The 114,066-nt window shown below is 59.4% G+C and carries 106 protein-coding genes and 17 pseudogenes; 58 read left to right on the plus strand and 65 right to left on the minus strand.

The features are described 5' to 3' along the window. Window positions 1–297: 297 nt before the first annotated feature. Window positions 298–672 carry a hypothetical protein gene (locus tag NL528_RS46075; RefSeq protein ID WP_309185452.1) on the plus strand — a complete coding sequence of 125 codons (375 nt, stop codon included), beginning with the start codon at window positions 298–300 and terminating at the stop codon, window positions 670–672. A 1,104-nt stretch (window positions 673–1,776) separates the two neighbouring features. On the opposite strand, the gene NL528_RS46080 is transcribed toward NL528_RS46075, so the two are convergent. Continuing rightward, the gene (locus tag NL528_RS46080) at window positions 1,777–3,639 is read right to left on the minus strand and encodes a caspase family protein (RefSeq protein ID WP_309185870.1); all 1,863 of its coding nucleotides are present in this window, start codon (window positions 3,637–3,639) and stop codon (window positions 1,777–1,779) included. 147 nt (window positions 3,640–3,786) lie between these two features. Here NL528_RS46080 and NL528_RS46085 point away from each other — a divergent pair, with 147 nt between their 5' ends. From NL528_RS46085 to NL528_RS46100, 4 genes are all read left to right on the plus strand, one after another. Further along, complete coding sequence (locus NL528_RS46085) at window positions 3,787–3,930, plus strand: hypothetical protein (protein ID WP_309185454.1); 144 nt, start codon at window positions 3,787–3,789, stop codon at window positions 3,928–3,930. 466 nt (window positions 3,931–4,396) lie between these two features. Then, window positions 4,397–5,392, plus strand: a complete 996-nt coding sequence (locus tag NL528_RS46090) for a hypothetical protein (RefSeq protein ID WP_309185457.1) — start codon at window positions 4,397–4,399, stop codon at window positions 5,390–5,392. Next, complete coding sequence (locus NL528_RS46095; RefSeq protein ID WP_309176722.1) at window positions 5,371–6,654, plus strand: IS256 family transposase; 1,284 nt, start codon at window positions 5,371–5,373, stop codon at window positions 6,652–6,654. The genes NL528_RS46090 and NL528_RS46095 overlap by 22 nt, the downstream gene beginning before the upstream one ends. Before the next feature lie 298 nt (window positions 6,655–6,952). Continuing rightward, window positions 6,953–7,927, plus strand: a complete 975-nt coding sequence (locus tag NL528_RS46100; RefSeq protein ID WP_309185459.1) for a hypothetical protein — start codon at window positions 6,953–6,955, stop codon at window positions 7,925–7,927. 120 nt (window positions 7,928–8,047) lie between these two features. Here NL528_RS46100 and NL528_RS46105 read toward each other — a convergent pair. From NL528_RS46105 to NL528_RS46125, 5 genes and pseudogenes are all read right to left on the minus strand, one after another. Continuing rightward, window positions 8,048–9,485, minus strand: a pseudogene (locus tag NL528_RS46105) (IS1182 family transposase). A gap of 302 nt (window positions 9,486–9,787) precedes the next feature. Then, window positions 9,788–10,039: a hypothetical protein gene (locus tag NL528_RS46110; RefSeq protein WP_309185462.1), complete on the minus strand. Its 252-nt coding sequence runs from the start codon at window positions 10,037–10,039 to the stop codon at window positions 9,788–9,790. Window positions 10,040–10,305: 266 nt separating this feature from the next. After that, window positions 10,306–10,627 (minus strand): annotated as a pseudogene (locus NL528_RS46115) (thiaminase II); the annotation flags it as partial. 90 nt (window positions 10,628–10,717) lie between these two features. Continuing rightward, window positions 10,718–11,053 (minus strand): ferredoxin FdxA, encoded by a 336-nt coding sequence (fdxA, locus tag NL528_RS46120; protein WP_074281579.1) that lies wholly within the window; start codon window positions 11,051–11,053, stop codon window positions 10,718–10,720. 38 nt (window positions 11,054–11,091) lie between these two features. Next, window positions 11,092–11,694, minus strand: coding sequence for a MarR family transcriptional regulator (locus NL528_RS46125; protein WP_309185463.1), 603 nt, complete (start codon window positions 11,692–11,694; stop codon window positions 11,092–11,094). A gap of 97 nt (window positions 11,695–11,791) precedes the next feature. Between NL528_RS46125 and rpoH (NL528_RS46130) the strand changes: the two genes are divergently transcribed. Together rpoH (NL528_RS46130) and NL528_RS46135 are read left to right on the plus strand one after the other, a co-directional pair. Next, on the plus strand, window positions 11,792–12,691 hold the full coding sequence (gene rpoH / locus NL528_RS46130; protein ID WP_309185465.1) for an RNA polymerase sigma factor RpoH: 900 nt from the start codon (window positions 11,792–11,794) through the stop codon (window positions 12,689–12,691). A gap of 179 nt (window positions 12,692–12,870) precedes the next feature. Next, a pseudogene (locus NL528_RS46135) lies at window positions 12,871–13,093 on the plus strand (zinc-finger domain-containing protein); the annotation flags it as partial. Window positions 13,094–13,194: 101 nt separating this feature from the next. Here NL528_RS46135 and NL528_RS46140 read toward each other — a convergent pair. Then, window positions 13,195–13,638, minus strand: a complete 444-nt coding sequence (locus tag NL528_RS46140; RefSeq protein WP_309185466.1) for a DCC1-like thiol-disulfide oxidoreductase family protein — start codon at window positions 13,636–13,638, stop codon at window positions 13,195–13,197. A gap of 563 nt (window positions 13,639–14,201) precedes the next feature. Here NL528_RS46140 and NL528_RS46145 point away from each other — a divergent pair. Next, a complete protein-coding gene (locus NL528_RS46145; RefSeq protein ID WP_309185468.1) occupies window positions 14,202–14,453 on the plus strand; it encodes a DUF1488 family protein in 252 nt (83 codons plus the stop codon). A 323-nt stretch (window positions 14,454–14,776) separates the two neighbouring features. On the opposite strand, the gene NL528_RS46150 is transcribed toward NL528_RS46145, so the two are convergent. Continuing rightward, a complete protein-coding gene (locus NL528_RS46150) occupies window positions 14,777–14,941 on the minus strand; it encodes a hypothetical protein (protein ID WP_309185469.1) in 165 nt (54 codons plus the stop codon). Between the two features lie 153 nt (window positions 14,942–15,094). Between NL528_RS46150 and NL528_RS46155 the strand changes: the two genes are divergently transcribed. Beyond that, complete coding sequence (locus NL528_RS46155) at window positions 15,095–15,250, plus strand: hypothetical protein (RefSeq protein WP_309185470.1); 156 nt, start codon at window positions 15,095–15,097, stop codon at window positions 15,248–15,250. Between the two features lie 233 nt (window positions 15,251–15,483). On the opposite strand, the gene NL528_RS46160 is transcribed toward NL528_RS46155, so the two are convergent. The 3 genes from NL528_RS46160 to NL528_RS46170 form a co-directional block, all read right to left on the minus strand. Continuing rightward, on the minus strand, window positions 15,484–15,708 hold the full coding sequence (locus NL528_RS46160) for a DUF4167 domain-containing protein (protein ID WP_309185872.1): 225 nt from the start codon (window positions 15,706–15,708) through the stop codon (window positions 15,484–15,486). A 433-nt stretch (window positions 15,709–16,141) separates the two neighbouring features. Further along, window positions 16,142–16,327, minus strand: coding sequence for a hypothetical protein (locus NL528_RS46165; protein WP_309185471.1), 186 nt, complete (start codon window positions 16,325–16,327; stop codon window positions 16,142–16,144). 1,287 nt (window positions 16,328–17,614) lie between these two features. Further along, complete coding sequence (locus tag NL528_RS46170) at window positions 17,615–17,818, minus strand: cold-shock protein (RefSeq protein ID WP_074278830.1); 204 nt, start codon at window positions 17,816–17,818, stop codon at window positions 17,615–17,617. Window positions 17,819–18,066: 248 nt separating this feature from the next. On the opposite strand from NL528_RS46170, the gene NL528_RS46175 reads away from it, so the two are divergent. The 6 genes from NL528_RS46175 (at window position 18,067) to NL528_RS46200 (ending at window position 22,822) form a co-directional block, all read left to right on the plus strand. Then, window positions 18,067–18,315, plus strand: coding sequence for a hypothetical protein (locus NL528_RS46175; RefSeq protein ID WP_309185473.1), 249 nt, complete (start codon window positions 18,067–18,069; stop codon window positions 18,313–18,315). Window positions 18,316–18,870: 555 nt separating this feature from the next. Next, complete coding sequence (locus NL528_RS46180) at window positions 18,871–19,080, plus strand: hypothetical protein (protein ID WP_309185474.1); 210 nt, start codon at window positions 18,871–18,873, stop codon at window positions 19,078–19,080. A 243-nt stretch (window positions 19,081–19,323) separates the two neighbouring features. After that, the gene (locus NL528_RS46185) at window positions 19,324–20,607 is read left to right on the plus strand and encodes an IS256 family transposase (protein ID WP_309176837.1); all 1,284 of its coding nucleotides are present in this window, start codon (window positions 19,324–19,326) and stop codon (window positions 20,605–20,607) included. A gap of 198 nt (window positions 20,608–20,805) precedes the next feature. Continuing rightward, window positions 20,806–20,928, plus strand: a complete 123-nt coding sequence (locus tag NL528_RS46190) for a hypothetical protein (protein WP_309185475.1) — start codon at window positions 20,806–20,808, stop codon at window positions 20,926–20,928. Window positions 20,929–21,223: 295 nt separating this feature from the next. Beyond that, entirely contained in the window at window positions 21,224–21,643 is a 420-nt protein-coding gene (locus NL528_RS46195; RefSeq protein ID WP_309185477.1) for a hypothetical protein, read from the plus strand. A gap of 885 nt (window positions 21,644–22,528) precedes the next feature. Beyond that, on the plus strand, window positions 22,529–22,822 hold the full coding sequence (locus NL528_RS46200; RefSeq protein WP_309185478.1) for a PilZ domain-containing protein: 294 nt from the start codon (window positions 22,529–22,531) through the stop codon (window positions 22,820–22,822). 702 nt (window positions 22,823–23,524) lie between these two features. Here NL528_RS46200 and NL528_RS46205 read toward each other — a convergent pair. After that, window positions 23,525–23,790 (minus strand): annotated as a pseudogene (locus tag NL528_RS46205) (Crp/Fnr family transcriptional regulator); the annotation flags it as partial. A 403-nt stretch (window positions 23,791–24,193) separates the two neighbouring features. Here NL528_RS46205 and NL528_RS46210 point away from each other — a divergent pair. Then, window positions 24,194–25,519: an MFS transporter gene (locus tag NL528_RS46210; protein WP_309185480.1), complete on the plus strand. Its 1,326-nt coding sequence runs from the start codon at window positions 24,194–24,196 to the stop codon at window positions 25,517–25,519. A 744-nt stretch (window positions 25,520–26,263) separates the two neighbouring features. Here the strand turns inward: NL528_RS46210 and NL528_RS46215 are convergent. Both NL528_RS46215 and NL528_RS46220 read right to left on the minus strand, forming a co-directional pair. Next, window positions 26,264–27,364, minus strand: a complete 1,101-nt coding sequence (locus NL528_RS46215; RefSeq protein WP_309185481.1) for a hypothetical protein — start codon at window positions 27,362–27,364, stop codon at window positions 26,264–26,266. A gap of 78 nt (window positions 27,365–27,442) precedes the next feature. Continuing rightward, window positions 27,443–28,726, minus strand: a complete 1,284-nt coding sequence (locus NL528_RS46220) for an IS256 family transposase (protein ID WP_309176722.1) — start codon at window positions 28,724–28,726, stop codon at window positions 27,443–27,445. A 263-nt stretch (window positions 28,727–28,989) separates the two neighbouring features. Here NL528_RS46220 and NL528_RS46225 point away from each other — a divergent pair, with 263 nt between their 5' ends. The 7 genes from NL528_RS46225 (at window position 28,990) to NL528_RS46255 (ending at window position 35,412) form a co-directional block, all read left to right on the plus strand. Beyond that, window positions 28,990–29,832: a hypothetical protein gene (locus tag NL528_RS46225; RefSeq protein ID WP_309185483.1), complete on the plus strand. Its 843-nt coding sequence runs from the start codon at window positions 28,990–28,992 to the stop codon at window positions 29,830–29,832. Further along, window positions 29,825–30,613, plus strand: coding sequence for a hypothetical protein (locus NL528_RS46230; protein WP_309185485.1), 789 nt, complete (start codon window positions 29,825–29,827; stop codon window positions 30,611–30,613). Before NL528_RS46225 ends, NL528_RS46230 begins: the two co-directional genes overlap by 8 nt. 45 nt (window positions 30,614–30,658) lie before the next feature. Then, window positions 30,659–31,360, plus strand: coding sequence for a toll/interleukin-1 receptor domain-containing protein (locus tag NL528_RS46235; protein ID WP_309185486.1), 702 nt, complete (start codon window positions 30,659–30,661; stop codon window positions 31,358–31,360). Window positions 31,361–32,269: 909 nt separating this feature from the next. Continuing rightward, window positions 32,270–32,971 (plus strand): DUF1223 domain-containing protein, encoded by a 702-nt coding sequence (locus tag NL528_RS46240; protein ID WP_309185487.1) that lies wholly within the window; start codon window positions 32,270–32,272, stop codon window positions 32,969–32,971. Window positions 32,972–33,094: 123 nt separating this feature from the next. Next, entirely contained in the window at window positions 33,095–33,361 is a 267-nt protein-coding gene (locus tag NL528_RS46245; RefSeq protein WP_309185488.1) for a pentapeptide MXKDX repeat protein, read from the plus strand. A gap of 248 nt (window positions 33,362–33,609) precedes the next feature. After that, window positions 33,610–34,647, plus strand: a complete 1,038-nt coding sequence (locus tag NL528_RS46250; RefSeq protein ID WP_309185489.1) for an enolase C-terminal domain-like protein — start codon at window positions 33,610–33,612, stop codon at window positions 34,645–34,647. 3 nt (window positions 34,648–34,650) lie between these two features. Continuing rightward, window positions 34,651–35,412: a fumarylacetoacetate hydrolase family protein gene (locus tag NL528_RS46255; protein ID WP_309185490.1), complete on the plus strand. Its 762-nt coding sequence runs from the start codon at window positions 34,651–34,653 to the stop codon at window positions 35,410–35,412. Between the two features lie 15 nt (window positions 35,413–35,427). Here NL528_RS46255 and NL528_RS46260 read toward each other — a convergent pair whose 3' ends face one another. The 4 genes from NL528_RS46260 to NL528_RS46275 are packed head-to-tail and all read right to left on the minus strand — an operon-like array spanning window position 35,428 to window position 38,028. After that, window positions 35,428–36,048, minus strand: coding sequence for a glutathione S-transferase N-terminal domain-containing protein (locus NL528_RS46260; protein WP_309185491.1), 621 nt, complete (start codon window positions 36,046–36,048; stop codon window positions 35,428–35,430). A 49-nt stretch (window positions 36,049–36,097) separates the two neighbouring features. Further along, the gene (locus tag NL528_RS46265) at window positions 36,098–36,412 is read right to left on the minus strand and encodes an antibiotic biosynthesis monooxygenase (RefSeq protein WP_309185493.1); all 315 of its coding nucleotides are present in this window, start codon (window positions 36,410–36,412) and stop codon (window positions 36,098–36,100) included. A 60-nt stretch (window positions 36,413–36,472) separates the two neighbouring features. After that, entirely contained in the window at window positions 36,473–37,276 is an 804-nt protein-coding gene (locus NL528_RS46270) for an SDR family NAD(P)-dependent oxidoreductase (RefSeq protein WP_309185494.1), read from the minus strand. A gap of 44 nt (window positions 37,277–37,320) precedes the next feature. Continuing rightward, a complete protein-coding gene (locus NL528_RS46275; RefSeq protein ID WP_309185495.1) occupies window positions 37,321–38,028 on the minus strand; it encodes a glutathione S-transferase C-terminal domain-containing protein in 708 nt (235 codons plus the stop codon). Window positions 38,029–38,420: 392 nt separating this feature from the next. Here NL528_RS46275 and NL528_RS46280 point away from each other — a divergent pair, with 392 nt between their 5' ends. Together NL528_RS46280 and NL528_RS46285 are read left to right on the plus strand one after the other, a co-directional pair. After that, window positions 38,421–39,122: a haloacid dehalogenase type II gene (locus NL528_RS46280; protein ID WP_309185497.1), complete on the plus strand. Its 702-nt coding sequence runs from the start codon at window positions 38,421–38,423 to the stop codon at window positions 39,120–39,122. A gap of 368 nt (window positions 39,123–39,490) precedes the next feature. Next, window positions 39,491–40,165, plus strand: coding sequence for a TetR/AcrR family transcriptional regulator (locus tag NL528_RS46285; RefSeq protein ID WP_309185499.1), 675 nt, complete (start codon window positions 39,491–39,493; stop codon window positions 40,163–40,165). Between the two features lie 187 nt (window positions 40,166–40,352). Here NL528_RS46285 and NL528_RS46290 read toward each other — a convergent pair whose 3' ends face one another. From NL528_RS46290 to NL528_RS46300, 3 genes and pseudogenes are all read right to left on the minus strand, one after another. Next, a complete protein-coding gene (locus tag NL528_RS46290; protein WP_309185500.1) occupies window positions 40,353–41,021 on the minus strand; it encodes a peroxiredoxin-like family protein in 669 nt (222 codons plus the stop codon). A 454-nt stretch (window positions 41,022–41,475) separates the two neighbouring features. Next, window positions 41,476–42,551: pseudogene (locus NL528_RS46295) on the minus strand (IS5 family transposase). Between the two features lie 207 nt (window positions 42,552–42,758). Beyond that, window positions 42,759–44,471, minus strand: a complete 1,713-nt coding sequence (locus tag NL528_RS46300; protein WP_309185501.1) for a Na/Pi cotransporter family protein — start codon at window positions 44,469–44,471, stop codon at window positions 42,759–42,761. A 210-nt stretch (window positions 44,472–44,681) separates the two neighbouring features. Between NL528_RS46300 and NL528_RS46305 the strand changes: the two genes are divergently transcribed. From NL528_RS46305 to NL528_RS46320, 4 genes and pseudogenes are all read left to right on the plus strand, one after another. Further along, window positions 44,682–45,062, plus strand: coding sequence for an NUDIX hydrolase (locus NL528_RS46305; protein ID WP_309185503.1), 381 nt, complete (start codon window positions 44,682–44,684; stop codon window positions 45,060–45,062). 708 nt (window positions 45,063–45,770) lie between these two features. Beyond that, window positions 45,771–46,127: a DUF3489 domain-containing protein gene (locus NL528_RS46310; protein ID WP_309185504.1), complete on the plus strand. Its 357-nt coding sequence runs from the start codon at window positions 45,771–45,773 to the stop codon at window positions 46,125–46,127. A gap of 4 nt (window positions 46,128–46,131) precedes the next feature. Then, window positions 46,132–46,641, plus strand: a complete 510-nt coding sequence (locus tag NL528_RS46315) for a DUF2924 domain-containing protein (RefSeq protein ID WP_309185505.1) — start codon at window positions 46,132–46,134, stop codon at window positions 46,639–46,641. Further along, a pseudogene (locus NL528_RS46320) lies at window positions 46,638–47,267 on the plus strand (recombinase family protein); the annotation flags it as partial. The gene NL528_RS46315 and the pseudogene NL528_RS46320, both read left to right, overlap by 4 nt. 143 nt (window positions 47,268–47,410) lie before the next feature. On the opposite strand, the gene NL528_RS46325 reads toward NL528_RS46320, so the two are convergent. Continuing rightward, complete coding sequence (locus NL528_RS46325; protein ID WP_309176838.1) at window positions 47,411–48,643, minus strand: IS701 family transposase; 1,233 nt, start codon at window positions 48,641–48,643, stop codon at window positions 47,411–47,413. A gap of 42 nt (window positions 48,644–48,685) precedes the next feature. Here NL528_RS46325 and NL528_RS47465 point away from each other — a divergent pair, with 42 nt between their 5' ends. The 3 genes from NL528_RS47465 to NL528_RS46335 all read left to right on the plus strand — a co-directional run bounded on the left by NL528_RS47465 (window position 48,686) and on the right by NL528_RS46335 (window position 50,459). Then, entirely contained in the window at window positions 48,686–49,168 is a 483-nt protein-coding gene (locus NL528_RS47465) for a recombinase family protein (protein ID WP_375144126.1), read from the plus strand. 96 nt (window positions 49,169–49,264) lie between these two features. After that, on the plus strand, window positions 49,265–49,777 hold the full coding sequence (locus tag NL528_RS46330; protein WP_309185507.1) for a helix-turn-helix transcriptional regulator: 513 nt from the start codon (window positions 49,265–49,267) through the stop codon (window positions 49,775–49,777). A 169-nt stretch (window positions 49,778–49,946) separates the two neighbouring features. After that, window positions 49,947–50,459, plus strand: a complete 513-nt coding sequence (locus NL528_RS46335) for a hypothetical protein (RefSeq protein WP_309185510.1) — start codon at window positions 49,947–49,949, stop codon at window positions 50,457–50,459. Between the two features lie 227 nt (window positions 50,460–50,686). On the opposite strand, the gene NL528_RS46340 is transcribed toward NL528_RS46335, so the two are convergent. Continuing rightward, on the minus strand, window positions 50,687–50,911 hold the full coding sequence (locus tag NL528_RS46340) for a hypothetical protein (RefSeq protein ID WP_309185511.1): 225 nt from the start codon (window positions 50,909–50,911) through the stop codon (window positions 50,687–50,689). Beyond that, window positions 50,905–51,138, minus strand: a complete 234-nt coding sequence (locus NL528_RS46345; protein ID WP_309185513.1) for a hypothetical protein — start codon at window positions 51,136–51,138, stop codon at window positions 50,905–50,907. The genes NL528_RS46340 and NL528_RS46345 overlap by 7 nt, the downstream gene beginning before the upstream one ends. Window positions 51,139–51,446: 308 nt before the next feature. On the opposite strand from NL528_RS46345, the gene NL528_RS46350 reads away from it, so the two are divergent. From NL528_RS46350 to NL528_RS46360, 3 genes are all read left to right on the plus strand, one after another. Beyond that, entirely contained in the window at window positions 51,447–51,698 is a 252-nt protein-coding gene (locus NL528_RS46350; protein WP_309185873.1) for a DUF3551 domain-containing protein, read from the plus strand. Window positions 51,699–52,226: 528 nt separating this feature from the next. Next, on the plus strand, window positions 52,227–52,451 hold the full coding sequence (locus NL528_RS46355) for a hypothetical protein (protein WP_309185515.1): 225 nt from the start codon (window positions 52,227–52,229) through the stop codon (window positions 52,449–52,451). Between the two features lie 47 nt (window positions 52,452–52,498). After that, window positions 52,499–52,834, plus strand: a complete 336-nt coding sequence (locus NL528_RS46360) for a hypothetical protein (RefSeq protein WP_309185518.1) — start codon at window positions 52,499–52,501, stop codon at window positions 52,832–52,834. Window positions 52,835–52,852: 18 nt separating this feature from the next. Here the strand turns inward: NL528_RS46360 and NL528_RS46365 are convergent, their stop codons facing one another. Both NL528_RS46365 and NL528_RS46370 read right to left on the minus strand, forming a co-directional pair. Continuing rightward, window positions 52,853–53,008 (minus strand): hypothetical protein, encoded by a 156-nt coding sequence (locus NL528_RS46365; protein ID WP_309185521.1) that lies wholly within the window; start codon window positions 53,006–53,008, stop codon window positions 52,853–52,855. Between the two features lie 125 nt (window positions 53,009–53,133). Next, the gene (locus tag NL528_RS46370; protein WP_309185522.1) at window positions 53,134–53,295 is read right to left on the minus strand and encodes a hypothetical protein; all 162 of its coding nucleotides are present in this window, start codon (window positions 53,293–53,295) and stop codon (window positions 53,134–53,136) included. A gap of 708 nt (window positions 53,296–54,003) precedes the next feature. On the opposite strand from NL528_RS46370, the gene NL528_RS46375 reads away from it, so the two are divergent. Both NL528_RS46375 and NL528_RS46380 read left to right on the plus strand, forming a co-directional pair. Beyond that, window positions 54,004–54,150, plus strand: a complete 147-nt coding sequence (locus NL528_RS46375) for a hypothetical protein (RefSeq protein WP_309185523.1) — start codon at window positions 54,004–54,006, stop codon at window positions 54,148–54,150. Window positions 54,151–54,970: 820 nt separating this feature from the next. Beyond that, window positions 54,971–55,384, plus strand: a complete 414-nt coding sequence (locus NL528_RS46380) for a hypothetical protein (protein WP_309185525.1) — start codon at window positions 54,971–54,973, stop codon at window positions 55,382–55,384. 66 nt (window positions 55,385–55,450) lie between these two features. Here the strand turns inward: NL528_RS46380 and NL528_RS46385 are convergent, their stop codons facing one another. The 3 genes from NL528_RS46385 to ltrA all read right to left on the minus strand — a co-directional run bounded on the left by NL528_RS46385 (window position 55,451) and on the right by ltrA (window position 59,017). Further along, on the minus strand, window positions 55,451–55,717 hold the full coding sequence (locus NL528_RS46385) for a GlsB/YeaQ/YmgE family stress response membrane protein (protein ID WP_309185526.1): 267 nt from the start codon (window positions 55,715–55,717) through the stop codon (window positions 55,451–55,453). A 306-nt stretch (window positions 55,718–56,023) separates the two neighbouring features. Then, window positions 56,024–57,322 carry an adenylate/guanylate cyclase domain-containing protein gene (locus NL528_RS46390; protein WP_309185528.1) on the minus strand — a complete coding sequence of 433 codons (1,299 nt, stop codon included), beginning with the start codon at window positions 57,320–57,322 and terminating at the stop codon, window positions 56,024–56,026. 306 nt (window positions 57,323–57,628) lie between these two features. Continuing rightward, window positions 57,629–59,017, minus strand: coding sequence for a group II intron reverse transcriptase/maturase (gene ltrA / locus NL528_RS46395; RefSeq protein WP_309185529.1), 1,389 nt, complete (start codon window positions 59,015–59,017; stop codon window positions 57,629–57,631). 887 nt (window positions 59,018–59,904) lie between these two features. On the opposite strand from ltrA, the gene NL528_RS46400 reads away from it, so the two are divergent. Together NL528_RS46400 and NL528_RS46405 are read left to right on the plus strand one after the other, a co-directional pair. Beyond that, window positions 59,905–60,743, plus strand: a protein-coding gene (locus NL528_RS46400; protein ID WP_309176895.1) for an IS5 family transposase whose coding sequence is annotated in 2 segments (ribosomal slippage) — window positions 59,905–60,289 and window positions 60,289–60,743 — 840 coding nt in all. Because the reading frame shifts where the segments join, the coding sequence is not laid out codon by codon here. A 65-nt stretch (window positions 60,744–60,808) separates the two neighbouring features. Then, window positions 60,809–62,005, plus strand: a pseudogene (locus NL528_RS46405) (IS701 family transposase); the annotation flags it as partial. Between the two features lie 239 nt (window positions 62,006–62,244). On the opposite strand, the pseudogene NL528_RS46410 reads toward NL528_RS46405, so the two are convergent. From NL528_RS46410 to NL528_RS46425, 4 genes and pseudogenes are all read right to left on the minus strand, one after another. Then, window positions 62,245–62,811, minus strand: a pseudogene (locus NL528_RS46410) (transposase); the annotation flags it as partial. A 215-nt stretch (window positions 62,812–63,026) separates the two neighbouring features. Further along, entirely contained in the window at window positions 63,027–63,476 is a 450-nt protein-coding gene (locus NL528_RS46415; RefSeq protein ID WP_309185530.1) for a hypothetical protein, read from the minus strand. Between the two features lie 268 nt (window positions 63,477–63,744). After that, window positions 63,745–64,904 (minus strand): annotated as a pseudogene (locus NL528_RS46420) (IS30 family transposase). Window positions 64,905–65,191: 287 nt separating this feature from the next. Then, a complete protein-coding gene (locus NL528_RS46425) occupies window positions 65,192–66,649 on the minus strand; it encodes an IS1182 family transposase (protein WP_309185532.1) in 1,458 nt (485 codons plus the stop codon). A gap of 412 nt (window positions 66,650–67,061) precedes the next feature. Here NL528_RS46425 and NL528_RS46430 point away from each other — a divergent pair, with 412 nt between their 5' ends. After that, complete coding sequence (locus NL528_RS46430; RefSeq protein ID WP_309185533.1) at window positions 67,062–67,442, plus strand: hypothetical protein; 381 nt, start codon at window positions 67,062–67,064, stop codon at window positions 67,440–67,442. Window positions 67,443–67,715: 273 nt separating this feature from the next. On the opposite strand, the gene NL528_RS46435 is transcribed toward NL528_RS46430, so the two are convergent. Both NL528_RS46435 and NL528_RS46440 read right to left on the minus strand, forming a co-directional pair. Further along, the gene (locus NL528_RS46435) at window positions 67,716–69,119 is read right to left on the minus strand and encodes an invasion associated locus B family protein (protein ID WP_309185534.1); all 1,404 of its coding nucleotides are present in this window, start codon (window positions 69,117–69,119) and stop codon (window positions 67,716–67,718) included. Window positions 69,120–69,329: 210 nt separating this feature from the next. Next, window positions 69,330–69,761 (minus strand): annotated as a pseudogene (locus NL528_RS46440) (recombinase family protein); the annotation flags it as partial. Window positions 69,762–70,506: 745 nt separating this feature from the next. Here NL528_RS46440 and NL528_RS46445 point away from each other — a divergent pair. After that, window positions 70,507–72,576 (plus strand): recombinase family protein, encoded by a 2,070-nt coding sequence (locus tag NL528_RS46445; protein WP_309185536.1) that lies wholly within the window; start codon window positions 70,507–70,509, stop codon window positions 72,574–72,576. Here the strand turns inward: NL528_RS46445 and NL528_RS46450 are convergent. Further along, window positions 72,546–73,493: an integrase core domain-containing protein gene (locus NL528_RS46450; RefSeq protein ID WP_309185537.1), complete on the minus strand. Its 948-nt coding sequence runs from the start codon at window positions 73,491–73,493 to the stop codon at window positions 72,546–72,548. The two genes, NL528_RS46445 and NL528_RS46450, sit on opposite strands and share 31 nt — an antisense overlap. An 88-nt stretch (window positions 73,494–73,581) precedes the next feature. Here NL528_RS46450 and NL528_RS46455 point away from each other — a divergent pair, with 88 nt between their 5' ends. After that, a complete protein-coding gene (locus NL528_RS46455) occupies window positions 73,582–74,217 on the plus strand; it encodes a group II intron maturase-specific domain-containing protein (RefSeq protein ID WP_309185538.1) in 636 nt (211 codons plus the stop codon). Window positions 74,218–74,717: 500 nt separating this feature from the next. Here NL528_RS46455 and NL528_RS46460 read toward each other — a convergent pair whose 3' ends face one another. From NL528_RS46460 to NL528_RS46500, 9 genes and pseudogenes are all read right to left on the minus strand, one after another. Next, complete coding sequence (locus NL528_RS46460; protein WP_309185539.1) at window positions 74,718–75,089, minus strand: rhodanese-like domain-containing protein; 372 nt, start codon at window positions 75,087–75,089, stop codon at window positions 74,718–74,720. Window positions 75,090–75,472: 383 nt separating this feature from the next. Further along, complete coding sequence (locus NL528_RS46465; RefSeq protein ID WP_309185540.1) at window positions 75,473–75,715, minus strand: hypothetical protein; 243 nt, start codon at window positions 75,713–75,715, stop codon at window positions 75,473–75,475. Window positions 75,716–75,809: 94 nt separating this feature from the next. Beyond that, complete coding sequence (locus tag NL528_RS46470) at window positions 75,810–76,358, minus strand: hypothetical protein (protein ID WP_309185541.1); 549 nt, start codon at window positions 76,356–76,358, stop codon at window positions 75,810–75,812. An 85-nt stretch (window positions 76,359–76,443) separates the two neighbouring features. Then, window positions 76,444–76,752: pseudogene (locus NL528_RS46475) on the minus strand (SOS response-associated peptidase family protein); the annotation flags it as partial. Between the two features lie 201 nt (window positions 76,753–76,953). Further along, the gene (locus NL528_RS46480; RefSeq protein ID WP_309176837.1) at window positions 76,954–78,237 is read right to left on the minus strand and encodes an IS256 family transposase; all 1,284 of its coding nucleotides are present in this window, start codon (window positions 78,235–78,237) and stop codon (window positions 76,954–76,956) included. 347 nt (window positions 78,238–78,584) lie between these two features. Continuing rightward, the gene (locus tag NL528_RS46485; protein ID WP_309185542.1) at window positions 78,585–78,770 is read right to left on the minus strand and encodes a hypothetical protein; all 186 of its coding nucleotides are present in this window, start codon (window positions 78,768–78,770) and stop codon (window positions 78,585–78,587) included. A gap of 486 nt (window positions 78,771–79,256) precedes the next feature. Further along, the gene (locus NL528_RS46490) at window positions 79,257–79,397 is read right to left on the minus strand and encodes a hypothetical protein (protein ID WP_309185545.1); all 141 of its coding nucleotides are present in this window, start codon (window positions 79,395–79,397) and stop codon (window positions 79,257–79,259) included. Window positions 79,398–79,554: 157 nt separating this feature from the next. Further along, a complete protein-coding gene (locus NL528_RS46495; protein WP_309185546.1) occupies window positions 79,555–79,737 on the minus strand; it encodes a hypothetical protein in 183 nt (60 codons plus the stop codon). Window positions 79,738–79,760: 23 nt separating this feature from the next. After that, window positions 79,761–79,940: pseudogene (locus NL528_RS46500) on the minus strand (hypothetical protein); the annotation flags it as partial. Between the two features lie 122 nt (window positions 79,941–80,062). Here NL528_RS46500 and NL528_RS46505 point away from each other — a divergent pair. Continuing rightward, window positions 80,063–80,314: a hypothetical protein gene (locus NL528_RS46505; protein ID WP_309185547.1), complete on the plus strand. Its 252-nt coding sequence runs from the start codon at window positions 80,063–80,065 to the stop codon at window positions 80,312–80,314. A 38-nt stretch (window positions 80,315–80,352) separates the two neighbouring features. Here NL528_RS46505 and NL528_RS46510 read toward each other — a convergent pair. After that, a pseudogene (locus NL528_RS46510) lies at window positions 80,353–80,445 on the minus strand (SOS response-associated peptidase); the annotation flags it as partial. Between the two features lie 632 nt (window positions 80,446–81,077). Between NL528_RS46510 and NL528_RS46515 the strand changes: the two are divergent. Beyond that, window positions 81,078–81,919, plus strand: a pseudogene (locus NL528_RS46515) (IS5 family transposase). A gap of 348 nt (window positions 81,920–82,267) precedes the next feature. After that, a pseudogene (locus NL528_RS46520) lies at window positions 82,268–82,402 on the plus strand (DUF2285 domain-containing protein); the annotation flags it as partial. Between the two features lie 58 nt (window positions 82,403–82,460). Here NL528_RS46520 and NL528_RS46525 read toward each other — a convergent pair. From NL528_RS46525 to NL528_RS46545, 5 genes and pseudogenes are all read right to left on the minus strand, one after another. Continuing rightward, a pseudogene (locus NL528_RS46525) lies at window positions 82,461–82,760 on the minus strand (hypothetical protein); the annotation flags it as partial. Between the two features lie 448 nt (window positions 82,761–83,208). After that, window positions 83,209–83,667 (minus strand): hypothetical protein, encoded by a 459-nt coding sequence (locus NL528_RS46530; RefSeq protein ID WP_309185548.1) that lies wholly within the window; start codon window positions 83,665–83,667, stop codon window positions 83,209–83,211. Between the two features lie 1,299 nt (window positions 83,668–84,966). After that, a complete protein-coding gene (locus NL528_RS46535) occupies window positions 84,967–85,980 on the minus strand; it encodes an SIS domain-containing protein (RefSeq protein ID WP_309185549.1) in 1,014 nt (337 codons plus the stop codon). Then, window positions 85,977–86,921: an N-acetylmuramic acid 6-phosphate etherase gene (locus NL528_RS46540; RefSeq protein ID WP_309185550.1), complete on the minus strand. Its 945-nt coding sequence runs from the start codon at window positions 86,919–86,921 to the stop codon at window positions 85,977–85,979. Before NL528_RS46540 ends, NL528_RS46535 begins: the two co-directional genes overlap by 4 nt. Window positions 86,922–86,948: 27 nt before the next feature. Continuing rightward, window positions 86,949–87,872 carry a BadF/BadG/BcrA/BcrD ATPase family protein gene (locus NL528_RS46545; RefSeq protein WP_309185551.1) on the minus strand — a complete coding sequence of 308 codons (924 nt, stop codon included), beginning with the start codon at window positions 87,870–87,872 and terminating at the stop codon, window positions 86,949–86,951. A gap of 120 nt (window positions 87,873–87,992) precedes the next feature. Here NL528_RS46545 and nagA point away from each other — a divergent pair, with 120 nt between their 5' ends. The 4 genes from nagA (at window position 87,993) to NL528_RS46565 (ending at window position 93,233) form a co-directional block, all read left to right on the plus strand. Next, window positions 87,993–89,180, plus strand: a complete 1,188-nt coding sequence (gene nagA / locus NL528_RS46550) for an N-acetylglucosamine-6-phosphate deacetylase (protein WP_309185552.1) — start codon at window positions 87,993–87,995, stop codon at window positions 89,178–89,180. A 21-nt stretch (window positions 89,181–89,201) separates the two neighbouring features. Further along, window positions 89,202–90,377 carry an aspartate kinase gene (locus tag NL528_RS46555; protein ID WP_309185553.1) on the plus strand — a complete coding sequence of 392 codons (1,176 nt, stop codon included), beginning with the start codon at window positions 89,202–89,204 and terminating at the stop codon, window positions 90,375–90,377. Between the two features lie 790 nt (window positions 90,378–91,167). Continuing rightward, entirely contained in the window at window positions 91,168–92,937 is a 1,770-nt protein-coding gene (locus NL528_RS46560) for an IS1634 family transposase (protein WP_309185555.1), read from the plus strand. A 152-nt stretch (window positions 92,938–93,089) separates the two neighbouring features. Continuing rightward, a complete protein-coding gene (locus NL528_RS46565) occupies window positions 93,090–93,233 on the plus strand; it encodes a hypothetical protein (protein WP_309185557.1) in 144 nt (47 codons plus the stop codon). Between the two features lie 337 nt (window positions 93,234–93,570). Here NL528_RS46565 and NL528_RS46570 read toward each other — a convergent pair whose 3' ends face one another. From NL528_RS46570 to NL528_RS46595, 6 genes are all read right to left on the minus strand, one after another. Next, on the minus strand, window positions 93,571–93,900 hold the full coding sequence (locus tag NL528_RS46570; RefSeq protein ID WP_309185558.1) for a hypothetical protein: 330 nt from the start codon (window positions 93,898–93,900) through the stop codon (window positions 93,571–93,573). 548 nt (window positions 93,901–94,448) lie between these two features. Next, window positions 94,449–95,231, minus strand: coding sequence for a hypothetical protein (locus NL528_RS46575; RefSeq protein ID WP_309185560.1), 783 nt, complete (start codon window positions 95,229–95,231; stop codon window positions 94,449–94,451). Between the two features lie 532 nt (window positions 95,232–95,763). Further along, a complete protein-coding gene (locus NL528_RS46580; protein ID WP_309185561.1) occupies window positions 95,764–96,867 on the minus strand; it encodes a hypothetical protein in 1,104 nt (367 codons plus the stop codon). Between the two features lie 239 nt (window positions 96,868–97,106). After that, a complete protein-coding gene (locus tag NL528_RS46585) occupies window positions 97,107–98,762 on the minus strand; it encodes an OFA family MFS transporter (protein WP_309185562.1) in 1,656 nt (551 codons plus the stop codon). 598 nt (window positions 98,763–99,360) lie between these two features. Then, window positions 99,361–100,962 (minus strand): ABC transporter substrate-binding protein, encoded by a 1,602-nt coding sequence (locus NL528_RS46590; RefSeq protein ID WP_375144134.1) that lies wholly within the window; start codon window positions 100,960–100,962, stop codon window positions 99,361–99,363. Window positions 100,963–100,991: 29 nt separating this feature from the next. Next, complete coding sequence (locus tag NL528_RS46595; protein WP_309185563.1) at window positions 100,992–101,489, minus strand: hypothetical protein; 498 nt, start codon at window positions 101,487–101,489, stop codon at window positions 100,992–100,994. Window positions 101,490–102,793: 1,304 nt separating this feature from the next. On the opposite strand from NL528_RS46595, the gene NL528_RS46600 reads away from it, so the two are divergent. The 3 genes from NL528_RS46600 (at window position 102,794) to NL528_RS46610 (ending at window position 105,458) form a co-directional block, all read left to right on the plus strand. Then, window positions 102,794–103,039 carry a hypothetical protein gene (locus NL528_RS46600; protein ID WP_309185564.1) on the plus strand — a complete coding sequence of 82 codons (246 nt, stop codon included), beginning with the start codon at window positions 102,794–102,796 and terminating at the stop codon, window positions 103,037–103,039. Beyond that, window positions 103,029–105,098, plus strand: coding sequence for a recombinase family protein (locus NL528_RS46605; protein ID WP_309185566.1), 2,070 nt, complete (start codon window positions 103,029–103,031; stop codon window positions 105,096–105,098). Before NL528_RS46600 ends, NL528_RS46605 begins: the two co-directional genes overlap by 11 nt. A 156-nt stretch (window positions 105,099–105,254) precedes the next feature. After that, the gene (locus NL528_RS46610) at window positions 105,255–105,458 is read left to right on the plus strand and encodes a cold-shock protein (protein WP_309185567.1); all 204 of its coding nucleotides are present in this window, start codon (window positions 105,255–105,257) and stop codon (window positions 105,456–105,458) included. Between the two features lie 13 nt (window positions 105,459–105,471). On the opposite strand, the gene NL528_RS46615 is transcribed toward NL528_RS46610, so the two are convergent. The 5 genes from NL528_RS46615 to NL528_RS46635 form a co-directional block, all read right to left on the minus strand. Continuing rightward, a complete protein-coding gene (locus tag NL528_RS46615) occupies window positions 105,472–105,690 on the minus strand; it encodes a hypothetical protein (RefSeq protein WP_309185568.1) in 219 nt (72 codons plus the stop codon). Window positions 105,691–105,957: 267 nt separating this feature from the next. Beyond that, window positions 105,958–106,389 carry a hypothetical protein gene (locus NL528_RS46620; RefSeq protein WP_309185875.1) on the minus strand — a complete coding sequence of 144 codons (432 nt, stop codon included), beginning with the start codon at window positions 106,387–106,389 and terminating at the stop codon, window positions 105,958–105,960. 219 nt (window positions 106,390–106,608) lie between these two features. Then, window positions 106,609–106,764, minus strand: coding sequence for a hypothetical protein (locus NL528_RS46625; RefSeq protein ID WP_309185569.1), 156 nt, complete (start codon window positions 106,762–106,764; stop codon window positions 106,609–106,611). Window positions 106,765–106,836: 72 nt separating this feature from the next. Further along, complete coding sequence (locus tag NL528_RS46630) at window positions 106,837–106,989, minus strand: hypothetical protein (protein WP_309185571.1); 153 nt, start codon at window positions 106,987–106,989, stop codon at window positions 106,837–106,839. A gap of 483 nt (window positions 106,990–107,472) precedes the next feature. Beyond that, window positions 107,473–107,664 carry a hypothetical protein gene (locus NL528_RS46635; RefSeq protein ID WP_309185572.1) on the minus strand — a complete coding sequence of 64 codons (192 nt, stop codon included), beginning with the start codon at window positions 107,662–107,664 and terminating at the stop codon, window positions 107,473–107,475. 56 nt (window positions 107,665–107,720) lie between these two features. Here NL528_RS46635 and NL528_RS46640 point away from each other — a divergent pair, with 56 nt between their 5' ends. Next, window positions 107,721–108,203, plus strand: coding sequence for a hypothetical protein (locus tag NL528_RS46640; RefSeq protein WP_309185573.1), 483 nt, complete (start codon window positions 107,721–107,723; stop codon window positions 108,201–108,203). Here the strand turns inward: NL528_RS46640 and NL528_RS46645 are convergent. The 3 genes and pseudogenes from NL528_RS46645 to NL528_RS46655 all read right to left on the minus strand — a co-directional run. Continuing rightward, window positions 108,173–108,544 (minus strand): annotated as a pseudogene (locus NL528_RS46645) (thiaminase II); the annotation flags it as partial. The gene NL528_RS46640 and the pseudogene NL528_RS46645 overlap by 31 nt on opposite strands. A gap of 90 nt (window positions 108,545–108,634) precedes the next feature. Further along, window positions 108,635–108,970 carry a ferredoxin FdxA gene (gene fdxA / locus NL528_RS46650; RefSeq protein ID WP_309185574.1) on the minus strand — a complete coding sequence of 112 codons (336 nt, stop codon included), beginning with the start codon at window positions 108,968–108,970 and terminating at the stop codon, window positions 108,635–108,637. 38 nt (window positions 108,971–109,008) lie between these two features. Then, on the minus strand, window positions 109,009–109,611 hold the full coding sequence (locus NL528_RS46655) for a MarR family transcriptional regulator (RefSeq protein WP_309185577.1): 603 nt from the start codon (window positions 109,609–109,611) through the stop codon (window positions 109,009–109,011). Window positions 109,612–109,709: 98 nt separating this feature from the next. Here NL528_RS46655 and rpoH (NL528_RS46660) point away from each other — a divergent pair, with 98 nt between their 5' ends. From rpoH (NL528_RS46660) to NL528_RS46680, 5 genes are all read left to right on the plus strand, one after another. Then, window positions 109,710–110,606 carry an RNA polymerase sigma factor RpoH gene (gene rpoH / locus NL528_RS46660; protein ID WP_309185579.1) on the plus strand — a complete coding sequence of 299 codons (897 nt, stop codon included), beginning with the start codon at window positions 109,710–109,712 and terminating at the stop codon, window positions 110,604–110,606. Between the two features lie 709 nt (window positions 110,607–111,315). Next, window positions 111,316–111,891 carry an NADH-quinone oxidoreductase subunit B family protein gene (locus NL528_RS46665; RefSeq protein WP_309185580.1) on the plus strand — a complete coding sequence of 192 codons (576 nt, stop codon included), beginning with the start codon at window positions 111,316–111,318 and terminating at the stop codon, window positions 111,889–111,891. A 340-nt stretch (window positions 111,892–112,231) separates the two neighbouring features. After that, window positions 112,232–112,780 carry a sterol desaturase family protein gene (locus NL528_RS46670; protein WP_309185581.1) on the plus strand — a complete coding sequence of 183 codons (549 nt, stop codon included), beginning with the start codon at window positions 112,232–112,234 and terminating at the stop codon, window positions 112,778–112,780. 185 nt (window positions 112,781–112,965) lie between these two features. Then, window positions 112,966–113,148 (plus strand): hypothetical protein, encoded by a 183-nt coding sequence (locus NL528_RS46675; RefSeq protein WP_057855957.1) that lies wholly within the window; start codon window positions 112,966–112,968, stop codon window positions 113,146–113,148. 283 nt (window positions 113,149–113,431) lie between these two features. After that, entirely contained in the window at window positions 113,432–113,812 is a 381-nt protein-coding gene (locus NL528_RS46680) for a hypothetical protein (RefSeq protein ID WP_309185583.1), read from the plus strand. Window positions 113,813–114,066 lie beyond the last annotated feature (254 nt).

The following is a 114,066-nucleotide window of genomic DNA, read 5'->3' on the forward strand; positions in this document are numbered from 1 at the left end:
AGATATCGGCTTCGGCCGCAGGTTTGCCGGGTGCGGCTAATGTCGCTGATGGGTCAAAAACTGACTTCGGCCCGAGCATCTGGCACTTCCGCTCTACCCCGACTACGGACATTCGGGGGCGGGGTCGGCATGTCCGCTGAGTGCCAGAAGCAGTCGTCATTCGTGGCAAGGATTTATTAATAGTGCCACTCGCTCGACGTGTAGTTTGTGCCTAAAGCGACTATATCACGAGGAAGATGAGCCTCCGCCTGTTAATCTAGCAAGTGACGCCATCACTCATTTTGAACAAGGCACTTAATGGGCCCTCTCTTTGCAATTGCCGGTGTCATTGCCTTCGTCTGGTGCGCAGTGAAATGCGAGGTCACCGCGCGCGCTTTGCAGGATCGTCTTCCTCCACAATTTCAGGACCCGCTGATGTCGCGCTATGCTTTTGGCGTCTATGCGCTACACCCTTCGACGCCATTAATGCTGCAAGCAGATTACTTGAGTGCTGGCGCAGGCGCAGTTGTGGCGATACTTTGCCTTTCGCTCTCGTGTTTCTTATTCAGTCATCCCGAAGGTGGTGTTCTCGCATTGGTTGGTTTTGGTGTGGGCGCTGTCAACTTGTTCAAATCTTGGAAGACCTACAAGGAAAATTGTGGTCGTCTGCCAGGCAGCACCCAGCGAAATTGAGAAGTCGGATCTCCCCGGCCGAACTGTTCAGAATGCTGCCGGATCGACGAATGTCCGTTCTGGGTGTGCGCCGTGAAAAGGCGGCGCTTTCCAGTGGGTGCAAGCCCCACCCGGCAACCGCTCCAGCCGGAAGCAATCGGGGCAGTCATGGAGGTAACGAAGTGGCTGAAGCCTTCAATTAGCGTGTCACGAATTGGTGACAGCGCGAGTGTGCAGGCCGTAACGCGAGTGAACGCCGAGCAAGCCTCGAAAAGGACAATGCGCAGGCCGACCCGACGACCCTTTCGGGGAAGGCTGATACGACTGGGTGAAGTGAGCGAAGCAGTACGCCCAGACGCTGCGCCGGGGTAGTGGCGACAGCATGTACACAAGGAAAGCGTACGAAACACGGGAAGCCCCAAAGCGTGGTCAGCGAGGACCAACCGGAAGCCCGTGAGGGACAGGCCGGGCGCCTTGGGGTGGCGGAGAGGTTCGTAGTACCGCTAAAGCCGGGTAACTCCGGTGGAGGGAAGGGACCTCAGTTCAAGACAGACGCAATACGTGGCGAAGGACCTGGAGATTGGGCAACCTATCAACTCCGAGGAGTGTTCAGAAACTGCAGACGGCGTTGCACGCGAAAGCGAAGGCGTGAAGTCTTGTCCGAGAGCCGGATGCGGGAGATCTGCCTGTCCGGTTCGATGAGCGGGATGTGGAAACGGAGTCACGGCTGAACCACTAAGGCACCGCCAGACGAAAGAGGCGGCAACAGATATGTTCTACCTAAAGCCACCGCGCCACATCTCGACTCTACCATTCGCGTCGGTTTTGCCATGTCCGCGTCATGTCCGCTTACCCCCCGATAGCGACCGATAGCGACCGAACAGCGGACATCGCGGGAGGTCTCAAATGTGCCAAAAGGCGACCTTCTGGAATAGCTCCCATTTCCGATTCGGTGCCGAACAGACCGATTGTCACGGCGAGCCGACCTATTGCGGACAGGGCCTTATCCCAGCGCATCGCGTTCACACGCCAGCACTTTGGGACGGCGCAAAAACCGCGCCGGAGGAATCGATTGTGTGACGTGGTTTGATCACACGCATAAGCGCAGCGGACCCGCACGCCGCCTCAGTTGCAGACCATTGACCGTGCGGTGGGATTTGCATTTCCTCCCGGTCCCGGTCCATTCCCTGCGGCCAGCGAGCAACCCTTGGGCACCGGTCGGCAGCCTTGAGCATCGCATACGATCTGGCCCGATGCTTGTGGCTTAGATGGCGTTGCATCCAACTTCACGCGGTCCTTTTGGTTGCCCTTCTCCTCCCGCATCGCTGATGGCCTTTTGGCTTCAACCTTCTTGCACACTCCATCTTCACCAAATTGATAGCCCACGCGGCACTTGATGCGCACGCATTGGCCACCGTCGGCTCGGAAACCGGTTTCGCATATCAGCGGACATACACGTTCAGTCTTTCCCTTCACCGCATCGAGCGCGTCAACATTGGCCGCTTTGACATCCAGCTTCAGCCCCGCGTGCTTGTTGAACAGGTCAAGCGACCGCTGCGATGCGGCATTCCAGTCGCCATCAACGGAACCGGTGTTGCAGCCGACCCGGCGCAATTCGGATTGGAGTGAGCGAGGGAGATCGACCGCTATCGGCTGCTCGGATTTGGAATCGGTCGGTGAAAGTGCAGTAAGTTTCTCTTCCTTGGCTTTCCTGTCGGCAGCCGCTTTTTCATCTGCAGCCAGCTTTGCAGCCTCGGCGGCTTTGGCGCGTTCGGCCTCAGCTTGAGTCTTGGCGGCCTTCGCAGCTTCGGCGGTCTTGTCTTCCTCGGCGGCTTTGGTGAGGGCAGCCGCCTTGGCGCGTTCGGCCTCGGCCACCTTCGCTTCTTGGGCCTTCTTGGCGAGTTCGGCCGCGACGCGGGCCTTCTCCGTCGCTTTCGCTTCCTCGGCAGCCTTGGCCTGCGCGGCGGCTTTGGCGCCTTCAATCGCCAGCCGGGTCTGTTCTTCCTGCGCAGCCTTGGCCTTGCTGGTGGCCTCTATACGCGCCGCTTCCGCCGCCAGCTTGTCACGTTGTGCCTTGGCGAGCGCGGTAAAGAAGCCAGACGGATATTTTTCTATGAAGGCATCCCAAACGGGTTTGGTACCGACCTGCAGAGCAAATTCGTAGTTGCGTTGCATGGTTGCGTCTTGGTCGGTAGGTGCAGCCATTGTCGGCGCAGGTGCGGCAGGCACCAACGTCACATCGTTGCCGCCCAGCGATCCGTAAACGAATGGCTCCTGCGCGTTGTTGGTCGCCTTCAACACGTCGTCGCGCACAAAACCGAATGCCTTGCGCAGATCGAGGCCGGGTTTGGCCAGATGGTTCACCAGTGCGGTCGCGAACGGACTATTCTTGCTGTCGCCGTCCGACGCCGTTGAGCCTGCTTTAGCCGCGAATGCAATCATGGTGTTCGGGCTGGATGGCTCAACCTTAGCAAGCCCGCGACCGATAGCGCGCGATCCCAATGTCCGCTTCATGCTCTTGGCAAACGGATTGTCCCGGCATGCATCGAGTATGACCAGCCGAAGTTGCCTGGCGGGTTCCGCTGCCACCAAAACACGGTCGAGCGCGAACGTCTCGTCGAGCACATCGGTGTCGGTTTCAAGCGTAGCATCGACCGGAATGAGATAGTTATTGCCGTCGAGTTCGATGCCATGTCCGGCGTAGTAGATCACGGCAACATCGGCATCCCGGGTCTTGCTGCCGAAGTCACGCAAGGCGCGACGCATGTCGGCCGCTTTGAGGTCGTAACGGGTTTCCACGCTATCGAAACCGGCCCTCTTGAGCATCGCGGCGATAGCCGCAGCATCGTTCGCGGGGTTCGTAAGACGAGCTACGTTTTGATATCCGGAATTGCCAATAACGAGCGCCACTCGCTTCTCGGCAAATGCGGGCTCGCTCAAGAGCCAGATCGAGAAGATCGATAAAACAATAGCTCCAAGCGCCCGCATCGAAATCCTATCCAAGGCAATAGATACAACCCTATCACCGAGTCTCATGTTCGCAATGAGCGGCTTCCTGTCTATGACCAAGGTCACAATAACCTGTGGCGAACCGAAAAATGTCCGGGTCGGGGCCAGGAGGAGACATCCCGCATCATGTTCGGTGTGCACTTCGGCCTTAGCCAGGGTTTCGCTGCGCGCGCCAACGCTGCGAGCCCCTCGGGGATGTGGTTTCCCGAACAGAGCGAACTGCGGCGCGAGCGTTTCGTCACGATGATCGTCACTCCGCAGCCATCCTGATCATTGTTGCAGGCGCTCCAATTGCGATCAATCAGCCGCGGCGCTACTCGGTTTCGCCGGAGATTCGCAACACCGTACAATGAGCCGTCTTGATTGCCGCCAAGCGCTAAAAATGGGACAGGATGGCGGACTATCTTTGAGATCGGAGTCGAGCGAGCTTGTCAGTTGAGTGTCGCTCTCGCCGTTGATATCCTTCTTTCGCGTCCAAGTTGACACCGCCCTATCTGTCCAGAAGGGGGAATAGCATGGCGCAAAATCAAATCGGGAACAACACGACGGCGTCCAGCCCGTTGGTCACCGCGGGCGACGTGGTCTACTTTCGAGGGACGGACGACAAGCTCTGGAAAGTCAATGGCGATGGCACGGCCAGACGCAGATCGGCACCAACAAGACCAAGTCGACGCCGTTTGTCTTCGCCGACCCGGTCACCGGAGAGTGGGTCTATTTCCAGGGCACTAACGATAAATTGTGGAAGGTCAGAGGCGACAGCGCCGGCACCAGCCTGACGCAGATCGGCACCAACAAGACCAAGTCGACGCCGTTCGTTACCTTCGACAGCAGCACCGGCGACGTCTGGGTCTATTTTCAGGGTACCGATGACAAGCTGTGGAAGGTCAGAGGCGACGGCGCCGGCACCGGCCTGACGCAGATCGGCACCAACAAGACCAAATCGACCCCGTTCGTCTTCGCTGACCCGGTCACCGGAGAGTGGGTTTATTTCCAGGGCACCGACGACAAGTTGTGGAAGGTCAGAGGCGACAGCGCCGGCACCAGTCTGACGCAGATCGGCACCAACAAAACCAAATCGATGCCGTTCGTTACCTTCGACAGCAGCACCAGCGACGTCTGGGTCTACTTCCAAGGTACGGACGACAGGCTGTGGAAAGTCAAAAGCGATAGCGCCGGCACTGCCTTGTTGAACATCGGCGGCAACAAGACCAAATCGCCCCCCTTCGTGACCGTCGACGGTTGGGTGTACTTTCAGGGCACCGATGACAGGTTGTTGAAAGTTTTCAACGATGGGACCCAAGGATCTCAACTCGACGGCAACACCACCGCATCGACCCCGAAAGTGAAACGAATCGGACTCGCCGATGCCACTGTGGAAGAGTGGGTGTACTTCCAAGGCACAGACGACAAGCTGTGGCGATACTTCCAGTTATTAGGAGGAAAACAGGCGGAGTTCACAGCGAGACAGAACGGCTGGCATTTCAACAATGAGTTTGTCAACAAGCTGTTTGGTGGTCTCCTCGAAACGCAGGGACTCTGCGGCGGAATGGCCTACTCGGCCCTGGATTACTATTTCTCCGATCTGCCCATACCGACACACCGGCAGGGAGACGAGCTATGGCCCAAAGTTGGTGACGGCGTGAATCGGGAAGGCGGCATATCGTGGGGGTGTTCAACGCCTCCACTTCTCCACCAAAGGAGCGATATGCCGTGTCTAAGGATACCGTCGTAAAACTGATTCAGCCAGGAACTTTCAGCGACCAACTCACCGACATTTTGCGCGATGGGGCGCGTGCCCTTCTCGCCCAGGCGGTGGAGGCCGAGGTCGCCGGGTTTCTTTCCAAGCATGCCGATTTGAAGACCGAGGATGGCCACCAACGCGTGGTGCGCCACGGTCATCTGCCCGAGCGCGAGGTGATGACGGGCATCGGCGCGGTCCCGGTGCGCCAGCCCCGCGTGCGCGATCGCGAGGCCGCAGCCGGCGATCCCCGCCGCATCCGCTTCTCGCCATCGATCTTGCCGCCCTATATGCGCCGCTCGAAGTCGATCGAGACGCTGCTACCGATCCTCTACCTGAAGGGCATCTCGACCGGCGATTTCTCGGACGCTCTGGCGGCCTTGCTCGGCAAGGATGCGCCCGGCCTCTCGGCCAGCGCCATCGGCCGCCTGAAGGACGGCTGGCAGGATGATCATGCCCAGTGGCGCAAGCGTGATTTGTCGGGCAAGCGCTACGTGTACGTCTGGGCGGACGGCATCCACCTCGAGGCGCGGCTGGAAGATGAAAAGCAGTGCATCCTGGTGCTGATCGGCGCGACGCCCGAGGGCAAGAAAGAGCTCGTCGGGTTCACCGATGGCGCTCGGGAAAGTGCGCAGGATTGGCGCGATCTGCTGCTGGATCTGAAGCGATGCGGGCTCGATGCCCGGCCCGAGCTGATGATCGCCGACGGCGCGCTCGGCTTCTGGAAAGCGGCCGGCGAGGTCTGGCCGAAAGCACGCGAGCAGCGCTGTTGGGTGCACAAGACGGCGAACGTGCTGGGCAAATTACCCAAGAGTGTGCAACCAAAGGCCAAGCGGGCGCTGCAGGAAATCTGGATGGCCGAGACCAAGGCCAATGCCGAAGTCGCCTTCGACGCCTTCATCGAAAGCTACACGCCGAAATACCAGAAGGCCGTCGATTGTCTGACGAAGGATCGCGACCTGCTGCTCGCCTTCTACGACTTCCCGGCCGAGCATTGGAAGCACCTGCGCACCACCAACCCGATTGAAAGCACTTTCGCGACCGTCCGCCACCGCACGATCCGATCGAAAGGCTGCCTCTCAAACAAGACCGCTCTCGCCATGGTATTCAAGCTGGTCGAAGGGGCGCAACGATCCTGGCGACGGCTCGACGGACATGCACACTTGCCAAAGATCATTCTCGGTGTGAAATTCACCGACGGGATCGAGGTCACCGCCAAGCTGGCCGCCCCTCAGCCCGCAACCGCCGCCGCCTGACTGATCAGGCCGTCACCAAAAATTGGCGATAGCTCAGGGAGACTTTGGCAGTCCCGATGCGACGGTGCCACCCGATGGTCGACTCCACTCGATGATCTTTAACCGGCTGATCGATAGTTTCGCGGATAATTTTGGTAAATGGTCCTGCGTCTATCCGGCATTGGATGCCGCTGTGGGGGCTGCGCTCGGGCTCGTGGTTGGGGGAGGCTTGCTTGGCGCTGTGGTCGGCGCCGTGTGGGGAGGTATCTACGGGGAGCTCCATGAGGCGTTTGAGTGCCCAGGCGGCGGAGCAGCGGGCATGACGCGCCAAGAACTCCCGAACCTCACGCGGAACTTCCTTGATAAGGGCATTCCCGTTCCGATCGGGCTCATCTTCGATGAGGACATCTTGAATATCAGCGAGAGCCACCAAGTCGTGGCCTATGGGTACTCCATGAACGGGACGACCATGACGATCAACATCTACGACAATCGCATCCATGACACAGAGTGCGTACTTCGTATTCCTGATATCAGCAATCCAGGAGAAATCAGGGCATTCGCTGTAGATCCGTCCACTGGAGAAATGCTCCCCTTACCGAATAATAATAATGATAAGTGGGCCGGCCTTCTGGTGGAAGACGGATATCGTCCGCAGTGGCCGTCATATGGCCCGGATATTAGCATCGCTTCCCCCCAGTCTCTTCAGCTGAGCGGGCCGATAGTGACGGCGCCCGTATCGGTCAGTGCGGGACCCACCGCCGCCAAAAAGGCTTCGCGCCCCCGCCCCGGCGCACCGGGGGCTCGGGTCAATCAGATCGTCATGGTGGCCCAGCAACAACAGGCGATGGGAGACCTGCTCGTCGACACCTACTCAGTGCAGAACTACGGCGAATTTCCTGCACACTATTCGTCCTTGGGTATCGAGATCGATGCGCCGGATGGCAGCCAGTCGTTCGCACCACCACCCGCACCGCCAACAGACAATGAACTCGCGCCGGGGGACACGATCGGGGTGACGATCAATGTCGCCAGCTTCGGGTCTGCACCTGGAAACTATGCATTGATTGCCGGGTACAACAGCGTCGGAATCAACGGCTCGGGAGCATGGTTCCGAATATTGTACCCTCCGGCCAGCGTCAGCGCGTCGCCTCAAATATCATCATCCAAAGGCCAATCGCGGGGCGCGTCTAAGAACGGAGGCGAGGGCCAGGGAAGCCGCCACGGTGACGAACTGCGGCCGCCTCATAGGCATCCCCGATGCTTAGAGATCACTTCCGTACCCCGTCATTGAATCAGACGTGCATTTTTACATCACAGCAGACTACACGGCCGATGTCGCAGATGGGTCCAGGCCGTGTAAAAACGTGATGCTTTAGGCAGGTGAACTCGACATGGTGACACCGGGCCTAGCTCAGGCGCGGATCGCCTCCATCAAACCACCAACGCCCAGAATGCTGATTACCCTTTTCATGTTGTAGGCCAGGACGTGCAGCGCCATTTCGGTACCGACGTTCTTGAGCGTTTTCATCTGGAAGTGCGTGGCTCCCATCCAGGACTTTATCGTACCGAAGGGATGCTCCACAGTTTGGCGGCGCTCTCGCATCTTAGCCGGGTTCCGATCGAGCCGCGCTTGCACAGCCTCAAGGACGGCTTCGTGCTCCCAACGGGAGATCCGCCGCTCCTTGCCTGTTGTACACTTGCTCTTCAGCGCGCAGGCCTGACAGGCGGTGGTCCAATAGCGACGCAGTGTCTTACCCTCTTCCTCATTGGTGTAGTGATAGGTTAGCTGCTCACCGGCGGGACAAAGATAAACGTCGTCCGCGGCGACATAGACGAAGTCCTGCTTGCCGAAGCGGCCTTTGGCGAGAAGGCCCGAGGTCATCGGCTTCGGAAGATAAACTGTGATGCCGGCTTGCTCGCAGGCGACAATTTCCTCGCCGCTATAGTAGCCGCGATCGGCTACAGCCTCGATGGTCTCGGAACCAATCGCTGCGCGTGCCTGCTCAGACATGCGGGATAGCTGGCTCCGGTCAGAACCAACATTGGTCACCTCATGGGTAACAATGAGATGATGTTTGGTATCGACGGCGCTCTGCACATTGTAACCAACCATCCCGCTGCCTCGGCCGCTGGTCGCCATCGAGCGAGCATCGGGATCGGTCAGCGATATCTGCTTGTCCTCGGTCTGCATCATCTGAGTGTTCAGACCGTTCAGGCGCTGTATCTCCTGGCGCAGCGCTGTAATCTTCTCGTTGAGCCGGGTGATCTTGGCCTCTGGTACGGCTTCCCCCTGGCGATCGGCGCTGTCGAGCTGTGAGAGGTAGCGGGCTATGCTCTCGTCGATCTGCACCAGCCGCCGCTGCATCTTGGCCTGGGTGAAGTTCCGATCCCTCGTGTTGACGGCCTTGAACTTGCTGCCGTCGATCGCAACGCTTGCTTCGCTGAACAGCTCAAGGCGGCGGCACAGCACCCACGAACTCACGGCAGACCTTGCGGATGGCCTCGCCATTGTCTTTACGGAAGTCGGCTATCGTCTTGAAGTCCGGCGTCAGCCTGCCCGTCAGCCAAACCAACTCGATGTTGCGCTGGCACTCCCGTTCCAGCCGACGGCTCGACTGCACCCGGTTGAGGTAGCCGTAGACGTAGATCTTCAACAGCGTCGCAGGATGATAGGCCGGCCTTCCTGTCGCCTCCGGCTCAACGCCGTCAAAGCCGAGCTTGGCCAGGTCAAGCTCATCGACCAACACATCGATCGCCCGGACCGGATTGTCCTCGCCCAAATAGTCATCCAGCCGCTCGGGAAATAACGTGCTCTGACTGCGGTCATCGCCAACGACAAAGCGCGTCATCGAATCCTCCCGGCAAATCACAGGAGAAGCATATCATTTGCGAGGCGTTTTCACACAGGCTGGGTCGGTCAATCGCGTCGTTTCAGGGATAGGCATGTGAAGTCCGGTTGCCGGTTTCGTAATCGACCTGCACCACCCTTCCTCACTACGAAACATTCCAACGGGCATAAGCGTTTCTCCCTGCTTTACTCCAGGCATACTGTACTTCCGGTGCACAACCTCCTTTTTTGCGACGTACGTGTGCAGGTTTTCTTCGGCTCAGCTCAAGCGCACATGGGCGCAAAGGGGATGACAGAGGGCCGTCATTCCAGAGGCGAATTCTTGCCTTCGAGTTGAGAGGCTCGCCGCAGGGTGCGGCGGTCACCCTCCATCGAATTAGGACCCATGGTCATCGGACCGGCATGCTCCCCGTGAAAGCGGAACGCAGTTTCGCAGTCCGCAAGGTCCTTCCAACGTTCCGCTTCGCCGAGCCACTTCCAACTGTGTTGGATATTGAACGTCGCGCGATGGCGACACAATAGTTCCATATCACGACAGCCTATGGGGTCGTTCATTGGCATCTCCCTGGACTTGGTTGCCCGCACCCTACGCCTGCGCACGCAAGGGTCTTATTAAATCGGCGTGACCCTATCGAGTCGGAATTGCGTTTCCTCGAAGAAGCGACAGTGTCGTTGACGGATGATGCGCGCGGTTGCGGTTTTTTTGAAACGGCCGATCCAATCGTAGCGACTTAAAGGAAGATCCTACGCAAGCTGCGTGAGTTGAGCCGGCGGCCGCATGCGCCGGACTAGTCGGAGAAGTCATACGGGTTTCGGGCTTTATAGGCCAGCATCGCGACCGCCGGAGGGGTTTGTTCAAGATCGCTGGGCGACAGGCCCCAGCCGGCGCAGAGCTTCACGTGCAGGTTCATCTCGATGTCGAGGCCGGCCGCCGCTTCGCTCATGTCAGCGAGCTTGGGCGACTTGTAGACGGAGAGCGCGTAGGCGCGAACAAACTCGGTGAGGATCAGGTAGTCCTGAACGAGGTAGTGACGAAACGCCGCTTCGGCGAGCAAACCGTCTGCCAACCCGTTCGTGAAGGGATGCTCGGTGTAGGCCCGCCACTCGGCGGATGCCTGTCTTTAGACGCTCGAAGAAGCTCATGATCTTTCGCCGGGTTTGCTTCTCAATGAGTGGCTTTGGCTCGCTACATATAGCACGTCGCAAACCGGGTGGACGTTGACCTTGTCCGCCTCAATCACCCGCGCCGGGATTTGGTGAGAAGTATTGGAGTTTGTCCGGCTTCCCCTCCCACTCCTTAGAGTCGGGCGGGGTCGCTTTTTTTACCGTAATATTTGGCCAGATTTTCGCGTATTCCGCATTCAGCGACAGCCATTTCTCAAGCCCCGGCTCGGTGTCAGGCTTGATCGCGTCGACCGGGCATTCCGGCACGCAGACCCCGCAATCGATGCATTCGTCCGGGTGGATGACGAGCATGTTCTCGCCCTCATAGAAGCAGTCCACGGGGCACACGTCGACGCAGTCCATGATTTTGCAGCGAATACAGCTCTCGTTGACGACGAAGGTCAATTAAGCGTCCTTTCAGCAGATCGCAGTGGTGAACTCATTCACGGTGTCCGTCCGTCCTCGCGGTGCTCGTTCATTGGTTGAAAATGGACGCACAGAAGACCTACGTCCTCTGGCTGAATCGGAACACCGAGGAACAGGCATTCAGCGGCCGACGGGCCCGTGCTCGGCTGATTGCCGCACATCTCTCTGCCGAAGTGCGTGCAGTCCTGGCAAACACCGATCCGCCGATGTGCACCACTCGTAGCTAGAGTGGACAGCACTTGGTGCAGGGCGCGACGCATCGCAGTTCGCTCTGCCGCGTCGAGTGAATCCACAGCGCGCACCAGAACTTCGAACGGATCGCGTGCGAGCGCTTTTTTGCCCTTGCTCGTCAGTCGCAGACTTACGCTTCGCCCGTCCGTCTTGAATGGCTGTCGGACCAAGTACCCACCCGCTTCAAGCGCCTTAATGGCTTGTGTTGCTGTGCCGCGGGTTGTCGCTTGAAATTCTGCGAAGGCCGACGGGGTCCGTGAGAATGGGTTCGCGCGCGCGAAGAAACGGAGCGCCATCCATTGGGCCGGACTGAGTTCGCCGTCATAGCCCTCAGCCTGTACGAGCCGTCCCACCTGCAGCAGGAGCTCTGCCGTTTCGCGCGCTGACATATTTCACCTCTTCGAAAATATAATAGCGTTCGAAATTACCTTGACAATGGATCGGATGCAGATAATTTTGTTTCGAAACTAATTTGAGGGCTTGATCATGGCCCGCAACGCGGCCCCGCCGATCTTTACGGCCGAACCCGGCCTCACCCGTTATCTTGAGGAAATCCGGCGGTTCCCGATGTTGGAGCGCCAGGAAGAATACCTGCTAGCCAAGCGCTGGCGCGAGCACGGCGATCGCGACGCGGCGCACAAGCTGGTCACCAGCCATCTGCGGCTCGTGGCAAAAATCGCCAGGGACTATCGCGGCTACGGCCTGCCGATCTCCGAGGCGATCTCCGAGGGCAATGTCGGCCTGATGCAGGCGGTCGAGCGCTTCGAGCCGGAGAAGGGCTTCCGGTTCGCCACCTACGCCGTGTGGTGGATCAAGGCTGCGATCCAGCAATATATCCTGCGCTCGTGGTCGCTGGTGAAGATGGGTACCTCGGCCAACCAGAAGAAGGTGTTCTTCAACCTGCGCAAGGCCCAGAGCAAAATCTCCGTATTCAACGATGGCGATATGCGGCTGGACCAGGTGAAGATCATCGCCCGGCGGATCGGCGTCACCGAAACGGACGTGATTTACATGAACCGGCGGCTCGGCGGCGACGCCTCGCTCAACGCCGCGATCCGCGAGGACGGCGATTCCGGCGAGTGGCAAGACCGGCTGGTGGACGAATCCCCAGACCAGGAGACGACCCTCGCCGCGAGCGAGGAGTTCGATAACCGCCACAAGACGCTGTCCGATGCGCTCACCGTGCTCAACAAGCGCGAGCGGCGCATCTTCGAGACGCGCCGGCTCGCCGAGGAACAGATCACGCTCGTGGAGCTGGCCGAGGAATACGGCGTCTCGCGGGAGCGCGTGCGCCAGATCGAGGTGAGCGCCTTCGCGAAGGTGCAGAACGCAATGATTCAGAGCGTCGCGTCGATGGCGACCCCGGCGCCTCTGCAGGTGCGTTAGCTTCCAACCCTCTCCCGTGGTGGGAGAAACTGACGGTGGACGTCGCTATGGGTACGTTTTTACGGCAACCGAACGACGCGAGAGGGGCGCCGCTCACCGGGTGCTGATCGAGCCCTCGCTCGACGATCCATGCACGGCACTTTGCATCATCGATCGGGCGCCTAAGCCGCGCGCTGCAGATGGAAAGTTATCCGACGTTTCATAATGAAGTCGGGGTGCCGATCGTACGCATTGGCTGCCGCGAGTTCAAGTGCATTGGGGATAAACCGCCGCAAGATCACCCACACATCTACCTCAAGATCGGCGCTGCCCAGTGAGATCGTCTGCCCCTATTGCTCTACACTATTCCGCTTCGATCCGAGCTTGGGCGCACACGAAGCTGATCCGGCAGGTTGCGCTTACGTGGAATGGACTGAGCTTAAAAGCAGCCACGCTGCTTCCTTCGTCATGCCGGCCGCAGCCAACCAGCATAAGGCGCCATTGTCCCGCAGTCTCGGGGCGGTTCACGATGGCCACGAACGATCCGAATTCGGCAGGATGCAAGCGTCACGACGGCCGAACCAGCGATAGCGGTTGCGCGCGACCAAATCATAGATCGCGTCGCGGATCACCCGTGGGATGAATTGGAAGATCCATGTCCACTGCCAGCGCGGAAGCTCGCGCGCAATGCGCAGCACGGCTTCGGATTTTACATAGGCCTGGCCGCTCGCCAAGAAGGCAAAGGAATCCGGGTGATTAGGATCGATGCCGAGCTGCTCAGCGAGCGGACGTCCTTCGGCCAACTGGATCGGAACGAAGCGAAAATAGCCGCGGCGATCACGTTTGCTCACGAAGTGGCAGCCGCGCGAGCATAGGACGCATACGCCGTCGAACAGGATCAGGCCGTGCGGCGAGTTGATGCCGCCAGGACTTTTTGGATCAACGACGATTGACTGCTCCTTCTGCATGGAAAAAGCAAACACCCGCGGGACGGCCGGCGCAACAGGGGTGGTTGTCGCTTCAAAGCCTGTCTCGAAATGGCTGCCGATATCACTGATGACCGAGCAGTGGGCGGCAACCTCCGTCTCATTCGATCGCCTCGTTCGCGCGGGCGAGCAGCGTCGGCGAGGCGATCGAATGAGCGGGTCCCGCTTGAGCTTGTGCGGTAACAGCACCACCTCCAAGAGGTCGATATCCCGAAGCCGGAGAACCTTGATAGAGAGATGCCACGTAAATCCGCAGCCGAACTTGAGGCTGAGTGCCTTCGGCTTCTAGGGATGGATCCGCACACGCGAGGTATTAAGCGCGTCGAGATAATTCGCATGTACCCTAAAGGAACGGGGCCGAATTGGACCTACGGCGCGCTTGATCCGATGCCGACGCGCGAGCGGGCTTGGCCATTGCCCAAACGCTTATCGCGTCGGTCTATGGAAGATGGGCGCTGGCAGATTAATGCGCTCATGCCGCCCTCGCTTGTAGGGGCCGGATAAACCACCATATGTTAGGCTCCCCCCGTCTGAGGACCATTCTCATGGCTGTTGCTGGCGGTGATTACGTCCATTTCGTTGTGGAGTACGGCGGCAAAATTGAAAAGTGCCGGGTAACGGAGACTGCCCTTCTGAACAGAGAGCGTATGAGCAGAAAGGACGCAGGCTATGCACAGCTCATCGCTATCTTTGTAAGGCACCGAGCCGAGATCGAACATCTCGCTCTCGCGAAGTTGCAGCGGCAGGGGCACTCTGACCGCGGTGTTGTAGTGACCACTGAGGATCTGAACCCTTGATGCAGGCTGGCTGCTCGACGTCCTCGCTTGCGCAAGCGACGACGTGGCACCCGTATGAACAAGACGCTGATATCGACAGAAGAACTTAAGTAAACCGCCTCAGAGAAATCCACACTTACCCAGGATGCGAGGACGTATCCACCGTCGGTATTTATCCCGTCACAGATGAGGTGGCCGAAAGACAATTGGTCTGTCCAAGTCGTAAGCAGCGAAGACGTTGATCCCCAAGCCACAGGCCGCGCTGCGATTTACGCTCAGCACAAATTTCGTCACGAATACAATCTGTTGGCAGGTTAAGCCACTCAATGCCGGCATCAAGCGCCTTAGTTCTTTCTGGGCGGCGGTTCGTTCGCTACTTCCTCTGCCAGTAGTAGCTTTAAAAGCTTCTCGTGCCGCGCGTCAGCTTTCGCTGCCGCCGCTTCCGATGCAGCCACGCGACTGCGATAGAGCTTAAGGTTTTGCTGGCGAATGAAAAATTGATGTTCCATAGCTACCTCCTCTGAGGGCATGGACCGAAGGCATCGTGCGCCTAAGAATGGGAAGTGTCGAAGAAGGCGGATTGGGAGCCGGAAGAACTCTGCTAAACAAAACTGCTCGTCGAAGCGAGCAGTTCGTTCCCATTAGCGTTGCGGATCTCTTTGTTGGCCGCCGCTCTGCTGGCCGCCCTGGTTTGGATTTTGCGTCTGTTGGCCAGGCGTCTGATTCGGGTTCTGGCCGGACTTAGCGGACTAATCGCCCTGTCGATTCTGCTGACCATGCTTGTTGGGATCATTCTGTTTGTCATCACGTCTCCTTAATGGTGGGGAACATATGACAACCGAGCATACGGTGGTTCGTTCCGGAAAATCAAAAAGAAAGCCGTTCAATTCAAATGCGGCAGACTACTTGCTAATAATCGCGACCTTCGCCTTCAGTTACATCACGAGCACGAATTGCACATGCACGGATGCTCGGTGGTCCAGGTTGAAGCTTCGAACTTCGGCGCCCGGTTTGAGTCACTCGGAGGAACCGAGGGCGGATTCCCATTCGGTTACCGCGCGCTCTCGCTCATGGAGCGGAAATAATGTTCGGCGTGTTGGTAGGAATTCTCCGCCTCGACTTGATCGCCGGCTAGAGTTTGGGCACGAGCCAACGCGAGATACCGCTCATAGCTTGTCCTCACGCTTTGGCGGTTTTTGGAACGCCCCTCCGCGGGAGGTGAGCGCTCCGCCCGTCTTCGCGACAGCGCGGCGGATTTGGATTGATTCATAGTCATGGTTGTCCTCGAGCCGTCGTACACGGCTCGCTCCTTATATGGCAGTTGTAAAGGGTCACGCTGATTAACACAGCAATGCGGCAGCAAACTCGCGCAGTTATTTCAGCGTCAACCCGTAAGAGTTAGGTTTCCAATCGGGATTATCGCGGCGTTGCCTTAGTCGTACCGGCGATATGTGAGCGCGCTGTGCCTTGTGGCGGATCGCAGCTCACATCGGCGACCTTCAAGCGGCGCTTGCTTTCGAAATCGCATGCACAAGACTGAACGGTCTGCCTAGCAGCCAAACGGTCGTCCGTGGGCGACTGGGCTCGCCGCTTGATCAAGAACACTGTGAGCATGCTATCCCACATTACCTAGGGGCGCAGTGTGATGATTTCAAGTTGCGGCGTAGCGCAAAGCGGCGCCTCCAGGGGAGGGGCACTATATTTTGTGGCTATTGGTCAATTGCATCGGTAGTTCGCACAGCATTGCATGCTTCGAAGTGAGAGGCGATTTCCGCTTCGGCCTCGTGTTCCCATTTTTCAGCTTCGGCGAGCCATATGAAACGTTTAGTCGGGTCGCTCACTGCGAGCTGGCGAAACTTAGCCTCTAACTTGCGGCACTGCACAAGGTCTTTCATTGTCACCTCTTGGGAGCTGCATTTTCCGAGACATTTTAGGCCCGTCTTGACGACAAAGTCATTACGTCTCGGAGCGCATATCTTGCGTGCGTCATTGAGGCGCGGGAGTTAATGACGAAGCGTCAAGATCTCTACTTGCAGCGACGCTCGCGACCGGAACATCCGATCAGCGCCAACCAAATCACGCTGCAAACATCTCTCATCAACCAAGAGCATCGCCCGATTCGACTTCACTTGCTAGCCGGATTGAGTTTCCGACAATGACAGGTGGCTCGTTTGTTCAGCCTGCGGAGAGCAAAAGGAATAAGGCGCTATCACCCTTAATCTGGGCTGTTTCGCGCGTTGTCTCATAACCCATAACTAGGGGCGTATCGTCTTCGCAAACTTGCCACTCCCACTGATCAGGCTTTAGAGGGATTACCCTCACTTCAAGCAGGCGCGGTCGGTATCTCTGGGCCATCTTGCAAATATGCGCTGCGGACCGTCCGTTTTCCAGTGCGGAAGTCCGGTATTATGGCGCAGACGGCACTTACCGAATTTTAGCGGGGCTTTTTAGGTGGTGGCGGCGTGTTGTCCTTAGGGCGTTTGGGGTGCTTGTCAGTCATTTGCCTTCCACAATCCTCAGCCTGCCAGCATTCGTTAGTCGAAGTCCGCCCGACAATTCCTGTATGTACCCTAGTTGGATTAGTCGGTCTTTGTGTTCGGCTGGGATTGTTCGGTGCATCAACCCCTTAGCGCAGTCCCGCAACGAGACGAATTCTTCGTGGGTCAATGGCGCCGACAAATCGGGGTTCATTTTCCAGATATGCGCCTCCGGCGCTGCCGTTCAAGCCAGTCATCCTGCCACAATCAAACTGACCCACTACCGGGCTTTCCGTCGGGACGTTTGAGCAACTCGAATGTGGCAACGTGGGTGCTTTCCAACCAAGGCTCTAGCGTGGCCCCACAGACTTTACAGGATGCGTGACCGGTGTGCGGTACTAAGAACTTTGCTTTGCGTTTGTACTCAGCGCCGCAATTGCATCGGACAATTGTCGCCATTCTCGGAATATGCGCCTACGGCACTCCGAAACAAGTGGAAGCCCGCCGACACAATCAAACTGATCCACTACCGGCGTTTGGGTGCGAAGCCCCATGAATCATCCGCCAGCGGCGGATATTTCGGCACACAGTGCCTTCAAAGGTTCCAAAGCCTCGATGCGACGCGCAATTGGGACTACAGATACCCGGCGCAGCGAACCGCGCCCCCCGGCGTGAACCGGTGGGCTTCGCCATGCCCTTCCGAAGTCACCCGACCCTCAAATTCTCCGCCGAAGTCTTCCCCTTGTTGGGCACTTCCTCATAGCTCACCTTTGCGCCCTCATTGAGTGTGCTGAGCCCAGCTTTTTCGACCGCGGAGATGTGCACGAACACATCCTTGCTGCCGTTATCGGGCTGAATGAATCCATAGCCCTTTGTCGCGTTGAACCACTTCACCGTTCCAGTTGCCACCTTGATCGTCTCCCATATCGGATAGGACCTCAAGACAACCTCATGCCGATTTGGAAGGCAAGCAAAACCCGGCGGCGTGAACCGGTGGGCGCGGAGTATCGGCCGGTGCCTACTTTCCTTCCACATATCTGCGAATTAACTCGCGTTTGAGATGCCTGGAGGCGCATAATTAGACAATCACCGCTCCGCCTCCCAGGCATTACCGGTGACAGAGAGTGTTGCGCTCCCGCCTATTCGAGGGAAGCATCATGCCCCAGTCTCAACGCCTGTCGTCCGCCATTCCATTCGTTGCAATTGAGCGCCCCGCCTGTCCGAAGTGCAAGGCCCCGATGATGCTCGTCAGCATCGAGCCAGCACGCGCCCGGGGCGTCGACTTGCATACGTTTGAATGCGCTATCTGCAATCAGGTACTCAAGACCCTGGCCGCGTATGAAGACCCCATGAAGTCCAAGGGTCTTGGACGCTGGCTTCAAGGCGATTTGCACCCGCCGCAGTAAGGCGCGCCGGCGTGAACCTGCGGATTTTGTAATACTTGAATTGAGGCGGGCCGTAGAATTGCCCACAAGCTGGGTAATGCAACGACGGCGCTAGAGCTGGGGAGAAAAACGATGACTGCGTAATGCCAAGGATACGTTGGCCATTAGAAGAGGACGAGCGGCTCCTCGGTCTGATCGCCGCCGGCAAGTCGTGGACATTCATTAGCGCCGCGCTGAGGCGCGATACGAACTCGGTGAAACTGCGCGCGGGAACGCTCAGGGCCCGCCAGGAAGAGCAAACGGCAACCCGTAGAGCTGCGGCTGGCGGCGAAGGGGAAATGCGGGCGGAGAGACTGCAAGAGCTAGAAGCAATGGCAGCGAAACTGTTAGAGACCGCCCGTAAGCTCCCTCCGGGATCGGACCGCCAAAGCATCCTTAAGGAGATCGGGAAATTACGTGTGCGGATCACCGCGCCGAAGGCTAAGGGGAAATAGCCGAGCGCGCGATTTGTCTCGCTATCGCCGTCCAACAAGCGCAGCCTTTGCTGATGGGGGGAGCCTCGAGAGGATGCCGGTCATGAACGGCAATATATTCAACAGCAAAGGCGTCCGCGTCGGCGTGGTCACGGGCGACGCGGTCTTCGGCCTCAAAGGTCAAAAGCTTTACGATCTTAAAGGTGCGAGCATTTATAAGTTGAATGGCGACCTAGTTGGTCATTTGTCGGATGCGCGCAGCAAGGAGAAGCGTTTGGACAAAACGACCGACAAGCTGTTCCCGGAAGGTTAGGCGCGGTCTGCTGATTTGCTGATTTGACAATTCCCCACCGGGGAGCTTTGTGCGTTTGCGCGGGTTCCGGGCCATGGCAGTCTGGGCGGGTGCCGGGCCATGGCAGTCTGGAGAGTGCGATGACTAAGACTTCGACCTTCGAACAGAGCTATCGCTGAAAGTTGGTGACGGCGGGAATCGGAAAGGCGGCATATCGTGGGGGTGCTTGACGCCTCCACTTCTCCACCGAAGGAGCGATATGCCGTGTCCAACGATAACATCATCAAGCTGATTCAGCCAGCAAACGTCGACGATCAACTCACGGAAATCTTGCGTACTGGGGCACGTGTTCTGTTGGCCCAGGCGGTCGAGGCCGAGGTCGCGGACTTTCTCGGCAAGCATGCCGATTTGAAGACCGCAGACGGCCACCAGCGGGTCGTGCGCCACGGTCACCTGCCGGAGCGCGAGGTGATGACCGGTATCGGTCCGGTCGCCGTCCGCCAGCCGCGTGTGCGCGATCGCGAGGCGGACGCTACCGACCCCGACCGCATCCGGTTCTCGCCCTCGATCCTGCCGCCCTATATGCGCCGCTCTAAATCGATCGAGACGCTGCTGCCGATCCTTTACCTGAAGGGTATCTCGACCGGCGACTTCTCCGAGGCGCTGGCAGCACTGCTCGGCAAGGATGCTGCCGGATTGTCGGCATCCGCCATCGGCCGCCTGAAGGACGGCTGGCTTGACGAACACACCGCGTGGCAGAGGCGCGATCTGTCGGCGAAACGTTACGTCTACATCTGGGCCGATGGCATCCATCTCCAGGCACGCCTCGAAGACGAAAAGCAGTGCATCCTGGTGCTGATCGGCGCGACGCCGGAAGGCCGCAAGGAACTGGTCGGCTTCACCGATGGCGCCCGCGAGAGCGCGCAGGACTGGCGCGATCTGCTGCTCGATCTGAAGCGGCGCGGGCTCGACGTGCCGCCGCGGCTTACCATCGCCGATGGCGCGCTCGGGTTCTGGAAGGCCGCCGGTGAGGTCTGGCCGAAAACGCGCGAGCAGCGCTGCTGGGTGCACAAGACCGCGAACGTACTCGCCAAGTTGCCGAAGAGCCAGCAGCCGAAGGCCAAACGCGCGTTGCAGGAGATCTGGATGGCCGAAACCAAGGCCGCCGCCGAGCTGGCGTTCGACGCCTTCATCGCGAGCTACACGCCCAAATACGAGAAGGCGGCCGACTGCCTGGGCAAGGATCGGGACACGCTACTGGCGTTCTACGACTTCCCGGCCGAGCACTGGAAACACCTGCGAACGACCAATCCCATTGAAAGCACCTTCGCTACCGTGCGCCACCGCACGATCCGATCGAAGGGATGCCTGTCCAACAGGACGGCGCTCGCGATGGTCTTCAAGCTGCTCGAGGCCGCGCAGAAAAGCTGGCGTCGTCTCGATGGCCACAACCAGTTGCCAAAACTCGTTCTCGGTGTGACATTCAACAACGGGATCGAGGTCATCGCTAAACCCGCTGACCGTCAGCCCATAACCGCCGCCGCCTGACCGGCCCGGCCGTCACCAAAAATTGGCGATAGCTCCTTCGAACACGACGGCAAGGTCTACGAAGTTCGCGCGGTCCCGACTTTAAACGGCTGGAAGGTTCGCATTTTCGTCGAGGGCGTCCCAGCAAATGGCGTTACTTATTCGGTCGACTCCGAAGTCTATCAAGACGCTGCTCTCGACGGAGTGCCAGAAGATTTGGTGGCCGGGCTGATGGAAAAAGCGGAGCGCGATTTTCGGCGCGGGCTTGCGCAGGAACTGATCACCGCTGAAAGGGCTACCGACGACGGTACCGCAGCGGAAATCGATAAATTCAAACCATGAGACCGCCCCGGTAGGGGAGTCGTTGGCGCTGTTGTGAGATCATACAGAAGCGCAAGCTGGCGCGTTTCCCGTCTCGAAGGCTGTCCGAACCCCGGCCAGCGCGGAAAGCGAATTCAGAGGGCCGGCGGGCGGCAAGGATTGGATGCCTCCTCAAACGTATTTGTGATGAGGGCGGTCGCCCCAGGCCGTACAATCGCCCACAATGAAGCAAAAGCTCACAGCCTACTGTCCACTCTGATAGAGGCCTGCGCCTCCGAGGGGCGCGGGTTGATTATCTCGAACGAGGAGCAACCCGATGTGTGACTATAGTCTGCACGCTGTAGCAACGCGCCCCGCCCAAGTTGGAGAGACGCTGATCACCACGACATTCCGCGGCACTTCGACTCGCGGTTTCGCATCAGAAAGTGAGCCCGCCGTAGCGGTCTGCATGCTTCCGGGGACCGAACTGGCGTTCGCCGGCGATGTCAAATACGAAAACGGATGGAGGACGAGGGCAACCAATTTCCGAGTAGGGAAATTCGGCGCGATAGACCCAGATGTTCCGCATCGTTACCATGATGCGATCGAGTTTCCAGATGGAAGTAATGTGCTCGTCACGCATCTCTCTGAAGGGCAGCGAGTGACCGTGCTGCAATTGCCCGTGGTTCATCAGGTTACGGAGCACGCGCAATCCGCTGCCGATACAAACGCGGCGGAGCCGGTATCCGCTGGTTGAAAATGCCATGGGAGGCACCCCACGCTAACCGCAAGCGGGCGGAAGTGGAACGAACAACCATCCTAGCGCTTGAATCTAGGTTCCGTTGCGGTGTTGCGTCGTATCGTGGTCGGCGCGTTAGTGGCAGCGATGAACCGGGAGGCGAGAATGATGGTTATCGGGCTCGGTGCGCTGCTCGTTTTCGGCGGAGTCCTATACATGGTACGCGCGGTTATCTGGCGCGGATCGCTTAGTCGCTCGGGCTCCTCCCGCTCCGGGCCGGTTCGCAACACTCTGGAGCCGCCACGACGCGGCGTCGGATTCTTGGGGCTCGGAGCGAACTGGCCGGGCATTCTCCTTATGGCAATCGGTGCAATTCTCTTGCTGTCGGGGGCCAGTTTCTAGCCTTGGCCAACCGGGCGTATGGGCCGGTACAGTAGTGCTAAAAGAAAATCCGCCGGCGGGAACTGGCGCCCTCACCTCTCCTCGTCCGGATCGCGCCCGTCCCGACCGCTTCCTTATGCGGTCACGTTGTCCGGAAGAGAACTACCGCGCGGCGCGGCAAGGATTGCTCGCGGCGCCAGCAGGCTGCTCGAACGCTACGCATATCCGCGTCGGGTTAATCGCGCCGTTTTCACCCTCTGCCGGCCACTTCCGGTCTGCCCCAAACAACGGACATCATCAGGCCGGCCCGGTTGTTACGGTTGGTGCCATCACCAGACTCATGCGGCGCAGCAAATCGTCAAGCTCTCTCGGCGCATGATCACGAGAAGAGATATTGGATCCGTCCGACTCGCACGATTGGAAAACAATTGGCTTGAGCAGCCGCCAAACCATTAACTATGCCATGAAAACTGTAACAAAGCGGTTTAGCAAATCTTGAGGTGTTCGGCGGACGCTAGACCGATGATAGAGCGCCGAGCGACGCAGCGACACAACGTCATCAGGAACGGGACCATTCAGTTCGCCGGCGGAGCAATCAACTGTACAATCCGGAATATTTCTCCGATTGGAGCGGCGCTGGACGTACCAAGCTCCCTTGCAATTCCGCACGAAATCACCTTGCTGATGGCTAATGGTCGTATCAGCCAACATTGCTATATTGTTTGGCGTAGATCAACGCGAGTGGGCGTGACATTCGATCGTTTGAACGAGCCGACCATCGATTCTCTTCCGCATAGTGTCAAAGCGGTATCCTGATCGCCCAGAAGCGATGCATCTCCGGTCCTCGCCGTTCATGATTGACGGCGGGCCCCGTCCTGCAGGGCATCGATTCGTCTCTGACTTCGACGGCCTGCAGCCGCAAGCACAACGACGTCTTTCGAGCCTGCTCGGCTCAGGTCAGCTGCGGGTCAATCTTGTCGTTCTGACCGTGGGCCGGCCACTTCCGGTCTTCAATAAGGGGACGTTTTCGGCGTCCGTCGGGATGTCACAAAGGTGCCAAGCACAACATTGGACAGTAACGCCTCAACTGAACGAGGCCGCCAACTTAGGCGACCTCTCATTCGGTCACTTCGGCTACAAACGAAAAGACCGCCCCTCGGCGGTCTCTTCGTTTTGAGATATTGCTTTTTGAGTTGGCTCGCAGTGCGAGGAATTAATTCATGGACAGCACACAGCATTGCCAAGATCAGTCAGCGGAATGTCTTCGCTTGATGAGATTAGCGCAGAGTGAAGATGAAGCTGAGGTTTTGAAAAATCTCTCTATGAGCTGGTCGAGAATCGCCGGCCAGATCGACCGATACAATGCGCTCATTCGTAAACAAAGCCGAAGCGTCGTCCGGAAGTAGGTCCGCCTCCGCAACACCGCACTCAGTCTGGCCCTGTACAGTGGCCCGGCGCGCCGTGTGAGTTCTGGAGACACGCGTCGGGCCTTGGCCCGCTAGGCATGGCCAAAACCTACGTAACAACGATTCGTGGCGGAAACCCGCTTGCGCACCCCTCACCGAAGAACTGGCCGGTTCTAAAATTCCGACTACCGCTTCCTTTCCTTGCTCGGATAGGACAGTGAGCTTGACCTTGCCTTTTTGAATGTAAAAAACCGCATCCGCCACGCCTCCCTGCTCGAAGACGTGCTGATTCTTCTCCAATTTCAGGATCGTTTTGCCGACCCCTACCTTGGCGAGAAAGGCTTTGGGATCGAATTCGTCATTGGCGACCTTCGCCATAGGAGCCTCCCTTGCTCCGATCAGCGCGCACGCATTGTAGCGCTTCCGACGTCGAAATGAAGGAACCATGACGGGGAATTTACCGGCTGCGAGAGCCCTCAAGGAGAATGCAGAACCCCCTCGCAGGCCAGACGAGGGACTGGCGGCAATTTGGCTCGCCTGATTGGCACGTGAGATCGTCTCAGTGCCATCTCCGAAGGCGCATTCGCAGGTCCGCCTCTTCCTCGTTGCGCCTACCGACCGCCAAACCTATCTTCGGCGTCCTCGTTTTCGGGACGACTGGGCCGCCAGGAACCATTCGGGCGACTTGGATGGAGATCCCGGATAACTAGTCCCCTGTTCGGGAGATGGTCGCTAAGAACCTACTTCCAAAAGGGGCGAGGAGACGAATCGGAGGGAACAAATGGCCACGACAGCTACTTACGGGACGCTGTCCGCGTCCGAGCACAGCACGCAGTTGCGCAAGGCGGTTATCGCGTCAACTATTGGTACTGCGATCGAGTGGTACGACTTCTTCCTTTACGGCACGGCAGCCGGGCTCATTTTCGGCAAGCTGTTCTTTCCCAATTCGGATCCGCTAACGGCGACGCTCGCCGCCTTCGGAACCTATTTCATCGGTTTTGTCGGGCGTCCGATCGGCGCCGCGATCTTCGGCCACTACGGAGACCGTATCGGCCGCAAGGCGACGCTGATTGCAACGCTGTTGTGCATGGGCATCGCCACCTTCCTGATCGCATTCGTTCCGACCTACGAAACAGTCGGTATCTGGGGCGCGGTTATCCTGACGGTACTGCGGATGCTTCAGGGCATCGGCGTCGGCGGCGAATGGGGTGGGTCCGTTCTGCTGGCGATGGAATGGTCGCGTCACCACGGCCAGCGCGGCCTGGTGGCGTCCTGGCCGCAATTCGGCGTGCCGTGCGGCCTGTTCCTGGCGAATCTCGCGGTGCTCGCCTTCAGCCAGCTGTCCGGCGATCAGTTCGCCACCTGGGGCTGGCGCATTCCCTTCGCGCTGTCGATCATTCTGGTAGGCGTCGGCCTGTGGATCCGCCTCGGCATTCTCGAGACGCCGGTATTCCAGGCGCTTCTGAACGACAACAAGATCGAGAAGACGCCGATCATCGAGGTCATCAGAAAGCAGCCGAGGCAGATCATCCTGTCGGCTTTGCTGCGGTTGTCGGAGCAGGCGCCGTTCTACATCTTCACTGCGTTCATCTTCGCTTACGCGGTCGGCACGTTACATATGTCGCGCAATCTAATTCTGAGCGCGGTACTGGCAGCCTCCGTCGTCTCGTTCGTCACCATCCCGCTGTCGGGCCACATCTCCGACCGTATCGGCCGCAAGAAGATGTATCTGATCGGCGCGGCGACCACGGGCGTGTTCGGCTTCCTCTATTTTGGCATGGTAGACACCGCGGCTCCCCTGGCGGTGTTCGTTGCGATCGTGCTGTCGCTCATTCCGCATGACATGCAGTACGGGCCGCAGGCCGCGCTGATCGCCGAGGCCTTTACGCCGCGCCTGCGCTATAGCGGCGCTTCCTTGGGATATCAGCTGGCATCGGTCATCGCCGGCGGCCCGGCGCCGCTGATTGCGACCGCCTTGTTCGCGAGCTATCAATCGGGTTACGCGATCTCGATCTACATCGCGGCGTGCGCAGTGGTGAGCCTGGTGGCGACGGCGATGATGCCCGACTACACCGGCCAGGACATCTCCATGGAATATGACGACTGACACATCACTGCGATCGTCATTTTTCCGATTGAGGTGCCCCCTTTCTTTTGTGGGCCGATGTCCGCTGAGGGTGGTCAAAGGCGGAATTGGCCATCATTCGAACTACGTCCGCTTTACACCTTGCCGGACATTCCAAATCCAGCATTATGCGAATCTGGACGGGGCCTATGCGATCGAAGGCTCTGGCGTGTCAACGACGGGTTAAATTATGAGTAACGTCGGGTGGCTTAATATCGCTTCATGGATATGCTGCGCCAGATCAATTCATAGCGGATTGCACCGTGACCACCTCGCCTACTAAAGCGTCCCGAAAAATCAATGCCACTGAAGTAAAGCAATGGTTTGGGAATTCCAGCAAAGCGCAACTACGACCCGCACAATATGACGAAATTGCCACCCGCCTCACGAAGTTCAGATGGCCGTCCGACCCGCCTGCCCCTCCCGACTCTCCTTGGCTTCCAAAGATAATTGAAACTGACCCCGATCGCTATTGGGATTTTCAGGCGACGACCCAGGCGGCAAAAACGTTGCTCGATAGCGTCCCGGCTATGCTCTCGCATTGGGCAGGCTTGCGATGGGCGCCCGAGACCCGCGGCGGGTATGATGCAATCAAGGCACTGAGTGACGCACTGCTTGTCGCCCTGCCTCATATTGAGTGGCCATTTGGCGAAATCGAACGCCTAAATGGTCAGAAGCGGCTGAAAGATTGGCACACTCCAGCGATCATCATCGCAAACGTAGTCATCAAGGCGATGATCGAAGCCGGGAACAACGAACCAGGAATAACGAAGATAAAAGTAAGCCCGACACGAGATACAAAAGCGTGGCCCGCTCCCTTGGACCAGTATTCCAGTTGATATCGAGTTTGTGAGCTGCAAGAGCCAAGCAGCTGTTCATTATTGGTTCTGGCGGCACGTCGACAACTTCTTGCGCCGCGGTTGTGAGCGCAAGAAGCTTGTAGACATCAAGATCAACATCCTCGACGGAGTTCGGATACAATTCCTTCAAGGCTTGAGCCAATTGGGTAGTCAGCGCATGACGCCCTCTCGCGCTGAGCTCATGCAGAGCGTTCCGGCCTTGCAAAACTAGTCCCGGGGTGGCATCTAGTCCCGGGGCGGCATCTAACGGAGTTTCTACCGGGCCCACGGGCGTGGCCGTACCAAGCTGCTTTTCAACGCCCTGCGTAGTACAAGGCTCCTCTTTCTCGGACTTGAGCGACTGCGCCTCGGAAACTTCTTCCTCTGGAGCCTCGACCGTGACCGTGACCGTGTCCGTTTCGGTCAAGAAAGGTAAAGCCGGCTCGCCTGGGAGCGCGACGAGAGCACCGAGCTGTTCGGTGAGCGCCGCACTGCCGTTCGCAATTTCGACCAAGCGGCTTTGACCACTGCGCATCGGGCCATCTAGTTCAGCACGCCGCGTCACGGCAGCAGCCAGGTACTCGCGTACAGCTGCATCATAGACCGCCCGCTGTCGCTTCCATTCGTCCGCCAGCGCGCCGAGCTTGGCCGCGATTGAGGCGATTTCAGATGCTTGGTCGTCGGAGAACCTGCGTTCGTTCGCCAGCCCAAACCATGAGCTCAGCTGCACCTTGTCAAAGGCGCCTTCCGCAACGTCGGCGTCCGGAACTACCTCGAGAAGGGCCTTGAACGAAAGTTCAACCTTGAGCGCCGCGCTAACGTTCAGCTCGCTGTGTTGCTTCGCGCGCGCCAAGAGCGCGTTTGCCCGCTCCACAAGATCGGTCGCGAACACAAGATCAGGCCTCTCTGCGCCCGTTAAGCTTGCGAACCATGCTAGCTCTTGAAACCAAGAGAACTCGACGTCCTCGATTGTGCATATTTCCGCCATGTCAGCTTGCTGCGCCGCGTTGACACCGGTTTCAAGCGCGTCAGAGCTATCGCCAATTTTTGGTGACGGCCTGATCAGTCAGGCGGCGGCGGTTGCGGGCTGAGGGGCGGCCAGCTTGGCGGTGACCTCGATCCCGTCGGTGAATTTCACACCGAGAATGATCTTTGGCAAGTGTGCATGTCCGTCGAGCCGTCGCCAGGATCGTTGCGCCCCTTCGACCAGCTTGAATACCATGGCGAGAGCGGTCTTGTTTGAGAGGCAGCCTTTCGATCGGATCGTGCGGTGGCGGACGGTCGCGAAAGTGCTTTCAATCGGGTTGGTGGTGCGCAGGTGCTTCCAATGCTCGGCCGGGAAGTCGTAGAAGGCGAGCAGCAGGTCGCGATCCTTCGTCAGACAATCGACGGCCTTCTGGTATTTCGGCGTGTAGCTTTCGATGAAGGCGTCGAAGGCGACTTCGGCATTGGCCTTGGTCTCGGCCATCCAGATTTCCTGCAGCGCCCGCTTGGCCTTTGGTTGCACACTCTTGGGTAATTTGCCCAGCACGTTCGCCGTCTTGTGCACCCAACAGCGCTGCTCGCGTGCTTTCGGCCAGACCTCGCCGGCCGCTTTCCAGAAGCCGAGCGCGCCGTCGGCGATCATCAGCTCGGGCCGGGCATCGAGCCCGCATCGCTTCAGATCCAGCAGCAGATCGCGCCAATCCTGCGCACTTTCCCGAGCGCCATCGGTGAACCCGACGAGCTCTTTCTTGCCCTCGGGCGTCGCGCCGATCAGCACCAGGATGCACTGCTTTTCATCTTCCAGCCGCGCCTCGAGGTGGATGCCGTCCGCCCAGACGTACACGTAGCGCTTGCCCGACAAATCACGCTTGCGCCACTGGGCATGATCATCCTGCCAGCCGTCCTTCAGGCGGCCGATGGCGCTGGCCGAGAGGCCGGGCGCATCCTTGCCGAGCAAGGCCGCCAGAGCGTCCGAGAAATCGCCGGTCGAGATGCCCTTCAGGTAGAGGATCGGTAGCAGCGTCTCGATCGACTTCGAGCGGCGCATATAGGGCGGCAAGATCGATGGCGAGAAGCGGATGCGGCGGGGATCGCCGGCTGCGGCCTCGCGATCGCGCACGCGGGGCTGGCGCACCGGGACCGCGCCGATGCCCGTCATCACCTCGCGCTCGGGCAGATGACCGTGGCGCACCACGCGTTGGTGGCCATCCTCGGTCTTCAAATCGGCATGCTTGGAAAGAAACCCGGCGACCTCGGCCTCCACCGCCTGGGCGAGAAGGGCACGCGCCCCATCGCGCAAAATGTCGGTGAGTTGGTCGCTGAAAGTTCCTGGCTGAATCAGTTTTACGACGGTATCCTTAGACACGGCATATCGCTCCTTTGGTGGAGAAGTGGAGGCGTTGAACACCCCCACGATATGCCGCCTTCCCGATTCACGCCGTCACCAACTTTGGGCCATAGCTCAACGCGTCATCGCCTTCACCTGTCTCACAAACAGACTTTGCCGGCCACTTCCTTTGACAATCACGCGCGAACCTCATCAGGTCAAGCCAGACCTCCGTATCGTCGTTCCACGTAATTGCATCAGCGCTCAATCGACCACGCAGCACTGCGGCCAAGGTAAAATCCTTGAGCAGCTCCACCTGCTCCTTTGCGATTAGTATCTCAGCGATGAAGGCAGTAACTTCTTCGGCCTTGGCGGCTATTGACAGTTTCCACGGTGCCTACACGCGCGAGGGGCTGATCAAGAAGATGCGTAAGATGCATCCGTATCTCGTCGAGATGGAAAAAATCGCGGCGAAGCGCGGCATCACTATCAGGACTCCGCTGCAGGGTGCAAAGATTGGCCCGTTTACGGTGCTCGCGCCGAGCCGCGAGCGCTACATCAAGCTCATTCCCGATCTGGACAAGACCCCGCCGTCTTACGCCAGCGCGTCCAAAGGCATCTTCGGCTCTTTGGTGAAAGTGGCATCGGACATTGCTCAGAAGGTCTTGGAGCGCCTGGATTTCGAGACACTCGACGATAATCCGCCGGCAACGTCAGCCTCCAACGAGACTTCGGTGGTGCAGTGGGCCTCTTTTGGCAACAAGCGGGTGCTCTTGACCGCGGACGTCGGTCCCGGAGGCCTTGCCGAAGCGGCCGACTACGCCGAGCAAATCAGCCTAATGATCCAGCCGACGCTGGTGCAGATCCCGCACCACGGCAGCCGCCGCAACGTGACGCCGACAGTGCTCAACCGCTGGCTTGGCCCTTATCCCGCCGAAAATCAGGGACATGCCATCGCCTCGGTGGGCAAAAACGCGGACATTTACCCCCGGAAGAAGGTCGCCAACGCGTTCACGCGTCGCGGCTACAAGGTCTACGCCACTCATGGCGGCTGGATCAATTTCGTCCACGAGTACGATAGGCGCGCTGGCATGCAGGACGCCGACGTCATTCCGTTTAGCCCGGATGTCGAAGACGATGATTAAGGTCCTGCCCAAGTTCGACAAGTACACCCTTTACGCACGTCTCTTCCCGGCCGTCATCGCGGCGGCTCCGGCTATTGCACTCGCTTGGATCGTCATCGCCGGCAAGGAAGTCCGGTTGGTGCAGACCATCGCCGGCACCGCCTTGGCGGTGCTGCTGATGGTATTCGCCGATGTCGCCAGGCGCAGGGGCAAGGCGATCGAACCTCGCCTGATCGCACGGATGGGCGGTCTGCCAAGCATCACCATGCTGCGGCACCGTGACCCGACGTTTGACGCGCCGACCAAAGCCCGGATGCATGCGTTCCTGGCAGAAAAGCTGGCTGAGGTGGCCCCGTCCGCGGAACAGGAGGCGGCCGCTCCTGAAGCCGCGGACGGTTTTTACACGCGCGCCGGCAATTGGCTGCGCGAGAACACGCGCAGCAAGAAGAGGTTCGACATCCTGTTCAATGAAAACATCACTTATGGCTACCGGCGCAATCTGTTTGCGCTCAAGTGGCCGGCCTTGATCCTGAATATGCTGATCGTCGTCGGCAGTGCTGTGTCTTTATGGGTGCAACAAGGCCCGCTTGATCTGCTGCCCGTTTTTGTGATCGCCTTCCTGCACGCAGCCTATCTGGCGACCTTCTCAACCCGGTCGGCCCTCGAAGAGGCATCCCGCACCTACGCGCGCCAGCTGCTGCTAAGCACGGAATCGGCAGAACTTCGGAAGCCGCCGCCTGCGGCCGCCAAACCGCGCACCCGCAAGAATAAGGCTGAGGAGCCTGGTCCTCTCGCGACCTAGTCTAGGTCGTGAACATATCAACCGAATAATGGAGAATGGTCTAAAATGGCTGGATGCACAGCGCCAGTAGAAGGCCATCGCTCAGCGAGCGCTGCAGCGAACTGCCCTGCATGCCGTGGCCGCTCTGGTCGCTTCGGCGGCTACAGCAGCTACCGGTCGTACTCGCCCCCGTCCTACTCCTCGTCGTCGACCAGCGGGAGCAGCGGCGGCGGGTCCAGCGGCCGCGTCAGGGCCAGATGGTCGCGAGCCGGCTCGTCCGTGACGTACACGCCTATCGAGGTGCGGGCGCTCACGCCGATCCGCGAGAACGTCGAGAAGCAAGCGTCCCTGGACCTCCGGGACGTCTTTCTTTGCCATGCGTGGGACGACCGGCAGGGGGCCGCCAAGGAACTACACGACCTGCTCGAGTCACGTGGTGTCAAAGTCTGGTTCAGTGAGAAGGACGTTGGCCTCGGCGTGCCGTTGCTCCGCGCCATCGACAAGGGCTTGGCGAACTCGCGGATTGGGATCGTGCTGGTGACCCCTGCGCTGCTGCGGCGCCTCCCAACAGAAGGCATCGCCGACAAAGAACTTTCGGCACTCCTCGCTGGTGAGCGTCTCGTTCCCGTTGTGCACCAGACGACGTATGAAGCTCTCCGCGAAGTTAGCCCTCTGCTCGCCTCGCGAAGCGGCCTGAGCACCGCAGAAGAACCGATGGCAGACGTTGCAGCCAAGCTCGCTGACACGTCAGTCTATCTCCTGCGATGAAGAAAGGCACGACATATCATAGCTGACGTGGGGAGGAGTCTCCCTCACGGCGCAGTTCGTTGTGACATCCTTGCTCGTGTTTCAAGTGCGACACGCCCTAAATTTCTCAACGGTACTGGCGAGGTCGCCTGTGTGCGATGATGTCGAGTGATAATCGGACCAAAACTGGGGCAAATTCACTGTCACCCCTACCGCGCAGTGGCGATCGAACCCGTCTCCGCCAATCGTCTCCTCAAAAACGGGAATTTCTGCATTTGAGGTTGGAGACTTTCGGGAGATTCTCGCCAAAGTTGCCGATTTTTGGATTATTGGAGACGGGTGCAATATGTGAGAATCCCCGCAAATTGCAGGATTTTCGCGTATAAATTGACCACAATCTCAGGTCGAGTGAGTGTGTGGCTGACCTCGGAGGATTCGAACTCGCACATTCCCGATTAGAAAAAGCCCTTTGAAATGTCGGAGGAATTTCCGCACAGTTCCCCGAAATTCGGGGCCGGAGACTTTTGCAGCTGCAAGCTGTATATTCTGGGTACGCACCTGTCTCCGAAATTGGCTTTTTCCGCTAGTTTAGACGGAGCGGCCCGACTGCCCCCATGGGTGGCAGTCGGCCCGACTGCCCCCATGGGTGGCAGTCATATGTGGATGTCGCAGGGCGCTCGGGGCATGTCCGCTTCGCTCTCCAAAGATCCATCGCGGCGATGCCGTCAGCATGGTGCGAAGGAAGGTCTTCCACTCCTGCGACGGCGGGCCCCTCCTCCGCACCAGCAGCGTGATAGGCCAACTCCCCACGAAGCTCGCGCCTCACGTCCACTATCGCGAACACGGGTCTTCACCAATTCGTGTTTTTGTCGCCGTAACAGAACCGGCCGGCAAGCGAACAGGAAAGGCACGCAAACCTGGAGAGCCGTCATGATGTCACGCATTCCCGTCCTTGCTGGTCTTGTCCTCGGTCTCTTCCCAGCCGTCGCGTCGGCGGCCGATCGTCCCGTCGTCGTCGAACTGTTCACGTCCCAAGGATGTTCGTCCTGCCCGCCTGCGAACGCGTTCCTCAACGAGATGTCGAAGGGCCGGGCGGACGTCCTGCCGCTTGCCTTCCACGTCACCTACTGGGATCGACTGGGTTGGAAGGATCCCTTCTCCATGGAAGCCGCGACCTCGCGGCAGGATAGGTACGGGCATCGCTTCGGCGATGGATCCTATACGCCGGAAATGGTGGTCGACGGTTCGGTCGGCCTGGTCGGCTCGGACCGCGAGGCCGTGAACGCGGCGATCGCGCAAGCCAAGCGGGCTCAGGGAGCCGGCGCGGATGTAAGCTTACAGAAGGTCGGAGAAAATGTCGCGATCCGGATCGGATCGGGCGTCGGGAACGGAAAGGTTCTGCTAATCGGCTTCGACCATGAGCATGTCACGAAGATTGGTCGCGGCGAGAATGGCGGGCGCACGCTTCCCGAGTCGAACGTGGTCCGCTCCATTCGTCCGTTGGCCGATTGGGCCGGGAAGCCCCTGCAGTTCGACGAGCGCTTCCCCGACGGGCAGGACGTTGCGGTCGTGATCGAGTCGTCCGATGGACGCATTGTCGGAGCGGCGCGACTGCCCGGTGGCTCGACCTGACCGGAAAACATCCGGGCTAGTCACGAAAAAGTGCCGAACGCCGGCAGTAACCATCCTGCGGCACGCCCGTAACGAGTTCGGCGACATCGTCGCACCAACCCCGTATCACAAGGAGAAACGCTTATGACCATTCGCACCCGCTTTGCGCTCGGAATCTCGGCCGCCGTGCTCTCGTTCGGTCTCGCGCTTGCGCCCGCCGCCTTCGCTCAGGACAAGATGGGCAAGGACGACGCCATGAAGAAGGAAGATTCGATGTCGAAGGACGCCATGAAGAAGGATTCGATGGCAAAGGACACCATGTCCAAGGACACCATGTCCAAAGACAGCACGTCCAAGGATGCGATGTCGAAGGACGACGTGAAAAAGGACGACGGGATGGCGAAGCACTGATCCTCGTCATCCGGATCGACGGCCATGGTGAGGCTTGACCCGGCCCTGACCGTCGATCCATCAATCGAAAACTCGTCGCACTCCATTGACGAAAGCCGCACCGATAGGCATTCTAGAGCAAACGATCTATAACGAATACGTGAGCCGGGCTGATCAGGCTCGAAGCGATGTGTCAGCGGAGGAACCGATTGACGAGGTTGGACGCACCGGTTCTCCGTTCAATTGCAGGTACCGCCGTCAAGCTGCCGATGAAGCGGCCACTCGGCACCAGCGCCAAGAGCATCGACGACGCCTGCCTTCTCTTGGTAGATCTTTTGACCGAGGACGGCGTCGGAGGTCACGCCTACGCCTTCTGCTACCAGCCGTCGATCGCGCGCGCCCTCGTCCCGATCGTGGCGGAGCTCGGCACTCACCTGACCGGCAAGCCCCTGGTCCCGCTGAATCTTGCGCAGGAGATTTCGCGTTATTTCCGGCTTCCCGGCGCCGCCGGACCGCTTGCGATGGTGGCGTCGTCGGTCGACACGGCCGTCTGGGACGCCGTCTCCAAAACGGCGGGCTTGCCCTTGGCGACGTATCTCGGCGCCGGCCTTGGACCGGTCCCCGCCTACAACAGCAACGGGCTTGGCTTGATGTCGCCCGAAGCCGCCGCCGACGAGGCCGAAGCCCTGCTGCAGGGCGGTTTCAAAGCGGTCAAGCTTCGCCTCGGCCGCAGCCATTTCGAAGACGATCTTGCCACCGTCCGCGCGGTCCGGCGTCGCCTACCGGGTCCGGTCCGGTTGATGGTGGATTTCAACCAGGCACTGACGTTCTCGGACGCCATGCGGCATGCCCTCGCGCTCGACGACGAAGGGGTCTACTGGATCGAAGAACCGATCCGACATGACGATTATCGGCACATGGCGTTGATCGCCCAGGCGGCGCGAACGCCGATCCAAATCGGCGAGAATTTCACGGGCCTTCCACCGATGGCGGCCGCGCTGGAGGCAGGCGCCTCCGACTACGTCATGTTCGATCTCGATCGCATCGGTGGCGTGACGGGTTGGCAACGGGCGGCCGGTCTCGCCGCGGCCTACAACCGCGAGGTTTCGTCCCATCTGTTTCCGGAGGTGAGCGCCCACCTTCTGGCGGCGACGCCCGGCCGGCACTGGTTGGAATACGTCAACTGGGCGGACCCGATCCTGCAGGAGCCGCTGCGGATCGAGAACGGGATGGCCATCGTTCCGACCCGCCCTGGCAACGGGATCGCCTGGAACGACGACGTGGTCGCGAAATATCGGCTAACGTGACCAATGGCGGCGCCGGCGATACCGAGGTCTCTGCAGGCTCTGGCCCGGCAGCAATGGCGCGATTACCGGCGGATGGTGCCCGGCTGCGCGTTTGGCGATCCGGGATTCTCGCTCACGCTCGATGATGCCTATACGGTCCAAATGGAAGTCGCCCGCCTGCGTTGCGCCGCCGGCGATGCCGTCGCCGGCTACAAGATCGGTTGCATCGGGCCCGGCGTCGTCATGCAATTCGGGATGAGTGGGCCGATCCACGCACGCCTCTTCCGCAGCGAGATCTGCAGTGGCGGCGATACGCTCCGATACGACGCCTACGCCAACCTCGCGATCGAGGGCGAGATGGCGCTCCGTATCGGCGAAGGCAATCGGATCTTCGCCGCCTTCCCGGTGATCGAGTTGCACCACTTCGTCTTTCGGGCGCCGAAGAAGACGCTCGCCGAACTCGTGGCCAACAACGGCATCAACGCCGGCGCCGTGATCCCGGCGCATCTGGAAACCAAACCGCTCGACCATTGGCTGAACGCGAAGACGTTGTCGGTTTCCGTGAATGGAGTGGTCATCGACGCCGGTGCTTTGTGGGCCATGCCGGGCGGTCCCACCGAGGCTCTCGATTGGTTGCGAAACGATCTCGGTCGCTTTGGCGACGGCTTGAAGCCTGGCGACCTGGTACTTGCCGGCACACCCCTCGGGCTGCATCCCATCGAGCCTGGCGACCATGTCGTCGTTTCCGTCGACGGCAAAGAGTGTGTCGACTGCTATATCGCCTGATGCCGGTGAAGGCCCTCAGCTTAGCGGCGTCATCACCACATCCCGAAAGGGGTGCCGCTCCTTCATTAGATCGTACCACCCTCGCACGTGACGCACCTCGGGGTGAACGGTGTCCAGTTCGTACCAGCGATGGACGGCGACGCCTGCCGGAATGTCGGCCATGGAGAACGCATCGCCGGCGAGAAAACGGCGGCCGGCAAGCCACGCGTCGAGAATCCGCACGGCAGCGAGGGACAATTCCTCGCTCCGCGAGATGACCGCGGGGTCGCGTCTGCTTGGTCGCGTGCGGATCAATTGAATGAACAGCGGGCGCAATGCGGGCCAGAACACGGTGGCCTGCCAATCCATCCATCGCTCCGCGTCGAAGCGCGTCTTAGTGTCTGCCGGGAAGAGAAGCCCCTTCCCGGCCCTGTGCGCGAGATAGCGGACGATGACGTTCGATTCCCATAGCTGGTAATCGCCGTCCTCGATCGTCGGCACGAGCCCATTGGGATTGAGCGCGAGGTAGGCGGCGGTACCGGTGACTCCGAAGTCGTTGCCGGCATCGATCCGTTCGAATTCGAGGCCGAGTTCGCCGCAGCACCAGAGCACCTTCTGGACGTTTATCGAGTTCGCGCGGCCCCAGATCTTCAGCATCGTTGGTATCCTGCCAAGCCGCTCACAGCCGAAGCCGCGAGCAGCCGTCTCATCTTGAAGGTCCGGCGGGCAACTTGTCCGCCAGTACCGAAGGCTGGCGGATCTCCGGCGCTGCGGCGAGCAACTCGGCTGCGTTCGCCATCAAGGCCGCCGCGACCGCGCCGTTGAGATGCGCCGTCCGTCCGCTCTCGACGTCGAAGGCATCGAAGATCGCGAAGGTCGCCTTGTCGAAGCGGACCGCGAACCATGCGACTGTACCGGTCTCGGCCATCACGAGCTCGCGCGCGCCCGCAAGAAAGGCCGCGACATCTTCTTCACGACCGGGTTTCGCCTTCAACTCCACATAGAGTGCAAATTTGGTCATAGGTTACTCCTGCTTTTGCTGTTTCACATGTACCCCGGGCAGATAGAAATTATTCCGCCTCTACAGCGCGGAATGGTCGCGAACGGCCTCGGCGAGCGCGGGCTTGAGGTCGAGGAAGCGTTTGTCGAGCGCAGCCGGATCGTCGCGGTTGAGGGCGATCATCTTGGCCCGCGCCTCGCCGCCCCGAATGACCTCGAAGGCATTTTGCTCGATTCCCTCGATGACGGCGGCAGCGACGGCGCTCGCCGGCTCCCGCACGAAGCCGAGTTCGGGGCCCGCGCGTGACGAACGCATCATCGGCGTATCGGTAGCGCCAGGATAGACCGTCATGACGTGCACGCCCTCTCCCTTCTGTTCCCGACGGAGCGATTCACCGAACTTGGCGAGGCCGGCCTTCACGCCCGCGTAGGTGGCGTAGAAAGGCGCAGCAACAAGCGCGATGCCCGAGGTGACGTTGATGACAAGACCGTCGCCGCTCGCGCGAAGCACGGGCAACATGGCCCGCGTCAGCAGAATCGGTGCGACCAGATCTACCTCGATCATGGCGCGTATCTCGGCTTCGGATGTGTCCTCGAGCCGTCCGGCTCTCACGCCGCCGGCGTTGTTGACGAGCACGTCGAGGCCGCCCAACGCCCTGAGGGTGAATTCAAGCGTTGTCTTGCGCCCTTCCTCGGTGCTTACGTCGGCGGCGACATATTCGACACGGCCGCCCTGACGCAGCCGCTCGGCGGCCTCGCGTAGGACATCGTGCCGGCGGCCCGTAATCACTACATTTGAACCCTTCGCCAGCACCGCTTCGGCAATCGCGTATCCGATGCCGCTGGAACCGCCGGTGATGAGCACCTGCTTACCTTGAAGATTCATGACGATCTCCTGTCGGACGTTCGAGAGATTTCGCGGCGGGACATTCAGCGCGCCGCCTTCGGAAAATTGGAAGGAAACAGGGATCGGCGGGTTTCCTCGTCCACTTCCTTCTTGAAGGCGTGTCCCTTCCCGACGGCACGGGCTTTGGCGACCGCCGGGCGCGCGTCGATCTCCTTGAAGAAACGTTCGAGGTCCGGGAAGGCCGCGAGCGGCGTGGCTTCACCGGGCAGTACGCGCGGGGCCCGGTCCAGCCAGCCCCACGCCGAGATGTCGGCGATCGAGAATTCGTTTCCGACGATGAAGTCGCGCCCCTTCAGATGGCTATCCAGGACCTCGTAATGACGCTCGACCTCCCGGCGGTAGCGGTTGATGACGTAGGCGAGCTTTTCCGGAGCCGCGTGCTGGAAATGTACGGCCTGTCCCGAGAAAGGGCCGATGCCGGTCGCGATGAAGAACAGCCAGGACAGCAGTTCTCCTCTGTCTGCTGCGGCCCCGATCAGACGCCCGGTTTTCTCGCCGAGATAGAGCAGGATCGCCCCGGAATCGAAGACCCGGATTTCCTTGCCACCGGGGCCTTCTGTGTCGACGATGGCCGGTACCTTGCCGTTCGGATTGATGGCGCGGAAGTCCGCCTTGTGCTGCTCGCCCTTGCTAGTGTCGACCGGGATGACCTCATATGGAAGTCCCGCTTCCTCAAGCACCAGAGCGATCTTCGCCGGATTGGGCGTGGGGTGGAAATAGAAGCGGATCATCAGTTTTCTCCCTTTGAAGTTTTTTGAGTGCCGGTGACGGCGGCCAGCAGGACGCCGACGGCCATTCGCCGAGAACCGGGATCGCCAGGGCCGCCGCCGCGGTGACCGGCACGAGAGCGATGATGGCGGCCGCCGCACGTGCCCCGAGCAGTTGTCAATCTGAGTTGAAGTCATCGTGAAGGAACCGGAGGGGCTTGAGCTTGACTTCGCAAGGTTCGTTTTAGATCATACGCTCTAGAACGAAGCAAGCGCTCTTTTGTTCGTATGCTCGTGAGAGCCGGCGGCCGGGCCGTCGGCGGCGTGCGATCAAGCGGCTCGCGAAGATATTTCACACGTGATGTAAGAACCATCACGACGTGTGCTTACGGCGTTTTGAGGAAAGAGCGTATCCGATGACGATGGACATCCGCGCATTGACCTTCGATACGGGAGGCACGCTCCTGAACTGGCATGGCGGCCTCTTGAGCGCGTTCGAGAAGGCCGGCCGCGCCCACGGACTCGGCGACCGATCATGGGCGGAGACCGTCAACGAGTATCGGCGACGCAGCCTGAAGAGAATGGTCGGGGCCATCGATCCCCCCTTCAATATCGACGACGTACATCGAGAGGAGCTTGCCAAGCTCGTCGGCGAGATGAATTTGCCTTTCGGCGCCGAGGAGATGACGCAGATTTCGAATGCCTGGCATTCCTTGGATGCGTGGCCCGATGTCGCCGGCGGCTTGAGCCGGCTTCGCCGTCGGTATTCCGTCGTCGCGTTCACCATCCTGAGCGTGTCTCTCGTGATGGACGCATCGAGGAAAAACCGCATGGACTGGGATTGCATCCTGAGTTGCGAGCTCCTCCGCGTCTACAAGACGAACAAGGAGGCGTACGATATGGCGGCCGAGAAGCTCGCCCTTCAGCCCCGACAGATCATGATGGTGGCTTGCCACAACTTCGACCTCATGGCCGCCCGGGCCGCCGGCTACCGAAGCGCCTTCGTCCGACGACCTTCCGAATGGGGCGTGGCCGGTCCACCCGACCCCACCCCGCATCCAGAGCACGATGTCGTCGCAACCGACCTGGAGGATTTGGCGCAACAACTCGGAGCGTAGGTCGGGCGCCCTATTCTATCGAGCAATAATCGTTATTCGTCGCCTGGACTGGCGCGCTTTCCGGACCGATGCGAGGCTCCCGCGGCCGAACGCTATTTCAGGAATCCCGTGGTGGATCCGGATCCAGAGCCGATGGATGGATGGCCACGGCTTCTCCTTCGATGCGTACGGCCCAATGGTCGCCGGACGGCGCCGCATCGGGATGCCGGTCGATTATAGATCGTTCGCTCCAGAATACCAGCAACTCGAAACTTCGAACGAAGCGCCTGACTCGATCTGCGATCCGGCTTTCAAGCCGCCGCTCTGGATGCTATGCAATTAACGTCACCCGATCAGTCTGTTATCGAAACGAGAAAGGGCCGGAACGAATGGCGAGGCCGCGCGAATTCGACGAAGCGACCGTTCTCGATGCGGCGATCGAGCGGTTCTGGCTGCGCGGTTACGAAGGCACTTCCGTGCGCGACCTGGCGGACGAAATGAGCATCGCGGGCGCGAGCCTCTACAACGCCTTCGGCGACAAGCGGGGCTTGTACGAGCGCGCCCTGAACCGTTACCTCGATCAGACCTTTCGCGAACGGATCCGCCGCATCGAACCGGCCATGCCTCCGCGCGAAGCGATCGGCGCCTTCTTGGAGGAAATCATCAAGCGCTCGCTCACGGACAAGCAGCGCCGCGGCTGTATGCTGGTGAATTCCGCCATCGAGAGCGCCCCTTACGACCCCGACTTCCTGGGCGTCGTGGCGACGTTCCTCGACGAGGTGGAGGCTTTCTTCCGCCGCTGCGTGTCCAAGGGTCAGAAGGACGGCACCGTCACGCGCGACCACTCGGCCGAGGATCTTTCCAAGTCGCTGCTGGGAATTCTCCTCGGCATCCGGGTGCTTGCGCGTGTTCGGCCCGATCGGAAGTTGCTCGAAGGCCTCGTGCGGCCGATATTCGGCCTTCTCGACGATACCGGATCGACCCGGCGTGCAAAGTCTCGTTCGGCCACTGACCCGGTGACGGCGGGCCAGGTGAAGCCGCCGCAGCGCCCGCCAGGGCGATAGCGTCGACGATGCCCGAAAACGGCAAGACGCGATTTGCTGTCCGCCGATTCGTAAGATAATCGACCTTGCGACGTTTTTCGCCTGGCACGCTCGAGCGAAGCAGAACTGAATCAGCAAGTGCGCGCGACGGCCTCACAACTCGAACCAGCGGTCTGAGAGCAGAGTGATCGACGTCGGCAATCGCACGCTACGAGGCGCTTTCGCGTGCTGCTGCGATGGAACGCAGCGCCGAGACGAGATCTTCAGGCGCGAGGCGGCGCCGATAGTCTATCTCCACGAAGGAGAAAACGACACGCCTGTCCCCATCTACTACAAACGTCGCGGGCACCGGAAGTTCCCAGCTTTCGTCACCGTTGATGCCAGGCAGCTCCTTGCCATTCGAACGTAAGGCCGCGCGCAATTCCTCCGGCAAGGAGTAAACCAAACCAAACTTGCGCGCGATCGAATTCCTGACGTCGCTTAGGACAGGGAATTTCAGGGCGTTCTTTTCCGACGTCGACAGCGATTTGTCCGGAAGTTGGGGAGAAATAGCCAGCATCCTTGCCCCAAGGGCTTCGATATCCGGCAATGCCGCTTGATAGGCGCGTAACTGAAGATTGCAATAAGGACACCAGCCGCCGCGATAGAAGGTGACGACCGCCGCGCCGCCTTTCAACACGTCTTCCAGCGAAGTATACGACCCAATGGCATTCGGCAGCGAAAAATCGGGCGCCAAGTCTCCGACTTTCAAGACACCGGATAGCGGGAATTTCGCACGAAGTTCTTCGACCTTGCTGTTGTAGAGCGCCGCTCGCCCCGCAGGGGCGGTTAATTCAAACTCCGCTTTGAAATCTGCCAGATCCTGTTCCAGCCCCATAAACGTTCTCCTGGGTCGCCGGCCGCATGCCAAGCCGCGCACCAAATTATAGAGCGGTCGATCTATAACGACAATCCACTGGTCGTTTAATTCGCAGACGTCGAGCGCTCTCCAGGTGCGCGACCAATACGGCGGTTGTTAGAGCGAAGCGACCCTCCGCGCAAATCCAACACTTTCAACGCGGAGATTGTTTCCTGGAGAGAGTGGGATTCGAACCCAGGTTACAGGTCTGTCTGGACTGCCTCGGCCACCATGCAGTGCATTTATTCTAGCGTCTCCAAGGCGAGTCTCCAGAAAACGGGAGTTTTATTGAATTCGGCTGGAGACTTTCGGCAGTTTTCGTCGAAAAAGTTCGAAAATGGCGCAACTGGAGACTTTCAACAATTAGAAAAGCCCGCCATTGGCGGGCCTTTTTGCCACTAAAGAAGGAAATTCTCTAAGAGTCTGTCCGGGATCATGCTGTTTTTTGACAGAGCTTTCTGAGCATGAGGCGGATTGAGGCAAGGCGCAAGAACGCCAAGGCCTTTCGGTTGAGACACTCCCAATCCTTGGCCAAGCGGCGGCAGCGATTGAGCCAGGCGATGGTGCGCTCGACGATCCATCGCTTGGGCAAGACCGCAAAGCCCTTTGCTGTATCGGAACGCTTGACGATTTCCACGTCGATTTGCCGGAGGATTTTGCGAACGGCGGACTGAAAGATCGGCCCCTGGTAGCCGCCGTCGGCATAGAGCTTCAGCAGGAATGGATGCAGGCCAAACAGAGTGGCCATCACCAACACCCCGCCGTCTCGATCCTGGATGTCCGCCGAATGTACAAGGGCGTGGAGCAATAAGCCCTGGGTATCGACTAGGATGTGGCGCTTCTTGCCCTTGATCTTCTTTCCCGCATCGTAGCCATGCGGGTCAATCCACGCCCCCCTTTTTCCGCGCTCTTGACGCTTTGACTGTCGATGATGGCGGCGCTCGGGCTGGGTTCTCGGTTGGCCAACTCCCGACATTGTACATAGAGCGCGTGATGGATGCGATCGAGCGTGCCGTCCCAAGTCCACAAGTCAAAATAACCGTGCACCGTGCTGCGCGGCGGCAGATCCTTCGGGATCGCTCGCCATTGGCAACCGCTGCTCAGCACATACATCAGACCATTGACCACTTCACGCACATCCACCGTGCGCTTGTTGCCGCCTCGCTTGGCTGACGCAATCAGCGGCTCCACAAACGCCCATTCCTCATCGGTCAAATCGCTGGGATAGCGTAGCCGGCTGCGGTCGTAACGACCGCGGTTCTCTTTCGTCCACATCGGCGCTCCTTCAGATTCGGACCGCCTCCCTTGAATCACAAATGATTCCGATGATTCAACATGTTTTCGGACAGACACTAAAACGCGGACTGCTTGGCTGACCTGGGAGGGATCGAACTCGCACATTCCCAATCGAGAAAGGCCCTTTGAAATGTCGGAGGAATTTCCCCTCTTTTCCCGAAATTTGGGCTTGGAGACTTTTGCAGCCACGAGCTGCGAATTTTGGATACGCATCCGTCTCTAAAATCGTTGGGATTTCTCGGTCAAGCTCCAAATGCCACCGCCGCTGGCCGGAAGCCGTCACACGACCGAACGGCAAAAGCGAATGTCCGCTCACCTCCTAACTGCGGACGTCTCAAAGCGAGGACGGAAGGTCATCTGTGCCAAATTCGGAAGTATCAACGTAACCCTTGTCCAGTTTGCCTCGACGCCGTTAGCCGTCTATTCAGGAGCGTCCAACATCGGCAATGCCTGAGTGCTCGGTCGCATCGAGGGGGCGGCCGGGTTGAGTTCAGTGGACCGCCGTGCGGCAAGTTCGCCGACTGCGTCGAGTACGGGATACGCAACCGAGCAGATATGCGAATGGATGCGCCGGAGGTCGCGCAGCACATCGAGATGCAACGAGGTGGTCTCGATGGTCTCAGGCCGGCCATCGCGCAGCCGATCCAGATGCCGTTCGGTGGCGGCGATCTCGGTATCGCGCAGATGCGCCTTCTCGACCAGTAATTTGCGGGCCTCGTTGACGTCGCCCGACATGAAGATGCCGAACGCGATCCGGAGCGAATCCATCGTTCGCTTGTGGAATGCCGACAGCTCCTCGGCGCCTTCCGGCGAAAATTCGAGCCGGCGCTTGATCTTCTTGATCGCGAGTTCGCTCAAATTCTTGTCGATGATATCGCCGATGTGCTCGAGGTTGATGGTGAAGGAAATGATCTCCATCGCCCGTTGCCCCTCGCGCTCGTCAAGGCTGCCACGGGTCAGTTTGGTCACATAGAGCTTGATCGCCTCGTCGAGGCTGTCGACGCTGTTGTCCATCTTGGAGACCTGATCGACCAGGGCGCGATCGTCGGTCATCATCGCCGCCATCACCTTGCGCAGCATGATTTCGACGTGATCGCCCATATGCAGGGTTTCGCGCGCGGCGTCGGCCAAAGCCAGCGAGGGCGTTTCAAGCGCACTTTCGTCGAGATAGCGCGGCCGCGACGGGTCGGCTTCCCGGACCCGGTTCGGCAGCAGCCTTTTCAGCAGCCGGGCCATGGTGTCGAGTAGGCCAATGAAGATGATGGCCGTTGCGACGTTGAAGGCCATATGAAACTCGGCGGTCAGCTTGGCGAGATCAGGCTGCCAGGCCTGCAAGTGCTCGGTGATCGGCCGCAGGAACGGCGCAACCAGCAGCACGCCGACCAGCCGATTGACGAGATTGCCAAGGGGAAGGCGATAACTGGCAGGATTATCGCGGTGTGCGCCCTCGAACACCGGGTTGATCGCGCTGCCGATATTGGCGCCAAGCACCAGCGCCAGTGCTGCCAACGGCGAGACGAAGTGCGCGTAAGCCAGCGACATGATCAGCAGCACGCTGGCCACGCTCGAATGCACCGCCCAGGTGACGGCCGCGCCGATCACGATGCAGAGCACGGGATCGCCGGTGATGGCGTTCATGAAAACGCGAACGCCGGGCGCATTCTCTGCCGGCGCCAGCGTGTCGAGCAGGATATGCAGCGCCAGCAGCATCAGGCCGAGGCCGATCGAGACCCGGCCGATATCCTTGATGCGCGAGCGCGCGCCGCTGCGGAATGCGACGAGGCCGAGCACGAACAGCACCGGCGCCACCGCGGAGATGTTGAACGACAGAATCTGAACGATCAGCGTCGTGCCGACATTGGCCCCGAGCATGATCGCAAGCGCGGGCACCAGGCTGACCAGGCCTTCCGAGGTAAAGGAGCTCGTGATCAGGGCGGTTGCGGTGCTGCTTTGTAACAGCGCCGTCAAGGCGATACCCGCGGCGAAAGCGGCGAAGCGGTTGTTCAGCGCCTTCGCCAGCAGCAAACGGATATCGGGACCGAACGCGCGCAGAATCCCACTGTGGACCATGTGCAGGCCCCACAACAGCAATGCCACGCCGCCCATCAGGTCGGGAAGAACCATGCTTCCCATGAATGCTCGCTTCCGAATTTGAATCGAACGATCAGGCTATCGGCAACCTCCAGCGGATCAACCTTTTTATTCATAGCCCGGTCGGGGGCGGAGTCTATGTCGGGGCTCCTACCTTCACGGGGGCCAATTGCGGCCTTAATTTCATCTTTAGAATAAGCCCCTATTATAATTGAGGATTCTGGTTTTAGCTGACGGAAATTTATTGGCGAAATGGCAAAGTCCTCAAAGCTGGTAGTCGTAAAACGCGGCAAGGTCCTGTTGGTAAGGCGCAAGCGCGACCGCCTATGGATGTTCCCAGGTGGTCGGAAGCGCGCGCGCGAAAGCCAAAAGGACTGCCTGCGCAGAGAGATCAAAGAAGAGCTTCCAAAACTTCGGCTCGATCGTGTCCGGCTATGGAAAGAAGTGAAGTCCAAGAATCGCCGCTCAGGCAGAAGAATGAGCGATGCAATTTTCGTGGCCAGGAGCGCATCCGGCTCCTTGATAATTGGCGACAAGAAGGAAATCGACAAGGCTGTGTGGCGCAAGCCGCGCGGCATTCGGCTTACACCCACATCTCGCTACATCAGGGATAAGCTATTTCCGACGTCATGAACTTCTTTTAGGTCGATCAAGTGAAGCCAGAGGCTCACTTGCGGTCTGGGTAGAAGGCAGAAGCCGCCATCGCCTCGTGAGACTTCCGATTTGCCTCGGCGAGAACGGACATAGGTCGCCGTGCTCGGCATGTCCGCTTAGCCACTCCTATTGCTCCAAAAAGAACACCGCAGAAATGCTCCGGATGATGAATATGTTGGCCGATGAGTACCGGGTTCGGAGGCGGATTCGGGTCAACATCGAGGACACGGGAGACCACATACACCTGCCAGCCAATTCGTCTCCGCTCAAAGTCTCTCGAAAACGGGAATATCTGCGGCATTGGCCGGAGACTTTCCAGAAATTCTCTTTAAAGTTGCCGCTTTCTGGACCTTGGAGACTGAGGCCTCAAGCACGAATATGCCTATTTTTGCGGGGTTTTCTCTCATTGTTCAGCCACTATCTCTAGTTGAGAGACTGGTTGGCTGGGGCGGAAGGGATCGAACCATTACCTTCCCATTTGCATCGGCGTTGCCAGAAAGCGGTCGGCTCGGCCCGTGAGCAATGATGTTGCTCAGAAATGACTGGCATTCAAGCTTGATCGGAGCGTTGCTGTGGTGGCTTCAAGGGCTCCTGATGCGCGCTTTGAAGGGAGCCCTGCCCGGCTATTTGCCCCAGCAGGGCTGAGGTGGTGCGGCGGACGGCGTCGCGCTCACCTCAGAGGATCCCATGACGAAGCCCAAATCAAAGACCAAGGTTGCTACTCGGCCGGCACCGCGAATCGTCAAGAAAGTCAAATCCCGGCCGCTGGTGGCATCGGTCTATCCAAAAGCCGCAGCTCGACCCGAAACTAAGCACGCGCGCATCATTTCGATGCTCCAGTTATCTGCCGGCGCGACGATTGCATCAATGATGACCGCTACAGATTGGCAGCAGCATTCGGTGCGCGGCTTTCTCGCTGGAGTGGTTCGCAAGAAGCTCGGTCTTAATTTGATTTCCATGCACAGCGAAAAGGGCCGCGTCTATCGCATCAAGGATGGCAAGAGGTCAAGCACCACCGCGGATCGCGCAAAGCAAGTGGCTTGATACGATGCGCGAGAAAAAGCTGGCTAAACGCGTCACGGCGGAAGCGCCGGTTGCAGACGAGATCGCGCACTTGCGCGGTCTCGACGTCCAAGGGTTACGCGCTCGATGGCGGAGCGTATTTCAGCGACCGGCGCCTGTTCATTTGCGTCCGCATCTGTTGTTTTCAATCATCGCCTATCAGATCCAGACCGATCGCTTTGGCGGCCTGGATCACGAAACCAAAAAGCTGCTCGATCGGACAGAAGCGGTTGAATCCGGCTCGACGATGCCGGCTCGACTGATCGCCCTTGACCAAAAACGCAGGGCGCTCACGCCGGGTACGGTGCTGGTCCGAGAATGGAACGAGCAGTCGCAGCGAGTGATGGTTATGGAGGACGGTTTTGCCTGGAATGGTCAGACCTACGACAGTCTCTCCAAGGTGGCGTTCGCTATTACCGGCACGCGGTGGAACGGCCCGCGCTTTTTCGGTTTGAGAGGCAAGGAAGATCGATCGGCCATGGAGAACCGGCTGTGAAAGCCCCTCCTGTCAAACGGGTTCGTTGCGCCATCTACACGCGAGTATCTACTGAACATGGGCTCGACCAGGAGTTTAACTCGCTGGATGCCCAGCACGAAGCTGCCTCGGCATATATAAAAAGCCAGGCCCACGCCGGATGGACGCTGGTCCGCGCCCGTTATGACGACGGTGGCTATTCCGGCGGATCGACAGACCGCCCAGATCTGCAGAGGCTGCTGGACGACATCCGTGCCCGCAAGGTCGATGTCATCGTTGTCTATAAGGTCGATCGTCTGACACGGTCGCTCGCGGACTTCGCCAAATTGGTCGAGCTATTTGACGCGCACGGCGTATCATTCGTCTCGGTAACCCAGCAATTCAACACCACGACCTCGATGGGTCGGTTGACCCTCAACGTACTTCTGTCTGTTGCCCAGTTCGAGCGTGAGGTTACCTCCGAGCGCATCCGCGACAAGATCGCAGCATCGAAGCGAAAGGGTATCTGGGTCGGTGGCAACCTGCCCATTGGCTATGAGATGAAAGACGGCAAGATTGCTGTTGTGGAAGAAGAGGCCGAACAGGTCAGGCTGATCTATCGCCGGTACCTAGAGCTTGGCGGCGTCCGGGCCCTAGCATTACAGTTGCCGTTTTGCTTTGAAGTGGGCTCGCTGAGCGACCGCCTGATGAGCTCTACGCCAGAGTGACCATGCGATGATGTGTGCGGGTTGTATCCGCTTTCGCGCGAGCCTGACGGCAATGCGTCGGACTTCCTGGATCGACCATCGGATCAACGACGGCGTGGCTGTGGTTTGACCCTTGCCGTGGTTCGGCGTTTGGTTTTTTTTGGCGCCGGCGGATTGGCGCGATGGCGGATCACCGCCATCATGGCGAAGGCGAGCATCGCCATGGAAACGTGGCGATGCCAGCCGTGCCAGGATCTGCTCTCGTTGTGGTCGAGCCCGAACTCGTTCTTGGCGGTCTCGAAACTGTCCTCGATTGCCCACCGATGGCCTTCGACCCCCACCAGTGTTTCGATCGATGTTGCCGCTGGGCACCAGGTGGTGAAGAAGGCGAGATCGCCATCGGCGATACGACGACGGATCAGCAGACCGCGTGTCCAAAGGCCCGGATTTTCGTCGTTTGGTTCTCCGGCCAGGTCGGCCAATTCGAGATAGCACCAATCATGCAGCCGCGGTCCTTTGGTTCCGGCCCCTGCTGACAGGCGTTTCCAGTCGGACGCACGCCGCGTCAGGGCGATGTCGGCAGCCGTGCCGGCGACCGATCGACGCTTGCCCCAGGATCGAAATACATGCGCGCTGCTGACCCCCAGGACATAGCCTTTGCCTGCGCGACGCAGTTGCTGTTCAATGTCACCGACACCGTAGACCGTATCGCCTGCAACCCACTTGAACGGGACAGGCGCGGCTATGGCGCGTGCGATCATTCTCGTCGCAAGCTTTGGTTTGGTCGCAAAGCCGGTATCGGGGGGCACGTATGCGGCTTTCAGTCGATCTGGATCGTCGGTCCATTCCTTCGGAAGATACAGCGCGCGGTCGATGAAAGCATGACCGTGGCACGAAACGTAGGCCGCGAAGACGCCGATCTGGCAGTTCGTGATCTTGCCCGCCGAACCAGTGTACTGACGCGCCACGCCGCACGACGCTTTGCCCTGTTTGAGAAAGCCGGTCTCATCGATCACGAGGACCGCGTCATCGTCCGCCAAATGCTCGATGACATAATCGCGGACGATATCGCGCAAGGCATCCGCATCCCAATCCCTGCGACCCAGGATCGCCTGTTGCCGCCATGGACCAGGATCGCCTGCGGCCTCAGCGCGCATCCAACCAGTCTTGCGTTGCTCATCTCCAAGCAGACCTTCCAGAAACAAGCCAGCATTCTTCGCAACACGCTCTTGCCCGAACAATGGACGTATCCGCTTCTTGATCTCCCGAAGCGACGCCGCCCACAACGCAAGCGTCTCTTCAATCGACGCTGTCCGCGTCCACGATGTTCGAATCATGGTTGCCCATGGATTCAGAAAACCTCACAAAAGGCAACTGTATTGCTAGAGCGGGATCTCCGCGACCGGAATTTCCGAACCAAGACAAAGCTCCTCACGACAGGCGCGACCCGCGGTGGAATTCCATTTAGAAGGGGATCGCTGTTCTATTTGCTAAGCAACCACTTCTATGTGGGAGAAGTCAAATTTAAGGACGAGATCCTACCTGGACAGCAGCCCGTTATCATGGACCGAAAATTGTTCGATGCGGTCCAGCAGAAACTAAGGGATCAATGGTCTCACAGGACCGTGACACGGAATGCATCCGATCATCTTCTGACCGGTTTGCTTTATGACGATGTGGGCAATCGAATGGTCCCGACACATGCCACAAAGGCCGGAATCCGGTATCGCTACTATATCTCTTCGCCGCACTTTGACGGAAACTCCAAAACCGCGGCGGTCGGATCGACCTCACGCGTTCCTGCCGCCGACCTTGAAAACGTGATCGTCAAATCGCTGACTGAGCATCTAGGCCTAGGCTAAGTGTCCCCACAGAGATGAAACGGTGTGACGTTTTTTTTGAAGGTCAGGCGTTTAATCCTGACTGGATTCCAACAAGCATCGAAAAGAGCCTTTCAAATGCAAAAATCATCTGAGGAATCGAAAGCGCCGTTCGTTGCTATGACTGACGAGCGTAAACGAGAGGTAGTCGCGCAGCTCACAGACGATGTACTGAGCAAACTCACTGGCGCCTTCTTCGATGTTTGCAAATTCGAGCGCTGGACAAAAAGAGACCTGTCGTCAATTAGCGGTATAAATGAAACCGCCATCGGTCACATTCTGGCCGGCCGCAGGAAAAATCTCACGGTCGAAACAATCGCGCTGCTTGCGCGCGCAATGGGCGCTCGTCCTGAATTGGTCCTTCATGACACACGTCCTACAGGAAACCACGTGTCGCCAGTTCGAAAAGAGGGCGCAGCGGCGCTCTCGCTAGCAGCGAAGCCGGCGGTTCAACGCGGCGCCCGCGCCTTGTCTTCCGCATTCGGTCGGTCGCAATCTGTTTTTCGGACCTCCTCAGATGTGCAGAAGGAAGGTGCGTCAGCGGAGGGCTTCGCTTATGCCCAGCCTGATCTCGAGAAAGAAGCGCCATAATGAACTTAGTCTCCCTAGAGACCGGCAGAACAACGTGGCTTTTTCCAGTAGAGGAAATTCTCCCGCTGGGCGGAGCCGACGGTCCGCGAATAACTGCAGCCATCACCTCCAAGTATAAATTCACACACCCCCCGCGAATCCGACAAGAGAGGATATAGAAAAAAACGGATTGAAGTTTGCCGGCGGCCAAATGATCCGCAACGGCAGTATTGCGAACATCGCCGAGTTCATCGTTTTCAACGATGGGATTGTCGCGGTGTCGATGTCAACGGATGATGCCGAAGCATTTCTCCAAGACATCTACGCGTTTTTGGTCTCAGAGTTCGCGTTTCGTGAGTTCACTTCCGGCGTGAAGAAAATCAACCTGAGTTCAGTTGTGGTCGACTTTGAAACGTCTCTCAACGGTTTTATCCGGGCGCGCAATACAGACTCAGACCTCATTGGAAGGCACCTGAACTCTATCGACGATACTGACTTCCCCGTTGAATTGGCGAGGGTCGATTTCCTGTTAAACAAGGATCCCGAATTCAGGCCGCCGAACGTTCCGCGCTTGACCATCGAAAAGCGGGCGAACACTCAGTTTTCACAGCACAGATATTTCTCTTCGGCTCCCATTCACACAGCAAGTCATTTGGAAATTCTCGAGAGAATTGAGAGCGGCTTAACCAAAGGCAAAAGCTAAGCCCTCAGCGGCACCACGTCGTCCCTTTTTCGCCGCTCGCACGATGCCCCGCCATGACTCAGGGAAGGCCGCTGGTGCGCCTTTGCCGTTTTGGGCTGTGGGTAGCGGTAGGGACGGTTTGACGAATCCGGGGCGGCCTGCCCCACGAGCGGCAGCGGCTCCAGTCCGTTCCGACCGGCTACCCGTTGGGCGATTGCCGGAGGTCGTGCGTTGGAGCGAAAGAGTTTTTACGGCACGTCACCGGCCTTTCTCGAACCGCCGGCGCTATGAGGCGCGTTCCAAAAATATTGCCGGTTGCCCGTGGCCGCTTCCGCATATTGATCGATCGACACAATGATCGCCTGGACATGGTGGTAACACCAGCCCTCGCGCGGGGCTAATCGCCGGACTTCGGCCAGCGCTTTAATCCACGGCGGATTGTCGGTGGCATTGTGGTCGTACCAGTTCACCATTGGCGGCCACCTAGCACTTTTCCCTTGGTCGGACCTGGTTGTTCTTTTTTCAGCCGGTCCCGTTCGGCACAGAGCGCGTCGACGTTGTTGAGCATCCGATCCAGCAAGGCCTCGGCAGAAGCCGTTGGAATCCCGGCCCTTTGCAGTTGCCTAATCTCGCCACGCTGGCGGTGGACCTGGACGCGCATGCGTTCGATCTCGGCCCGAATGTGTTCGATGTCCGGCATATTGCGTCCCTGCGAAGTCAGGCTGTATAAGAGAACGAAATGAGAACAAAATTCAAGCCGCTAGGTTTAGCGGGTGATCGGACCAGCGCCCCGAAAAGCGGGGTCGGGCTATAAAATCTCCCGTGTGGGGCGCGATAATCGCTACGACGGGTCGACCGTCAGCATCACCGGGGCGGGGTAATCTGGAAACATGGCGACTCACTGTCTAGTCGAACTTCTTGGCAAAAATTGACGCCGTGAACCGGCTTGAGAGCATCCACAAGGACCTACTGATGCGCCTGCTCGGTTCCGCTGTCCTGGTGATGGCCATGGTCTGGACTGGCGCCGTGCCAGCTCGGGCTCAGACCTATGATTCAAGCTCCCCGGTTTGCCTCCAAGTTTACAGCATTGATGGCAGCTCCATCGCATGTGGGTATAAGTCGCTGGCTGAGTGTACATCGACCGCGTCAGGACGTGCCGCCCAATGCTTCGTCAACCCCTATTTCGCGCAATCTCAATTGCGTGGCAGGGGCCACCCAGTATTGAAACCACCCCGGCGGCCGCGACGGAATTCTCGATGAACCGCCCACAGAAGATCACCTTCGGCGAACTGCGCAATTCCGGCGTTCGCGGGATCCTGATCTACTGCGCCGACTTTCATTGCAGCTACTCGATCGCCATGAACGCGGACCAGTGGCCCGATGATCTCCGGCTTCCGACATCGAGCCGCGCTTCGTCTGCCAGGTATGCGGCAAGCGCGGCGCGGATGTCCGGCCGAAGTTTTCTTCCGCCGAAATGGGCATTGGCAATTGACCAGGACCGCGATTCGGCCCGGCATCAAGTCCGCATTTTTCCGGGCTTGGCAGAAGCGAGGTCAATCGGGAGAGTGACGGGAACCGTTGCGCGGAGGACGTTTTGCTTCAGGACATGAAGAAGAGCGATTGGGCCTTCGTGGCCGTGTGCGTCGCAGCCGCAATCTTCTGCGGCATTTGGAGCGTCAAACTCGGAATAGCGCATTATAAATCCCAACCCTGGGGGCGACAGAGTTCAGCAGTTCACACCGGCCCGCGAGGTAGCGATCTCCCGGCCCGCCTCCGTGAAGTGACGTGATGAAATACGCCGCCCATCGACCTTTTGCTGATCCCGAAAAAGCCGCCCGCAAGCTGATCGAGATCGCCAACGCGACCGAAGCCGTCCAGGACGGCCGCATCCACATCGAGAAGATCAACGGGCCGTTCCTGTTCAAAGAGGGCGGGAGCCCAGCCGAGTACGGCGCAGGTCTGCAGTTCGCGCCAAGGGTTGGTTGTGGCGGCACGAGTCCGGCACCTATGTGAAGTTCACGCCAGCCGGCGCCGACCTGTTCGCCTAAGAGATCACCTCGATGTGCAATCTGTATTCGATCACCACGAACCAGGTTCGTATGCCAGGCCTGCGGCAAGCGTGGCTTTGGCATCCGGGCGTCGCAATACCGGCAATCCGGTTCAAGCGCGGGACGTTCTATAGGGCCGTTGTGGACACGCTGCGGCGGGCCACAGGGCCGATGACGGCGGATGACATCTGCCAAGCCCCGCTGGCCGGCAAGACGGCAGCGGCCACCCGGAAGCAGGAGAAAAACCTGCAGGCGGCTATCCTTGCTGCGCTACGGGTGCGGAATGGCAAGTCCGTGGTTGGCGAGGGGGCGCCAGCAAGGTGGCGGTTGAAAGAGGACGCCAACTGAGGCGGCCCCTTTCTCCATCTACCGTATTTCGGTTGGGCCGCTGAAGATGCAGCCTTTCCCATATTGCGTTTCGATCATCGATTTAGCATTGAAATAGTTGTCTGCCTGAACCGTGATGTCCTGAAGTCCCCCATTTTTCAGCCTGATCTTCGCCTTCCAGGTTTTTGCCGCCATTTCACTTCCTCGAACGGTTAGCGCTGCTCATCATGTCACAATGGCAGCCAGAGGTTGAAAAGGGGGCAACGCCTAGTTTTTGTCAAGAACTCTTAGGGTAGCCCGGCGCGGTGGCGGCTGGCGGGCTAACTGCCCTTGGTTTTTAGCCCGGTCCCTTTGCAGATCGGGCAGAGCGGCGGTGGCGATACATCAATCGGATACCCCCATTTTGCGGGCCGCGCTTCCATTATGGTGCCTTTGCCGAAGCAGTTTTCGCAGGGTTGGGTCTCTTTGGATTCGTTAGTCATGGAATGCTCCTGTCGGACCGCCAATTCGGTCCGGGGCAAACGCTAGGACTCCCGGCAAATCCAGCAACGCACCGGCATTTTTGGGGACGGGAAACCGGCCGCTCCTCGCCTTTGATGCCCTGAGGCATTAGGCTGTTAGCATGGGTTCAAGACGTCCTCCAGAATGGCTTCTGATCGTACTGGCGTTGCCCGCCTATCAAATATGGCACATCGCCAAGTACGCAAATACCCACCAAAATCGGGTGGCCAAGGTTGCGACGTTCGTGACGTTTTTGCCGATACTGGCTTTTTGTACCGTTATCTGGGCAACGGTATGGACGGCAGTTTTGTGGCTTGCATGGCAAGCCGTGAACTAGCGCCGAATACTGCAAGACTGTTCTCAATCTCGGACGTGCTGATCGCCATTGCGGAGATTGCGTCCTGTCTTGGTCCCGCGAGTTTGACGACCCAATCCCCCTGCCCGATGGCCGCCAGCTCTTCACGTTGAAGGACGCGGGCGAATACATCCAGTCGCGGCCGAAGGCGAAGCAGAACGCCACACCATGGGCGAAACGCGACCGAGGCCCTGCTGCTGGTCGTCGAGCGGAACGGCCCGACGATGCTGGCCCGGATCGCGATGATGCAGGCGCTGTACCCAGCGGGCGAGCGGGTGTTCAATCCAGATCGCAAAGACCAGCATTGGGGAAAGCGAAGGCTGAAGAGGGACCAATGACCGTATTTGTGTACGTCAACACGAGCAAGCAGGTCGGCGATGCCGAGCACATCAAGGTGTTCGCAAATGTGGACGCGGCGGAAAAATGGTTCGGGGAGAACGACCTGGAAGGCGTCGCGCTCGAGTATGAGGTTCTTGAATGACAATACCCGAGGCGGATCATTTCCTGAAAATCACGCCGGCTCGTCCATTGACGCATACTCCTCGCGGTGATTGTCGGAGGGCCCGCGATGTGTGTTGGCTTCTCTTGCAAATGATTGTGGGAGCGCAAGGATTGCAGCTTCAATGGCTTCCGTTAGGGGATCTCGACGCCGCCTGCGGAAGTCGATTCCGAGAATTACGTCGCCCATTCTTCACCTGTATAATCCACCGGCCCATGCACTGGAATATCGTACATTCCCAAGTGGGAGAGCGGAGATGAGCATTGGGATTACTCCGTGGATTTATGGCGTTGCGAAATCGTGTTTCGACATGCGCGACCCAAGTGTTGGTGCATGTTCACGATCAGGAAATCGAAGAGCTCGACGCAGCGCCGCTCGATTCATGAGAATGCCCGCCGGGGGTATACCGGCAGGCTTGGTGCCGAGAGCTAAACGTTCCAAACTTTAAGAACGCTCGTCGTCTCTGATCGTGAAGAGATACCGCTCGACCCGGCAAATCCCGGCGTGCGTCACACTGTTGTCGCGACCGGCCAGGTCGAGCCCTCGATCAGCAGTTCGAATTCGCCAGCGGCATTGCGGGCGAACCGCCGGACGACTGCGGACGCCAGGATGCGCTCGCCCTCGCCCCGCCATGACTCAGGGAAGCCGCTGGTGCGGGTTTTGCTGGTTGGGTTGGTGGGTAGCGGCCGGGGCGGTATGACGAATCCGGGCCGCCCTGCCCGCCATCGGCAGCGGCTTGGAGATGTCCGGGTCCCACATCTTGGGCGATTGCCGGACCTCTCGCGGCGCGCTTTGATGGGGCATGGGCACCAAATCGCGAGAGACGATCTACGGCGCGTCGGTCCGGGCATCGGCGGAGCGCGCTGCGGAGGCACGTAAGGAAGCCGACCGTCTTGCCTGTCTGGCATGGAATCAGCGCATGCTGGGCTTCCAGGGGCCCGCCCAGCCCTCTCCGGTCTTGGGCGACGACCTCAACGCCGGCTTCGCCTATCTCGAAGTCAAATGCCTTGGCTGCAACACCCATCAGACCGTGGCGCTGAACATCATCCGCCGGCCGAAAACAACGCCTATTCACGAGCTGGAACGCTATATGCGCTGCAGGGACTGTTCTCAGGTCCGTGGATATCCCTACAAGCGCAGCCATCTGGTGGCGTTGCGGCCGACCAAGATATCCGCCGATTTGCCGCCGTCGACATGGTGGCCGGGTGAACGGTAACACCTAGGACATCCGACCGTTATTCGATCACCTCGTCGTCGCGGGCGAGGAGTACCGGGAATGGCGTCAGACAGCGCGCCCCTGGCGACCCATGATGAGGCCATAGACAAAAAGCAGGACGACGGCGCCGACCACGCTACCGAGGAAGCCCGCGATTTCTCCGGGCTCGTACCACCCGACAGCCTGCCCAAGGTAGGTCGCGACGAACGCGCCTACGATCCCCAAGATGGACGTCAGGATAAAGCCCTTCGGCTCGGTCTTGTCGCCGGGCATGATGAATTTGGCAATCACTCCGACAATGAAGCCAATGATAATTGTCCATAGGATGCTCATTTCGCTGCTCCTCCTGAACGGACATTCGGGACAGTGAAACACCCTACGAGACACGACCTCACGGCTCTCTTGACATAGATCAAAGGCGCTATCGGAGCGAAGCCCGCCAGACGGAAGGCGCAGGAAACGTCATCACGGGGTCGAGTGAAGAGTGATGGTCTAACGAGCCACAAATGACGGCTTTGGGGTCAAACCCGGAAGTCGCCCCCTGTTTCCGTCACTTCCGCTTCCCCCCGAAAACGGAATTCGCCCAAGACGCCCGGCATGTCCGAAAACCTGCACAACAGCAGAATTGGCAAAACTGGCTCAATGCGAAGCGGCGTAGAGTTCCACCGGCTCTTGGAGTCCCTTGAGTGAATGTTTTCCCCGCTCCTTGAAGTGCAGACCCGACCCGGCGACCAGATCCTTGACGGTCCTTGACACCAATATCTCGCCGGCTTCAGCGAGCGCGGAGACGCGCGAGGCAATGTGCACGGCGATGCCCTGCACATCATCGCCGGCAGTCTCGACCTCCCCGGTATGCAGGCCACAACGAACCTGAATGTCGAGCGGGCGAACAGCCTCGGAAATCGCGCACGCGCAACGTACCGCACGTGCCGGACCGTCGAAAGTGGCGAGAAATCCGTCCCCAAGAGATCTAATTTCGTTGCCCCGGTAACGTGCGAGTTCACGTCGTACCGTCGTGTGGTGGGCGTCGAGCACATTGTGCCAGCGCTGATCACCCATCTCCTCTGCCCGCGCGGTCGAGCCCACGATGTCTGTGAACAAGACTGTTGCCAGGACACGGTGGCTTTCTGCGATAGCGATGGATCCGGTGAGGAATTCCTCGATGCAGTCACCAATCTTCTCATGCACGAAAAAGAGGTGATCCTCTCCGGGCAATTCGATCAATCGTGCCCCTGGAATGTGTTGGGCAAGAAAGCGTCCGCATTCCACATCGATGAGCGTGTCTTCTGTGCAGTGGATGATCAGCGTTGGCACGTGGACCGAGGATAGAATCTCGGTGATGTCGATTTGAGAAGCCATCTGTAACACCGCCATGGCGGCTGATGGACTTGCGCCCAGTCGCTCGAAACGGCCCCACCATTGCTGCAAGGTCGGATCGTCCCGACGCGATGGCGCCCATATTGGTAGACTACGGCCGGTACCCCAGTCTCGATCGACGTATTTCAAGTAGGGCTTTAGCGCATCAGCGGTGATCGGCCAACGAGCAAAGGCGCCATAAAGCACTAGCCGCTGACATCGCTCAGGGTAGGTTGCGGCAAACAGAGCCGTCAACGCTCCCCCTTCCGATATGCCGAGCTGCGCTGCGCTCTCAATTCCAACTGCATCCATCACCGCACGGACATCATCCATGCGCTGCTCCAACGAAGGAATTTCGGGAACTGGATCGGAAAGGCCGGTCCCACGTTTGTCGAATATGACGACGCGAGCGAAACTCCCCAGACGAAGCAGCCAACGGGCCAGCTCTGGATGGTCCCAGTAATGCTCGATGTGCGATATGAAGCCTGGTGCAAACACCAGATCGATGGAACCACCGCCAAAGACTTGGTAAGCGATGTGAACACCTCCGCTCTTGGCATAGCGCGTCACTGGCGTCGCCATCGCACCCTCCGAGGCCGCAGCAGATAGCTCGCGATAAACTATCGCAAGCTAGCTGCCGTGAGAAGCGGCGATAAAATGTGCAACGAGCGGCTTTGATGGTTGCCGCATTCAGGTCGGCTTCGGGTTAAAAGCTGACTTCCGGCCCGGACTTCGGCACTTCCGCCTCTCCCCCAACAGCGGTCATCTGTCGCCGCGGTCGGCATGTCCGAAAAGTGCCAACGATCGGGATAGGGGGGAGCCTCTCGACTCCGCCCCTCCCACACCACCGTACGTACGGGTCCGTATACGGCGGTTCGAGAAGTTGCGCTAACACGCTCCAAACAGGGATGGAAGGCCGAGCGATTTGAAGTAGGCGTTGGAGAGCCCGAAGCAGAGAGCTTTGCTCCGGGCGATAGGCCAAGGGCCACGGCCACTACTGGCCGTGTTACGCAGTTCCCCCGAGATTCGCAGTGCGGCCAGTGCCGCTCGGCGACGCCGTGGTGTTTTCCACTGACGCCATAGAGCGGCCCGCAGCCGCAACCGGACCCAGCGAGTGAGAGCGATCAGCACCTCGGGCGTTTCGCAGAAGCCGAAATAGCCGCGCCAGCCCCGCATATACGTGGCCAACTCTTCCATTGTCGTCTTGATGCTGACGCCCCTGGCCCTTCGCGTGGTCTCCCGGATTCGCTGCTTGAACCGTCCCAGAGATTTCGGCGCGATCGTGCGCTTGATGTCCGGACCAGCCGAGAAGCTGAATCCGAGGAACTTCCGTTCCTGCGGTCGTGCCACCGCACTCTTCGCCTCGTTTACCTTGAGCTTGAACTTTTGTGTGATGAAGCGCGTGATGCTCTCCATCACCCGCTGACCCGCGCGTTCGCTGCGAACATAAATGTTACAGTCGTCCGCATAACGAACGAAGCGGTGTCCCCGGCACTCCAGCTCGCGGTCGAGTTCGTCGAGCACGAGGTTACTGAGCAGTGGCGAAAGCGGTCCTCCTTGCGGAGTCCCTTCCACGCTCGGGCTGACCAGTCCGTTCTCCATCACTCCGGCATTGAGGAATGCCCGGATGAGCTTCAGCAGCCGCTTATCCTCGACGCGTTTGGCGATCTGGCCCATCAGTTTGTCATGATTGACTTGATCGAAGAACTTTTCCAAATCAAGATCAATCACCCAGCTGTAGCCTGCAGCGATATATTGCTGCGCTTGAGCCACGGCGTGATGCGCGGATCGACGCGGTCGGAACCCATAGCTGTGTCGGGAAAACGTCGGGTTCCACCGCCTTTGCAGCACCTGCATCACCGCTTGCTGGACAAAGCGGTCCAGCACGGTAGGGATGCCAAGCTTTCGCACCCCTCCTCCATCCGGCTTCGGGATTTCCACCCGCCTCACCGGTTTCGGTTCGTAGGTCCCGATCAGCAGTTGCTCCCGAATAGCCGGCCAGTGCTGCTTCAGATAGTCGCCGAGTTGATCGACCGTTATCCGGTCGACGCCCGCGCTACCTTTGTTGCCCTTCACCTGCCGCAATGCTTCCTTCAGGTTTGTTCGCTCACATACCTCCTCCATGATTCGGCTCGTGTTGGCTGGGCGTTCGGGCTCATTCACCACCGAGAGCGATTCGATGTCTTCCCGTCCCGCCTGCCGGGCTTCACCCGTCGGCGCCGATGAGAAGTCCAGTCCCAACTGGATGTTCAGCCGCTTGTCGCTCTCGAGATTCATGTCCTACTTGCCTCTCCTCTCGTTCGGGCCTTCAGCCACCGTTCCCGGCTCAGCCTATCTGTTGACTCCACCTTTCGGCGACGGAGTGCCTCACTAGCCTTGCCGACGACATGACCCACTACGCCCTCTGCTGACTTCTGCCCTGCGGTCAGACCGCCTCTCGGCACTCTCAGTCGCCGAAGCGACACAGAGCAGATCTCCTGGGGTAAGCTCAGTCGCCTTCCGTGCACCGTCGCCGGGTCTACGCTTCGCATCCTTGATGGATATGGACTTCGCGGTAAGTGGCCCGCTCGTCCGACGCTCGCGCCTTGTACCCGGTTCTTGTCCATCGACCTGCACGTTTGCTGTACGCTTCCTTCAGACCTCGCCTCGCGGCGACAGCCCTTGCGTTCTCGCTAACCCTTCACCTCCATCAGGTTGGGTAGAGGACTTTCACCTCCAAGCTACTGAGCATGCCCAGCACACCACTAAATCGCTGCGCGATAGTTCGCCCGTTGAGGCGGTGCGGCTTGCCTGCGAGCATGGTGGCCGCGGGTAGAAACGTAGAACGTCCGCAAATTCCGCGTCCGAGATGCGGAAGACCACATCTGCATCGTCAAGAATTTGAATGACGAACACCGTGCAATCGGAGAAGCAGTGATCATCTTGACGAGTAGGTTGAAACAGTTTCGGTTGGACAAAATTGAGGTTTGTTGCGGTCTTCAAAAATTGGTTCGCCCTATGATGCTCCATGGCTGTCGCAAGGCTGATCGCGCAGAAGTTGTCGAACGTGACCTTTTTACAACGCCTAACTCTTTGAAATCACATAAGTGTCTGTCCTGGAAGTTCTTGAATCGGATGAATCATTTGTGATTCAAGGGTGGTGGCCTGATTCGTAGGAGCCGCCCATGTGGACGACGAACAACCGCGCTCGTTATGATCGTAGCTTCTTGCGCTATCCCAGCGATCTGACTGATGACGAATGGGCGCTTGTTGAGCCGCTGATCCCGCCCGCCAAGCGCGGCGGCGACAAGCGCACGGTGATCATGCGCGAGGTGGTGAACGGCCTCATGTATATTCTGTCGACAGGTTGCCAGTGGCGGGCCATTCCGAAAGACCTGCCGCCGCGTTCGACCATCCATGGATATTTCGATCTGTGGAGCTGGGATGGCACGCTCGATCGCATCCATCACATGCTCTATGTGAAATGTCGCGAAGCGCTTGGCCGGGAAGCCAGTCCCACCGCCGCCGTCATCGACAGCCAGAGCGTCAAAAGCGCTGAAAAAGGGGGTCTTCGATCGATCCGCCGGGTTACGATGCGGGAAAAAAGATCAAGGGCAAGAAGCGCCACATTCTCGTCGATACGCAAGGCCTGCTGATCCACGCCATCGTGCACGCCGCCGACATTCAGGATCGCGATGGCGGCGAACTCGTCATGGCGACGCTATTCGGTCTTTATCCATTCCTGCTGAGGCTCTACGCCGATGGTGGCTATCAAGGCCCCTTGTTTCGCCGCGCTATGGCAAAAATAATGGCGCAAGTAAATGTCGAAATCGTCAAGCGATCCGATCACGCGAAGGGCTTCATCGTCTTGCCCAAGCGATGGGTCGTCGAGCGCACGTTCGCGTGGCTTGGACGATGCAGGCGCCTGGCCAAGGATTGGGAAAATCTCAACCGCCGAGGCCTCGCATTCCTACGTCTCGCGTCGATCAGGCTCATGCTGAGAAAGCTATGCAATCCAACATGATCTTTCCGGACAGACTCTAACATTACAGTTGCTTTTGTTGCGAGCTTCTGAATCCATGGGCAACCATGATTCGAATGTCGTGGGCGCAGGCCGCGTCGGTTGAGGAGACGCTTGCGTTGTGGGCGGCGTCGCTTCGAGAGATCAAGCAACGGATACGTCCGTTGTTCACGCAAGAGCGTGTTGCGACGAATGCAGGTCTATTCCTGGAAGGTCTGCTCGGAGATGAGCAGCGCAAGACCGGTTGGATGCGCGCGGAGGCGGCTGGCGATCCCGGCCCATGGCGGCAGCAGGCGATTCTGGGTCGTGGAGACTGGGACGCCGATGCCCTGCGCGATATCGTGCGCGACTACGTCATCGAGCATTTGGCGGATGACGATGCGGTGCTGGTGATCGACGAGACCGGTTTTCTCAAACAGGGCAAAGCGTCATGCGGAGTGGCGCGGCAATACACTGGTTCGGCAGGGAAGATCACGAACTGCCAGATCGGCGTCTTCGCTGCCTACGTTTCGCGTCATGGCCATGCGTTCATCGATCGCGCGTTGTATCTCCCGAAGGAATGGACCGACGATCCGGATCGTCTGGAAGCCGCATATGTGCCTGCCGATGTCGGCTTTGCGACCAAACCAAGGCTTGCGACGAGAATGATCGCACGCGCGATAGCCGCGTCTGTACCATTCAGGTGGGTTGCCGGCGATACCGTCTACGGTGTTGGCAACATCGAACAGCAGCTACGTCGGGCAGGCAAAGGCTACGTGCTTGGGGTCAGCAGCGCTCATGTGTTTCGATCCTGGGGCAAGCGACCGCCGGTCGCCGGTACGGCTGCAGACCTCGCCCGGACGCGGCACTCATCCGACTGGAAGCGCCTGTCGGCGGGAGCCGGAACCAAAGGACCGCGGCTGCACGATTGGTGTTATCTCGAATTGGCCGATCTCGAGGCCGAGCAGTTCAACAGTGCAAATGACGGTTTGTGGACACGCGGTCTACTGATCCGTCGTCGCATCGCCGATGATGACCTCGCCTTCTTCACCACCTGGTGCCCAGCGGGAACAGCCCTTGAAACGCTGGTCGCGGTCGAAGGCCATCGATGGGCGATCGAGGACAGCTTTGAAACCGCGAAAAACGAATTCGGGCTCGATCACAACGAGAGCAGATCCTGGCATGGCTGGCACCGTCATGTGTCTTTGGTGATGCTCGCCTTCGCCATGATGGCCGCGATCCGACATCGCGCCAATCCGCCACCGCCCAAAAAAACGAAACGGCGCCCCCGGCAAAAACCAAAGCATAACCACCCCACCACTGATCCGTTGGTCAATCCAGGAAATCCGCCGCATTGCCATCAGACTTGCGCGAAAGCGGATTCAACCCGCACACATCATCGCATGGTCTTTCTGGCGCAGAGCTCACCAGGCTGCCGCTCAACGCGCCCACTTCAAATCAAAAAAACAACTGTAATGCTAAGCCGCGTCTTGGTCAGCAGCACCGTTTCCGACGGCTCTTCTCCTGCGGCAGTCTGGCGGTCGGCAGTGTCCAGTTGACTCATGTAGCGCGCCACGCTCTCTTCGATCTGCTTCTGGCGGCGCTGGATCTTGCCTTGCGTGAAGTTGTTGTCGCGACTGTTCACGGCCTTGAACTTGCTGCCGTCGATGGCAACGCTGGCCTTCGTCAGTAGGCCCATCTTGCGACACAACTCGACGAATTGCGCGCAAACCTTCCTGATCGCTGGGCCATTGTCCTTGCGGAAGTCGGCGATGGTTTTGTGATCCGGCGCGAGCCGTCCGGTCAGCCACATCACCTCGAGATTGCGGCCGGCCTCGCGCTCCAGCCGCCGGCTCGATTGCACCCGGTTGAGATAGCCGTAAATGTAGAGCTTGAGCATCGGCGAAGGATGGTACGCCGGCCGACCGGTCGCTGCAGGATCAACGCCATCGAACCCGAGGTCGCGCAGTTCCAACGCATCCACGAACACATCGACCGCGCGAATAGAATTGCCCTCGTCGACCCAATCATCGAGGCATTCCGGCAACAGCGTCGTCTGCTGGCGATCCGCCCCTTGAACGAAACCCTGCATCGCTTCCCCCGCCGATTCAGCAAGAGAATCATAGCATCGACCGGGTTTTCACACAGCCTGGACCCAAAGCGGCATTGAAGCGCGCGTGCCTTGGCCTGTGGCTGCTCCAAAAGAACGCGCGCTAATCAGCTGAAAATCTAAACTCAGCGGCGACCGGCTCGGTTGACGGGGCCGCCACGAGTCCTTGGTGAGGCCGGCCGTTAAGGCCGCGGGACTTAGCACAAGCGGCACGATCCCCAGGATGCGCAACAGCCGCCGACCCCGCAGCCGCCGACCGCGCAGCCACGGCCCGCGCAGCCACGGCAGCCAGCGCCCGCGCAGCCACGGCAGCCCGCGCCCACGCCGCCACGGCAGCCTCCGCCGCCACGGCAACCTCCGCCGCCACGGCAACCACCGCATCCGCGAGCTACCTGCACGCCGCTGCCAACGTTTTCCTTATCGAAGAGATGGAACGTGGCGAGACTGACGTCGGCCATTTCCTCTTCGCCAAGAACGAAGCGCTGATTGGGCGAGGTATTGTCAGATGGCGGGATATTAGCAGTGGGCATCGTGGATGCCGATGCGCTACCCACCAGCGAAAGACCCAGTCCGGCGGCACCCAGCAGCTTCACGGCGGCGGCTTTGGTTGTGCGTTTCTGCTTCGAAGCTTGCTTGATCCATCGCATGGTCGCATCCTCCGAAAGTTCTTGTGAAACCACTCGGCAAGCGTGCGCTCGGCGAACCCGGCGCGCAAGGGTTACTTGTGCGATAAAATGCGAAACATCTCATCGAGTTCCCATTCATCTTCATGAACGAGATCGGCACATAGCCACTTTTGGTTGAGCGGAATCCCGCCATCTGCGTACATACAGCTGCATGGACCTGTATTTCCGGTATTGGCACGAAACGGACGTGCCGTGCGTCCGGACCGATGTCCGCTTCTCGGGTGCCGGCTCAACCGGTCGCCGCAACACAGGCGTTAAATCTCTCTGCTGGTGTTTCAAATTGCAAGGTCTCACGTGGTCGTTCATTTAGCTGACGAGCCACTTTGTTCAGATGGGCTTGCGAATGCATCGACAAGTCGGTGCCCTTGGGAAAGTACTGTCTCAGCAGGCCATTGGTATTCTCATTCGACCCGCGTTGCCACGGGCTTTGCGGATCGCAAAAATAGACGTCGATTTTGGTCGCCAACGTAAAGCGACGATGATCCGTAAGTTCCTTGCCCCGGTCCCAGGTCAGGGATTTATATAGCTCCTTTGGTAGCTTCTTCGCCTGCTTGATGAGCGCGGTGACAACCGTCTGGGTGTCCTTGCCTGCCACCTTGGCCAACATCACGTAACGGGTATGACGCTCGACCAAGGTCGCGATGTAGGTGTTGTTCGGCCCGGACAGGAGATCGCCCTCCCAATGACCAGGCACCGCCCGATCTTCAACCGCCGCCGGTCGCTGACGGATTGAGACGATATCCTTGATATGCCCCCGTTATCGCCATTCGGGTCAACCGGCCTGGAGCGACGCAGCGAGCGCTTCGATCGAAGATGGCTAAGCAGCTCTTTCTTCAGCACGCCGCGCGCTTGGACAAACAGGCTGCGATAGATGGTCTCGTGTGACACCTGATTACACTCGTCTTCAGGGTGCGTTCGCTTCAGCCAACCGGCTATCTGCTCGGGGGACCAATCCAATCTGAGCTTCCCTGCCACCGCCTGCCGCAGCCGCGGATTGGTCGCTAACTTACAACATTTTGGACGACGAGATCGCGCCCAGGCATTCTCGTCCGCAAGTGTCGCTCGGTAGCGATCATAGCCGCCATTGCGACTCATTTCCCGGCTCACCGTCGAGGGTGAGCGGCCAAGCCGTTTGGCGATCGACCGTGCCGATTGATGTGCCGTAACGCCTCTGGAAATCTCCTCGCGTTCCGCGAGCGTCAACGCCAGCCTGGAGCGACGCCGCTCCGCAGGACGAATCCCACCATGCGGAGCTACCAAAAAATAGATCGACGATGACTGCTTACCAAAAGCTCGTCCAATCGCCTTCAGCGACTCCCCACGCTTCCAGCGATCCCATAACTCCGTCTTCTCTGCCGCAGTAAAACCTCTATGAAATCTCCGTTCCATCCCACACTCCATCTTTTCCCTCTAAGATAAAGTGTTGCGGCGACCGGTTGAGACCACCGGGGATGAACGGACATGACGCTGACTGACCGCGACTTCCGATTTTGACCCAGACTGTGTAAAAACGTTTTTTCTCCCCCAAAAACTGCACGCAACCGGGGACGATCTGCGTCGACACGACGGTCTGAGCATATTTTTGCTTGATCGAGTCCAGAGTCAACCCGGGCGCAAGCTCGGGCCACGCTGAGCGACCTGAACGGTCACACGTTGCGCATAACAACACGAGCTCTTCACGCCCGGATTGCCACCAGGAGCGGCTTGATGCCGACGATGTTCATGACGCGCGTGAGGTTGTAGGCGAGTACGTTCAGCGCCATTTCGGTCGCAACATTGGGCAACCGCTTCATTAGAAAGTGTGTCGCACCCATCCGCATCTTCAGTGTGGCGAACGGATGCTCGACGGTTTCGCGGCGCACACGCATGGCTTGCGGGTTCTGATCGAGCCGCGTCTGCGCGGCCTCGACGACGTGTTCGTGTTCCCAGCGTTTGATGCGGCGCTCGTTGGATGTTGTGCACTGATCCTTGAACGGGCATGCGCGGCACGCCTTCGTCAAGTAAATCCGCATTTTCCGGCCATCTTCATCAGCGGTGAAGTGGTGCGCCAGCTTCTCGCCGGCCGGGCAGCGATAGACATCGTCCTTGGCCAAATAGACAAAATCAGGTTTCCCAAAGCGGCCTGCCGACATGGCTCCCGAGGTTTGCGGCTTGGGTAGCGTGACCGCGACCCCGGCCTGTTCGCATGCCAGAAGTTCCTCACCTTTAAAGTAGCCCCGATCCGCAACGACGTCCAAATGATCGCTGCGCAGCGCGGCTTTCGCCGCCTGCGCCATCGTCGCCAGTTGCGATCTATCGGTGCCGACGTTGGTGACCTCGTGCGCGACAATCAGATGGTTTGTGGTGTCGACCGCACTTTGTACGTTGTAGGCGACCATGCCGGAGCCGCGCCCACTCGTTGCCATCGAGCGGCAATCGGGATCGGTCAGCGATATCTGCTTGTCGGGCGAGGCGAGCAATGCCTTTTCAATCGCGGCCAGCCGTTTCACTTCTTCTTCGAGCTTCGCCAGCTTTTCCCTAAGCCGCGTCTTGGTCAGCAGCACCGTTTCCGACGGCTCTTCTCCTGCGGCAGTCTGGCGGTCGGCAGTGTCCAGTTGACTCATGTAGCGCGCCACGCTCTCTTCGATCATCTGCTTCTGGCGGCGCTGGATCTTGCCTTGCGTGAAGTTGTTGTCGCGACTGTTCACGGCCTTAAACTTGCTGCCGTCGATGGCAACGCTGGCCTTCGTCAGTAGGCCCATCTTGCGACACAACTCGACGAATTGCGCGCAAACCTTCCTGATCGCTGGGCCATTGTCCTTGCGGAAGTCGGCGATGGTTTTGTGATCCGGCGCGAGCCGTCCGGTCAGCCACATCACCTCGAGATTGCGGCCGGCCTCGCGCTCCAGCCGCCGGCTCGATTGCACCCGGTTGAGATAGCCGTAAATGTAGAGCTTGAGCATCGGCGAAGGATGGTACGCCGGCCGACCGGTCGCTGCAGGATCAACGCCATCGAACCCGAGGTCGCGCAGTTCCAACGCATCCACGAACACATCGACCGCGCGAATAGAATTGCCCTCGTCGACCCAATCATCGAGGCATTCCGGCAACAGCGTCGTCTGCTGGCGATCCGCCCCTTGAACGAAACCCTGCATCGCTTCCCCGCCGATTCAGCAAGAGAATCATAGCATCGACCGGGTTTTCACACAGCCTGGACCCAAAGGCGACATTGGAAAATGAAAGAGGCCGCCCGGTGACGCGGCCTCTAATGGCTCCTAACCGCCGTAATTTGGGCAAGCAACAGGTGACGGCGCTACGCCCGGTTTCCTATGAGGGTGGCCGGTGCAGAAATTCTTGACGCAGTCCGGATTTTTGCCCGTTCCGCAATGGTTGCAGCGAGCAACACAATCCTCGTAGCTAACCCCGGGTCGTATTTGCTCTATGAGCGAGGGCTCCTTAACCGCCAAACGCATTGATTTAGATCAAGCAGCGGGCCGCTGCGGTCATAGACCAAACGCAAACGGATGATCCCGTGGAAATTCAGGCAATCCCAACAGGAGACCAATAATGTCATCGACAAAAATGAAAATTGCATTCGTTGTTGCCTCAGGCTTGCTGTTGCTGGGATCTCCGGCGAGGGCGCAGCAACGCGTCGTTGCGAAGACATGCGCAAGTGAGGTCGACACCTTGTGTGCAGGCGTGCAACCCGGCCAGGGGCGCCTCCGAGAATGCATAAAGTCACGCCAAGCGGATCTTTCTGGCCCTTGTCAGGTGGCGGTGGACCGGGCTGCTGCGATCATCAAGGCTTGTGCGGACGACCGCAAGAAGCTGTGCGCGGACGTGCCGCAACATGGCAGTCGTATCCGGGAGTGCATGAAATCGCACATCGGTGATCTCGGCGATGCTTGCAAGGCGGCATTGGCTGAAGCTGAGGTTGGCAGCAAATGATCTCTGTCTACCTCGCCGCGACCAGCGCCGATGCTGCGGTGCACCGAAAGCTTCGAAAACAAGCGATGTGAGTGTCGATGGGTTATCGCCGACTTATCGGTGGGGACACGAGACTTCGGCTTGTGGCACTTTTCGGACATGCCTATTGTGCCCAAGCATGTCGGTCATCGGGGGCGAAGCAGACATAGCCGTGTCAACGGTCGAGGTCGCCTTTTGACCCGGAGCGGAAGTCCATCCTGCGTTAACCTCAATTATCGGGGTTAACAGTCCCTCTTAACGATCCTCATCCAGGCCGAAGTCAAATGTTTGCGCTGGCACGCCCTTGTGCACAGCGGCGAATTGATCGAGCGGTAGAGTCAACGCAACCTTCGAAGAGTTCAGATCGGTAAGTTCGAGCTTTAAATTCTTGCCCGATTCTAGCTCCGCTATCAGGCTCGTCTCCACGGGGCCGGCCGCGATGCAGATGTTGCTAAGACACCAATTGAACGGGATTTGGGTTGGCTGCTCCTGATCTATCGTTACCTTGACTCCGTGCTGCAGGTTCGCTCCTTGTGGAACGAACAGTTGCATGCGGGCGGGACCATCGTCGCGTTGAATCAGATCGATGCGCGCCACTACCTGATCGAGATCATCGGTTCCGGTAGATGTGGTCCGACAGATCGTCGTCCCATCGGACGAGTCAAAGCAAAGCTTTCGCCAAGGCGAGTATTGAATTCTTTGAGGGATGCGCACCCGCGGAGGCTTGACTTGAAGCTCCTCGGCAGAAGAGCTGACGCTTGCTTGCTGTTGGGCGTTGCTGGTTGCTGAATGCTTCTCAAGAAACTGGCTTACCAGCGGAGACCAGATCGGCACCGCATCAGGTGAATCGATCATGAAATGGCCGTCGCTTCCGAACGCTGGAAGCATGCGATACTCCGCATTTCCTCCCGCCGCTACGAAAGCGTCGTGCATCCTGTTTGTCAGCTCCGGCCCAAAATAGCTGTCGTTCTCCGCGTATATCCACAGCATCGGCACTCGCGCAGTCCGACCGAATTCGCCTGTAGCGGCGACGAGCTTGTCGGGAGCACAATTGTTGTTAGGCTTGCCGTCTACTCTTCCTCCGCGGCCCGCCGCGAAGGTCACGATGGCCTGAACTGATGATGGGTTGAGGCTCGCAAGAGCGATCGATCCCCATCCGCCGCCGGACTGACCCACGACAACGACCTTGCCGGGCTGAATGATCTTCTTCTTGCTCATATAGTCGATGACCCACTCATTCAGAGTGGCGATGGCGAGGCCGGGGCCACGAAAGTTCGGGTTGTCGCAGCTGCCCACGTGCGCAAACACCGCTCCAAAGAGCCCCCGATCTTTGTCATCAAGGCTGCTCGCTCCATATCTTACAGGGGAAATGACTACATAACCCTGCTTTGCGAACCACTGTGCGGCGGCCAGATATTCGATGATCGGAAACATTGTTCGCTCTTGGGCACCCAGCGAAATTCCATGGTTCATAATAACAAGGGGAAACGGTCCGTCGCCGACTGGCCTTACCACGACGGCAAGCACCGGTAGTGGAAAGGGTAGCGCCCAGATTTCCTCTTGGATTTTTTGCGACGCAGCAACGTCTTCTGCAACGGCCGGGGAATGGACGGGCAGACATGCCAGCAAGATCAGAGGGACCAGAAGGCGCTTCAGCATCTTCTTACTCCGTTCTCAGGAAGAAATGCCGCAGATACCATTGGAAGCTAAGTGGCCGAGACTCGAGCCCTTTGACATAGATCAAGCCCCGAAGTGCAGCGACGCCAAAGATAGTCGCATTGATAGACCGCTTTTGGCACTTAGCGGACTCAGCAGTCGGGCTGGGCAACGTCTGCTTACAGGAGTAAAGCGGAAATACCCTGCCCTGCCCTATTCCACCATCTGCTTAACGACGCGCTGTACGACACTGGTACCAACGCCGACCTCGCGACCGATCTTGAGCATTCCCATGCCGGTGGCCTTGAGCTCACGAATACGGGCTTCAACAGATGGCTTGACCGTACGGCGACCCAGTTTTGTGCCCTTCGCCTTGGCCCTAGCGAGCCCGGCATTCACGCGCTCGCGGATCATGCCGCGTTCAAACTCAGCGAACACACCGAGCATCTGGAACATGGCGCGGCCTGAGGGCGTGCTCGTGTCGAGAGCTTGCTGATGAAGATACAGATGGCAATTGAGCGAACGTAGTTCCGCCAAGAAGCCGACGAGGTCTTGAAGGCTGCGACCGAGACGATCGACCGACCAGGCGGCGATCATGTTCACCTTGCGACTGGTGGCATCGTTTAGCAGCCGATCGAACCCGGGCCGCTTGTCTCGCCTGTGTGTACCGAGAACTCAAACACGGGCGTAGTGGTGATGAAGTCCGCCCAGGATGGGGCGTGAACCGATGACACCGGTTCGCTGAACCGGGCGAGAAATCGGCGGATCCTTGTTCAAGGATCGATGCGTTCGGTCGCTATTGTACAACGAGGTTTGAGAACGCCCACAGGACCGTTCTTCGCGAGGTTCTTTATCGGCATCATCCTTGGTTTGGTCGCCGAGTTTGCATTCATGGTGCCGTTGACAAGGGTGGTTTTGTCGTCTTCCGCTGCACGCTGAAAGAGTCGCGAACAGATCCGGGGCTTGAAGTGCCGGCCTGGATGTTCGACCGGACGGCGTGCCCTGAGCCCGGGCTTTTGGCAGCTCAACCTTATGTCAGCATCGAGGCACTTGCGGCGCTCTCCGCGCTGCTCGATCTGGCGTTGAAGGATCAAACGCCATCAGCCGTCCCGCTTTCTGGCGCATCCGAAGCCTCTCACGACCAGAATCGGGGAGAGACCCATGTCACACGTGACGAGAAATTCAGGGAAAGGATACCGACACAATCGACGATCGCGCCCGCGGGACCAAATAGATCTGTTCGGGAGCGGCCTAGCGAACGACGCCACCAGCGCGCCCGCATGGCCGGAGCTGCCGGCGGAAGCGCGGGCAGCGCTCACAAGCCTGATGACGCGGTTGATCCTCGACCATGCTGCGACGACAGCGACGCCGCGCGCGAAGGAGGCTGATCATGATCTCTGACAAGGTCAGGCCTCATCATTTGCAGCGCAAGGCGATTCTTTACGTGCGCCAATCCTCAGCCCATCAAGTATTGCACAATCGTGAGAGCAGCGCACTACAATACGCCATGCGGGACCGGCTGATGGCGCTCGGCTGGTCAGAGATCGAAGTGATCGATGATGATCTCGGTCGTTCTGCCGCCGGCGGGGTACAACGCGCTGGCTTTGAGCGGATGGTAGCGGAGGTTTGTCTCGGTAAGGTTGGTGCGGTTTGCGCCCGCGAGGTCTCGCGCTTCGCTCGCAACAGCCGGGATTGGCAGCAACTCATCGAGATGTGCCGCGTGGTCGACACCGTTCTGGTCGATCAGGAGACCATCTATGCGCCAAGGCTCGGCAACGACCGCTTGCTGCTCGGGCTCAAGGGGAGCCTCAACGAGTACGAGCTGGATTTGTTGCGCCAGCGCTCGCTTTCGGCGCGCTACGAGAAGGCGCGCCGGGGCGAGTTGGTTGTGGCGGCGCCTGTCGGCTTCGTGAAGGCCGGCGACCGTTATGAGAAAGATCCGGATCGGCGTGTCCAGGAAGCGATCAAGCTGGTGTTCGACAAGGTCGAGGAACTGGGCAGTGCCCGACAGGCGCTCTGCTGGCTCCACGAGTACAACCTCGATCTCCCGGTGAAGCAGTCCAACGGCGACACGGCCTGGCGGCGACCGAGTTACTCCACTGTCCACCGGATCATTGATAACCCGGTCTACGGCGGCGCCTATGCTTATGGTAAGACGGCTGTGACGGCGGGATACACCGCCGAGGGCGTGAACGTGAAGATCCGCCGCAAGAGGCGGAACGAATGGTTGACGTTGAAGCCCAATACCCACGACGGGTATGTGAGCTGGGAGAGGTTCGAGGCGATCCGCGCAATGGTCAGCAGCAACGTTGCCACTGGTCGACATCAGGGCGCGCCCAAGCATGGAGACACGCTGCTGGCCGGTCTGATCCGGTGCAAGCGCTGTGGCCGCAAGCTCACAGTCCGGTACACAGGCATGAAGCACCATATCCCGCGCTACAGCTGCAGCCGCGCCTGGATGGACAATGGCGGCCCTCTCTGCATCGCCTTCGGAGGACTAAGCGTCGATGATGCAATCGAGGAAGCACTGCTTGGCGTCGTCGGTCCAGGTGCTATCGCCGCTGCAACCGCTGCTGCTAAGGAAGCCGAAGAACGACAGGATCGGGTGCGCGATGCTCTCAGTCGCGATCTGGAAGCGGCGCGCTATGCCGCAGACCGGGCCTTCCGGCAATACGATGCCGCCGACCCCGCGAACCGGCTGGTGGCGAGTGAACTTGAAGCGCGCTGGAACAGGGCGCTCGCTCACGCGGCGGAGGTCGAGGGCATGATCGCCATGCATGATGCGGCGACGCCCGCACCCATTGCTGATCCGGCTTCGCTCGGCGTTCTCGCCTCGAACCTCAAAACGGTCTGGGATGCGCCGACGACGGATGCGCGCCTCAAGAAGCGCATTGTACGCACCCTCGTCCATGAGGTCGTGGCCGATATCGACGACGCGGCGTCCGAGATCGTTCTCATCGTCCACTGGGTGGGTGGCGCCCACAGCGAGCTGCGCTTGCCCAAGCGCCGGCGCGGACAGCGCAACAGCTCTTCTGCTGATATTATCCAAGCCGTGCGTCAACTGGTGCTGATCGCCAGCGACGATCTGATTGCCGGCCTCCTCAACCGCAACGGCTTTAAGACGGGCAACGGCAATCGCTGGACCCGCGAGCGCGTCACATCGCTGCGCTCCTATCATCACATCCCGGTGTTCAAGCCAGCCGATGACGGGATCGAATTCTGGCTCAACCTTAGCAGCGCCGCAAAGCTCCTGAAGATCGCGCCCAAGACGCTCCGCCTGGCCGCTCAAGCCGGCGAGATCGAAGCCTTCCGTCCGCTGTCGGACGGCCCGTGGATCTTCGCCCGAGCCTCGCTGATAACAACTGTTGCTCAATCTATCGCCGAGCGAGCGCGACAGAACCCGAGATACCCCACGGGATCGCATCCCAATCAGCAAAGTCTCTTCTCTTCAACGACATAGACAGATGGGTGTTCTGATGCGCGGTTGTAGTAATCTGCATAGAATTTCAGAATTCGGCGCAGATGTGCCTCGCCCAAGACAATGATCTGGTCCAGACACTCGCGCCGGATCGATCCGATCAACCGTTCGGCAAAGCCATTCTGCCACGGTGAAGCTGGTGCGATAGGCTTGTCCCGGATGCCCATGGCTCGCAATCGACGTCTGACAACGGCACCGTAGATCCGATCGCGATCCCGGATCATGTAACCCGGAGCGTCATCCCAGGGGAACGCCTCGGTAATCTGACGAGCAACCCACTCCGCTGTCGGGTTGGTTGTCACGTTGATCCAGACCAAATCTCTACGATCAAGCCGTACAATCACGAAGCCATACAGCAGCTTAAAGCCGATAGTCGGGACCACGAACAAATCCATGGCGGCGATGTCCGGCGCGTGGTTTCGCAGAAAAGTTCGCCATCCCTGGCTTGGTGGCCCGCGTCGCTTGACCATGTACTTGGCGACACTTGACTGCGCTAATTCAAACCCGAGCTTGAGCAGTTCACCATGGATGCGCGGCGCACCCCAAAGCAGGTTCTCCCTGCTCATCTGCCGAATCAGCCTACGCAGCTCTGCATCAATTGGCGGCCGTCCGCCCCGTCTCAGTGATTTCCAACGCCAATAGTGGCAAAAGCCGGCCCGATGCCAACCCACGAGCGTCTCGGGACGGATGATCGTGAGGACCTGGAGGATTGACGGAAACCATCGGTACAGCTGGATAAAGAACCAGCGATCGTTGTTCGTGAACCGGACCCGGCCCTCCACCTTACGGCGCAAAACCATCAACTGATGTCGAAGCGCCGCATTCTCCGCCTCAAGCCGGCTCTTCGACCTGAAAGGCGAGACTAAAATGGCCAGAACGAAAAGCAGCAGCCCGGTCATCCCGCCAGCTTACGCGATTCCGTCACCTCATCAATGCGGATAGAGTTCTCGGTACACACAACCGCTTTCGCCACTGCTCAGTAACCTCGTGCTCGACGAACTCGACCGCGAGCTGGAGTGCCGGGGACACCGCTTCGTTCGTTATGCGGACGACTGTAACATTTATGTTCGCAGCGAACGCGCGGGTCAGCGGGTGATGGAGAGCATCACGCGCTTCATCACACAAAAGTTCAAGCTCAAGGTAAACGAGGCGAAGAGTGCGGTGGCACGACCGCAGGAACGGAAGTTCCTCGGATTCAGCTTCTCGGCTGGTCCGGACATCAAGCGCACGATCGCGCCGAAATCTCTGGGACGGTTCAAGCAGCGAATCCGGGAGACCACGCGAAGGGCCAGGGGCGTCAGCATCAAGACGACAATGGAAGAGTTGGCCACGTATATGCGGGGCTGGCGCGGCTATTTCGGCTTCTGCGAAACGCCCGAGGTGCTGATCGCTCTCACTCGCTGGGTCCGGTTGCGGCTGCGGGCCGCTCTATGGCGTCAGTGGAAAACACCACGGCGTCGCCGAGCGGCACTGGCCGCACTGCGAATCTCGGGGGAACTGCGTAACACGGCCAGTAGTGGCCGTGGCCCTTGGCCTATCGCCCGGAGCAAAGCTCTCTGCTTCGGGCTCTCCAACGCCTACTTCAAATCGCTCGGCCTTCCATCCCTGTTTGGAGCGTGTTAGCGCAACTTCTCGAACCGCCGTATACGGACCCGTACGTACGGTGGTGTGGGAGGGGCGGAGTCGAGAGGCTCCCCCCTATCCCGATCACTGGCACTTTTCGGACCTCGCGCGATGTCCGACCTGAGTCCGCAATGCGCTCCAAAGCGGACATCGGCGAAAGCAACAGGCTTCGAGCCAGTAAAGGTTGAACCGAGGCGGAGGCGGCAGCCCGCCGCGTGGATGACCACCTACCCGCCTGTCAGGTGATCTTCGATGTTGCTGGCGACCTCTTCACACACGGGACGCCAACTCAAGCAGTTCGTTCTTGACGACAGGATCATCGGTCTGCTCGGCAAGTTTCCGATACTTGGCCGCTTCGTCCCGTAGATAGTCAGGCCAATCCATGCTGCACAATACCGATTAGGCGGGCGTCGTTCCAAGCAAGGCGGCGTCCACGCCCGCCAACGCGTCGCTGCTCCTATCGATGGCAGGGTCGTGTCGCACGGTGAGTTCGACGATTTTTAGACCTTATCGACCGCGCCGGTCCAATCTTTAAATCCGCCGACATTATAGACCTTGTCGTAACCCATATCCTTTAGGACCTTCCCGGCGAGCGCAGAACGACCGCCGGAAGCACAATAGAGGATAACGGTCTTTTCCTTATCGAAATTCTTGTCGTGGTATGGAGAGTCCGGGTCGGCGCGAAATTCCAACATTCCGCGTGAGACGTTCACAGCGCCAGCGATCTTGCCGCTTGCACTGACTTCTGGTGCATCGCGCACGTCGACAACCAAGGTGTTTCCCTTTTTAATCATGTCACTGGCCTGATCCGGCGTGATCTTCGGAACCGCCGCGTTAGCAGCTTCCAACATCTGTTTGACGCTTGTTACCATGTGATCCTCCTTTGGTCGGGCACCGACATTTAAGCACGAAACCCGGGATGGTTCTCGCACACAAGTAAGGCCCCGGATCGCTCCGGGGCCCTACAGGGTACGTCCGTCCGCAGACTTTGGTAACTGTGACATTGTCCCAGCAACCGCGCCTGTCAATCCAGCGTCTAGGCGGCGGAACAAGCCGGGTTCGGTCATTGGTCTCTCTTCGATTTCCGCCTTCCCAATGCTTGTCCTTGCGCAACGTTCTGAACACCCGCTCGACGTGGCGGTTGAGTTCGCATCACGCCTATTCGCGCAAACATCGTCGGCCCGTCATGTTCTACAACCAGCATCAGCGCCTGCATTGTAGCCTGCCATTCCTGTAGATCAGATTTCTGGCGCTACTAGGTAGCGTCGTTATGGACATACGAGAATTCCCAATCGGCCATGGGAATGACAATCGGCTTGCGCTGGACGAAAGCCTGTCCCGCGATAACCCCGTAATCCGCGCCTCCAATACAAACGCAGAACTTCGTCTTCCTAGTCTCGTGTTTGAAGATATCCTCATACCAAACAATACCCGCCAGATAGAGGCGGTGGTTCGGCCCAATCATTTTTTGGTAATCTTCGAAAGACATATTTTCCAAGGCGGCAGCGTCTCCGAGGGTATGGTCTTTCGAGTGGATGGGTCTCCCGGCTACTGGTGGTTCGGAGTGAACAACCACCAAATCTCCCTGATCTCTAGCAAGAGGGTATGGCAGCACTTCGAGGATTGCGCTGTAGCGAATGTTGTAAGCGGGGGGTCTGGCCCGTGTTAGTTATAATGAAGGTCGCCCGTGGCAGATAATTGGGATAGGCGTGAACGATGCTTTGTGGCGTGAAGGAAATATAGGCCCGCAATTGCCGTTCAGCGTTCAGGTCAGCGCCTCGAACCAGCGTGTCCGTTGAACGCCAGAGTTTCAAGGTAGCTATTCCGAGAATGACAGTAAAAGTGGCGATTACGCGCTCGGCATCCAGCCAAACGTCCGCCTTACACCACGCGAACGAGGGCCATTCCTTCCAGTCTTTGGGCTGGGCGCACTGACTTTCCTCGCCAGCATGTTTGCCGTCAGATATATTGATGATCGTGGGAGCCGCGCTATTAGCTGGCACCGTTATTTGCTGCTGGCCGTGGCTATCATGATTATCGGCCTGTGCAGCTTCAGCTTTGTGTTCGCTTTCCCTTGGGCGGCTCTCTTCTGAATGCGCTGCTACACACAGCGCAAAAACCAACAATAAAATCCGTAGCATTCCCGGCCCCTAAATCTCCTCCAACACTACCCCCTCAAGTTCCATCGCCGCAAGGCAGAGGCTAGGAAGATCGTCGCGGAAAACGCTATGCCGCCGCCTGATCTTCCTTATCCGCACCGCGCGCCACGATCTTCAGGGCCTCCTCGGGCAACGGCCGCTGCAGCGCCTTCGCCTCATCCCACGGCGCGCGCATCCAGACATCGCGCTCTTTGTCCGTCGTCAAGATCACCGGCATCGCCTTGGGATGGATTGGCTCGACCACCGCATTCGGCGAGGTGGTCAGGAAGCCGTAGACCTGATGCGGCCCTGGCACCGGCTTGGACTTCGTGCCGCGATCACCGCTGAAGGTCGTCCAGATGCCAGCGAAGGCGAACAGCGGTCGGTCATCGTTCAGCCCGACGAGAAATGCTGTCAGTGCATTCGATGCGCAACGTGTCGCCGGTTCAGTTTAAGCAATCCTTGAATAGCTGACAGACGGTCTTCCAACGCGGCAACAGTAACCATTAGATTGTTGCGGCGTGTATCCAGAGTGCTCATGAGTGCCGGATCGGAAGCGTCCTGAGCTATCGCCAATTTTTGGTGACGGCCGGGCCGGTCAGGCGGCGGCGGTTATGGGCTGACGGTCAGCGGGTTTAGCGATGACCTCGATCCCGTTGTTGAATGTCACACCGAGAACGAGTTTTGGCAACTGGTTGTGGCCATCGAGACGACGCCAGCTTTTCTGCGCGGCCTCGAGCAGCTTGAAGACCATCGCGAGCGCCGTCCTGTTGGACAGGCATCCCTTCGATCGGATCGTGCGGTGGCGCACGGTAGCGAAGGTGCTTTCAATGGGATTGGTCGTTCGCAGGTGTTTCCAGTGCTCGGCCGGGAAGTCGTAGAACGCCAGTAGCGTGTCCCGATCCTTGCCCAGGCAGTCGGCCGCCTTCTCGTATTTGGGCGTGTAGCTCGCGATGAAGGCGTCGAACGCCAGCTCGGCGGCGGCCTTGGTTTCGGCCATCCAGATCTCCTGCAACGCGCGTTTGGCCTTCGGCTGCTGGCTCTTCGGCAACTTGGCGAGTACGTTCGCGGTCTTGTGCACCCAGCAGCGCTGCTCGCGCGTTTTCGGCCAGACCTCACCGGCGGCCTTCCAGAACCCGAGCGCGCCATCGGCGATGGTAAGCCGCGGCGGCACGTCGAGCCCGCGCCGCTTCAGATCGAGCAGCAGATCGCGCCAGTCCTGCGCGCTCTCGCGGGCGCCATCGGTGAAGCCGACCAGTTCCTTGCGGCCTTCCGGCGTCGCGCCGATCAGCACCAGGATGCACTGCTTTTCGTCTTCGAGGCGTGCCTGGAGATGGATGCCATCGGCCCAGATGTAGACGTAACGTTTCGCCGACAGATCGCGCCTCTGCCACGCGGTGTGTTCGTCAAGCCAGCCGTCCTTCAGGCGGCCGATGGCGGATGCCGACAATCCGGCAGCATCCTTGCCGAGCAGTGCTGCCAGCGCCTCGGAGAAGTCGCCGGTCGAGATACCCTTCAGGTAAAGGATCGGCAGCAGCGTCTCGATCGATTTAGAGCGGCGCATATAGGGCGGCAGGATCGAGGGCGAGAACCGGATGCGGTCGGGGTCGGTAGCGTCCGCCTCGCGATCGCGCACACGCGGCTGGCGGACGGCGACCGGACCGATACCGGTCATCACCTCGCGCTCCGGCAGGTGACCGTGGCGCACGACCCGCTGGTGGCCGTCTGCGGTCTTCAAATCGGCATGCTTGCCGAGAAAGTCCGCGACCTCGGCCTCGACCGCCTGGGCCAACAGAACACGTGCCCCAGTACGCAAGATTTCCGTGAGTTGATCGTCGACGTTTGCTGGCTGAATCAGCTTGATGATGTTATCGTTGGACACGGCATATCGCTCCTTCGGTGGAGAAGTGGAGGCGTCAAGCACCCCCACGATATGCCGCCTTTCCGATTCCCGCCGTCACCAACTTTCAGCGATAGCTCAGCGTCCTTGGCCCGCGCGCGTTCCTTGTCGATATCGGAAACGGACTTGCGAAGCCCTGCGACCAGCGCGGTGATCTTCTCTGCTTCTTTCGACATGACCCTTGGCGCGGTATGCGCCTGCGCCTCCAAATGATGGTGGTGTTTCATTGCGATCCTCCGGTGCTGCCCCAGTGGATTGGAGAACCTTGGCGTGAAGTTATTACCGACCTCTGAAATCCGCCTCGACGAATTGGATTAAAATTGACGCGGTCATCGCTCCGCCGCCTTCAAGGCCGCCGCAGCGATCTCTTGCGCGGCGTGAAGCTGATCAATGTCGAGGCCGGGGAATTTGCGCTCGACGGCGCTTTCGAAATATCCCATCGTTCGATCTTTTGCTGGCGTGCGTTCCGTCAGCTCGACGATGTACGCGGCGATGTCGGCGGTGTTGTGGGTCATGGGCATTTTCCAATATCGTTTTAGATGGATTTAGTTCTTGTTTGCTCGGTGTGCGGCGAATGAACCTTTCGTTACCTGCGATCTTCTCGGAACGTTAGATTGAACGCCTCGTTTTCTCCAACACTCGCCCTTGGAGGAGCAACCATGCCTAAGTTCATGTTCTTCGGCGCTGCGTTTTTTTTGATCGCGCTTGCGCCAGCGTCTTTGACACTCGCTCGGGACGGATCGTCCGGCAGTGAGCGTGGCTACCAGCGTGTCAGAGGTGACCACCACGGCGGCGGGTTACGTCGTGCCGGGCCGACAATTGTGATAGACGGCGGCGGTGACAGTCCCAGTTCCTACAACGCCTGCGCACAATATCCCGGGTACGATCCCGCTTCGGCGACATATCTCGGACCCGATGGCACACGTTACCCCTGTCAGTAGTTTAACCGCCCGGAAATTCCTACAAGTCGCCGGGCTTGTCGACCCGCTCTAAGGCCGCTGCTAGTTCCGGCGTATTCCAGCACGGCAATCAGCCGATTGATCGTTCGTTCGATCGCGCGCTCCCGGCTGAAGATATTTGCCGATGATCTTGCCACCTTCGCGCAATGCCATGCGAATGAGAATGTTGTCGTGCTCGGTCATTGATCCCGCTTTAACTTCCGCTTTCCCCAATGCGTTTCCTTGCGCGACGTATCGAACACACGCTTAACATTTCGGTGCAAGCCGCGCATGAGCCCGATGCGCGCAAGCATCGTCGGACCTTCTTTTCCTATTCATTGCCTGACGATAACCTGATCAGTCATGGGGTAGCCGTTTTTATTTCGCCCATATTATTGTGATGAAGAAATTGCTCTTTGCCGTTGGCCCATACGATTTTCACACCAGACCAGTCGATAGCCTCGACCGTGCCGAGATCAGTTTCGCTGTCATGCCATGCGACACGCTGGCCGATTTTCAGCTTTTTGGATTGCTCAGAGGTCATAACTCGATACTATGACATGACAGCTATTCAATTCTACTGCGAATATATTGCTCCGATGCCGCCGCCTTGTCTTCCTTGTCCGCGCCCCGCCCAACGATCTTCAGCGCGTCATCCGGCAACGGCCGCTGCAGCGCCTTCGCCTCATCCCAAGGCGCGCGCATCCAAACGTCGCGCTCCTCATCGGTGGTCAGGATCACCGGCAGCGGCTGTTACCCACCTTGGTGAAACTAAGTGTCTCCCTAGTTAACGCGGATGTCCGAAATCGAGGCGGTGAATTAGTCGGAAGATAAGGACTGAACAGCATCGTGAGCCAAGGAGGATTTCCATGACTGATCGCATAAAGATTGTCTGTTCAAACTGCCGCAAGATGTTCAACGACCGGGCGCAACGACTGAAACAGGGCTATCAGACCCAGTGCCCACACTGCATGAGGTTGATTACTTTCGACAGCAGTTCGGAAGACCCAAACATCAGGCGCCCGTTGAAAGCGGCTCGGGATTTCCGGGTTGCGGCGGAGGAGGCGCTGGTACTAGCTCGAATGGCCGCTCAGGAGCCCAAGCGCGACCCCGTGTATTGACCGGCCTAGTCGCTTGCGGTGCCTCGTACGCCTTGCAGCATCGGCGGCAGGTTGCCGACGTAGCGGTTGATCACGCAGAAAAGGGCGCGGATGGCTTCTTGGTTGGTGGTGATGCTGTAGAGGTTGCACATGAATTGCGGCGTTACTGTTGATCCTTCGGAGTGGCTCCGCCCGCCGCGTCGGGGACCGACGGACTAGACTCTTCGGATGGCGTACCTGTTCTTAGCTCCGGCGCCGCCGCGCATTCGCCTGCCCAGAGCTTCGTTCCCTTGACCGTTCCGACGAGCTTGCAACCAACGGGCGCCCTCGGCTTCGCCTGAACGAACGGCTTCGCGCTGACGGTCGGTCGCTTTGCTGGTGTTGCGTCTTGAGCGAGCGCAATCGTAGGAATGAGCAACATAGCGAAGCAAAGCGCTGTCCTCATAACGTGGTTCCACTTCCTCAAAAAGGGCGCGTCCGCAAAAATCAACTTACCAACTTGTTGGCGCGCGCCAGATCCTCCAGTGCGTCGGACAAATCAAGATCGGCTCATCGGCCCAGGCATTGTACCAAATCCCCAGTCTTCGGCGGCATAGAAAAACCAATGGAATAATCCCGATCTTATCAACTTCGCCAACTTCCAAATCGCAATCTTCCGGCGCGAGTTGGATCGGTAGCCACCGCACAGCCCGACACGACATCCTTAGTGTCTGTCCGAAAACATGTTGAATCATCGGAATCATTTGTGATTCAAGGGAGGCGGTCCGAATCTGAAGGAGCGCCGATGTGGACGAAAGAGAACCGCGGTCGTTACGACCGCAGCCGGCTACGCTATCCCAGCGATTTGACCGATGAGGAATGGGCGTTTGTGGAGCCGCTGATTGCGTCAGCCAAGCGAGGCGGCAACAAGCGCACGGTGGATGTGCGTGAAGTGGTCAATGGTCTGATGTATGTGCTGAGCAGCGGTTGCCAATGGCGAGCGATCCCGAAGGATCTGCCGCCGCGCAGCACGGTGCACGGTTATTTTGACTTGTGGACTTGGGACGGCACGCTCGATCGCATCCATCACGCGCTCTATGTACAATGTCGGGAGTTGGCCAACCGAGAACCCAGCCCGAGCGCCGCCATCATCGACAGTCAAAGCGTCAAGAGCGCGGAAAAAGGGGGGCGTGGATTGACCCGCATGGCTACGATGCGGGAAAGAAGATCAAGGGCAAGAAGCGCCACATCCTAGTCGATACCCAGGGCTTATTGCTCCACGCCCTTGTACATTCGGCGGACATCCAGGATCGAGACGGCGGGGTGTTGGTGATGGCCACTCTGTTTGGCCTGCATCCATTCCTGCTGAAGCTCTATGCCGACGGCGGCTACCAGGGGCCGATCTTTCAGTCCGCCGTTCGCAAAATCCTCCGGCAAATCGACGTGGAAATCGTCAAGCGTTCCGATACAGCAAAGGGCTTTGCGGTCTTGCCCAAGCGATGGATCGTCGAGCGCACCATCGCCTGGCTCAATCGCTGCCGCCGCTTGGCCAAGGATTGGGAGTGTCTCAACCGAAAGGCCTTGGCGTTCTTGCGCCTTGCCTCAATCCGCCTCATGCTCAGAAAGCTCTGTCAAAAAACAGCATGATCCCGGACAGACTCTTAGGGCCTAGAGGACGCGTCTAATTAATGCCGCCACCCGCCTATGGAAGCTACCGATCTGTCTGAACGCATCCTGCCGCTCTGATCCCTCAGGAAGCAGTTGCGCGGCTTCCCATAAGCTCGCTAGCAACCGCGTCATGTCTTTCAATTCATCGGCCTCGGGCATTCCAACTGTGCGTCGGCTCAACGTTTAGTCCTCATTGTACGAAGGGATAAATGTGGGTGTGGGGGCCGCGACGGGATAGCGCGGCAAGTAAGGGAAGAGAGTAAGTACAAATGGCATATCTAAGCAGTTGCCGCGCGGAAGTTACTGGCGCAGCAAAAGGTGCTCTTCGTCCTGCACATTGACCCCGACCGCGACGCCGACCGCGCGCGGCGAGCCTTCGAAAGCCACCTATCGCGCGCCAGATGGATGACGGAGCAAGGTTATCGCCATCTGCTGCGAGGCGGCGCCTCGCGCAACTTATGACCATCGGCTCTGCGCAGAGGATACTTTAGCTCAATGTAAATTGAGCCCCGGCCGCGCCCTTGCAACGCATGTACCGTTCCAGCTCATGGATCGGCGTCGACTTCGGGCGGCGCACAATGTCTAGCGCGACCGTTTGATGCGTGTCGCACCCGAGGCACTTCACCTCAAGATACCTATAACCAGCGTTCAGAGCGTCGCCCAGTGCCGGGGACGGTTGGGCCGGACCTTGGAAGCCCAGCATCCACGCGTTCCAGGCTTCGCAGGCAAGCCGATCCGCTTCCTTGCGCGCTTTCGCCGCCCGCTCAGCCGATGCCCGGACCGAGCCGCCGTAGATAGTCTCTCGTGATTTGGTGCCCATGCCGCAATGAAAGCGTAGCGGCGGTGGCCGTGCAAATTATCAATCCGTTGGGGATCGATACGCGGGCGGGCTACTGGGCGTCGTGGGTGTGGATAGTGAGCGCGCACTGTTCGCCCATCTGATCGCCAGCGTCAACGCAGTCTGCATTCGCAGCTGACCAGTTCGGATCGGTGTAGGTCATAAAACTGCACGATTGCGAAGAATTTTAATCATGGCAATGCGGCTGGCCCTGACGTGACGATCCTGCGCGATGAGCGCGTCCGATGGAGAGCGCGCTTAGCTCGTCGGTCCACAGCGACCGCGTCATCTCAGTGATGATATTGCCCTTATCCGGTCTTAGGCTAGTGCTAGCCGCAAGCGCATGACTTGACGCGCGAACGGCACGAACAGTTGCAGAAAGACGTAAACTTGCTCGCGCTCCGGATTTGCTGCCGTTGGGTGACCCGCTTCATTCACCGAAGCGTTCCATCAGCAGCCGTCGTGCCAGAAGCTGCACGTTGTATGCGTCGCAGACGGTTAGGCTCGCACTCGCTTTCGTGAAACGGCGCGTGGTGGTAGTACTGCGAAGCCAACTCGCATAGGCTAAAGCGTCGACAATCGAGACCTTACGGTCCCGGACCAGACCGTAAGTCCATTTCGCCTTGCCGATAGAAGGAATCTGCCGCGAACGCTCGATACGAGTCTTTGGACCCCTAATAGTCCATATAAACGGGTCATTGATATCGATTTTAGCTTTCCGGAGTCGTTGTTTGAGTTCGTTGAGCACGACAGGATTCCACGAGCCATCCTTGAGCCTAGACGGGTTCTCTCGGCTGGCGCGCAGTTCAAGCTGCATCTCTTCGATGGCCGAGTACGCCAGCGTGACCGCATTGGCGATGCGGACGTGAGCAAGCGGTTCTTTCTGCACTCTGAACTCGTGCGGCGAGTAGCGCGGGTGCATATCCATATGATGTGCGCCCGCCGAGCGATAGCTGTAGCGAGCTTGTGGATCGCGTAGGACAGGGAGGCCCTGCTCACAAGTGCGGCAAACCGGCACGCTGCGGTGATCCCGCTTGTTGAGAAGAACGATGGCACATTTTGCTTCGCTCCACTGAGACGAATTTGAATGTCCTCCATCGGGTCGAAGTATCCCATCGCGCTGCCGTGCAAAATGTCGATTGCTGAACATAGGAGAACGACGGCTTGACGAGCACGTTGTTCGGTTGTTGCGCGTATCATGATCTCCATGTCGAAGAATATAGGATGCCCGTCGCTATAGTAGTTCTGAGAGGGCGCATGACCGCGCTCCAACCGGATACGTTCATTTTCGGCATGCAATTCGTCGCGGGTGCCTCGAAAGACACCAGATGCCTTTTCGTACTGCCATGCCGCTGCTGCGGCCTTAAAAGCCGTGCCGGGGTAGTCCCCTGAAAAAATTGCCGAATGATAAAGGAGCATTTACTGGCCCATCATTGCGAATCGGGAGCGCTCACGGTGGCACAATGCAGGGTGATAAACCGAAGGGTGCTGGCGTCTCTCCCGGCTATTCACAAGCTGCCCCGCAAGGACCGGCATCCCCCAGGCTTGCGCCGAGGGTTCAAGCAGCGGCGTAGAGAGTGGCACCTACGCTCGGAAACTGTTCGGGACATTGTAGGGACGCCGCACTTGGCGGAATGAGGCAAGTAGTTGATTTTATGAAATAAAAACTCGTCGTTTGCGGCATTCCCCTCTCCCACAAGGGGAGAGGGAGAGTTCCCATGACTTTAGGCCACCGATACCATAAATTCAGCGGAAGGCTGTCGGGGGGAACGTAGGTAGCGCTCTCTCGCTACTAACTCTTTCTCTTTGGTCCGACCTGCTGAAGCAACGACCTTCGCCGCGAAATTGGAAACGCGGGTTCACTGGAAAGCGGTCGCGTTGTAAGAAAGCGCTGATTTCAGCCCCTTCGTTAAGAGGCGCCTCGCTTTCTGGCGGGGCGTTTGGGATCCATGCCCCATAGCGGTGTACCTTGTTTCTGACGTAGCGCGATCCGACGCCGGAGGCGATCCTCTCCATACCTTTTCCGAAAAATGCTCTCGCACAGCCAGTCGTGGTCGAGCAGTCGTGGATCTTCGCTGAGCATCTTGATGTCGGTCGCACCTTCCAGCAGCTGGTATTGGCCACTACTGTAGCGATAGTGGCGAACCCGCCTCGCGGGAGTGGAAACGGCTGTCCTAGTTCGCGATTGTCAGAACGTCTCGGTAATCTTGCTCAGGCGAGGGGGACGATCCGGGTCAAATCCGCAAACGCGCGCCGTCTGTTCGATCATCCGATAGGCCGGGACGAGCATCGTGATCGGGTCAGTGGCGGGATCGTCTTCCCGGAGCCACGGCAGCGAGCCGTGCGGTCCGCCACACAAATGCAGAGCGATGTTTTGCTCGCGCAGCTCGCGTGCCAGCGCGTCCATCGTGGCAGCCGTTTCATCCATGAGGCGCATCATGATAACCGGCGTCCTCCACGATAACGCGGCGCGCGGACCATGCTGCAGCTCGGCGGCGGAAAGACCCGTCGCCGGCAAGCGGAGGATTTCGGAAAGTTTTAAAGCGATCTCCCGGGCCGATCCCAGCCCCAAGCCCCGCGCGGCCACGAACACGGCGGACGCCTCGGCAAGATCGTCTGATATCCGCGACCAATCCAGCGCAAGGGCGCGGTTCAGGCGCTCGGGCAGTCGCTCAACCGCCGACCTCAGCGCGTCGTCGTCGGCGAGTTCTGCAATAAGCTCGCACCCTGCGGCCATCGAGCCGATCACGGTTTTTGTCGCCGCGACGGAGTGCTCGGCGCCCGCTTCGACCGGGATGACGAACTCCGCTTCTGCCGCGACCGGCGAAGCCGTCGCATTGACGATGGCGATGGTCCGGGCGCCCGCGGCGCGCGCTGATCTCGTCGCCGCGACAAGATCCGGGCTGCGACCGGATTGCGAGATGACGATGAACAGCGCATTGCGAAGTTTTAAGGGCGTACGAAATGCCGTGATGACGGAGGGCGCGCTGGCCGAAACGGGCAGGCGAAGCCGCGTCTCGACAAGGTACCTCAAGAAAACGCCGACATGCCCGGAACTTCCTCGGCCGCACAGCACGCACAGCGGCGCGGAGCCGATTCCAAGTCGCTGGGCAATTTCACGCGTGGCGGCGCGGTTACCAACGATCCGCGCGACGACATCAGCGCCTTCCGCGATCTCGTTCGCCATCGCTGATGTCGTCACGGTTCAACCACTCCACGCCGGCCGCGCGGCGCTGCTCCCTTGAGATGTTGGCGATGGTCGCCCGCGAGATCGGCAAAGACGCGGCGAAGGTTGCCCTCGCATCTTTTCAGAACGGCCTCCGCCTCGGCCGGGTCGACGCCCAACGCCAGCAGGACGGCGGTCTTGATGTCTCCTCCCGCCTGATCAAGTGCACGCGCGGCATGCGAGGGATCGCAGTGCGCGATTTGCGCAACCATGGCTTCCGCGCGCCGCTTCAGCTTGGCATTGCTCGGCTGCATGTTCACCATCATGCCGCGATAGACCCGCCCGAGCCGCAGCATAATGCCCGAGGAGATCAGGTTGAGCACGACCTTCTGCGCCGTGCCCGCTTTCATCCGCGTGGAGCCGGCGATCAGCTCGCGGCCGGTCTCGATCAACACCGGGTACTTGGCCGATGTCAGCAGGACCGTGCGGGGATTGTTGGCGACACCGATCGTCACCGCACCGGAGGCTCCAGCCTGCTGCAGCGCCGCCACCGTGAATGGCGTTGTCCCGCTGGCGGCGACGGCGATCACCACGTCTTGCGGCGTGAGTTTTGCGGTATCGACCTGGCGGACCGCATCGTCGATATCGTCCTCGGCGCCCTCAATGCTGGTGACAAACGCGCTATCGCCGCCGGCGACGATAAAGTGGACCCGCTCGTTGGGCCAGGCGAAGGTCGGCATCAGCTCGGCGCCGTCCTGTACGGCAACCCGGCCCGACGTGCCGGCGCCGACATACACAATGCGGCCGCGATCGCCGAGCGTGGCCCTGGCCGCTTCCGTGGCCGCCGTGATCGCCGGAAGCGCGTGGCCGATCGAGCTGACGGCCGCAAGCTGGCCCTCCCACATCGCTTCCATGGCGGAAGCCAGCGACCATCCGTCAAGACCGGCAAAGCGGGGGTCGACGTCTTCGGTAGCCATGTCCGTGATCCAGTTCCGATGGCCCCGTTATACGCCAAACTTGGGCGCCGGTTCGCGATCGATTTCCCTTTTGGGCAAGACAAACCGCCGCCGCGCGACCAGCAACGCGCCGGCCGCCGCGTCCGCATGAGGACGCTTCAGGCGCGCGCGCAGGTCCGGCGTCAGCCAGGGAGTAATCGCATCCGACAGCCCGCCCACCAGCGAGAGCCGCTCAATTCCCCTCGCCAGGAACAGGTCGAGCAGATCGCCGATGGCATCGGCGGCGCGTTCGACAACGCGGCGCCCGACCGGATCGCCCTGATGGGCGTGCCGCATCACGATGGGCGCCAAAGCGGCATAGTCGCCGGCTCTTGCTTCTTCGGACCAGGCCACCGCCTGATAGGGATCGTGATCAAACGCCTCGAGCACCTCCGAAAGCAACGGCGTCATTTCGCCGCGGCGATCGGCGGCCCGCAGCGCCAGCCGAACCACCTGCAGACCGATGTCGGCGCCGCTGCCTTCGTCCGAGACCGGAAAGCCGTAGCCGGCAAGACGGATTTCGCGGCCGCCGATCAGGCCGACGCCGACCGAGCCGGTGCCGGCGACGACGATGGCCCCGTCCGCGCCGCTGTGGGCGCCGAGACAAGCCGCCATGCCGTCGCTGATGAAGACAATGGACGCAAAGGGATGCGCGATCCTGTTGAGCGCCGGTTCCGCGCCGCGCCGACCCAGACCGGCAACGCCAATTCCGGCGTGCATCCGCGCAAAATCTTCCCGCGCGAGGCCGGCCTGTGCGGCGGCGGCCTCCGTGGCCTCCATGATGGACCGCCAGGCCTTTTCGACGCCGATCCGCGTCGTGGCAGGACCCGAGCTCGCTTCACCGAGCAGCCGGCCATTCTCGTCTTCAATCCGGGCACGGCAGCTGGTTCCGCCCCCGTCAATTCCGAGATATGTGGTACCTTTTGTTCCCATCGAAAGTTAACGCGAGGGCTTCATTCGGGGTCCTCTCAACGCCCAATAAAGAACATATGGGGTCTCCTGTACTGCACTCGTCTCACGAGCACGTGACTCCCACCTCTCGGATGAATGCTGATGGACCACTCCTGGCCTTCCGACCTCACGATCGTCGCGCCGCAGGTCTTTGATGGAACCGCGATGCGCGGGCCGGGGTCAGTCAGCATTTCCAACGGTCGGATTGAAAGCGTCACCTTCGGCGAGGCGGACGCGCGTGCGTCAATCCGGCTTCCGGCAGATGCGATTCTGGCGCCCGGATTCATCGACATTCAGGTGAACGGAGGCGGCGGCGTTCTTCTCAACGACCAGCCAACGGAGGCCGGCGTCCGGCGCACCGTCGAGGCGCACCGCAAGGCGGGGACCACGGGCTGCCTGCCGACACTCATCACCGATCGAAGCGAGGTCATCGAGCAGTTGGCCGCAGTTGCTCAGGCATGCCTTAAGATTCCCGGCGTGCTCGGCTTTCATCTGGAAGGGCCGGCACTCAACCGCTTACGCAAGGGCATTCATTCGGAGTCCGAGATACGCCTGCCCACCGACCGCGATCTCGCCGCCATCAGGCGTTTCGGGAGCTGCGGCAGCTCCGTTGTGACGTTGGCCCCGGAATGCATGCCCGCGTCCATGATCGAGGAATTGCTCGCCGCCGGATTGCGTATCTCGGCCGGCCATAGCGAGGCGACGGCTGCCGAAATGGAGCATGCGGCCAATCTCGGTGTGTCCGGCGTCACCCATCTCTACAATGCCATGTCGCAGCTGAGCGCGCGCGAGCCGGGCTTGGTGGGCGCAGCCCTGCAGGACGACCGGCTATTCGCCGGGATCATCTGCGACGGCATCCACGTGGACGCCACCGGTTTGCGGATTGCCTTCCGCTGCAAGGGACGCGATCGGCTGATGCTGATCACCGATGCCATGCCCCTGGTGGGCACCAGCGACCGGCAATTCATGCTGCATGGCAGGCAGATCACCTTGCGGGAAAATCGCCTGACCGGCCCCGATGGCACGCTCGCCGGCGCTCACCTCACCATGATCGAGGCCGTGCGCAACGCCGTTGCGCTTCTCGAAGTCCCCCTTGTCGACGCTCTCATCATGGCCTCCCGGACGCCGGCCGTATTTCTGGACCTGGGATCCGAGCTTGGACGGATTGCGCCCGGGTACCGCGCTGACCTCGTCGCCTTCAAGGCGAACTTTGAAGTTGTCGGCACATGGATTGCTGGCCAAAGTGTCAGTGCAACAGGCGAGGCGAGCGGGGTTTCGCACCGAGGTTAGATGCGCCACCATCCCATCATCGTGCAGAAATATGGCGGTGCCTGTCTTGAAACACCGGCACGAATCCGCGCGGTGGCGAGCCGTCTCGCCGAGTTGCACGGCCGCGGTTATCGCGTCGTGGCGATCGTCTCCGCCATGGGCAAGACCACCGACCAACTGATCGAGATGGCCTATCAGGTCAGCCCGCATCCCAATCGCCGCGAACTCGACATGTTGTTGACGACGGGTGAGCGCATCAGCATGTCGCTGATGAGCATGGCGCTCTCCGATCTCGGCGTGCCCGCGATCAGCTTCACCGGCAGCCAGGCCGGCGTGATGACCGATCAGTCCCATTCCGCCGCACGCATTCTGGATGTGCGACCGGTTCGCGTGCGCGAGGAACTCGATCGTGGACGCATTGTGGTGCTGGCGGGATTTCAGGGCGTAAATCCGGCGACCAGGGAAATCACCACGCTTGGCCGGGGCGGCAGCGACACCACGGCGGTCGCCATGGCCGCGGCGTTAAAAGCCGAGTGCTGTGAAATCATCAAGGAGGTCGACGGAATTTGCTCGGCCGATCCGCGCATCGTGCCGGATGCAAAACCCTTGCGTCAGCTGGATTTCGCATCGCTATCCGAAATGTGCTTCTGGGGTGCGACGGTCCTGCATTTTCGCAGCGTAGAGCTGGCGCAAAACCAAGACGTGCCTTTGGTTGTGAAAAAATGGGGTGGCGTCGAACACAGTACGCAAGTGATGAAAGAGGTTGCAGGTATGGAAAGCGGAAAGGTTTTGGCCGTCAACTCGATAGCTCGCATTGAGCATGTGGAAATCGATTCCACCGATCTCAATCGGGGCTTTGAGAAATTCGCGCAGCATCTCAAGCAAAACGGCCTGTCCTGGCCCCAGCTCCTTGCCTCGTCCTTCAGCGCCGGAAAAACCAGGATGACCGTGGCTTGCGATTCGGAATGGCTCGACGCTCTGTTGCGCACACTGGAACGCAGCCAGGGTTTGCGCAAGCAGCGCGAGACCTCAAGCTCGGTGAGTCTGACTTGCTTCGGCGGGGTTTCGTCGGACCTGCCATTGCGGGCCTTGCGGGTTCTGCAACGGCACGGGATTGTCGCTGACCAATACGTTCTGTCGCCGCATTCGGTGAGCCTGTTTGTGCCGGTAGAGAGGAGGGAGGCTGCGGTCAGGGCCTTGCATGCGCTGATCCAGTAAGTGCAGGTGCGCGGGAAGCGATGAGGCAGTGATTCCGCTGTACGGTTTGATTCCTCGCGAGATTGGCGCCACTTCACATAGACACCATCAGCGAATCCTAGTATCGAACCCGCTTCGCTGAGGGCAATCCCGCACGAACGGCGTCAAGTACGCTCAATGTGCTGACGATTGTGAAGCCGGAGACTGTCGTCCATTGGCATCGTGCCGGGTTTAGGTCCTACAGGCGCTGGAAGTCACGATCTCGTCTCGGCCGACCGACGGTTCCGGCCGAAATACGACGGCTGATCCGAAAGATGAGCATTGCCAATGCGCTGTAGGGGGCGCCGCGGATCCATGGCGAGTTGCTCAAGCTCGGTATCGAAATCGGCCAGACCAGCGTTGCCGAGTATATGACCAGGCGAAGAGATCCGCCGTCCGACCTTTCCTTCGCAATCACGCCGACGGCATCGCCGCGATGGATCTGTTCGTCGTGCCGACAACCTCATTTCGGTTGCTGTATGGCCTATTGATCATGGGGCTGGACGACGACAGATTTTATGGCTTGGCGTCATGGCGCATCCGACCGCAGAATGGATTGCAAATCAGATCACGGAAACGTGCGGCTGGGACCAAGCTCCCCGCTATCTAACCCAACTTGCGCAGTTGGGGCGAGATTTGGCTATTTTTCAGGATTTTGCATCGCGTGACCTGAATCGGATCAATCGGTTAGACGGTGCGAAGCGGGGATTTCGGCGTGTAGTGCCAACCTTGGGTATTTTCTGGGAGCGGCGAGTCGGATTGATTTGGGCGCATGTACCTGCGCCACACCACGATACGCAAAGACGGCAAGGTTCATCGCTATTGGCGAGTTGTGCGCAGCGTGCGTGTTGGTCGTCGGGTCATTCAGCAAACGGTGGCGCAACTCGGCGAACTCAATGAGCAGGGTCGCGTGCAGGCACGGGCGCTGGCGCACCGACTGATCGGCACTCCCGAGCAAGCGCAACTGTTCGATGATGGCAGCGAGCAATTGACGGTGCCGGTGCGGTTGAAGGGCATCCGCATCGAGCGCCCGCGTCAGTTTGGCGATGTGTATCTGGCGCTCGCGTTGTGGCGCGGAACCGGGCTTGAGGCTCTGTGCGAGCGGCTGCTTCCGATCGGCAAGGAGCGCATCGCGTGGTCGAAGATGGCGACCGTACTGGTCGCCGCGCGGTTTTGCGAGCCATCGAGCGAGTTGCACATTGCGGAAGACTGGTATCGGCGCACGGCGCTTTCAGATCTGCTGCAGCTCGGTGGCGAGGAGGTCAACAAGGATCGGCTCTATCGCGGGCTCGATCATCTGCTCGGCTACAAGACCGAGCTCGAAGCGCATCTGTCGCAGCGCTGCGGAGAGCTGTTTGCGATCCAGAACGAGGTGCTACTCTACGACGTGACGAGCACGTATTTTGAGGGCCAGGCCGCGGCCAATCCGCAGGCGCAACGCGGCTATTCCCGTGATCATCGCCCGGACTGCAAGCAGGTGTGCATCGCGCTGGTCGTGACCTTTGACGGCTTTCCCCTGGGCTACGAAGTATTCGCCGGCAATACCCACGACTCGCGAACCTTGCAGACGATCGTAGCCACCATGGAGGCCCGGCATGGCATGCTGGGGCGGGTCTGGATCACTGATCGTGGCATGGCCAGCGCCGACAATCTGGCGTGGCTGCGCCAGACCGACCGGCGCTACATCATCGGTGCGCCGAAGTCGGAACTGAAGAAGTTCGCCCTCGAACTCGCTCGCTCGGATGGCTGGCGCATGGTCCACGAAGGCGTCGAGGTCAAGCTGACACGCCACTCCGAGACCGGGGAGACCGCGATCCTGTGCCCCTCGGCCGATCGGCGCAGCAAAGAGCGCGCCATGCACGACAAGTTCAGCCGGCGGATCGAAGAAGCGCTCGGGCGCATGGCCGCGCGGCTGGCTCGTTCGAAGAAACGTGTCGATCCGACGACGGTGAACCGGCAGATCGGCCGCATCCTGCAGCAAAACCAGCGATCCGCCGCCCGCTTCGCGATCACGCTGGAGCCGGATGGCTGCCCCGCGGGTTTCCGCCTTGGCGTCGCTTACAACGACTCATTCGACGACTGGGCCGCCCTTTCAGAGGGCGCCTATCTGTTGCGTTCGAACATCTGCGATTGGAGCGATCAGCAGCTCTGGAAGGCCTATATCCAGCTCACGCAGGCCGAAGCCGCTTTTCGTATCCAGAAGGACCAACTCAACCTCCGTCCAATCTGGCACCAGCGCGAAGATCGCGTGCAGGCTCATATCCTCGTCTGCTTTCTTGCCTTCGTGCTGTGGAAGAGCCTGGAGATGTGGCAGAGCCGCGCAGGTCTCGGTAATTCGCCGCGCATCATCCTGGAAGAACTCAAACGCATTCAGTCCCAGGACGTCGTTCTGCCGACCGCAGCGCATGGCCAGATTTGCCTGCGCTGCGTGACCCAGCCGGACCCGGCACAGGCCGCTCTCCTCAATCGTCTCGGAATCGTCCTGCCAAAGCGAATGCGCCTCGCCGAGCCATACTTGCCTGCTCTCGAACACAGCGCCTGATCCTCACCCGCCACAAAATGTAGTGCCAACTTTTTGGCTAAGACATTGATCTGCCTATGGTGGGGGCGCGATTCTGCGCAAGTTGGGCTAATCCGCGATCTGGATGGGGCCTAGACCCGGAAGAGATTGTTGTTTTAGCTAACCACGGAGTGATGAAACTGCGCTCTGCGGTCGCGAGAGCGATGGCGTTGCTGCCGGAAGATCGCGATGCGGCGATAATAGTCCGAAAAGGCGAACTGTCGCAGTCGATCCTCGGTTTCGAGCAGATCAAGCAGCTTGCGGTGCGGTGGGAGTAGGCGGACGCCGGGTGTTCGCTGCGATAGCCGTAGGACTTGCCGATAATTCTCGCGACCCTCTCGCGAGCATCGCCTTTTCCCCGTTCCGGAAAATTTCCGGAACGGGGCGGCTCGTCCCCGTGCTTCAAGCCCGCGCGCTGCCGCTCCTTCGCCTCGGCCTTCATCTTGGGCGTCAGCGCCCGCATGATGGCGACCGCCTCGGAGGGCGTGCGAACTGTTTCGACGGCGCGGCGAGCGCGTACAGGACGGCGGGCGTCAAATCCGAAACGAGTTCGGATTTGGAACCAAACGTCTGATAGACCTGCATGAACTTTTGGGCTGCTGGTGTAGGGCGTCGTCATGTCACCGCTCCCGGCTTCGCCGTCTTGAAGCGCCAGCCGTCATCGACTTGTTCGATGAGGCCGCGCTCCTGCAGCCACGGGATGACGGGTTCGCCGTGCGGACAGCCGGTCGCGTGCGCTAGTCGGTTCATCGCTGCCAGCGTGTCAGCTTCGGAAAGGGCGGCCTTGCCGTACTCTCGCGAGATTTCCGCAGCCCTATCGAACACCGCCTCGAATTCGCGCTCGGGGAGATGGCCGATCAGGGTTTCGATGGACGACAGATCGAAGTCGGGATCAGCCATCTGCACGGCGTAGGCCTCGATTTCTGTTGGGTTCAACTTGGTCATTGTGCCTTCTCCTGTGGTGATGATGCTTGGCCGCCATCGACGATCTCATCAACGAGTGCGCACAAACGTTTACGCCAGCGATAGGCGATTTCATGGCCGGGATCAGCGTCGGGCAAAACGGATGGCCCCGCGTTGATCCGTTTTCCGCGACCCGGTGCCCCCCTTCTTGCGACGGCGTCACCTTGCGCGGCGCTGGGCGCGGTTTATTGCTCGATCAGCCATCTTCTCATCCTCCTGTTTGGCGCTGGCTTGGTGTTGACTGCCGCCTTGCGCTTGGTCGTTGCCAGTTCTCGGGGAAATGATCAGGCGTGTACCGGCAGCGCTCGGCGACCATGGCGGCGGCACGCATGGGCACGCCGCTGGTGACGGGCCAAACCTCGCCGAAGAGATCGGGATCGCCGAGAAGTGGCCGAGTTCGGCGGACCAAACCACTCTCTCGGCAGTCTCGCTTGTGGGGGTGGCCTGTCGTGGCGGCACCGCCCTCGATAGAGGGCGCGGTGTTTGCGGGTAGATCGACGCCAGCACCGCCTTTCATTCGCGACGGCGGACTATCCGCCGTTTTGTCGTGCACCGATTTTAGTGTCACGGCGACGGTTGCCATCGCGTTGTGTTTGCTGGCGTTTCAAGGTCGGCGCGATGGTGCCGGACCGGTCGATTTTAGTCTCACCGATTTTAGTCTCACGCTCGCCGATTTTCGTCTCACGCGGTGGCCGTTCCCGGTGCCGGAACCACGTGGCCCTGCTGATGCCCTCGGCATTCCACGGTGCGCCCAGCGACGGCCTGCCACGCTTGCCGGTGGCCTTCTTCCTCCGCTTCCGTCGCGACGGTGCGGCCTTGGGCGCGGGCTCGCCGGTCGCAGCCCGAGCCATGCGTTCCTTTTCCCGTTTCCATTTTTTGTTCGCCGCGTAGAGCTGCGCCTTGATGGCCATGCGCTCGAGCTTCGGGCAATCGCCCGCGCCGATGCAGGTGATCTCCAGAAGCTCGCGGGTCTTGAGGTCGCGCCCGATGCGGCGCGCAAGATCGTCGGCGTTGCGCCGAGTGCCGCCGCCGATGTCTTGGAGCGTGTTGTCCAAGCTGTCGTCGTCACCGATCTCAGGAAGCAGATTGATGGCGTACCGGCGCATCATGTGCGGCGAAAAGCCGTTAAGCGCTTGCTGGTTGAGCAATTCGAAGATGACATCGCGGCCCCAGTCGTCGTCAGGCAGCGTGGTACCGAAGGTGTGACCGATGAATTTGCCGAGTTGCCGGAGCGTGGCTTTGCCGACATCGAACGACAACGGGCTCCTGTCGGTGCAGGCTTGTGGCTTGCCAAAAGATGTCTGGCGGTGCATTTAGAAGGTCTCCTTCTGGACGCTTTGGTCGGTGGCCGGGGAGGTTTGAGTTTCGTCGGTCGATCCGTAGAGGCGGGCTGATCGGTCGAAGCACACAAAGAAAGCCGCAGTCCTGCCGGGGACTGCGGCTTTGCTCTTTTACGGTGGGCGCGCAGCAGCGCAGCTCCGCCAGGGCGAGACGGCGCGGCACGATGCTGCCTTGTATTTTTTCAGGTGTGGCTTAGGGTTTGGAAAGGTGCGGGCGCGCATTTGGGCCACCGTGAATGGCGTAAATGATCTGGGCCCGCTCACCAGAGGCGGTTGGTGTCGAGCAACACCGCCGCCTCGCGCATTTCAACTCAGCCCTCATCGAATGTCCACCCCTCGACGACGTTGCGACCGCTTGCGCGAATGCGCGGGTCTCGAATGGACCAGGGCGCGTCGTCGGCAATGCCGATCTAATATTGACCATCGTCGCGCTGGACGACGTCAAGATCAGCGACGGTCGGCGGCGACACGGTCTCGCAGAGGCGGTGGTTGGTCCTCGGCGTCGTCATATCTTCGATTTCTGTCCGTCGAGCGGGTTACGCTCTTTTCGGACGCGATAACCCCGTTTCTCTAAGCAATCAGGCCCACAAACCTTTCGGTTTGTTGCGAAGGTGCTGAACGAGTTGCCGCACTCAATGCAAATCTTGGAAATCATGCGGTCGCGACTTAGCGTGACTTCGATATCCTTCCCCTGATGCTTCCGAAATCGGTCAACTTGCTCAACGTATGATCGTCGGGAGTTGTACAGCGGATCGTCGTCCTCATCGGCCTCGGCGGCCTCCGGCCAATCGAACAGGTCCATGTCCGGTGCGGCGTCAGCAAGCTCCGCGCTCATCGGGGCGAGCAGCCGTTCGGCCTGCTCGACGAAGTGTTGTTGCATCTGCTCAATTTCATCACGCGCCTGTTCGATCGCCGCCGTATACGCATCATACGCCCGAGCAACCGCTTCGCGGTAAACGGCGTGCGCCGGTTCATGCACCCGTTCAAAGGCACGGTTGATCGCCTTGCGCTGTGCGTCGAGGGCCGCCATCTCATCGGCGTGCCACTGCTGCACCTCGGACGTCACGCGACGTAGTTCGTCCTCGACCTCGCGGACTGCATCTTGAACGTTGTCGTCAAGATCGGCATCGATATAGCGTTCGATCTCGGCCACCAGAATATCGTGCAGCACGCCGGGATGCAGCGCCTCCAATGCGTCCAGCTCGGTCGCGCCAGCGCCGAAACGAGCCTCAAAATTTGGTGCCCTGAGGTCGGAGGCTTTGATTGGCGTCCGAGGTAATCTGTATTCTATGCACTGCTCTGGCGTGAGGGCCAAAGGTTTGAGCTGGATATCCACAAGCCTCGCGATCGAAAATATTCCTATTTTCATCCGACCCAAATCAGGTCTAGAAACACCGCCGTCTCTTCCCTCAAGAGGGGCGTTGGCCATCGTCACGAACGTTGGGAAGGGATGCGATGGACGCGGCAGCGTCGGGTGCGCAGGCATGATCGCAGAGCGGTTCTTTGAACCGTGAGCGATCAGGGCGCGCCAGACGACGGCGCTGATGCGGACGGCAAAGCCGTGTGGTCCTGGCGTCCAGCATTTTTTTCGTTCGCGAACAACGGACAAAACGCAATAAAGCCAAAGGCTTCCGTGATATCGACTCACATAGAAGAAAGCCCGCCCGAATGAGGCGGGCCCCGATAGGCCCTAGACCGTTCACCCCCGAAAGCAGACGTCGAACGTTGACCTGCGCTCGATGGTTGCAGCCCATTAAAATTGAGCAACGGCTACCGCACCTCGGCGATGGTAGCCGGAAAGGCCGTGCAGCTTTGCAATGGGTGCCGCCGCACGGTTTGAGCCGATGATCAGAAGATCTTAGCCGCGCTCTGCAGCGTGATCCAGACGCCCCATGCCAGCGGGATGCCGACAAAAGCCCAGAACAGTGCGGCCTTCGCGTCGAGTCCGCCAAGCCCGATTTCAAACGAGCCGGAGGGGCCCGACACGCTCGCGCTTGCGGCGGCCGCCTGCATTTTCGCGACTTCCGTCTCGCGCATGTGCCACTTCGGGTTGACCGGCTTGATCAGGTAATTGCAGATCAAACCTGCGATCAACATCGCGCACAGAATATACATCGTGGTGTTGTAGAGCTGGTCGGGCTTGACGCCGGCCGCCAGCTGGAATTCGCGGATATAGTTCACCACGACCGGGCCGATAATGCCCGCCGTCGACCATGCGGTCAGCAGACGGCCGTGGATTGCACCGACGAACTGGGTACCGAACATGTCGGCAAGATACGCCGGAACGGTCGCAAATCCACCGCCATACATCGACAGGATGATGCCGAGGCCGAGGACGAACAGCAGCTTCGAACCCATCGCCGCGAACGTCGGCACGAGCGCATAGAGAACAATACCCAGGATGAAGAAAGTGTAATAGGTGTTCTTGCGGCCGATCTTGTCGGACAAGGACGCCCAGAAGAAGCGGCCGCCGATGTTAAACAGCGACAGCAGACCGGTGAAGCCGGCCGCGATACCTGCGATCGTCGTTTTCTGGGCGGCGGTCAGTTGATCGAAACCGACATCCGGCAATCCGATCAGTTTGCCTGCGAAGATTTCCTGAAGCATCGGCGAAGCCATGCCGATCACGCCAATACCCGCCGAAACGTTCAGGCAGAGCACCCACCAGATCAGCCAGAACTGGGGAGTCTTGTGCGCGTCCTTGAGGTGCACGTTATACTGCGAGATCATCGTGTTGGTCTTGGCCGGCGGCGTCCATCCTTCCGGACACCAACCCGATGGCGGCAAACGATAGCGAAAGGCTCCGATTAACATGAACACGAAATAGATGACGCCCATCGCAACGAAGGTCTCCCAGATGCCGACCGAGGTCGGCGTCTTGAAATAGTTCGTCAGAAGGTTCGCCAGCGGAGCTCCGATCATGGCGCCGCCGCCGAAGCCCATGATGGCCATGCCGGTCGCCATGCCGCGGCGATCGGGAAACCATTTCACCAGCGTCGACACCGGCGAGATGTACCCGATGCCGAGACCGATGCCGCCGATGACGCCCGAGCCCAGCCACAACAGCCAAAGCTGGTGCGCGTAGACGCCGATCGCCCCAAGGAAGAGGCCGCCGCACCAGCACAAGGCGGAGACGAACCCGGCCTTGCGCGGTCCAACCCGCTCCAGCCAGCCGCCCCACACCGCTGCGGCGATGCCGAGTAGTACGAAGAACAGCGTGTACATCCAGCCGAGGCTCGCAACCCTCCAATCACAGGTCGTCGTGAACAATTCCTGTACGAGCGACATGTCGGGACAGGCCTTCGGTGCCGTCAGTCCAAGCGCTCGCGACAGCGGCAGCCAGAACACGCTGAAGCCGTAAGCCATGCCGATGCAGAGATGAACACACAGCGCCGCCGGCGGGACCAGCCAGCGATTGAAGCCCGCTCTCGCAATCGTGCGTTCCTTGTCGAGAATGCCACCTCCGGCGCGAGGTAAGGCTCCAACACTACTGATCGTCGTCATCGAGATTGTTCCACTGTAGATTCCAAGTACCGGGCAGGTCTGCCGCCCACGATCCCCGCATTCAATTCATCGCGACGCGAGCTTGATTGCAGCCAGGCACCTTCTCGAGATGCGCAGAATCGCTAAGCGCATTCGACAGACCCGCAACGGATGTGCCCGTATGTGTGCAGGCTGCGGACGCCTGGTCCTGCGAGTTCGCAGCGGGCGCCGCGAGGCACGACAGAACTCCGCAATTGCTTGCGGAGAAATCGATCGGTACTAAAATTCAATGTGTGTCGATACGATGGCGAATTGCTTTGGGGTCGGGAGGAATGACGCTCCTCTTTCTGATGTCATCGCCCCGAGCGGCGCTGGCTGCAGGATTCCGTCTGCTTTATCCGGAGCCGTTCAAGTCGCAATTGGACACGGTTGGAAGGTTGATGAGAAATCAATGCCGCCGGCGAATGCAAGCAGGGTTGGCTCGTTCGACGATCATGACCGGTCACATGCTCGCCGCCGAACTGATCGCGCGGTTCAAGATGGAATATGTCAAAGCTGTCGATTTGCCTCTGAGAGGCGAAGCATCGGACGGGCTGCAGCTCGCCCGATGCTCCGATACTCATTCAAGCTCGAGAGACCGATACCGGCCGTTTTCGTCAATCGCCGTTCCCCAGATCTTGTGCGACGCCTGGTGTTCGGCACGGCTGAAATTGAGGGAAGTGCCGAGACCCAGATCGAGATTGTGCATATTCTCAAGAACGTCGATCAGGCGTTCAGTATCGAGCTGCGGACCCGTCCGTTTGAGTGCCTGGATCAGGACGTTGGCGGCAATATACCCTTCGAGCGACACATAATCCGGCGCCTCGCCGGGAAAATACTTGGCGAGCGCATTTTTGTATTCGAGGACAGCGCTAGAATAGCCGCCAACCGCAGGTACCACCTGCGTGACGATGACGCCATTAGCGAAGCGCGGCCCAAGCAGCATCAGTTCATCGGCAAGTGCGGTGCTGCCAACGAACGAGACGTTGGTGTAAATCATTGCAGGAAAAAGGTATCGCGTCTTCTCGATGAACTTGGCGGCGGCCCGGTACGTTCCAACCATGACCACGGCTTTGATCGCGCCCTTCTGCGCCTTTAACTGATTGACCGCCTCGTCGACGTCCACCGTATTCCGCTTGTAGTTGAGCCGAAGAATGGAGGCGTCGTTCAGGCCGAGCGAACGAAACGCCTTTGAGACGCCCGTAAATCCGGCATCACCATAGGAATCCTGCTGAGCGAATACGGCGATTTGCCGGGGCTGCAGGCGGCGCAGCTTTATCAAATAGCGGACGGCCGCGTCAGTCTCCTCCGCATAGCCCGCGCGATAGTTGAACACATAGCGATCGGGAGGATCGTTGCGCAGAACATTCGCACCCGTGAACGCGCCGAAGAACAATGCCCGCCGCTCGAGCGTGTAGGGTACCGCGACGGCCGCGGTTGGCGTTCCTACATTTCCTATGAAGCCGAAGACCTGATCCTTCTCGTAGAGCTGCTTCATGGCGTCCACAGTCCGCGTCGGCTCATAACCGTCGTCCGCCGAGATCAGCCGGAGCGCCCGGCCCTCCACGCCGCCGGCGTCGTTGGCTTGATTGAAAGCGGTATCAATCCCGAGTTTCATTTGCCGCCCGAGCTCCTTCGCCGGACCGGAAAACGGTGCCACCATCCCGAACCGGATTTCGGTCGCGGTCACGCCGCGCGCGGTGGAGGCGAGAGCCGCTCGCGGCAGGGAGGCGGCGGGCGCCGTCGCGGCAGCGGCTGGCGCGGGCCCGATCACGCCGATCAGTGATGCCGACTTCCCGGCAAGCGACTGTTCGAGATCGGCAAGCTGGCGCTCCGCCGTTCTGCAATTGGTCCGGCCTGCCGTCAGAGCATTACGGCCATCTGCGACACTACGATCGAACAGCCGCGAAAGATCGTCGCGCTCGGCCTCGTTGGACGCGTTCGCCTTGATCACCGCCTGGAACTTGTCGACGATGAACTGGATCCGGGGGCGCGCGACGTCCGGGCACGCCAGCGCCGAACCAACGATCGGTCCGATGCGGCCCGCCAGGTCGCGCACGAGATTCAAATTGTCGGCAGGCGCGGCGCACGCCGCGGCCGTGAACAGAGCGCCAAGTGCCGCCGCTACCCAAACTAGTCGCGAGCTCCGCACAATACCGACGTTGGACCCGATATCGGGCATCGTTGCTGTGTCCGCATGTGCCATTTCAATCATTGCGATGTCTCGGCGGAACGGGTTTTTTGGCGCCATTGCATGAATTGCTGAAGAAGCTCTTCGGACTGCTCGGGCGTGACGGTTTGGCCGGGGCTTTGCTGTGGCCGCACGGTTTTTATCGACTGCACGGCCGCTGCAAAGGACGCCGCAATGCTCGACTCCTGGGGAGTCTGAATCCACAGGACATAGAACAGCGCCGCGACCGCCGAAACGCCGACCGCCGCGGCCACAAACAACATCTTACGCCCATTCCGATCGCGCCTCGGCGTCGAAGGCTCGTCCATGACCTCAGGCTCGAGCGGCCGACGCAACGATTGGTAGACCGCATTCTCAAGCGCGATGTCGGCTGAAGTGCGCCGCTGAGCGGGGGCGTTGTCTGGTTCGAAGTGCAGTTCGTTAAAAGCGGGCGACCTTGGCATTTCGCGCAATCGGCGGGGTGCATAGTAAAGTGGATCGTGCGGGGTAGTTCGGTCTTGCTCGCTCAAAACGCTCATACGCTACTCCTGTGATGCTCTGCTGTTGTGCATTGCTGTTCTCGGCGCCCTCGAAAAAGTTGAAAGAGGGCGGCGACGGAAATCTTCGAACCGCAACCATCGATCGGAAGAATTTGAATCAAGATGTCGGATGCTGGTCCAACATCGCGGGATGCCATACGCATCTGACCGCGAAAAATTCCAAACTTCACCGCCCCACCGATCCCCGTTGCCTCAATTTCGACATCCACCCGCTTGCCCCAGCGGATGGATATTCCGCGCAAATGCTGCGGAACTTCACTCGGAAGTGATGGAGTTAGCGCGTCATTAGTAAGTTCGAATCGAGGCGGAACGGAGTAAAGATTTTGTCGGCCGACGACGGTATTTCAGACTTTAGGGGATGGCATCGGGCTCCGACATCCCGGGTTCCGCTCCCCACTCGTAATCTGGTGGAGGTGGCGCAGATCGATCCCATATCATCGCCGGAGAAGCCTGGATTTGTCGAACGTAGGGCCTCACCGCCACGTTCAAGGCAATATTCCAAAAGATGTTATCGGATTGCGAATGGGTGCGGCGGCGACGTCCAGCTGCATTCAGCCACCTGATGGTCGAAATGGGTCAAATGCGGCGGTCCAGGCGCAAGACTCGTCAGGTGTGCCTGTCGGAAATCAAATCCGGACATATTCGTGATGCAATCCGCCGATGACCGGGCGGCAAAGAATACGCCCTGCCCTCTTTTCGGTGCGCGATAGGGGCGCATCCTTCTCCAAGGCCAAGTGAGTGCGCGTCTCATTATACAACACGACTACGGAACGCCCGTTGTGTGTACCGAAACCCTAAACCCGGACGTAGTGATGATGAAGTCCGCCCAAGATTGGGCGACAAAGAATGTGTCCAGCGCGATCGACGGCGCGCGAGACCGGTGCATCTTTCTCCAGGGATAGATGCGTGCGGGTCGCATTGTACAACGCGGCTTGATAACACCCACGGGACCGGTTTTCGCGAACTGTTGTACCGGTGGCATCCGTGGTTCGGTCTGGCGGTTTTCGTTCATCAAACAATCGGCAAGTCGGGCGACGAGGTCTTTCGCTGTACGCTGAGCGGCCCCGATGGGGTTCGCTGGCTTGAGGTGCCGGCTTGGATGTTCGATCGGGCGGCTTGTGCGGATGCCTCGGTTGTTGCCATCGTGCCTCATGTCGATTCATCAGCGCTGTCCGTGTTGGCGGGCCTTCTGGCGGGTGTATTGAAGGCGCGCGCCGCATCATCGAATGCCCTGCTTTCCGGCACATGCAGGATCTCTCGCGATCAGAATCGGGGAGAGGCTCATGTCAAGCAAGACAATGGCGCGCCGGCCGCCAGCACAGCGAGGCTGGATGGATCGGCGGCGCAAAGCGCCGCAAATGGACCTGTTCGCAAGCGGCCAGTCCAGCGGCGTCATCGGAGCGCCGGCATGGCTGCAGTTGCCGACGGAGGTGCAACGCACGCTGACCAGGCTGATAGCGCAGCTGATCCTGGAGCATGCGGACAAGAGCAAGTCGGCCGCAATGACGGAGGTCGGTCATGATCTCTGACAAGATCCGCCCCTATCATCTGGAGCGCAAAGCGCTGCTCTATGTGCGGCAGTCATCGGCCCATCAAGTGCTGCACAACCGGGAGAGCAGTGCTCTGCAATACGCCATGCGGGATCGGCTGATGGCGCTTGGCTGGTCTCAGATCGAGGTGATCGACGACGATCTCGGCCGCTCGGCGGCGGGCTCCGTTCAGCGCGCCGGCTTCGAGCGGATGGTCGCGGAGGTGTGTCTCGGTAAGGTAGGCGCCGTCTGCGCGCGCGAAGTCTCCCGCTTTGCCCGCAACAGCCGCGACTGGCAACAACTGATCGAGATGTGCCGCGTGGTCGATACGGTGCTGGTCGATCAGGAGACCGTCTATGCGCCGCGCCACGGCAACGACCGGCTGCTGCTCGGATTGAAGGGCAGCCTGAACGAGTACGAGCTTGACCTGTTGCGCCAGCGTTCGCTCTCGGCGCGCTACGAGAAGGCGCGCCGCGGCGAACTGGTGGTCGCAACGCCGGTCGGCTTCGTGAAGGTCGGCGATCGCTACGAGAAGGATCCGGACCGCCGCGTGCAGGAAGCGATCACCCTGGTCTTCGACAAGGTCATGGAGCTTGGCAGCGCCCGCCAGGCCTTGCTCTGGTTCCACGAGCATGATCTCGATCTGCCGGTGAAGCAGAACAATGGCGATGTGACCTGGCGGCGGCCGAACTACACAACCGTCTACCGGATGATCGAGAACCCCATCTACGGCGGCGCCTATGCTTATGGTAAGACTGCGGTTGCGGTAGGCTATGGAGCCAATGGTACCGGCGTGAAGATCCGCCGCAAAGCGCGCAGCGACTGGCTGGCGCTGATGCCAAATGCCCATGAGGGCTACGTCAGTTGGGAGAAGGCGGAGGCGATCCGGACCATGGTCAGCACCAACGCTCCCACCAACCGTCATCATGGCGCCCCCAAACATGGCGACGCTCTGCTGGCCGGCATAATCCGATGCCGCCGCTGCGGGCGCAAACTGACGCTTCGATATACGGGCACAAAGCATGACATTCTGCGCTACAGTTGCAGCCGCGCATGGATGGACAATGGCGAACCGTTCTGCATCGCCTTTGGCGGCCTGAGCGTCGACGACGCTATCGCGGAGGCGCTGCTCGGCGTTGTGGGCCCCGGCGCCATCACGGCCGCTGTCGCCGCCGAGAAGCAAGCCGGCCAACGGCGCGATCAGGTGCGCGAGGCTCTTCTGCGCGATCTTGAAGCGGCGCGCTATGCAGCCGATCGCGCCTTGCGTCAGTACGACGCTGCTGATCCCGCCAACAGGCTGGTGGCTGGCGAACTGGAAACACGCTGGAACAAGGCGCTGGCGCACGTCGCGCAGGTTGAGGGCAAGATCGCAGTCCATGGCGCGGCCATGCCCACGCCAGTCATCGATCCGGCAGCGCTTACCACGCTCGGGGCGGACCTCAAGACCGTCTGGGCGGCGCCAACGACGGACGCGCGCCTGAAAAAGCGTATCGTACGCACCCTCATCCGGGAGGTGGTCGCCGACATCGATCAGGAGGCCAGCGAGATCGCGCTGATCGTCCACTGGATCGGTGGCGTGCACAGCCAGATGCGCCTGCCAAAGCGACGGCGCGGCCAGCGCAACAGCGCCTCAGCCGATCTGATCACGGCTGTGCGCCAGCTGGTGCTGATCGCCAATGACGATCTCATCGCCGGCATCCTCAACAGGAATGGCCTTGTCACCGGCAACGGCAACCGCTGGACACGGGAGCGCGTCACATCGCTACGCTCGCATCACCGCATTCCGGTGTTCAAACCCGCAGCTGACGGGATCGAGCCGTGGCTCAATCTCAGCAAGGCCGCGCAGCTTCTCAAGATCGCGCCCAAAACCCTGAGACTGGCGGTGGAAGCTGGCGAGATGACTGCCATCCATCCCTTATCCGACGGCCCTTGGATCTTCGCCCGGGTCGATCTCTCGACATCAACCGCGCAGGCAATCACTGAACGCGCGCGTCAGAACCCAAAATACTCCACGGGATCGAATCCGGATCAGCAAAACCTCTTCCCTTCAACCACATAGACAGATGGGTGTTATGATGCAGGATTGTAGTAATCGGCATAGTCTCGCAGAATCCGGCGCAGATGTGCCTCCCGGTGAAGGTCCCACGGGCCTTTTCTTTTCCCCGTTTTCTGTCACCCTCTGTCCTTCAGTGTCTGGTATCGATGGAGACGCGACGTGGCGACTGGTGTTGTTATGTGGTTTAACGCGACGAAGGGCTACGGATTCATCCAGCCCGACAGCGGTGGCAAGGATGTGTTCGTCCACATCTCGGCGGTGGAGAAGGCCGGTTTCAGCAACCTCGCTGAGGGTGCCAAGATCAGTTACGAGGAAGTCCCCAACAAGGGCAAAACGTCGGCTGAAAATCTGAGGCTTGGCTGAGAGCGCCCGGGTTTCATTTCACCACCCGCAATCCGTGCCCGCTTTCCAGCCGGTCCATAGCCGCTGCAAAATCCTGCCGATCAAGTATGGTGATCAATTGCGCGATCGCTTCGTCGGCGTCGATCTTTCCCGGCTCCAGATGCTCAGCGATGATCACGCCGGATTGACGCAGCGCCGTGATGATCAATTCTTGGTCGGTCATTGGCCCCTCTTCAGCTTCCGTTTCCCCCACTTCGTATCCTTGCGCGACGGATTATTAAACACCCGCTCGACGTGCCTATTGCGCACCCTCAGCATGCTGATGCGCGCATGCATGATCGGCCCTCGATTCTCTGCCGCCATAAGCAGCGCTTCAATTGCTGTCTGCGGCACGCGCAGCTACCGGCCGTCTGTGCACATGATCAAGCTGACCGAAACGCGGGAGATCACGCCCTACGTATGGGTTCATCCGGATGATGAGCGATAGGTGCAGTTCATCTCCCGCGGGCAGTCACTGTTTTCAAACCGCAGAAGCCGCTGCGGTCTCGTGTGCTTCAGCAGGCGTTGCGGCCTTAGGCGAACGCTCCGACACCTGAGTTCCCATAGGTAATTGCAGCACGGTCGCTCGCTGCCCCTCACAGAGCAGCGTCACCAGCACGTTGCTTCCATCTGGAAATTCGATCGCATCATGGTGACGATGCGGAACATCCGGCTCTATCGCGCCGAATTTTCCCACCCGGAAATTGATGACTTTCGTCCAAATCCATCGGTTGTCGTATTTGACATCTTCGGCGAACGCCAGTTCGGTCCCGGGAAGCATGCAGACCGCCACAGCGGGCTCACTTTCTGATGCGAAGCCACGCGTCGAAGTCCCGCGGAAGGTCGTGGTGATCAGCGTCTCTCCAACTTTGGCGGGGCGCGTCGCTACAGCGTGCAAACTATAGTCACACATTAGATTTGCTCCTCTTTCGAGATAGCGCACCCACACCCGCGATGGCGCAGGCGTCTATCAGTGTGTCCATTTTTTAGAACCGTAACGCGGCATCATACACCGCGCCACGACGATATGCATTGACGCTTTCACGAAAAATCGTGGAACCAATGGCGGGCGTCCGATCCGACCCGCTGCCGTTCGCGGGCGTTGATAAGTCGGGTGGCGACTCGTTGGCTCTCAGAAAAATCCGGGGCTGAGATCCAGGCCGTAGGTAAGTAAAAGCAGAGTAACCAGCAGACCGGCGCCGTAGAACACGGCGAACTGCTTAACAATATCGACTTCGTTTGAGGCTGTGAGAATTGCGCGCGACAGCGCTCGTGCAACAGCAGTCATTTGCGACCTCCAATGCTCAGCCCAAGGATTGGTCTCGCCAACAGAGATTAAGCCGGCCAACCGAGGCGGCCCTTACTTCTTGTTCGACGGGTCGCGCGCTTCCGAATCGACGGCACGCGCCTCGTATTCGTCAGCAAGAGCTTTTAGCCGGCGCTCAATCTCTTCGTCGCCAGCCGGACCAGCCAGACGGCGGCACGTTTCAGCTTGTTCGCGCAGTTTCGCCATGGGCCTTACGCCGGCGCGTGAAGCCCAGGGCGATGACAGCCATTCTTTGATACGGGAAGCCGTTCTAACTGCCTGGCCTTCTTAATCAGGGCGTCACGCTCTGGTCCGGGCCTCAGCTTTTGGGCTTCTTCTTTCAGGCCTAGAGCTTCTTGCTCCAAGCGCTCTTTGAAAGAATTGATGTGTGTTACGGTGCGGCTCATGTCGCATTCCCCGTATCAGTGGGGCGGGAGCGCAACACTCTCTGTCACCGGTAATGCCCAGGAGGCGGAGCGGTGATGGTGCAAGCATACGCCGCAGGGATCTCAAACGCGAGTTAATTCGCGCGCCCGCTGGTTCACCTGCCTAGGCTCCAGGGCAGCCAAAAAGCCGGGCGCTGGTCGAAATAGGCCAACCGGGATCTCAAAATTGAGGCCACTCCTAATTTGAAACGAGGGCGGAACGAACCTCATCGTTGGAACGTGGTCCACCACTGCACAACGGGTGTTATCCGTTTTGTTGCGCAGTGGTTACTTCCTCATCAATGACGGCCTCCAGCCGTTTCATCTCGCTCGCCAGCAAGGTCCAACTCCGCGAAATACCCATGTGCGCGGTCGCGCGTTGGATGGAAATATCCGCTGCTATTCCGAGGACTTTGTGTTCGTTTGAATAGGTTCTGCATTGGTCTGAGGTGACCATGGCGGCTCCGCTTCTACAGGCGGGAGCGCGATACTCTCTGCCACCGCTGCGAAGGAGTGGCCGGTGATGAGACTATTCCCATCGCCCGCCGGTTTGCTGTCCTGCCGGATATGAAGAAAAGTGAGACGCGTGAGAATTCATGGTCGTTTTACGATCTGGGATTTGGCGACCGTATCGCCTTATTACTCGATTGGTGCAAACGCAGCGGTGATGACACCTTTATCGAGATAGCAATCGAGCTCACCACTAATCCCTCTCGGCGCTTTGATCCGTGGAGTGATGGACAAAAGCTCGTCTCGTTGATGACTGAACTGGAAGAAAGCGCGGAGTATGGCTCTTTGAGGGGCGCTGATAAGCTTCGCGCAGCGATCGAGGACAAGCTTGTCGCCATGTTAGACGGCTACATCTTCCCTGACGACCTCGACAATATATTAGACTCAATAGAGGGGAACGAGCATGCGATCGGCGCTCGCGTCGTAGAAGCCGTCAACGACGCCATGCGCTTTCAGTTTGAACGTGTTCCCGCGTCGAGCACGTAGCGTGTATAAGCCAGCATCTCGACCGCCGGAGGGGTTTGTTCAAGATCGCTGGGCGACAGGCCCCAGCCGGCGCAGAGCTTCACATGCAGGTTCATCTCGATGTCGAGGATGGCCGAGAGGCCGGCCGCCGCTTCGCGCATGTCAGCGAGCTTGGGCGACTTGTAGACGGAGAGCGCGTAGGCGCGGGCAAACTCGGTGAGGAACAGGTAGTCCTGAACGAGGTAGTGACGAAACGCCGCTTCGGCGAGCGAACCGTCTGCCAACCCGTTCGTGAAGGGATGCTCGGTGTAGGCCCGCCACTCGGCGGATGCATCTGCCTTTAGACGCTCGAAGAAACTCATGATCTTTCGCTGGGTTTGCGTCTCAATGAGTGGCTTTGGCTCGCTACCAATAGCACGTCGCAAACCGGATGGACCTTGACCTTGTCCGCTTCAATCGCCCGCGCCGGGATTTGGTGAGAAGTATTGGAGCTTGTCCGGCTTCCCCTCCCACTCCTTAGAGTCGGGCGGGAGCGCCTTTTTGATCGTAATATTCGGCCAGATCTTCGCGTATTCCGCATTCAGCGACAGCCATTTCTCAAGCCCCGGCTCGGTGTCAGGCTTGATCGCGTCGACCGGGCATTCCGGCACGCAGACCCCGCAATCGATGCATTCGTCCGGGTGGATGACGAGCATGTTCTCGCCCTCGTAGAAGCAGTCCACGGGGCACACGTCGACGCAGTCCATGATCTTGCAGCGAATACAGCTCTCGTTGACGACGAAGGTCAATTGAGCGTCCTTTCAGCAGATCGCAGTGGTGAACTCATTCATGGTGACCGTCCGTCCTCGCGGTGCTCGTTCATTGGTTCAAAATAGACGCACAGAAGACCTGCGTCCTCTGGCTGAATCGGAACACCGAGGAGCAGGCATTCAGCGGCCGAGGCGCCCGTGCCCGGCGGGTTGCCGCACATCTCTCGGCCGAAATGCGTGCAGTCCGGGCAAACACCGATCCGCCGATGCGCACCACTCGTAGCTAGAGTGGACAGCACTTGGTGCAGGGCGCGACGGATCGCAGTTCGCTCCGGCGCGTCGAGCGAATCCACCGCGCGCACCAGAACTTCGAACGGATCGCGTGCAAGCGCTTTTTTGCCCTTGCTCGTCAGCAGCAGACTTACGCTTCGCCCATCCGTCTTGAATGGCTTTCGGACCAGGTACCCACCCGCTTCAAGCGCCTTAATGGCTTGTGTGGCGGTGCCGCGGGTTGTCGCTTGAAATTCCGCGAATGCCGACGGGGTCCGCGAGAACGGGTTGGCACGCGCGAAGAAGCGGAGCGCCATCCATTGGGCCGGACTGAGTTCGCCGTCATAGCCCTCAGCTTGTACGAGTCGTCCCACCTGCAGCAGGAGCTCTGCCGTTTCGCGCGCTGACATGATTGCCTCTTTGAAAACATAATAGCGTTTCGAAATCAACTTGACAACAGGTTTGGATGCAGATAATTCTGTTTCGAAACTAGTTGGAGGGCTTGATCATGGCCCGCAACGCGGCGCTGCCGATCCTTACGGCGGAACCCGGCCTCACCCATTATCTTGAGGAAATCCGGCGGTTCCCGATGTTGGAGCGCCAGGAAGAATACATGCTAGCCAAGCGCTGGCGCGAGCACGGCGATCGCGACGCGGCGCACAAGCTCGTCACCAGCCATCTGCGGCTCGTGACCAAGATCGCCAGGGACTATCGCGGCTACGGCCTGCCGATCTCCGAGGCGATCTCCGAGGGCAATGTCGGCCTGATGCAGGCGGTCGAGCGCTTCGAGCCGGAGAAGGGCTTCCGGTTCGCCACCTACGCCGTGTGGTGGATCAAGGCGGCGATCCAGCAATACATCCTGCGCTCGGGGTCGCTGGTGAAGATGGGCACCACGGCCAACCAGAAGAAGGTGTTCTTCAACCTGCGCAAGGCCCAGAGCACAATCTCCATCCTCGACGATGGCGATATGCGGCCGGACCAGGTGAAGATCATCGCCCGGCGGATCGGCGTCACCGCAACGGACGTGATTTACATGAACCGGCGGCTCGGCGGCGACGCCTCGCTCAACGCCGCGATCCGCGAGGACGGCGAGTGGCAGGACTGGCTGGTGGACGAATCCCCGGACCAGGAGACGACGCTCGCCGCGCGCGAGGAGTTCGATAACCGCCGCAAGACGCTGTCCGATGCGCTCACCGTGCTCAACAAGCGCGAGCGGCGCATCTTCGAGACGCGCCGGCTCGCCGAGGAACAGATCACGCTCGTGGAGCTGGCCGAGGAATTCGGCGTCTCGCGCGAGCGCGTGCGCCAGATCGAGGTGAGCGCCTTCGAGAAGGTGCAGAACGCATTGAAGCACCGCGTCGCGAGCCCGTGCGCCCTACCGGCCAGCTTCATTGCGCCGTCGTAGATATGGGACCGTTTTGGCTCTTGAGAAGCGCCACTTTGGCGGGCCTTGGATTTTATCCATGAATTTCTTGGAACGTATGACCGCTAGGTCCGTTATCCCGGATAGTCCCAAAATTCGTCAGGAGCGCGGTCGGAGAAATCGAAACGATTGCCGAGCCGAAAGACAACCGGATCAGACGCCGCGCTTACGAGATCAGCGAGAGAGCCGGCCCAGATAGAAGCAAGATCACTGGGAGCAGGCGACATACCAGGTCGAGAACGAACTCGAGGCTGAACAGGATCTCATACAGGGCAACTCAATACAGTAACCGGTCGGACCGCCGATACGTGTGATGATGCGGATTTAGCCAAATGACAAACAAGAAACCGAAGCGCTCGAACCAAAGCAATGCCATCTCAAGGTGGGACGACGAAGGTGGCGCGCCCAGCGCTGGTGACCGATCGGTCAGAAACCGCTCCACCGGTATCGAGCAGCCCGTTAAGGACGCTGTGGCTCCGACCCACACCGAGGATTGCCAGTCGAATTCGGACGTCCCGGGAAAGAGCAGATTGGCAGTTCGGGCTGGCGTCCTGCGTAAGAAAGGGCGGTAGAGCAACAACGGAACGGCCAATGCTACAGATAAGGCCAATGGCGTTGAGACGGCGATGATGCCTGATGTTTTGATCAGGCTCCCGCTCGAAAACCTCCGCATGTATGGAAAGGGCAAGGAATGACAAACGTCACCCAGCCGCTCGTCACGCCGCCGCCGAAGGGAATCCTCGATCCGCGCACTGGCCGACCGATTGGTACCGACGATCCCTCGTTCTGGACCCTCAACGACGAGCTTGCGGACAAGGGCTTTCTCGTTACCGCGACCGACGAACTGATCACCTGGGCGCGCACCGGCTCGCTGATGTGGATGACGTTCGGACTTGCCTGCTGCGCGATCGAGATGATGCAGATGTCGATGCCGCGCTACGATGCCGAGCGTTTCGGCTTCGCCCCGCGCGCGTCGCCTCGTCAGTCCGACGTGATGATCGTGGCCGGCACGCTCTGCAATAAGATGGCACCTGCTTTACGCAAAGTCTACGACCAGATGCCGGAGCCGCGCTACGTGATCTCCATGGGCTCCTGCGCCAATGGCGGCGGTTATTATCATTATTCCTATTCGGTCGTGCGCGGTTGCGACCGCATCGTGCCGGTCGACATCTACGTTCCCGGCTGCCCGCCGACCGCGGAGGCGCTGCTCTACGGAGTCATGCTGTTGCAGAGGAAGATCCGCCGCAGCGGCACCATCGAGCGCTGATTGGCGCGGCCAGTGTGCCAGCGCCGGGCTCGGTTCGAAGCGTGCGAGGCTGCTTTAGGACCAACTCGGAGCTGCCATGATCGACGGTCTTCGACGGGGCGCCGCGTGCGACCGGATCTGCAGCGTCCGCGGCTTCGAAACGAAGGTCGAACGCAAACTCCTCGATGCACTTGCAAACCCGCGCAGCGTGAGAGACGGACTGGCCGTCCACACTTGATAGGCGCAGAATAGCGGCTAACCTCTCAGCCACATTAGTCCAAAAACTCGGTCGACTCACGAAAACCTAATTTAGACATGATCCGCTATGCGGCGAATGTAGGCTAAAACGAAGGAAGCGATTATGCTCCAGGCGGTATCGCGGCTCTTTTCGGAGCTTCCCCTATTTCTTTTGACCGCCGTCGCTACGCATTTGGTCATGTCATTTGCGCAGACATTGATGCATTACAAGCTCGGCCACCATCCAATCGGCGGTAAGTTCTTTCGTAGCCATATCAACTTCCATCACACCTACTATTCCAAAGATCATCTCGTCTCACGGACGTACCGCGGTGACGAAGGCAACAATACACCCTTCTTCTTCATTCCGGTGTTTCTGGTAGGAGCTTGTACATACCTCGTATTGCCCAATGATCTCTTCGTGGTTCAGGTAGTTGCATGTGCGGCGTCGTTCTACGCGCACGTCTTTTTCGACAAGGAATACCACGTAGAGGGATCGCGGCTTCAGCGGTTTGCATGGTTCAGAGGCAAACAGGAACTGCACTTCGTTCATCACCGGCACGCGAACTGCAATTTCGCGGTGATCCATTTCTTCTGGGATAGGATTCTCGGTACCTATAGAAGGCCGGATGCTCGGTTTCGTGCCAACAGCGGTCATTCCGCAACCGCGTAGATGAGTGCTGCCCTCACCGGGAAGCGAGGCGGCGCGTCGGGTGGAGCGGGCGCAAACGCCGCAAGCCATTTGAAGCGCCTCGCCTTTACGTTTTCGGTACACAGGCTTGACCTTGACGCCCGCGCGTCGCAGGTTTCGGGGCGCCGCGCGCGGCTCGCGCGCCCAACAGGCAGGATCGATCTTTCATGGCATTCGTGCAGTTCACGCAACCGGACGATCAGCCCATCGTCATCAACACGGATAGGATCGTGACCGCCACACCGCTGCCCGACGGACAAGGCACGCGCATCACCTTCAACAACGGTGGCCATCAGGACGTGAAGCAACTCATCGCTGACGTGCTGCGGCAGTTGAACATAAGCGCGTAGGCTCAGGACATCGCCGCCTGGGTGCGCACCATTCCGCCGATCAAGTGAGATCGTGCACTTTCTTGAGTGGTGCCCAATGTCGCAGATGAGTCATACTGCGACATTGCCCCGAGTCCGCGTCATGTCCGTTCATCCCCCAGGATGTGAATCGGCGCCATATAGTGACCCCTCCAATGTCATGTGGATCAAAGACTTATCGTGCCGATCGGCGTCAGGACCCCGCGCCGATTAACAGATTGAGCAAGTTACGCTGAAAGCAAGCTGTATCGAAGTGACGGCCAACATGTCGAATAACGCAGGCACCACCGACGTTAAAGCACTCGAAATCCCCTGGATGCCGAATGCCAAGCCTGACGTAACCGGCGTTGAACTTACCGAGACAGGTAAACCCGACCAAAAGCTGGTGCAGTCCGTCGTGCGCGCCTACGCATGGCTCCGTGAACTTTCGAACGGTACGCATGCCTCGATTGAAAGCCTTGCGACAACAGTCAAACTGAACCCGAAGGTGATCCGGCAAGCCCTTAGGCTGGCGTTTCTCGCTCCCGCAACCATGGATTCGATCCTGCAGGGCAATCAGCCCGCTCACCTATCATTGAAGAGCATCCCGTTCACGCTGCCCTTGTCGTGGGACCAGCAACAACAGGCATTGGGACTTACCCGCTGATGTTGCAACAAAGTTGAGATGTCTCTAGCTCTGCAAAGTTGAAATGTCACTCGGCGGCCTTGCTGGGAGCGTGAGCCGGCGCCGCGGAGACCACGATATCGGAGCGGCGCCGGGTCCTGCGGAAAGCTTTCGACTTCAATTTGGCGGCTTCAGCCTTTTGCAGGGCACGGTTCTTTAGGAGGCCCGGCTTTTCCCGGTTCGGTAACTCGTCAGGCTCATAACCTGGAGAGGCACAGGTTCAAAATCTCAGCCTT

Origin of the sequence: Bradyrhizobium sp. Ash2021 (genome assembly GCF_031202265.1) — a bacterium.
In the GTDB taxonomy this organism is placed as follows: Bacteria; Pseudomonadota; Alphaproteobacteria; order Rhizobiales; family Xanthobacteraceae; genus Bradyrhizobium.

Coding starts and splice junctions, on each gene's coding strand:
- NL528_RS46075 (WP_309185452.1), top strand. CDS start 298: ATGGGCCCTCTCTTTGCAATTGCCGGTGTCATTGCCTTCGTCTGGTGC.
- NL528_RS46080 (WP_309185870.1), bottom strand. CDS start 3,639: ATGCGGGCGCTTGGAGCTATTGTTTTATCGATCTTCTCGATCTGGCTC.
- NL528_RS46085 (WP_309185454.1), top strand. CDS start 3,787: ATGTTCGGTGTGCACTTCGGCCTTAGCCAGGGTTTCGCTGCGCGCGCC.
- NL528_RS46100 (WP_309185459.1), top strand. CDS start 6,953: ATGACGCGCCAAGAACTCCCGAACCTCACGCGGAACTTCCTTGATAAG.
- NL528_RS46110 (WP_309185462.1), bottom strand. CDS start 10,039: ATGAACGACCCCATAGGCTGTCGTGATATGGAACTATTGTGTCGCCAT.
- NL528_RS46125 (WP_309185463.1), bottom strand. CDS start 11,694: ATGTCAGCGCGCGAAACGGCAGAGCTCCTGCTGCAGGTGGGACGGCTC.
- rpoH (WP_309185465.1), top strand. CDS start 11,792: ATGGCCCGCAACGCGGCCCCGCCGATCTTTACGGCCGAACCCGGCCTC.
- NL528_RS46140 (WP_309185466.1), bottom strand. CDS start 13,638: ATGCAGAAGGAGCAGTCAATCGTCGTTGATCCAAAAAGTCCTGGCGGC.
- NL528_RS46145 (WP_309185468.1), top strand. CDS start 14,202: ATGGCTGTTGCTGGCGGTGATTACGTCCATTTCGTTGTGGAGTACGGC.
- NL528_RS46150 (WP_309185469.1), bottom strand. CDS start 14,941: ATGGAACATCAATTTTTCATTCGCCAGCAAAACCTTAAGCTCTATCGC.
- NL528_RS46160 (WP_309185872.1), bottom strand. CDS start 15,708: ATGACTATGAATCAATCCAAATCCGCCGCGCTGTCGCGAAGACGGGCG.
- NL528_RS46165 (WP_309185471.1), bottom strand. CDS start 16,327: ATGAAAGACCTTGTGCAGTGCCGCAAGTTAGAGGCTAAGTTTCGCCAG.
- NL528_RS46175 (WP_309185473.1), top strand. CDS start 18,067: ATGCCCCAGTCTCAACGCCTGTCGTCCGCCATTCCATTCGTTGCAATT.
- NL528_RS46180 (WP_309185474.1), top strand. CDS start 18,871: ATGAACGGCAATATATTCAACAGCAAAGGCGTCCGCGTCGGCGTGGTC.
- NL528_RS46195 (WP_309185477.1), top strand. CDS start 21,224: ATGTGTGACTATAGTCTGCACGCTGTAGCAACGCGCCCCGCCCAAGTT.
- NL528_RS46200 (WP_309185478.1), top strand. CDS start 22,529: ATGATAGAGCGCCGAGCGACGCAGCGACACAACGTCATCAGGAACGGG.
- NL528_RS46210 (WP_309185480.1), top strand. CDS start 24,194: ATGGCCACGACAGCTACTTACGGGACGCTGTCCGCGTCCGAGCACAGC.
- NL528_RS46215 (WP_309185481.1), bottom strand. CDS start 27,364: ATGGCGGAAATATGCACAATCGAGGACGTCGAGTTCTCTTGGTTTCAA.
- NL528_RS46230 (WP_309185485.1), top strand. CDS start 29,825: ATGATTAAGGTCCTGCCCAAGTTCGACAAGTACACCCTTTACGCACGT.
- NL528_RS46235 (WP_309185486.1), top strand. CDS start 30,659: ATGGCTGGATGCACAGCGCCAGTAGAAGGCCATCGCTCAGCGAGCGCT.
- NL528_RS46240 (WP_309185487.1), top strand. CDS start 32,270: ATGATGTCACGCATTCCCGTCCTTGCTGGTCTTGTCCTCGGTCTCTTC.
- NL528_RS46245 (WP_309185488.1), top strand. CDS start 33,095: ATGACCATTCGCACCCGCTTTGCGCTCGGAATCTCGGCCGCCGTGCTC.
- NL528_RS46250 (WP_309185489.1), top strand. CDS start 33,610: ATGAAGCGGCCACTCGGCACCAGCGCCAAGAGCATCGACGACGCCTGC.
- NL528_RS46255 (WP_309185490.1), top strand. CDS start 34,651: ATGGCGGCGCCGGCGATACCGAGGTCTCTGCAGGCTCTGGCCCGGCAG.
- NL528_RS46260 (WP_309185491.1), bottom strand. CDS start 36,048: ATGCTGAAGATCTGGGGCCGCGCGAACTCGATAAACGTCCAGAAGGTG.
- NL528_RS46265 (WP_309185493.1), bottom strand. CDS start 36,412: ATGACCAAATTTGCACTCTATGTGGAGTTGAAGGCGAAACCCGGTCGT.
- NL528_RS46270 (WP_309185494.1), bottom strand. CDS start 37,276: ATGAATCTTCAAGGTAAGCAGGTGCTCATCACCGGCGGTTCCAGCGGC.
- NL528_RS46275 (WP_309185495.1), bottom strand. CDS start 38,028: ATGATCCGCTTCTATTTCCACCCCACGCCCAATCCGGCGAAGATCGCT.
- NL528_RS46280 (WP_309185497.1), top strand. CDS start 38,421: ATGACGATGGACATCCGCGCATTGACCTTCGATACGGGAGGCACGCTC.
- NL528_RS46285 (WP_309185499.1), top strand. CDS start 39,491: ATGGCGAGGCCGCGCGAATTCGACGAAGCGACCGTTCTCGATGCGGCG.
- NL528_RS46290 (WP_309185500.1), bottom strand. CDS start 41,021: ATGGGGCTGGAACAGGATCTGGCAGATTTCAAAGCGGAGTTTGAATTA.
- NL528_RS46300 (WP_309185501.1), bottom strand. CDS start 44,471: ATGGGAAGCATGGTTCTTCCCGACCTGATGGGCGGCGTGGCATTGCTG.
- NL528_RS46305 (WP_309185503.1), top strand. CDS start 44,682: ATGGCAAAGTCCTCAAAGCTGGTAGTCGTAAAACGCGGCAAGGTCCTG.
- NL528_RS46310 (WP_309185504.1), top strand. CDS start 45,771: ATGACGAAGCCCAAATCAAAGACCAAGGTTGCTACTCGGCCGGCACCG.
- NL528_RS46315 (WP_309185505.1), top strand. CDS start 46,132: ATGCGCGAGAAAAAGCTGGCTAAACGCGTCACGGCGGAAGCGCCGGTT.
- NL528_RS46325 (WP_309176838.1), bottom strand. CDS start 48,643: ATGATTCGAACATCGTGGACGCGGACAGCGTCGATTGAAGAGACGCTT.
- NL528_RS46330 (WP_309185507.1), top strand. CDS start 49,265: ATGCAAAAATCATCTGAGGAATCGAAAGCGCCGTTCGTTGCTATGACT.
- NL528_RS46340 (WP_309185511.1), bottom strand. CDS start 50,911: ATGGTGAACTGGTACGACCACAATGCCACCGACAATCCGCCGTGGATT.
- NL528_RS46345 (WP_309185513.1), bottom strand. CDS start 51,138: ATGCCGGACATCGAACACATTCGGGCCGAGATCGAACGCATGCGCGTC.
- NL528_RS46350 (WP_309185873.1), top strand. CDS start 51,447: ATGGTCTGGACTGGCGCCGTGCCAGCTCGGGCTCAGACCTATGATTCA.
- NL528_RS46355 (WP_309185515.1), top strand. CDS start 52,227: ATGAAATACGCCGCCCATCGACCTTTTGCTGATCCCGAAAAAGCCGCC.
- NL528_RS46360 (WP_309185518.1), top strand. CDS start 52,499: ATGTGCAATCTGTATTCGATCACCACGAACCAGGTTCGTATGCCAGGC.
- NL528_RS46365 (WP_309185521.1), bottom strand. CDS start 53,008: ATGGCGGCAAAAACCTGGAAGGCGAAGATCAGGCTGAAAAATGGGGGA.
- NL528_RS46370 (WP_309185522.1), bottom strand. CDS start 53,295: ATGACTAACGAATCCAAAGAGACCCAACCCTGCGAAAACTGCTTCGGC.
- NL528_RS46375 (WP_309185523.1), top strand. CDS start 54,004: ATGACCGTATTTGTGTACGTCAACACGAGCAAGCAGGTCGGCGATGCC.
- NL528_RS46380 (WP_309185525.1), top strand. CDS start 54,971: ATGGGCACCAAATCGCGAGAGACGATCTACGGCGCGTCGGTCCGGGCA.
- NL528_RS46385 (WP_309185526.1), bottom strand. CDS start 55,717: ATGAGCATCCTATGGACAATTATCATTGGCTTCATTGTCGGAGTGATT.
- NL528_RS46390 (WP_309185528.1), bottom strand. CDS start 57,322: ATGGCGACGCCAGTGACGCGCTATGCCAAGAGCGGAGGTGTTCACATC.
- ltrA (WP_309185529.1), bottom strand. CDS start 59,017: ATGAATCTCGAGAGCGACAAGCGGCTGAACATCCAGTTGGGACTGGAC.
- NL528_RS46415 (WP_309185530.1), bottom strand. CDS start 63,476: ATGCGATGGATCAAGCAAGCTTCGAAGCAGAAACGCACAACCAAAGCC.
- NL528_RS46425 (WP_309185532.1), bottom strand. CDS start 66,649: ATGCAGGGTTTCGTTCAAGGGGCGGATCGCCAGCAGACGACGCTGTTG.
- NL528_RS46430 (WP_309185533.1), top strand. CDS start 67,062: ATGTCATCGACAAAAATGAAAATTGCATTCGTTGTTGCCTCAGGCTTG.
- NL528_RS46435 (WP_309185534.1), bottom strand. CDS start 69,119: ATGCTGAAGCGCCTTCTGGTCCCTCTGATCTTGCTGGCATGTCTGCCC.
- NL528_RS46445 (WP_309185536.1), top strand. CDS start 70,507: ATGATCTCTGACAAGGTCAGGCCTCATCATTTGCAGCGCAAGGCGATT.
- NL528_RS46450 (WP_309185537.1), bottom strand. CDS start 73,493: ATGACCGGGCTGCTGCTTTTCGTTCTGGCCATTTTAGTCTCGCCTTTC.
- NL528_RS46460 (WP_309185539.1), bottom strand. CDS start 75,089: ATGGTAACAAGCGTCAAACAGATGTTGGAAGCTGCTAACGCGGCGGTT.
- NL528_RS46470 (WP_309185541.1), bottom strand. CDS start 76,358: ATGCTACGGATTTTATTGTTGGTTTTTGCGCTGTGTGTAGCAGCGCAT.
- NL528_RS46485 (WP_309185542.1), bottom strand. CDS start 78,770: ATGACCCACAACACCGCCGACATCGCCGCGTACATCGTCGAGCTGACG.
- NL528_RS46490 (WP_309185545.1), bottom strand. CDS start 79,397: ATGACCGAGCACGACAACATTCTCATTCGCATGGCATTGCGCGAAGGT.
- NL528_RS46495 (WP_309185546.1), bottom strand. CDS start 79,737: ATGACCTCTGAGCAATCCAAAAAGCTGAAAATCGGCCAGCGTGTCGCA.
- NL528_RS46505 (WP_309185547.1), top strand. CDS start 80,063: ATGACTGATCGCATAAAGATTGTCTGTTCAAACTGCCGCAAGATGTTC.
- NL528_RS46540 (WP_309185550.1), bottom strand. CDS start 86,921: ATGGCTACCGAAGACGTCGACCCCCGCTTTGCCGGTCTTGACGGATGG.
- NL528_RS46545 (WP_309185551.1), bottom strand. CDS start 87,872: ATGGGAACAAAAGGTACCACATATCTCGGAATTGACGGGGGCGGAACC.
- nagA (WP_309185552.1), top strand. CDS start 87,993: ATGGACCACTCCTGGCCTTCCGACCTCACGATCGTCGCGCCGCAGGTC.
- NL528_RS46560 (WP_309185555.1), top strand. CDS start 91,168: ATGTACCTGCGCCACACCACGATACGCAAAGACGGCAAGGTTCATCGC.
- NL528_RS46565 (WP_309185557.1), top strand. CDS start 93,090: ATGAAACTGCGCTCTGCGGTCGCGAGAGCGATGGCGTTGCTGCCGGAA.
- NL528_RS46570 (WP_309185558.1), bottom strand. CDS start 93,900: ATGACCAAGTTGAACCCAACAGAAATCGAGGCCTACGCCGTGCAGATG.
- NL528_RS46575 (WP_309185560.1), bottom strand. CDS start 95,231: ATGCACCGCCAGACATCTTTTGGCAAGCCACAAGCCTGCACCGACAGG.
- NL528_RS46585 (WP_309185562.1), bottom strand. CDS start 98,762: ATGACGACGATCAGTAGTGTTGGAGCCTTACCTCGCGCCGGAGGTGGC.
- NL528_RS46590 (WP_375144134.1), bottom strand. CDS start 100,962: ATGCCCGATATCGGGTCCAACGTCGGTATTGTGCGGAGCTCGCGACTA.
- NL528_RS46595 (WP_309185563.1), bottom strand. CDS start 101,489: ATGAGCGTTTTGAGCGAGCAAGACCGAACTACCCCGCACGATCCACTT.
- NL528_RS46600 (WP_309185564.1), top strand. CDS start 102,794: ATGTCAAGCAAGACAATGGCGCGCCGGCCGCCAGCACAGCGAGGCTGG.
- NL528_RS46605 (WP_309185566.1), top strand. CDS start 103,029: ATGATCTCTGACAAGATCCGCCCCTATCATCTGGAGCGCAAAGCGCTG.
- NL528_RS46620 (WP_309185875.1), bottom strand. CDS start 106,389: ATGTGTGACTATAGTTTGCACGCTGTAGCGACGCGCCCCGCCAAAGTT.
- NL528_RS46625 (WP_309185569.1), bottom strand. CDS start 106,764: ATGACTGCTGTTGCACGAGCGCTGTCGCGCGCAATTCTCACAGCCTCA.
- NL528_RS46630 (WP_309185571.1), bottom strand. CDS start 106,989: ATGGCGAAACTGCGCGAACAAGCTGAAACGTGCCGCCGTCTGGCTGGT.
- NL528_RS46635 (WP_309185572.1), bottom strand. CDS start 107,664: ATGGTCACCTCAGACCAATGCAGAACCTATTCAAACGAACACAAAGTC.
- NL528_RS46655 (WP_309185577.1), bottom strand. CDS start 109,611: ATGTCAGCGCGCGAAACGGCAGAGCTCCTGCTGCAGGTGGGACGACTC.
- rpoH (WP_309185579.1), top strand. CDS start 109,710: ATGGCCCGCAACGCGGCGCTGCCGATCCTTACGGCGGAACCCGGCCTC.
- NL528_RS46665 (WP_309185580.1), top strand. CDS start 111,316: ATGACAAACGTCACCCAGCCGCTCGTCACGCCGCCGCCGAAGGGAATC.
- NL528_RS46670 (WP_309185581.1), top strand. CDS start 112,232: ATGCTCCAGGCGGTATCGCGGCTCTTTTCGGAGCTTCCCCTATTTCTT.
- NL528_RS46675 (WP_057855957.1), top strand. CDS start 112,966: ATGGCATTCGTGCAGTTCACGCAACCGGACGATCAGCCCATCGTCATC.
- NL528_RS46680 (WP_309185583.1), top strand. CDS start 113,432: ATGTCGAATAACGCAGGCACCACCGACGTTAAAGCACTCGAAATCCCC.